Source organism: Clostridium ganghwense, from assembly GCF_026735165.1.
Lineage (GTDB): Bacteria > Bacillota > Clostridia > Clostridiales > Clostridiaceae > Clostridium_H > Clostridium_H ganghwense.
Genome location: NZ_JAPQES010000001.1, coordinates 1,326,438 through 1,434,029, shown reverse-complemented (window position 1 = coordinate 1,434,029; position 107,592 = coordinate 1,326,438). Strand labels below are relative to the sequence as shown.

109 protein-coding genes, 2 rRNA genes and 1 other annotated feature (1 of these 112 cut by a window edge) are annotated in these 107,592 nt (G+C 29.1%); of the genes, 77 read left to right on the top strand and 34 right to left on the bottom strand.

Annotation, left to right across the window (positions count from 1 at the left end):
* The 5 genes from OXH55_RS06550 to OXH55_RS06530 all read left to right on the top strand — a co-directional run.
* A 23S ribosomal RNA gene (locus OXH55_RS06550) occupies positions 1–127 on the top strand; the annotation flags it as partial.
* A 114-nt stretch (positions 128–241) separates the two neighbouring features.
* Positions 242–358 (top strand): 5S ribosomal RNA (gene rrf / locus OXH55_RS06545).
* 128 nt (positions 359–486) lie between these two features.
* Positions 487–1,389 (top strand): hypothetical protein, encoded by a 903-nt coding sequence (locus OXH55_RS06540; protein WP_268048991.1) that lies wholly within the window; start codon positions 487–489, stop codon positions 1,387–1,389.
* 111 nt (positions 1,390–1,500) lie between these two features.
* The gene (locus tag OXH55_RS06535) at positions 1,501–2,244 is read left to right on the top strand and encodes an NAD-dependent protein deacylase (protein WP_268048990.1); all 744 of its coding nucleotides are present in this window, start codon (positions 1,501–1,503) and stop codon (positions 2,242–2,244) included.
* 234 nt (positions 2,245–2,478) lie between these two features.
* The gene (locus OXH55_RS06530) at positions 2,479–3,870 is read left to right on the top strand and encodes a sodium-dependent transporter (protein WP_268048989.1); all 1,392 of its coding nucleotides are present in this window, start codon (positions 2,479–2,481) and stop codon (positions 3,868–3,870) included.
* Between the two features lie 33 nt (positions 3,871–3,903).
* On the opposite strand, the gene OXH55_RS06525 is transcribed toward OXH55_RS06530, so the two are convergent.
* Entirely contained in the window at positions 3,904–4,821 is a 918-nt protein-coding gene (locus OXH55_RS06525) for a S66 peptidase family protein (protein ID WP_268048988.1), read from the bottom strand.
* Between the two features lie 109 nt (positions 4,822–4,930).
* On the bottom strand, positions 4,931–5,881 hold the full coding sequence (locus OXH55_RS06520) for a magnesium transporter CorA family protein (RefSeq protein ID WP_268048987.1): 951 nt from the start codon (positions 5,879–5,881) through the stop codon (positions 4,931–4,933).
* A gap of 324 nt (positions 5,882–6,205) precedes the next feature.
* Here OXH55_RS06520 and OXH55_RS06515 point away from each other — a divergent pair, with 324 nt between their 5' ends.
* Complete coding sequence (locus OXH55_RS06515) at positions 6,206–6,697, top strand: hypothetical protein (RefSeq protein WP_268048986.1); 492 nt, start codon at positions 6,206–6,208, stop codon at positions 6,695–6,697.
* Between the two features lie 20 nt (positions 6,698–6,717).
* Here OXH55_RS06515 and OXH55_RS06510 read toward each other — a convergent pair whose 3' ends face one another.
* Positions 6,718–7,887 carry a zinc-binding metallopeptidase family protein gene (locus tag OXH55_RS06510; protein WP_268048985.1) on the bottom strand — a complete coding sequence of 390 codons (1,170 nt, stop codon included), beginning with the start codon at positions 7,885–7,887 and terminating at the stop codon, positions 6,718–6,720.
* A 173-nt stretch (positions 7,888–8,060) separates the two neighbouring features.
* Here OXH55_RS06510 and OXH55_RS06505 point away from each other — a divergent pair, with 173 nt between their 5' ends.
* Together OXH55_RS06505 and OXH55_RS06500 are read left to right on the top strand one after the other, a co-directional pair.
* The gene (locus OXH55_RS06505; RefSeq protein ID WP_268048984.1) at positions 8,061–9,419 is read left to right on the top strand and encodes a L,D-transpeptidase; all 1,359 of its coding nucleotides are present in this window, start codon (positions 8,061–8,063) and stop codon (positions 9,417–9,419) included.
* 53 nt (positions 9,420–9,472) lie between these two features.
* Positions 9,473–11,143: a polysaccharide deacetylase family protein gene (locus OXH55_RS06500; RefSeq protein ID WP_268048983.1), complete on the top strand. Its 1,671-nt coding sequence runs from the start codon at positions 9,473–9,475 to the stop codon at positions 11,141–11,143.
* 40 nt (positions 11,144–11,183) lie between these two features.
* On the opposite strand, the gene OXH55_RS06495 is transcribed toward OXH55_RS06500, so the two are convergent.
* From OXH55_RS06495 to OXH55_RS06480, 4 genes are all read right to left on the bottom strand, one after another.
* Complete coding sequence (locus OXH55_RS06495) at positions 11,184–12,896, bottom strand: bifunctional diguanylate cyclase/phosphohydrolase (RefSeq protein ID WP_268048982.1); 1,713 nt, start codon at positions 12,894–12,896, stop codon at positions 11,184–11,186.
* A gap of 66 nt (positions 12,897–12,962) precedes the next feature.
* The gene (locus OXH55_RS06490) at positions 12,963–13,085 is read right to left on the bottom strand and encodes a cyclic lactone autoinducer peptide (RefSeq protein ID WP_268048980.1); all 123 of its coding nucleotides are present in this window, start codon (positions 13,083–13,085) and stop codon (positions 12,963–12,965) included.
* The gene (locus tag OXH55_RS06485) at positions 13,057–13,752 is read right to left on the bottom strand and encodes an accessory gene regulator ArgB-like protein (protein WP_268048979.1); all 696 of its coding nucleotides are present in this window, start codon (positions 13,750–13,752) and stop codon (positions 13,057–13,059) included. The genes OXH55_RS06490 and OXH55_RS06485 overlap by 29 nt, the downstream gene beginning before the upstream one ends.
* On the bottom strand, positions 13,739–14,215 hold the full coding sequence (locus OXH55_RS06480; RefSeq protein ID WP_268048978.1) for a hypothetical protein: 477 nt from the start codon (positions 14,213–14,215) through the stop codon (positions 13,739–13,741). The genes OXH55_RS06485 and OXH55_RS06480 overlap by 14 nt, the downstream gene beginning before the upstream one ends.
* 254 nt (positions 14,216–14,469) lie before the next feature.
* Between OXH55_RS06480 and OXH55_RS06475 the strand changes: the two genes are divergently transcribed.
* The 8 genes from OXH55_RS06475 (at position 14,470) to OXH55_RS06440 (ending at position 19,575) form a co-directional block, all read left to right on the top strand.
* A complete protein-coding gene (locus OXH55_RS06475) occupies positions 14,470–14,682 on the top strand; it encodes a sigma factor G inhibitor Gin (protein ID WP_268048977.1) in 213 nt (70 codons plus the stop codon).
* Positions 14,661–16,088, top strand: a complete 1,428-nt coding sequence (locus OXH55_RS06470; protein WP_268048975.1) for an aminotransferase class I/II-fold pyridoxal phosphate-dependent enzyme — start codon at positions 14,661–14,663, stop codon at positions 16,086–16,088. Before OXH55_RS06475 ends, OXH55_RS06470 begins: the two co-directional genes overlap by 22 nt.
* 14 nt (positions 16,089–16,102) lie before the next feature.
* On the top strand, positions 16,103–16,735 hold the full coding sequence (gene tmk, locus OXH55_RS06465) for a dTMP kinase (protein ID WP_268048973.1): 633 nt from the start codon (positions 16,103–16,105) through the stop codon (positions 16,733–16,735).
* Positions 16,736–16,876: 141 nt separating this feature from the next.
* Positions 16,877–17,206: a cyclic-di-AMP receptor gene (locus OXH55_RS06460; protein WP_268048972.1), complete on the top strand. Its 330-nt coding sequence runs from the start codon at positions 16,877–16,879 to the stop codon at positions 17,204–17,206.
* Between the two features lie 27 nt (positions 17,207–17,233).
* Positions 17,234–18,178: a DNA polymerase III subunit delta' gene (locus OXH55_RS06455; protein WP_268048970.1), complete on the top strand. Its 945-nt coding sequence runs from the start codon at positions 17,234–17,236 to the stop codon at positions 18,176–18,178.
* A 1-nt stretch (position 18,179) separates the two neighbouring features.
* Positions 18,180–19,091 carry a PSP1 domain-containing protein gene (locus OXH55_RS06450; RefSeq protein WP_268048968.1) on the top strand — a complete coding sequence of 304 codons (912 nt, stop codon included), beginning with the start codon at positions 18,180–18,182 and terminating at the stop codon, positions 19,089–19,091.
* A gap of 12 nt (positions 19,092–19,103) precedes the next feature.
* A complete protein-coding gene (locus tag OXH55_RS06445) occupies positions 19,104–19,307 on the top strand; it encodes a heavy-metal-associated domain-containing protein (protein WP_268048966.1) in 204 nt (67 codons plus the stop codon).
* A 94-nt stretch (positions 19,308–19,401) separates the two neighbouring features.
* Positions 19,402–19,575 carry a DUF362 domain-containing protein gene (locus OXH55_RS06440; protein ID WP_268048964.1) on the top strand — a complete coding sequence of 58 codons (174 nt, stop codon included), beginning with the start codon at positions 19,402–19,404 and terminating at the stop codon, positions 19,573–19,575.
* 41 nt (positions 19,576–19,616) lie between these two features.
* Here OXH55_RS06440 and OXH55_RS06435 read toward each other — a convergent pair whose 3' ends face one another.
* Positions 19,617–20,321: an LrgB family protein gene (locus OXH55_RS06435; RefSeq protein ID WP_268048962.1), complete on the bottom strand. Its 705-nt coding sequence runs from the start codon at positions 20,319–20,321 to the stop codon at positions 19,617–19,619.
* Positions 20,318–20,668 carry a CidA/LrgA family protein gene (locus tag OXH55_RS06430; protein ID WP_268048960.1) on the bottom strand — a complete coding sequence of 117 codons (351 nt, stop codon included), beginning with the start codon at positions 20,666–20,668 and terminating at the stop codon, positions 20,318–20,320. The genes OXH55_RS06435 and OXH55_RS06430 overlap by 4 nt, the downstream gene beginning before the upstream one ends.
* A 235-nt stretch (positions 20,669–20,903) precedes the next feature.
* On the opposite strand from OXH55_RS06430, the gene OXH55_RS06425 reads away from it, so the two are divergent.
* Positions 20,904–21,113, top strand: coding sequence for a hypothetical protein (locus OXH55_RS06425; protein WP_268048959.1), 210 nt, complete (start codon positions 20,904–20,906; stop codon positions 21,111–21,113).
* Positions 21,114–21,179: 66 nt separating this feature from the next.
* On the opposite strand, the gene OXH55_RS06420 is transcribed toward OXH55_RS06425, so the two are convergent.
* From OXH55_RS06420 to OXH55_RS06400, 5 genes are all read right to left on the bottom strand, one after another.
* A complete protein-coding gene (locus OXH55_RS06420; protein ID WP_268048958.1) occupies positions 21,180–23,351 on the bottom strand; it encodes an HAD-IC family P-type ATPase in 2,172 nt (723 codons plus the stop codon).
* A 5-nt stretch (positions 23,352–23,356) separates the two neighbouring features.
* Positions 23,357–23,581: a hypothetical protein gene (locus OXH55_RS06415; protein WP_268048956.1), complete on the bottom strand. Its 225-nt coding sequence runs from the start codon at positions 23,579–23,581 to the stop codon at positions 23,357–23,359.
* A 91-nt stretch (positions 23,582–23,672) separates the two neighbouring features.
* The gene (locus tag OXH55_RS06410) at positions 23,673–23,969 is read right to left on the bottom strand and encodes a hypothetical protein (protein WP_268048954.1); all 297 of its coding nucleotides are present in this window, start codon (positions 23,967–23,969) and stop codon (positions 23,673–23,675) included.
* Between the two features lie 177 nt (positions 23,970–24,146).
* Positions 24,147–25,292, bottom strand: coding sequence for an RNA-guided endonuclease InsQ/TnpB family protein (locus tag OXH55_RS06405; protein WP_268048952.1), 1,146 nt, complete (start codon positions 25,290–25,292; stop codon positions 24,147–24,149).
* A gap of 61 nt (positions 25,293–25,353) precedes the next feature.
* The gene (locus tag OXH55_RS06400) at positions 25,354–25,809 is read right to left on the bottom strand and encodes a hypothetical protein (RefSeq protein WP_268048950.1); all 456 of its coding nucleotides are present in this window, start codon (positions 25,807–25,809) and stop codon (positions 25,354–25,356) included.
* A 240-nt stretch (positions 25,810–26,049) separates the two neighbouring features.
* On the opposite strand from OXH55_RS06400, the gene OXH55_RS06395 reads away from it, so the two are divergent.
* The 15 genes from OXH55_RS06395 to OXH55_RS06325 all read left to right on the top strand — a co-directional run bounded on the left by OXH55_RS06395 (position 26,050) and on the right by OXH55_RS06325 (position 41,346).
* Positions 26,050–29,100: a cation-translocating P-type ATPase gene (locus tag OXH55_RS06395; protein WP_268048948.1), complete on the top strand. Its 3,051-nt coding sequence runs from the start codon at positions 26,050–26,052 to the stop codon at positions 29,098–29,100.
* A gap of 268 nt (positions 29,101–29,368) precedes the next feature.
* Positions 29,369–29,878, top strand: coding sequence for an RNA polymerase sigma factor (locus tag OXH55_RS06390; RefSeq protein WP_268048946.1), 510 nt, complete (start codon positions 29,369–29,371; stop codon positions 29,876–29,878).
* Positions 29,868–30,917 carry an anti sigma factor C-terminal domain-containing protein gene (locus OXH55_RS06385; RefSeq protein ID WP_268048944.1) on the top strand — a complete coding sequence of 350 codons (1,050 nt, stop codon included), beginning with the start codon at positions 29,868–29,870 and terminating at the stop codon, positions 30,915–30,917. Before OXH55_RS06390 ends, OXH55_RS06385 begins: the two co-directional genes overlap by 11 nt.
* Positions 30,918–31,045: 128 nt before the next feature.
* Entirely contained in the window at positions 31,046–31,168 is a 123-nt protein-coding gene (locus tag OXH55_RS06380; RefSeq protein ID WP_268048943.1) for a hypothetical protein, read from the top strand.
* Between the two features lie 192 nt (positions 31,169–31,360).
* Positions 31,361–31,516, top strand: a complete 156-nt coding sequence (locus OXH55_RS06375; protein ID WP_268048941.1) for a hypothetical protein — start codon at positions 31,361–31,363, stop codon at positions 31,514–31,516.
* 208 nt (positions 31,517–31,724) lie between these two features.
* Positions 31,725–32,498 carry a hypothetical protein gene (locus OXH55_RS06370; RefSeq protein ID WP_268048940.1) on the top strand — a complete coding sequence of 258 codons (774 nt, stop codon included), beginning with the start codon at positions 31,725–31,727 and terminating at the stop codon, positions 32,496–32,498.
* A gap of 279 nt (positions 32,499–32,777) precedes the next feature.
* Entirely contained in the window at positions 32,778–34,034 is a 1,257-nt protein-coding gene (locus OXH55_RS06365; protein WP_268048938.1) for a hypothetical protein, read from the top strand.
* Between the two features lie 737 nt (positions 34,035–34,771).
* Positions 34,772–34,996 carry a tyrosine-type recombinase/integrase gene (locus tag OXH55_RS06360; RefSeq protein WP_268048936.1) on the top strand — a complete coding sequence of 75 codons (225 nt, stop codon included), beginning with the start codon at positions 34,772–34,774 and terminating at the stop codon, positions 34,994–34,996.
* A gap of 249 nt (positions 34,997–35,245) precedes the next feature.
* Positions 35,246–35,950 carry a hypothetical protein gene (locus tag OXH55_RS06355; protein WP_268048934.1) on the top strand — a complete coding sequence of 235 codons (705 nt, stop codon included), beginning with the start codon at positions 35,246–35,248 and terminating at the stop codon, positions 35,948–35,950.
* A 133-nt stretch (positions 35,951–36,083) separates the two neighbouring features.
* Complete coding sequence (locus OXH55_RS06350) at positions 36,084–36,491, top strand: cytidine deaminase (RefSeq protein WP_268048932.1); 408 nt, start codon at positions 36,084–36,086, stop codon at positions 36,489–36,491.
* Positions 36,492–36,730: 239 nt separating this feature from the next.
* A complete protein-coding gene (locus tag OXH55_RS06345) occupies positions 36,731–37,474 on the top strand; it encodes a tRNA1(Val) (adenine(37)-N6)-methyltransferase (protein WP_268048930.1) in 744 nt (247 codons plus the stop codon).
* An 85-nt stretch (positions 37,475–37,559) separates the two neighbouring features.
* Positions 37,560–38,402 (top strand): 16S rRNA (cytidine(1402)-2'-O)-methyltransferase, encoded by an 843-nt coding sequence (rsmI, locus tag OXH55_RS06340; RefSeq protein ID WP_268048929.1) that lies wholly within the window; start codon positions 37,560–37,562, stop codon positions 38,400–38,402.
* Between the two features lie 194 nt (positions 38,403–38,596).
* Positions 38,597–39,733: a C40 family peptidase gene (locus OXH55_RS06335; protein WP_268048928.1), complete on the top strand. Its 1,137-nt coding sequence runs from the start codon at positions 38,597–38,599 to the stop codon at positions 39,731–39,733.
* Between the two features lie 324 nt (positions 39,734–40,057).
* Positions 40,058–41,176 (top strand): C40 family peptidase, encoded by a 1,119-nt coding sequence (locus OXH55_RS06330; protein ID WP_268048926.1) that lies wholly within the window; start codon positions 40,058–40,060, stop codon positions 41,174–41,176.
* Positions 41,177–41,190: 14 nt separating this feature from the next.
* Positions 41,191–41,346 (top strand): hypothetical protein, encoded by a 156-nt coding sequence (locus OXH55_RS06325; RefSeq protein WP_268048925.1) that lies wholly within the window; start codon positions 41,191–41,193, stop codon positions 41,344–41,346.
* A 23-nt stretch (positions 41,347–41,369) separates the two neighbouring features.
* On the opposite strand, the gene OXH55_RS06320 is transcribed toward OXH55_RS06325, so the two are convergent.
* A complete protein-coding gene (locus OXH55_RS06320; RefSeq protein ID WP_268048923.1) occupies positions 41,370–41,618 on the bottom strand; it encodes an AbrB/MazE/SpoVT family DNA-binding domain-containing protein in 249 nt (82 codons plus the stop codon).
* A gap of 579 nt (positions 41,619–42,197) precedes the next feature.
* On the opposite strand from OXH55_RS06320, the gene OXH55_RS06315 reads away from it, so the two are divergent.
* The 13 genes from OXH55_RS06315 to OXH55_RS06255 all read left to right on the top strand — a co-directional run bounded on the left by OXH55_RS06315 (position 42,198) and on the right by OXH55_RS06255 (position 62,023).
* Positions 42,198–43,604: a tRNA nucleotidyltransferase/poly(A) polymerase-related protein gene (locus OXH55_RS06315; RefSeq protein WP_268048921.1), complete on the top strand. Its 1,407-nt coding sequence runs from the start codon at positions 42,198–42,200 to the stop codon at positions 43,602–43,604.
* Between the two features lie 36 nt (positions 43,605–43,640).
* The gene (gene fsa, locus OXH55_RS06310; protein WP_268048919.1) at positions 43,641–44,282 is read left to right on the top strand and encodes a fructose-6-phosphate aldolase; all 642 of its coding nucleotides are present in this window, start codon (positions 43,641–43,643) and stop codon (positions 44,280–44,282) included.
* Positions 44,283–44,977: 695 nt separating this feature from the next.
* Positions 44,978–45,574 carry a DUF1836 domain-containing protein gene (locus OXH55_RS06305; protein WP_268048917.1) on the top strand — a complete coding sequence of 199 codons (597 nt, stop codon included), beginning with the start codon at positions 44,978–44,980 and terminating at the stop codon, positions 45,572–45,574.
* A gap of 81 nt (positions 45,575–45,655) precedes the next feature.
* Positions 45,656–45,808 (top strand): YvrJ family protein, encoded by a 153-nt coding sequence (locus OXH55_RS06300; RefSeq protein ID WP_268048915.1) that lies wholly within the window; start codon positions 45,656–45,658, stop codon positions 45,806–45,808.
* A 183-nt stretch (positions 45,809–45,991) separates the two neighbouring features.
* Complete coding sequence (gene arcA / locus OXH55_RS06295) at positions 45,992–47,197, top strand: arginine deiminase (protein WP_268048913.1); 1,206 nt, start codon at positions 45,992–45,994, stop codon at positions 47,195–47,197.
* A 162-nt stretch (positions 47,198–47,359) separates the two neighbouring features.
* Positions 47,360–48,358, top strand: coding sequence for an ornithine carbamoyltransferase (argF, locus tag OXH55_RS06290; RefSeq protein WP_268048912.1), 999 nt, complete (start codon positions 47,360–47,362; stop codon positions 48,356–48,358).
* Between the two features lie 189 nt (positions 48,359–48,547).
* Positions 48,548–50,584, top strand: coding sequence for a methyl-accepting chemotaxis protein (locus OXH55_RS06285; protein ID WP_268048910.1), 2,037 nt, complete (start codon positions 48,548–48,550; stop codon positions 50,582–50,584).
* 361 nt (positions 50,585–50,945) lie between these two features.
* Entirely contained in the window at positions 50,946–52,901 is a 1,956-nt protein-coding gene (locus OXH55_RS06280) for an OPT family oligopeptide transporter (RefSeq protein WP_268048908.1), read from the top strand.
* Entirely contained in the window at positions 52,888–53,295 is a 408-nt protein-coding gene (locus tag OXH55_RS06275) for a PqqD family protein (protein ID WP_268048906.1), read from the top strand. Before OXH55_RS06280 ends, OXH55_RS06275 begins: the two co-directional genes overlap by 14 nt.
* A gap of 147 nt (positions 53,296–53,442) precedes the next feature.
* Positions 53,443–55,455 carry a methyl-accepting chemotaxis protein gene (locus OXH55_RS06270; protein ID WP_268048904.1) on the top strand — a complete coding sequence of 671 codons (2,013 nt, stop codon included), beginning with the start codon at positions 53,443–53,445 and terminating at the stop codon, positions 55,453–55,455.
* Positions 55,456–55,606: 151 nt separating this feature from the next.
* Positions 55,607–57,625, top strand: a complete 2,019-nt coding sequence (locus OXH55_RS06265; protein ID WP_268048902.1) for a methyl-accepting chemotaxis protein — start codon at positions 55,607–55,609, stop codon at positions 57,623–57,625.
* Between the two features lie 188 nt (positions 57,626–57,813).
* The gene (locus OXH55_RS06260) at positions 57,814–59,835 is read left to right on the top strand and encodes a methyl-accepting chemotaxis protein (RefSeq protein WP_268048900.1); all 2,022 of its coding nucleotides are present in this window, start codon (positions 57,814–57,816) and stop codon (positions 59,833–59,835) included.
* A gap of 181 nt (positions 59,836–60,016) precedes the next feature.
* Complete coding sequence (locus tag OXH55_RS06255; protein ID WP_268048898.1) at positions 60,017–62,023, top strand: methyl-accepting chemotaxis protein; 2,007 nt, start codon at positions 60,017–60,019, stop codon at positions 62,021–62,023.
* 27 nt (positions 62,024–62,050) lie between these two features.
* Here OXH55_RS06255 and OXH55_RS06250 read toward each other — a convergent pair whose 3' ends face one another.
* The 4 genes from OXH55_RS06250 to OXH55_RS06235 all read right to left on the bottom strand — a co-directional run bounded on the left by OXH55_RS06250 (position 62,051) and on the right by OXH55_RS06235 (position 64,014).
* Positions 62,051–63,262, bottom strand: a complete 1,212-nt coding sequence (locus tag OXH55_RS06250; RefSeq protein WP_268048896.1) for a cation:proton antiporter — start codon at positions 63,260–63,262, stop codon at positions 62,051–62,053.
* A 27-nt stretch (positions 63,263–63,289) separates the two neighbouring features.
* The gene (locus tag OXH55_RS06245; protein ID WP_268048895.1) at positions 63,290–63,628 is read right to left on the bottom strand and encodes a hypothetical protein; all 339 of its coding nucleotides are present in this window, start codon (positions 63,626–63,628) and stop codon (positions 63,290–63,292) included.
* 103 nt (positions 63,629–63,731) lie between these two features.
* Positions 63,732–63,887: a CPC_1213 family protein gene (locus OXH55_RS06240; RefSeq protein WP_268048894.1), complete on the bottom strand. Its 156-nt coding sequence runs from the start codon at positions 63,885–63,887 to the stop codon at positions 63,732–63,734.
* 1 nt (position 63,888) lies between these two features.
* Complete coding sequence (locus OXH55_RS06235; protein WP_268048892.1) at positions 63,889–64,014, bottom strand: hypothetical protein; 126 nt, start codon at positions 64,012–64,014, stop codon at positions 63,889–63,891.
* A 160-nt stretch (positions 64,015–64,174) separates the two neighbouring features.
* On the opposite strand from OXH55_RS06235, the gene OXH55_RS06230 reads away from it, so the two are divergent.
* Positions 64,175–65,323, top strand: a complete 1,149-nt coding sequence (locus OXH55_RS06230; RefSeq protein WP_268048890.1) for a Card1-like endonuclease domain-containing protein — start codon at positions 64,175–64,177, stop codon at positions 65,321–65,323.
* Between the two features lie 55 nt (positions 65,324–65,378).
* Here OXH55_RS06230 and OXH55_RS06225 read toward each other — a convergent pair whose 3' ends face one another.
* From OXH55_RS06225 to OXH55_RS06215, 3 genes are all read right to left on the bottom strand, one after another.
* Positions 65,379–66,413, bottom strand: a complete 1,035-nt coding sequence (locus tag OXH55_RS06225) for a response regulator (protein ID WP_268048888.1) — start codon at positions 66,411–66,413, stop codon at positions 65,379–65,381.
* Positions 66,414–66,432: 19 nt separating this feature from the next.
* Positions 66,433–68,088: a PAS domain-containing sensor histidine kinase gene (locus tag OXH55_RS06220; protein ID WP_268048886.1), complete on the bottom strand. Its 1,656-nt coding sequence runs from the start codon at positions 68,086–68,088 to the stop codon at positions 66,433–66,435.
* 438 nt (positions 68,089–68,526) lie between these two features.
* Complete coding sequence (locus OXH55_RS06215) at positions 68,527–68,988, bottom strand: helix-turn-helix domain-containing protein (protein ID WP_268048885.1); 462 nt, start codon at positions 68,986–68,988, stop codon at positions 68,527–68,529.
* A 194-nt stretch (positions 68,989–69,182) separates the two neighbouring features.
* Here OXH55_RS06215 and OXH55_RS06210 point away from each other — a divergent pair, with 194 nt between their 5' ends.
* The 5 genes from OXH55_RS06210 (at position 69,183) to OXH55_RS06190 (ending at position 71,396) form a co-directional block, all read left to right on the top strand.
* Positions 69,183–70,226 (top strand): ParM/StbA family protein, encoded by a 1,044-nt coding sequence (locus OXH55_RS06210; RefSeq protein ID WP_268048883.1) that lies wholly within the window; start codon positions 69,183–69,185, stop codon positions 70,224–70,226.
* 15 nt (positions 70,227–70,241) lie between these two features.
* Positions 70,242–70,448 (top strand): hypothetical protein, encoded by a 207-nt coding sequence (locus OXH55_RS06205; RefSeq protein ID WP_268048881.1) that lies wholly within the window; start codon positions 70,242–70,244, stop codon positions 70,446–70,448.
* Between the two features lie 15 nt (positions 70,449–70,463).
* Entirely contained in the window at positions 70,464–70,847 is a 384-nt protein-coding gene (locus tag OXH55_RS06200; protein ID WP_268048879.1) for a hypothetical protein, read from the top strand.
* Between the two features lie 80 nt (positions 70,848–70,927).
* Positions 70,928–71,149: a DUF1659 domain-containing protein gene (locus OXH55_RS06195; protein ID WP_268048878.1), complete on the top strand. Its 222-nt coding sequence runs from the start codon at positions 70,928–70,930 to the stop codon at positions 71,147–71,149.
* A gap of 31 nt (positions 71,150–71,180) precedes the next feature.
* A complete protein-coding gene (locus OXH55_RS06190; protein ID WP_268048876.1) occupies positions 71,181–71,396 on the top strand; it encodes a DUF2922 domain-containing protein in 216 nt (71 codons plus the stop codon).
* A gap of 46 nt (positions 71,397–71,442) precedes the next feature.
* On the opposite strand, the gene ispF is transcribed toward OXH55_RS06190, so the two are convergent.
* From ispF to OXH55_RS06170, 4 genes are all read right to left on the bottom strand, one after another.
* Positions 71,443–71,916 carry a 2-C-methyl-D-erythritol 2,4-cyclodiphosphate synthase gene (ispF, locus tag OXH55_RS06185; protein ID WP_268048874.1) on the bottom strand — a complete coding sequence of 158 codons (474 nt, stop codon included), beginning with the start codon at positions 71,914–71,916 and terminating at the stop codon, positions 71,443–71,445.
* A gap of 186 nt (positions 71,917–72,102) precedes the next feature.
* Positions 72,103–72,306, bottom strand: a complete 204-nt coding sequence (locus tag OXH55_RS06180) for a hypothetical protein (RefSeq protein ID WP_268048872.1) — start codon at positions 72,304–72,306, stop codon at positions 72,103–72,105.
* A gap of 706 nt (positions 72,307–73,012) precedes the next feature.
* Positions 73,013–74,326, bottom strand: a complete 1,314-nt coding sequence (locus tag OXH55_RS06175; protein ID WP_268048870.1) for a sensor histidine kinase — start codon at positions 74,324–74,326, stop codon at positions 73,013–73,015.
* Entirely contained in the window at positions 74,323–74,994 is a 672-nt protein-coding gene (locus OXH55_RS06170; protein WP_268048869.1) for a response regulator transcription factor, read from the bottom strand. The genes OXH55_RS06175 and OXH55_RS06170 overlap by 4 nt, the downstream gene beginning before the upstream one ends.
* Before the next feature lie 330 nt (positions 74,995–75,324).
* Here OXH55_RS06170 and OXH55_RS06165 point away from each other — a divergent pair, with 330 nt between their 5' ends.
* From OXH55_RS06165 to OXH55_RS06145, 5 genes are all read left to right on the top strand, one after another.
* Positions 75,325–77,046, top strand: a complete 1,722-nt coding sequence (locus OXH55_RS06165) for a methyl-accepting chemotaxis protein (protein WP_268048868.1) — start codon at positions 75,325–75,327, stop codon at positions 77,044–77,046.
* 94 nt (positions 77,047–77,140) lie between these two features.
* Positions 77,141–77,323: a hypothetical protein gene (locus OXH55_RS06160; RefSeq protein ID WP_268048867.1), complete on the top strand. Its 183-nt coding sequence runs from the start codon at positions 77,141–77,143 to the stop codon at positions 77,321–77,323.
* 360 nt (positions 77,324–77,683) lie between these two features.
* Positions 77,684–77,889, top strand: a binding site (T-box leader).
* 144 nt (positions 77,890–78,033) lie between these two features.
* On the top strand, positions 78,034–79,107 hold the full coding sequence (locus tag OXH55_RS06155) for a pyridoxal-phosphate-dependent aminotransferase family protein (protein WP_268048865.1): 1,074 nt from the start codon (positions 78,034–78,036) through the stop codon (positions 79,105–79,107).
* Between the two features lie 102 nt (positions 79,108–79,209).
* Positions 79,210–80,802, top strand: a complete 1,593-nt coding sequence (serA, locus tag OXH55_RS06150) for a phosphoglycerate dehydrogenase (RefSeq protein WP_268048863.1) — start codon at positions 79,210–79,212, stop codon at positions 80,800–80,802.
* 99 nt (positions 80,803–80,901) lie between these two features.
* Positions 80,902–81,696 carry a sugar phosphate isomerase/epimerase family protein gene (locus OXH55_RS06145; RefSeq protein WP_268048861.1) on the top strand — a complete coding sequence of 265 codons (795 nt, stop codon included), beginning with the start codon at positions 80,902–80,904 and terminating at the stop codon, positions 81,694–81,696.
* Positions 81,697–81,814: 118 nt separating this feature from the next.
* Here OXH55_RS06145 and OXH55_RS06140 read toward each other — a convergent pair whose 3' ends face one another.
* Positions 81,815–82,999: a glycosyltransferase family 4 protein gene (locus OXH55_RS06140; protein WP_268048859.1), complete on the bottom strand. Its 1,185-nt coding sequence runs from the start codon at positions 82,997–82,999 to the stop codon at positions 81,815–81,817.
* A 266-nt stretch (positions 83,000–83,265) separates the two neighbouring features.
* Between OXH55_RS06140 and OXH55_RS06135 the strand changes: the two genes are divergently transcribed.
* Positions 83,266–83,970: a ferritin-like domain-containing protein gene (locus OXH55_RS06135; protein WP_268048857.1), complete on the top strand. Its 705-nt coding sequence runs from the start codon at positions 83,266–83,268 to the stop codon at positions 83,968–83,970.
* A gap of 256 nt (positions 83,971–84,226) precedes the next feature.
* A complete protein-coding gene (locus OXH55_RS06130; protein ID WP_268048856.1) occupies positions 84,227–85,756 on the top strand; it encodes an N-acetylglucosaminidase in 1,530 nt (509 codons plus the stop codon).
* Between the two features lie 135 nt (positions 85,757–85,891).
* Here the strand turns inward: OXH55_RS06130 and OXH55_RS06125 are convergent, their stop codons facing one another.
* Genes OXH55_RS06125 through OXH55_RS06115 form a run of 3 tightly spaced genes read right to left on the bottom strand, consistent with a single transcriptional unit; the run spans position 85,892 to position 88,030 of the window.
* A complete protein-coding gene (locus tag OXH55_RS06125; RefSeq protein WP_268048854.1) occupies positions 85,892–86,470 on the bottom strand; it encodes an anti-sigma-I factor RsgI family protein in 579 nt (192 codons plus the stop codon).
* Between the two features lie 5 nt (positions 86,471–86,475).
* Complete coding sequence (locus OXH55_RS06120) at positions 86,476–87,351, bottom strand: anti-sigma-I factor RsgI family protein (protein WP_268048852.1); 876 nt, start codon at positions 87,349–87,351, stop codon at positions 86,476–86,478.
* Positions 87,344–88,030 carry a sigma-70 family RNA polymerase sigma factor gene (locus tag OXH55_RS06115; protein ID WP_268048850.1) on the bottom strand — a complete coding sequence of 229 codons (687 nt, stop codon included), beginning with the start codon at positions 88,028–88,030 and terminating at the stop codon, positions 87,344–87,346. Before OXH55_RS06115 ends, OXH55_RS06120 begins: the two co-directional genes overlap by 8 nt.
* A 166-nt stretch (positions 88,031–88,196) precedes the next feature.
* Here OXH55_RS06115 and OXH55_RS06110 point away from each other — a divergent pair, with 166 nt between their 5' ends.
* The 17 genes from OXH55_RS06110 (at position 88,197) to OXH55_RS06030 (ending at position 101,749) form a co-directional block, all read left to right on the top strand.
* Positions 88,197–89,306 carry a DUF5667 domain-containing protein gene (locus OXH55_RS06110; protein WP_268048848.1) on the top strand — a complete coding sequence of 370 codons (1,110 nt, stop codon included), beginning with the start codon at positions 88,197–88,199 and terminating at the stop codon, positions 89,304–89,306.
* Between the two features lie 244 nt (positions 89,307–89,550).
* Complete coding sequence (locus OXH55_RS06105; RefSeq protein WP_268048846.1) at positions 89,551–90,534, top strand: HD-GYP domain-containing protein; 984 nt, start codon at positions 89,551–89,553, stop codon at positions 90,532–90,534.
* Between the two features lie 140 nt (positions 90,535–90,674).
* Positions 90,675–91,037, top strand: coding sequence for an ArsR/SmtB family transcription factor (locus OXH55_RS06100; protein ID WP_268048844.1), 363 nt, complete (start codon positions 90,675–90,677; stop codon positions 91,035–91,037).
* A gap of 20 nt (positions 91,038–91,057) precedes the next feature.
* Complete coding sequence (arsB, locus tag OXH55_RS06095) at positions 91,058–92,119, top strand: ACR3 family arsenite efflux transporter (protein WP_268048842.1); 1,062 nt, start codon at positions 91,058–91,060, stop codon at positions 92,117–92,119.
* 26 nt (positions 92,120–92,145) lie between these two features.
* On the top strand, positions 92,146–92,859 hold the full coding sequence (locus OXH55_RS06090) for a metallophosphoesterase family protein (protein ID WP_268048840.1): 714 nt from the start codon (positions 92,146–92,148) through the stop codon (positions 92,857–92,859).
* Positions 92,860–92,941: 82 nt separating this feature from the next.
* On the top strand, positions 92,942–93,718 hold the full coding sequence (locus OXH55_RS06085) for a 4Fe-4S binding protein (protein WP_268048838.1): 777 nt from the start codon (positions 92,942–92,944) through the stop codon (positions 93,716–93,718).
* Between the two features lie 131 nt (positions 93,719–93,849).
* A complete protein-coding gene (locus tag OXH55_RS06080) occupies positions 93,850–94,026 on the top strand; it encodes an SHOCT domain-containing protein (protein ID WP_268048836.1) in 177 nt (58 codons plus the stop codon).
* Between the two features lie 65 nt (positions 94,027–94,091).
* Positions 94,092–94,346: an SHOCT domain-containing protein gene (locus OXH55_RS06075; protein ID WP_268048834.1), complete on the top strand. Its 255-nt coding sequence runs from the start codon at positions 94,092–94,094 to the stop codon at positions 94,344–94,346.
* 243 nt (positions 94,347–94,589) lie between these two features.
* On the top strand, positions 94,590–94,829 hold the full coding sequence (locus OXH55_RS06070; RefSeq protein ID WP_268048832.1) for a thioredoxin family protein: 240 nt from the start codon (positions 94,590–94,592) through the stop codon (positions 94,827–94,829).
* A gap of 209 nt (positions 94,830–95,038) precedes the next feature.
* Positions 95,039–95,278 carry an ATP-binding protein gene (locus OXH55_RS06065; protein ID WP_268048830.1) on the top strand — a complete coding sequence of 80 codons (240 nt, stop codon included), beginning with the start codon at positions 95,039–95,041 and terminating at the stop codon, positions 95,276–95,278.
* A gap of 21 nt (positions 95,279–95,299) precedes the next feature.
* Positions 95,300–96,268: a permease gene (locus tag OXH55_RS06060; protein WP_268048828.1), complete on the top strand. Its 969-nt coding sequence runs from the start codon at positions 95,300–95,302 to the stop codon at positions 96,266–96,268.
* A 144-nt stretch (positions 96,269–96,412) separates the two neighbouring features.
* Entirely contained in the window at positions 96,413–96,718 is a 306-nt protein-coding gene (locus tag OXH55_RS06055; RefSeq protein WP_268048826.1) for an ArsR/SmtB family transcription factor, read from the top strand.
* 221 nt (positions 96,719–96,939) lie between these two features.
* Positions 96,940–97,389, top strand: coding sequence for a thioredoxin family protein (locus OXH55_RS06050; protein WP_268048825.1), 450 nt, complete (start codon positions 96,940–96,942; stop codon positions 97,387–97,389).
* The gene (locus OXH55_RS06045; protein WP_268048824.1) at positions 97,389–98,075 is read left to right on the top strand and encodes a cytochrome c biogenesis CcdA family protein; all 687 of its coding nucleotides are present in this window, start codon (positions 97,389–97,391) and stop codon (positions 98,073–98,075) included. The genes OXH55_RS06050 and OXH55_RS06045 overlap by 1 nt, the downstream gene beginning before the upstream one ends.
* 156 nt (positions 98,076–98,231) lie before the next feature.
* The gene (locus OXH55_RS06040) at positions 98,232–99,140 is read left to right on the top strand and encodes an ATP-grasp domain-containing protein (RefSeq protein WP_268048822.1); all 909 of its coding nucleotides are present in this window, start codon (positions 98,232–98,234) and stop codon (positions 99,138–99,140) included.
* A 39-nt stretch (positions 99,141–99,179) separates the two neighbouring features.
* On the top strand, positions 99,180–99,683 hold the full coding sequence (locus OXH55_RS06035) for a GNAT family N-acetyltransferase (protein ID WP_268048820.1): 504 nt from the start codon (positions 99,180–99,182) through the stop codon (positions 99,681–99,683).
* Positions 99,684–100,018: 335 nt separating this feature from the next.
* On the top strand, positions 100,019–101,749 hold the full coding sequence (locus tag OXH55_RS06030; RefSeq protein WP_268048819.1) for a sensor domain-containing diguanylate cyclase: 1,731 nt from the start codon (positions 100,019–100,021) through the stop codon (positions 101,747–101,749).
* Between the two features lie 97 nt (positions 101,750–101,846).
* Here the strand turns inward: OXH55_RS06030 and OXH55_RS06025 are convergent, their stop codons facing one another.
* Positions 101,847–102,791 (bottom strand): helix-turn-helix transcriptional regulator, encoded by a 945-nt coding sequence (locus OXH55_RS06025; RefSeq protein WP_268048817.1) that lies wholly within the window; start codon positions 102,789–102,791, stop codon positions 101,847–101,849.
* Positions 102,792–102,889: 98 nt separating this feature from the next.
* On the opposite strand from OXH55_RS06025, the gene OXH55_RS06020 reads away from it, so the two are divergent.
* Entirely contained in the window at positions 102,890–103,429 is a 540-nt protein-coding gene (locus OXH55_RS06020) for a dihydrofolate reductase family protein (RefSeq protein ID WP_268048815.1), read from the top strand.
* Between the two features lie 148 nt (positions 103,430–103,577).
* Here the strand turns inward: OXH55_RS06020 and OXH55_RS06015 are convergent, their stop codons facing one another.
* Positions 103,578–104,975, bottom strand: a complete 1,398-nt coding sequence (locus OXH55_RS06015) for an MATE family efflux transporter (protein WP_268048813.1) — start codon at positions 104,973–104,975, stop codon at positions 103,578–103,580.
* Between the two features lie 422 nt (positions 104,976–105,397).
* On the opposite strand from OXH55_RS06015, the gene OXH55_RS06010 reads away from it, so the two are divergent.
* Entirely contained in the window at positions 105,398–105,739 is a 342-nt protein-coding gene (locus tag OXH55_RS06010; protein ID WP_268048811.1) for a zinc ribbon domain-containing protein YjdM, read from the top strand.
* Between the two features lie 35 nt (positions 105,740–105,774).
* On the opposite strand, the gene OXH55_RS06005 is transcribed toward OXH55_RS06010, so the two are convergent.
* Both OXH55_RS06005 and OXH55_RS06000 read right to left on the bottom strand, forming a co-directional pair.
* On the bottom strand, positions 105,775–106,911 hold the full coding sequence (locus tag OXH55_RS06005) for a 4Fe-4S binding protein (RefSeq protein ID WP_268048810.1): 1,137 nt from the start codon (positions 106,909–106,911) through the stop codon (positions 105,775–105,777).
* A gap of 418 nt (positions 106,912–107,329) precedes the next feature.
* Positions 107,330–107,592 carry the 3' portion of a sensor histidine kinase gene (locus OXH55_RS06000; RefSeq protein WP_268048808.1) on the bottom strand. 1,363 nt of this gene lie beyond the right edge of the window, so only the last 263 of its 1,626 coding nucleotides appear in the window; the start codon falls outside the window, past its right edge — the gene reads right to left on this strand; its stop codon occupies positions 107,330–107,332.

Here is a 107,592-nt window from a genome sequence, read left to right as displayed (position 1 = left end):
CAAGATTAGATTTCCCATAGCGTTAAGCTAGTAAGACCCCTGGAAGACTACCAGGTTGATAGGTTGGAGGTGTAAGTGCAGTAATGCATTCAGCTGACCAATACTAATAGGTCGAGGGCTTGATCAATAATTAAATTCACTGTGCAATTTTGAAAGAATAAATCTTTCAAAAGGAAACTCATTCAGCAGAGCTGATGAGTACTATATTTCTAAGAAATCGAAGATTTCAAGAACTATAGCATCTGGTGGTTATGGCTTGAAGGTAACACCCGTTCCCATACCGAACACGAAGGTTAAGCTTCAAAGCGCCGATGGTACTGCACTGGAGACGGTGTGGAAGAGTAGGTCGCCGCCGGGTAAGTTTAAAGCACTAAGCAAAGGCTTAGTGTTTTTTTATTTTTTGATTATTAGTGAATTTATTTTCTCTTCTTAACAAATAATACTTTGTAGGTTAAAGTTATTAGTTTAATTAAAGGAGAGATAAATATGGTTAGGAAAATGACGAGAGCTATTATTACAGCTATAATGCTTTCAACTATATTAAATGGCTGTAGTCAAGCAACTGTATCTTCACAACCTTTAGAATCCGTAAAAGAGGTTAAAAAGTCAAAAAACACAGAAGATATTGCGAAAGAATTTCTGCCAAAAGGTATGGAGTTTTCAGCACCAATGTATCCTAAAAGAGCAAAGTCTATTATAAAAAAAGATATAGACGGGGATGGAAACAAAGAAATTCTATTTACTTTTAAATCAAAAGAAGATAAGTATATAGGAGGAATAATTGTTTTAAAAGAAAAAAATCATCAATGGAAAAAAATATTGCAGAGCTACGGAGAAGGCAAATCTATTTATAGAATAGATTTAAAAGATTTAGATGGAGACAAAAATGATGAATTATTGGTAAGTACTTTTGCAGGAGTTTCAGTTGGCAATGCTTTAAATATATATAAATATGATAATAATACAGATAATTTTAAATTAGTAGTTAAAGATGGCTATCACAAAATATATATGAATGACATGCCAAATGATAAGGGAAGAGCAGATGGAAGAGTTGAACTTGCTTTGTGGAAAAAAATCACAGGAGATGTATATAAAGTAGATGTTTTAAAATTTGATGGTAAAAAATTAGTTCCCGCAAAAGAAGTGTATTCTTACTATTACAATAAAGTTATTGATTATTACAAATCAAAATTAAGAAAAGATGATTATAAAAATAGTGCACTTATGTGGTACTATTTAGCTGATGCACAAGTTAAAGCTAAGAAACCAGAGGATGCTTTAAGTTCTATAGAAAAGATTAAAATATTGAATCCACAAGGATATTCTACACTTTCAGATAAATTTGATAAACTTCAAAAAGATGCAATGTCATATTTTAAAAATTAAAATATATAAAGTATAATCATGCTATGGAATAGATATGCTGGCTAAGAAGAATAATGCATATCTATTCCATTTTTTGATGTATAATTATAAGTAGTAAATTTTGTTTAGGAGATGATAAAAATGGATAACATAAATATGTTTAAGAAAATGATTGAAGAAAGCTCCAATATTGTATTTTTTGGTGGAGCAGGTGTTTCAACGGAGAGTAATATTCCAGATTTCAGGTCTGAAGCAGGGTTATATAAAACAAAAAATAATTTCTCTTATCCACCTGAAATTATGTTAAGTCACAGTTTTTTTATGAAACATACTGAGGATTTTTTTGATTTTTACAAAACAAAAATGATATACAATGATGCAAAGCCTAATGATGCTCATAAAGCCCTAGCAGAGCTTGAAAGAAGAGGTAAGCTTAAAGCTGTTATTACTCAAAATATAGATGGACTTCATCAGATAGCAGGGTCTAAAAATGTTTTAGAACTTCATGGATCTGTTCTTAGAAATTATTGCATGAAATGTAATAAAAGTTTTGACTTAGATTATGTTATGAATAGCAAAGGATTAACTCCTATATGTGATGAATGTGGAGGAATTGTTAAACCAGATGTAGTTTTATATGAAGAAGGTTTGGACATGAATACACTTAATAGTGCAGTTCGGCACATACAGCAAGCAGATATGTTAATTGTAGGGGGAACATCTTTGGTTGTATATCCAGCAGCTGGATTAATTGAGTATTTTAATGAAAACAAGTTAGTTTTAATAAACAAAGCCTCAACACCTTATGATAGTCAAGCAGATTTAGTTATTAATGAGAGTATCGGAAAAGTACTAAGAGAAGCTACTTCAATATAATAGAATATATTATAAGATAAGTTATTTGGTTAAATATGAAAATTATGAAAGTTTAAGGGGGAGAGGTTTTAATTATTTGAATAATTATACTTTTACCCCCTTACTTTTTAGATATATCTATTGTATACTAATGTTCTAGTATGAGCTATAGAGTATCAAATAAATTAGTATTTAATGCTCTGTAATTCATGACTGAAAAAGTCTAGTAGAACAGTAGAATGGAAGGTGTAAATAATGAAAAATAACAAAAGAAGAGAAGGATTTTCTTCTGGACTTGCAGCATTTTTTGCTACATTAGGTTCTGCAGTAGGGTTGGGGAATATATGGAAGTTTCCTTATGTAGTTGGGGAAAATGGTGGAGCGGCATTTTTATTAGTTTATTTTGCATGTATTATTTTAGTTGGTCTCCCTGTAATGGTTAGTGAATTCTACATAGGAAGAAAAACAAGAAAAAATATTATGGGAGCGGTTAAAGAATTAACTACTAAAAAAAGATGGAGAAGTATTGGTATTATTGGAATTTTAGCTGCGTATTTTATAATGTTTTTTTATACTGGCGTTGCTGGATGGGTATACTCTTATGTATTTAAAATTTTAAGAGGAGATTTTAATGGAGCTACAGCACAATCAGTTCAACAACAGTTTACTAATACTACAGCTGGACCAGTTGCACCAATAGTATGGCAGATTATAGTACTAACTGTTGTATCTGTAATTTTAATAGGTGGAGTTAAAAAAGGAATTGAAAGAATAACAAAAACTCTCATGCCTGTTTTATTTATTTTAATTATAGTATGTGATATTAGAGCATTAACTCTTCCTGGTGTTAAAGAAAGTTTTAGCTTCTTATTTAAACCAGATTTTAGTCATTTAACTAGTCAAGGAATACTTATAGCTATGGGATTAGCATTTTTTAAATTATCATTAGGTATGGGAACAATGGTTACATATGGAAGTTATTTTACAGAAGAAGATAACATGTTTGGAACGGCTGCTAAGGTAGCAATATCTGATACTATCGTTTCTCTTCTTGTGGGAATAGCAGTTTTTTCAGCAGTATTTTCATTTAATATGGAGGCTTCAAGTGGACCAGGACTTTTATTTATGACAATACCTCTAGTATTTTCTAAAATACCTTTTGGTAAGTTTTTGTTAATTGCATTTTTTGTGTTAGCTTCAATAGCAGCTACAACAGCAACTATCTCTATGTTTGAAGTTTTAATAGCTTATTATACAGAACAAAAAGGAGCATCAAGAAAGAAAGCTGTTATATTAAATGCTATAGTAATAGCATTTATTGGAGCATTTTCAACTCTTTCGGTAGGAGAAACTTCGTTATTATCGGGAGTAACGATATTTGGAAAAGGAATCTTTGATATATTTGATTTTCTATCATCAAATATACTTTTACCTGTAGGAGGATTATTAATGGCTCTTTTAGTTGGATATATTGCGCCAAAAGAGGATATTAAAAGAGAACTTTCTAATAATGGAAAACTTAAAATAGCAAATATTATAGATTTTTATTATTTTGTTTTAAGATACATCAGTCCAATATTACTTGTAATAGTATTTTTATCTTCTGTTGGAGTACTTGAAAAGATAATAAAATTAATAACAGGATAGAATAAAAGAATGTTGCATTGCAACATTCTTTTATTATTTAACAACTGCCTCCAATATTTCTATTCTTGCATTATTACAATCAATTCTAGCTTTGACACCTATAGGAAGAGTAAGTTTTGGATAGTCGTGACCAGACATAAAATTGTATAGAGTAGGTTTGTTTAAAGATAAAAGCCTGTCTTCAATTACTTGAGCAAGGGTCAAGCTTTTACTATAGCTAGGTGAAGGGCAATCTGTAAACTGCCCTAAAATAAACCCACTGCATTGCTGAAGCTTTCCGCTTAAATGAAGATGAGTTAGCATGCGATCTATTGCGTAAGGTTCTTCACTTACCTCTTCTATAAAAAGAATATTACCTCTAGTATCTATTTCATAGGGGGTACCTAAAGTAGATGCTATCAAAGATAAATTACCTCCTACAATTTTACCTTCTGCATATTCTCCATTTCTACAGTTAAGAATTTTATCTTTAGGATTAGATATAACGTAAGGTTTATCACAAGTTATAAGGGTATTTAAAAAGCTTTTTAGAGTATCTTTATCCGTAAAATTAGAACTACCCATAGGACCATGGAAGGTTATTAAATTACATTTTGATGATATTATGTTTAGAAAAGTAGTAATATCACTATAGCCCATAAAGATTTTAGGATTGTTTTTTATAAGCTGGTAGTTTAATAAGGGAAGGATTCTCATAGAACCATAGCCACCCCTTATACATAAAATCATGTCTACATCTTTATCTAAAAACATATTCATAAGATCCTCTGCCCTATCGTTATCTTTGCCAGCTAAATATCCCCATTTATCATATAAGTGTTTTCCTTCTTTCACTTTAAAACCTAGTGATTTTAAAAATGAAATTGCTTTTTTTATTTTAGATGTATCCTCTGGACTTGCAGGAGAAATGAGCCCTATAGTATCACCTTGTTTTAATTTTTTAGCTATCACTAAATCACATCCTGTAAAATTCATATTTAATATATAATATGCTTAAAGTTTTTAGATGATAAATTAAAGCCAAATATTTTCAAAGATTTTATAAGAAAGTTTTAAATTTTTATAGCATATTTCGTTTATTTAAATATACTATACTAACTAAGGTAGTAACTATCATTAAAGTCATTACAATGGCAAAACCATTTCCATCAGGCGCATTTGACCAAGGAAGACCTTTTACGTTCATACCAAATATACCAGAATATATATTTGGTATAGAAATAACAATGGTTACTGATGCTAATATTTTCATAACCAGGTTTAGATTGTTAGATATAACATTGGCTGAGGCATCCATAGTTGCACTTAGTATATTTGTATACATGCTAGTCATTTCTATTGCTTGTTTATTTTCAATGATTACATCTTCAAGAAGCTCTTTATCTTCTTCATATTTTTGCATGATTTCTAGCTTCATCATTTTTTCTAAGGTTATCTCATTGGACTTTAATGAAGTTGAAAAGTATACAAGTGAATTTTGAAGAGATAACAATTGCATAAGCACTTTATTATTCATTGATTTATGTAGTTTCTTTTGTATCATCCAACTCTTTTTGTCTATTTGACGAAGGCATACTAAAAAGTAGCTGGCAACTCTATAAAGGATTTGCAAGATAAATCTAGATCGTTTAAATGTATAGAAAGAACGAATATTTCCTTCTATAAAATCCGTTAACATTTTATTATTTTTCAGGCAAACTGTTATTATTTCTTTTTCAGTATGAATTATTGCAAGAGGATAAGTATCATAGGTTAAAGAATTTTCTTCCATTTCAGTAAATGGAATGTCTAGAATTACAAGTAGATTATTATCTTCTATATCTATACGTGAAGTTTCTTCTTCATCTAAGGCAGCACTTAAGAATTCAACAGGTACTCCGGTTTTTTTAGATATTAACAAAATTTCTTGTTCAGAAGGAGCTACCATGTTAATCCAACAGCCATGTTCAATGGTATCTAGCTGTCTCAAAGTAGGGGTAGTTTCACTTGTACTTTTATATATGCAAATCATAAAATTCAATCCTTTCTAAGTAGTTATATTCATATAAATATTAATATAACTTTATTTATTTTCCATGTTTTAATAAATATTTTCTTCTATATTAAATTATAGCTCTATCAAAGTATAGTTAAAAGGAAAACTAATAAAATTTTAAAAATAATATAAAGAAATCAAGCGATTTTGCTAATAATATTAAGTATTTTTGATTGAGCTCAATTTATTTATAATAAATAAGCTATAATCGACTTATAAAGACATTGTAGCATTTGTATTCAGATTAATAAAATTAGTATAATCTCTATATGAAAAATTATATTACGGGGGATACCTGATATGTATAAGGAAATAGTAATAAGAAAAAAGATTTCCAGCATATTCATCATAGTACTAATGCTAACTGTTTCTATAGTTGTATCAGATATAATTGCAAATCTTAGTTTAGGTGAATATGAAGTAGGGAATCATTTAACTAGCTTATTATCTTTTTTTGTTTTTATACTAATAATAAGACAAATTGAAATGTGCAAAATAAAATATAAGTATTCTATAATTGCTGATGAATTTATAATATATAAGGTAAAAGGAAATAAGCAGCAAATTATGGCTAGTGTTAAGGTTAAGGACATAGAATGTATAGAGAAGATTGGAAAGAATAAAATATATTTAGATGCAGTAATACGTAATATGTATGGGTGTTTAAACTTTGATAATGATTTATATTTTTGTAAATATAATAATGGCAATGGTACTAAGAGGTTCTATTTTGAACCAAGTCATAAATTAGTAGAAAAATTAGATGTATTAAAAAATAAAGAAGTATACTAAAGAATGCTAGGTGTAAATACCTAGCATTTTTCATTTATACATTTATGAAGTTCCATCTTAGCTTCTGCTAGTAAAGAATCTTTTTCTATCAAGTCAAGTCCAGTTATAGCAAGAGCTTGAGCGGCTTTTAAAATTCTATCTTCAGCATAAGGTGAAAGAGTTGCTGATCCAAAGTTTTCAGATGCATATTGTATACTTTTATCCTCTGTAATACATACATAAGGACGTATACAAGGAATAAGGTGGCTTACATTTCCAAGACTTAATCCATAAGGAATATCTATAGTGTTCCCATCATCAATAATCCCACTTTCTTTAAGATTATGGGCAAATATTCTGCTTAAGGTGTTACTAGATACAAAATTTTCACAAGGTGCTTTACTAAAAGTTACTACTGAGTCAATATTCATTAAATCTTTTGAAGAGGCTGTAATTTTTTTTATTTTATCAGCAATTTCTTCAGCAATTTTTAAATATGGAGCTTTAACATAAAAGCTAGTTTCTACTGTGTTATATGGAATACAAGGCATTGTGCTGCCTTTAATTGATACCATATCAATTGAACATTCATCAGAAAAACCTTTAACAAGGGTATTTATTGAATTTAAAGTAAAAATGCAAGCGTCCAAAGCAGTGTAAGTACTTTTTTCAGTACATCCTGAGGCTTTATTGCATGAATATGTGATTTTAAGTGGAAGAATTGCTGGAGATGTACATACTTCAGCAGTTATAGTATGGGGTTGAACCATAAGTACAGTATCAATATCTTCAAATATTCCTTGTTTTGCCATAGTTACTTTTGAACCACTTAAAAATTCCCCTGGGCATCCTAAAAGTATTACAGTACCGCCGCCAGCTTTAGGAATTACTTTTGATAGACTTAGAGCAGCTCCAATAGATATAGAAGATACTAAATGAGTACCTAGTATATGCCCTTTTTTGCATGGAGAATCATATTCACAAATATAACAAATTTTTGGGTGACCACTTCCGTATTGAGCTAAAAAAGAAGTAGACATGTCTAAATAGTTTTCTGTTACTTCAAATTCTTTATCTTTTAGTAAATTTACTATATAATTATAGGCTTTATGTTCACAAAAGCTTTCTTCTGGATATTCATATAAATATTTTGTAAGATTTTTAATATCATCTTTTATTGTTGATAAATATGTTATAATCTCTTGTTTCATAGAGAATCTCTCCTTTGTGCAGACTGTAGTATTTATTATGCCCTTATATACAAAATATATTTTTTACATAAGTTTCAAAACGTATTTTGTTATTGTTGCAATAAATATTCATAATATCTTATAATATAATATAATGGCAAATTATGAAAAACATGAAGTAAGGGGTGGAGTATATGAAAAGAACATCTGTGAGGTTTGCTGCAATAACTATGGTTATGAGTTTTTTCTTTACTATAGCGTGTAGGACAAGCATAGCTTATGGTGCACAAAGTATACCAGAAGTAGAAAAGATAGTATACGAATATAAAAACGTATGCGAAGGTGATACTCAGACTATAGATATATTATCTAGATCATCGAGCAAGGCACAATATAGAGTATGGATTTGTAATAAAAAAACAGGTGAATGGCAGGATATAACTAAAGGATTTACAAGTCCTGTGAGTGAAAATCAAATATTGAGAGTAACGACACCTAAGTTAACTGAAGGAGAATATGATGTATCTATCTGGGTAAAAAGAGCAGGGGTAGCACCTTTAAATAAAAAAGGGTTTGATAAATATTTCCTTTCAAAAATGAAATGTTTAAAATCAAATGAACAAGAGCCTACTATAAAGCTAGACTGTATAAAAGATAATTATTCTAAGAATGAAGCAATTGAAGTAAAAAATGAAAGTAGTAAGGAATTATATAAATATAACGTATATATATATGATATTCTTCATAGTAAGACAGTGAAGTCTTATAGTACACAGTATAAGGATAGTTTTTCATGGAAATCTAGCAGTGATGGAATATACTTATTTAAGATTAAGCTAAACAGTGGAGAAAAAATAGAGGAAATATATAAGTTGGTAATTGTAGGTAAACCTAAAAGACCAACTAAAAAAGTGCAAGTAACTTCTAAAGGGCCTAAAGCACCAAAGTTAGATTCCCTTGTAGTAGGAAATACAAGTGAAACTAATATCATATATGTAAAACAGCAGCCTAAGTCTAATTCAAGAACTGTGGGATACATCTACGGAAGTCTTCAAGGAATAAAAATATTAAAAACTGTAGGTAATTATTATTATGTTGAAACAACTGACTATAGGACACTAAACAAAATAACAGGATATATTCCAACTTGGAATGTAAAGACTGTAAAACCAAACAAATCCTATTCTGTGTTAGTAGACATAAGCGATCAACATATTTATGTATTCAAAGATGGTAAGCTTATAAGAAATATAGTTTGTTCTACAGGTAATGATTGGACTCCAACTCCACAAGGTACTTATTTAATTGGATCTAGAGGACCTTCTTTCTTAACAGGAACTAATAAATCTATCATTTGTTATAATTGGGTAAGATTTAATAATAACTTCCTTTTCCATAGCGTTTTATGCACTAAAAATGGACAACCTATTTCATCAGCAGTGGCAAAATTAGGACATAAGGCATCACATGGATGTATAAGAATGCCTCTAGAAGAAAGCAAATGGTTTTATAATAATGTACCAAGAGGAAGCTTATTAGTTATTCAACAATAATATATATTAAATTAAGTTAGCTAATTATATGTAGTATAAATGGAGGATATTTTGTGAAAAAAATAATTAAAAAGTTATTAATAGTAGTTATTTTAGTTGTAAGCTTTTTGGCAAACTTGGCATTTAACAATCAAAAAGTATATGCACAAGAAAAACTGCCTAGAATTAGTGATGTGGTTTTTGCTCAAGTTCCTTTATATGAAGGAGAAACACAAACTCTAAATGTTTATTCAACAGGTAATGGTAATGTACAGTATAGAGTTTGGCTATATAGTATAGAAAATAATGAATGGAAAGATATCACTAATGGATATACAAGTCCTCTAAGTGCACAAACAGTTTATAAAGTTTCAATACCTAATTTAGATATAGGACAATATAAAGTATCTGTATGGGTAAAAAGAGCGGATAAAAATCCTGTAAATAAAAATGGATATGACAATTACTTTGCGGCTAAAATGGATTGTTTAGAATATGATGGACAGGTTTATGATAAAAGAAAAGATCAGACTAAATCCAAGGAAAAAAAAGATACTATACCAACTATTGAAAAAGTAATATGTGAGTATTCAGAATTATATGAGGAAAATAATCAAATTCTAGATATAGTATCTAGAGGTTTTGAAAATGTACAATATAGAGTATGGATTTGTAATAAAAATACAAACAAATGGTTTGAAGCTACGCAAGGCTATACAAAACCTTGTTATGCACAAAGTGCTTGTAGGATAATTATACCTAAGTTAACAGAGGGAAAATATACAGTATCTCTATGGATAAAAAGAGATGGTAAAGCACCTATCAACAAAAAGGGTTATGATGAATATGCTGTTTTTAATATAAATTGCTTAAAAAGTGAAGAAACAACTATAAACAAAGAATTAAATGGAGTAAAGGATAATTATAAAGTTGGAGAAGCAATACAATTAAAGGGCAGTAGCGATACCAAAGAAGAGTATAGATATAGTGTATATGATGTATTGAATAATGAGATTAAAGTTAACTTTAAGGAATATAATGGTGAGTTATCATGGAAAGCTGATAAAGCAGGGATATACTTATTACGAATTCATACAAAAAACTTAGAAAGTGAATATAAAATAAACAAGTTAGTAGTTGTTGGACAACCATACAAAAAAAGTACAGGAAAAGTTGCTTATTTAACTTTTGATGATGGTCCTTCGAGAAAAGTAACTACTAGAGTTTTAAAAGTATTAGATGACTATAATGTTAAAGCTACGTTTTTTGTAGTTGGCGAATTTGCAGAGAGAAATAAGGATTTGATAAGAGAAGAGTATAGAAAAGGACATACCATAGGAAATCATACTTATTCTCATCAATATAAAAAACTTTATGCAAGTCCAACAGCTTTTGTAAATGAAATCAATAAAACGGATAGAATTTTAAAAAGTATTATTCCAGAGTATAATACTAAATTAATAAGATTCCCAGGAGGATCAATGGGAAAAAGCAAAGCTTATAAGGATGCAGTAATAGACGCAGGATATCATGATATGGATTGGAATGCATCTACTGGGGATACAACTGCATATTTAGTGCCAGTAGATAAATTAATGAGAAACTTAAAAAATAGCTGTAAAAATAAAAAATCTATTATTATACTAATGCATGATGCGCCAGTTAAAACTACTACTGCTGATGCTTTACCACAGGTAATAGAATATTTAAAATCTCAAGGATATGAATTTAAAACTTTAAAATAAAAGAAAAATCCAAATAGAAATCAATTCTATTTGGATTTTTCTACTTTTGCGAGAAAAGAGTACTATTATCGAAATTACCTTTATTTTCTTCTATTACTTGTATAAAAGCTTCTACAATATTAGGATCAAACTGAGTAGAACTACATTTCCTTAATTCCCAAATTGCTTCATCAAAGGTTTTACCTATATTATAAGGTCTATTGGAAGTCATAGCATCAAAGCTATCAACTACAGTAAGTATTCTAGCTAGATATGGAATATCTTCGCCTTTTAATTCACAAGGATACCCTTTTCCATCATAACGTTCATGATGATGTAGAATTAAAGGAATAATATTTTTAAGAGAATCAACAGATTTTATTATTTCTATTCCGTTTACAGGATGTTCTTTTAGTAATTCCCATTCATCATTAGTTAAAGGCATTTTCTTATTTAAAATTTCCTTGGGAATATTTATTTTTCCTATATCATGCATATAGGCTCCATATTTTAAGAGTTTTTTATCATCTTCTGACAAATGGAGTTTATCTCCTAATAATTTAGAGAACATGACAACTCTTTCACTGTGACCATAGGTATATTTATCCTTTGCATTAATAACACTAATTAATGTTTTTATTGAGGTAATTAAATCGATATGCTCGTCTTCTATATCACTTTTTAATTCTTCTAAAATAGAATAATAGGTTTCCACTCTATTTTTATTAAAGAACTTAGCTCTATAAAGGGCATCATCTGCACTATCAACTAGTTCTATATCATTTTTTGCCTTATCTGGGAAAGTAGATACCCCTATAGATACAGTGAGTTTCCCTTTAGGTTGATTTTCTTCTCCTTCAAATTTACAATTTTCTATTGCTAATCTTATCTGTTCCGCAATGAAAATAGCTTCTTTTTCTATTGTATTAGGTAAAATTACTGTAAATTCTTCTCCACCATATCTTGCAACAATATCTTTACTACGTGCATTTGCGTTTAATATACTTCCTATTTGACTTAAAACTCTATCTCCTTTCTGATGTCCTTGAAGATCATTATAATGCTTAAAATAATCAACATCTAATATGAGCATAGAGAGAGGAAGCTTTGATTTTTTAGAGATTTCAATTTGCTTTTTTAATGATTCATGAAAAAATCTATGATTAAAAACTCCTGTTAATCCATCAGTATTAACAAGATGAGCCAAATTTTTTCTATATTCATTTTCAATATTAACATAGTGACCTAGAGGCCAAGCTGTTAACATAAAAACTCCTGCTAAAATTAAATCATTTTCGAAGTAGTGATTTATTTCAACATTAGGCAAACAAATTAAATCCATACCCAACAATAGCATTGATGAAATAAAAGCTATTGTAATTCCATGTGTCATACCTAATTGTATAGTTGAAGTAATAATTATAAATAAAAATAAAAATTTATACTGGCTAGTATGATTACCAGATAAAAATATTGAAGTAAAAAAGATTGATATAAAAATGAAATTTTCAATATATGCTATTAATTTAACATATTTTGTTTTTAAAATTTTTTTTGAAAAAAATGACCAACTTGCATAAATTAAAGTTAGTATACAAATAGTTAGTCCTAAATAAATTATATTTAAATGACCATTTTCTGTATTAATATAAGGTTGTTTATTATTAAAATAACTTTTGAAAACTATAATTCCACAAAATAATAATGAGGCTAGTTTTACGATAGATATAATTTCGTATACTTTTTTTTGTCTGTTATCTTCAATTCTATTCATATTTTCACACCTGAACAAATTAGTAAACTATAACGAATAATGTAAAGGTCGAAATCGACCTTTACATTATTCGTCTCTTAAGCATTTTGGTTCTTCAGGTTGGTAAGCACTAAAGAAACATGCTGATGCTGATGTTGAAAAAGCAAAAAATCTGAAGAAATCAGCTACTAGGTTTACTAGTTTTTTCATTATTATTCCCCCTTAAAAAAGTAGTTATATTTTTTAAAAAAGAATCTATGCTTTTTACTAATAAGTGTCCTTTAGATGTAAGTGTTAAGGACTGCCATGCAGTTCCAATGTACATACAAAGGGCAACTATCAATAAATTTTTAACTCTTAGCTTATAATATAATCCTAATAATACTAGTACGATTATCATTAAACTATGTAGTAGCAGCATAGAACTTCTTTTTAGACGTTGTTTTTTTGTTTCTTTTACAATGGGCTTAGAAGGACTATCAACAGGAGCTAATTTATAAACCGTATAATAAGAAAATGTAAAGCTTAATATTGCGCCTAAAACCACCCATTGAAAAGTGATGAAATTACTGATTTTATTTACAATTACGCCCAATCCTACAAATATGATAGTTCCAATTACAGCACAGCGATTTGGAGAACTAGCGTGAACTCCTCCAGAATATTTTCTTAGAAAACTCCCTGTAAAAGAAAGAATCACGGCCTCTATTAATACATCGAAAATAATTCCAAATAATACAATCAATAAAATAGCCCATAGTGTTTGAAGAAAAGAGAAAACTCCATAGGCAATAATTTCTTGATTGTCATTATCTAATTTTAAAGTTGAAGCTATTTTATAGGATAATTTATTTGATAAATTTTCAATTAGAAACATGTTTAAGTACCTTTCTTTTTTTAGATAATATTATATAAAATGTGGAAAGTATTAATCCAAATAATAATAAGGATGGACTACCATACAAAATTTTTGGTAGAGTACTTTTTAAAACTATTTCAAGTCTTGTGTTTAATAAATTTTCTAAAATAAATAGATTAATCCATTCGCATATATATAAAATTATAATTGAAATCAATCCAGAAGATATTGCTTTAATAGGTTCGATTTTATTTATCAATGCACATATCAGAATATATACTACAAGAAAAAGTATAGTATGAACCCCAAAGTGAATAGGTAATAATCTTATTAAATAAGTAAGTAGTGCTAATATAATACTAGATACAAAGAAAGTTTTTTTAGTTATTTTATTCTTAGAAAATACATGTGCTGCAAAAATAAATAAGAAGGACTCCGAAAGGGTTCTTAATAAGAACTCTAATAATGACAGTTTAAGCATAATAGTTCCTCCTTTATTAAATATAATTAATAATTGCGAAAATTTACAAATTTCTACTAAATTCTCTAATTATTATACCATTAAATAGAGAAAAAGGAAATATTTAAAGAAAGCATTTTTATATTTTGAAGATTTACAAAAATATTTTTAATTTATTTTTGTGGACAAAATAAGATTAGAGGAGTAGTTGAATAAAATATATTATAAGGGGCAATAATTAAAATAATTTTATTAAGTTTTTCGAGGGGGTAAATATGAGAAAACAAAAATGTATTATATGTGGAAAGCCTCTAAATGATGGTATAATGATATATGGAAGAGGAATATGTAAAAAATGCGAAGAGAGAATAATAAATGCTGAACGTGAAACTGATTTTTATGAATACTATATATACTGTATAAAAAAAAGAATTGCACATTATATGATAAGAGGAGTGGATTACAGGTGTCAAAATTACCCCTTGTAAGAGGAGTATTAAAATATATAAAAGAGAATAACATTTTATTTTGTATGCCAGGGCACAAAGGCGGAAAAGGATTTATGAGGACTGCCATGGGCAGGGAGATATATGAGAATCTCATAAACAGTGATATTACAGAAGTAGAAGGATTAGATAATCTTCACAATGCTGAGGGAATAATAAAGGAAGCACAGGAGTGCTTATCACAGTTTTATGGAAGCAAAAAATCTTATTTTTTAGTAAATGGAAGCACTAGTGGTAATTTAACTATGATATTCTCTTCCTTTAATGAAGGAGATAAAATTATTGTTGAGAGAAATTGTCATAAGTCTATTTTTAATGGAATAATATTAAGAAAATTAAAGCCTATATATATAAAAAATAAGATTAATGAAAAATATGATGCTCCTCTTTCAATAGATGAGGAGCATTTTTTGCGTGTCTTAGAACAAAATAGTGATGCTAAGGGAATAGTGGTAACTTATCCTAATTACTACGGAGTTTGTCCTGACTTGAGTTTTATAATAAAAGAAGCTAAAAAAAGGAATATGAGGGTTTTAGTTGATTCTGCTCATGGAGCACATTTTGGTGTATGTGAAGGACTTCCTAAAAATGCAGTAGAGCTGGGAGCAGATATGGTTGTTATGAGTTCACATAAAACATTACCAAGCTTTACTCAAACTGCTTATCTACATGTAGGAGAAGGAGTAGATATTGATAAAGTTGAGTTTTATTTAAGTATGTTTTTAAGTACAAGTCCATCCTATATGTTTATGTGTTCTATGGATTATGCAAGGTTTTATTTACAGGAATATGGAAAAGAGGATTATAAAAGATTTTTAGAAATTGCTGATGTTTATAGACATAAAATAAATAAAATAAAAGGCTTCCATGTTTTAGGTATAGAAGATATAAATAAAGAAGATATTGATTTATCTAGATATGTAATAAATTTAGAAAGAGGATATAGTGCTAGTATATTTTCAAATTATTTAAGAGCAAATAAAATTCAAGCAGAGATGAATGACAATCAGAATGTAGTTCTTATTTTTTCACCTTTTGATAAAGAAGAAGATTTAAAAAGATTGTATGAAGTTATAAGAGAGTGTCCTTTGGAAAGTTTAAAAAAGGAGTATTATAATATATTAAATTATAATATACCACAAAGTAAATTAGCTCCGTTTGAAGTTGTAAATAAAAATTTCAAGGAAATAAATTTAGGAAAGTCAGAAGGTAAAATATGTGGTGAAGCAATAGTTCCGTACCCTCCAGGAGTACCTCTTGTAATGATGGGTGAAATAATAGATAAAAAGAATATAGATATGATAAAATATTACTTAAAAAATGGAACTGATGTTATAGGAGTTAAAAAAATCAATGGAGAATGGAAAATTAGAGTTATAGACGAATAAAGGAGGAACATAGGATGAAAAAAGGAGTTTTTATTACTCTTGAAGGACCAGATGGATCAGGAAAGTCAACTATTATAAAGTTAGTAGAGGGATATTTAAGTGAAAAGGGTATAGATTATATATCTACTAGAGAACCAGGTGGAATTAATATAGCTGAGCAAATAAGAAATGTAATTCTAGATAAAAGCAATACAGCTATGGATGGAAGATGTGAAGCTTTATTGTATGCTGCTTCTAGAAGACAGCATTTGGCTGAAAGAGTAATACCAGCTTTGAAAGAAGGAAAAGTAGTTATTTGTGATAGGTTTGTAGATTCCTCTTTAGCTTATCAAGGATATGCAAGAGGACTTGGAATAGATGAAGTAATGCAAATAAATGAATTTGCCATAGAAGGTTATATGCCAGATTTTACTTTATATCTTGATGTAGAACCAGAAGTGGGACTTGAAAGAATTGCAAAAAACAAAGATAGAGAAGTAAATAGACTTGACTTAGAGAAAATTGATTTTCATAAAAGAGTAAGAGAAGGATATTTTATATTACTAGAGAAATATTCAAATAGAATTAGAAAAGTTGATGCCAATCAACCTATTGAAAAAGTATTTGATAGTATAAAGAAAATTTTAAATGATGAAATTGAACTATAAAAATAAAAAAAAGTTTTTAAAGTATATCTGAAGAATATAGTATATGTGGTAAAATAAATATAGAAGATAATAGTAAATATTTAGATATTAAAAAATATAAGGTTTAAAGGGGAATACAAAAATTAATTAGGGGGTGCATGTATGAAACTTGTAATTTCTATTGTTCAAGATGATTATGCTGGAGAATTAGTAGATATAATAACAGAATCAGGATACATGGTTACTAAGCTTGCAACAACAGGTGGATTTTTAAAAAAGGGAAATACCACTCTTATTATTGGAGTAAAAAAAGAAGAAGTTGATAAGGTAATATCAGTTATTAAAGATACTTGTCAAAAGAGAAAGCAAGTTGTTACAACACCATCACCAGTAGTAGGATCAACGGGAGTTTATATTCCATATTCCGTTGAGGTGGAAGTAGGCGGAGCTACAATATTTGTAGTAGACGTAGATAAATTTGTTAAAGTTTAATTTAGATAGTGTAGTTGGAGGTAAAAGATGAGCTTTGAAAGTATAATTGGACATGAGTTTATAAAAAAGCAAATAGAAAGTTCCATACAACAGGGAAATTTTTCTCACGCTCATCTAATAATAGGTGAAGATGGTATAGGAAAAAGTCTTATTGCAAAAGAGATTGCATTAAAACTTTTAGGAAAACATAAAAATAGAAATTATGTTGACATTATAGAGTGGAGTACTCAAAAAAACAAACAGTCTATTGGTGTAAATGAAGTACGTGATATTATAAAAGAGGTAAATAAAAAACCATATGAAGGTGACAAAAAGGTAATAATAATATATGAATCACACAAAATGACAGTAGAAGCACAAAATGCTCTTTTAAAGACTATAGAAGAACCTCCAAAGGGTGTGACTTTAATATTACTAAGTGAAAGTTTAGAGCTTATATTAGAAACAATAAGGTCAAGATGTCAAATTCATAAATTAAAAAGATTAAATTTAAGACAGATTGAAGAATATATAATAAGAGAATACCCTGAGTTAGATGAAGAAAAAACAAAAGCAGTTATAGCGTTTAGTGATGGAATACCAGGACGCTGCAAGCTTTTTTTAGAAGATAGTTCTTTTAATGAAATAAGAGATATATCAATACAAATACTTTTGGAGTTATCTAAAAAAGAAAAAAATATAGTCAAGAAATATGAAAGCTTTTTTTATAAATATGGAAAGCAATGGGATGAAGTATTAACTTGTTTTATTGCGTATATAAGGGATATTATGATTTATAAAGAAACAGGTAGACAGGAATTTGTAATAAATAATGATAAATTTGATAATATAAAAGAGCTTTCTAACATGTATTCATTCAATAAACTTAATGGTATTTTTAAAGAAATAAATGATATGCGAGAAAAACTAGAAAGAAGAGTTAATTCAGCATTAGCCTTTGATATAATGCTGCTTAAAATGCAGGAGGTTTAGTATGATAACAGTTGTAGGAATACGATTTAAAAAATCAGGGAAAATATATTATTTTGATCCTAATGGCTTAGATGTAAAGAGTGGAGATAGTGTAATTGTTGAAACAGTAAGAGGAATAGAGTTTGGGGATTGTGTAATAGGACCAAAAGATATACCAGAATCAGATGTTGTGACTCCACTTAAAAACGTTATAAGAAAAGCTGAAGAGGAAGATATAAAGAAGCATTTAGAAAATAAGCAGAAGCAAAAAGAAGCCTTTGATGTATGTTTGGAAAAAATAGAAAAGCATGATTTGCCAATGAAGCTTATAGATGTAGAATATACCTTTGATAATAATAAAATCATATTTTACTTTACAGCAGATGGAAGAGTGGATTTTAGAGAATTAGTAAAGGATTTAGCATCTGTATTCAGAACAAGAATAGAATTAAGACAAATTGGAGTTAGAGATGAAGCAAAAATGATAGGCGGACTTGGACCTTGTGGAAGACCTTTGTGCTGCTCTTCTTTCTTAGGGGATTTTGCACCAGTGTCTATAAAAATGGCTAAGGAGCAAAATCTATCATTAAATCCTGCTAAGATATCTGGTATTTGTGGAAGACTTATGTGCTGCTTAAATTATGAACAGAATACCTATGAGGAAATAAGAAAAGAATTACCTAAAGTGCAGTCTATTGTTGAAACGCCTTATGGAAAAGGGGAAGTTATAAACAATTCAGTAGTTAATGAAAGTGTAAGAGTTAAAATTAAAATTAAAGATGGAGAAGATATAATACAAGATGTTTCCATAAAGGATATTAAGCTTGTATCAGGAGAGTATGAATATACTGAAGAGATCAAGGAAGAAGATATTAAATTAGAAACTGAAGACATAGATGAAGAAGTAATAAGTGAACTATTGAAAGAAGACTAAGGGGGAAATAGTATGAAATCTCTTATAAAAGTTTCTAATATGCGCACTGCAAAGGATGTAGGAAAGATAAGAACTGCATTAGGTAATTTAGAAGGAATAGTTGCTTGTCAAATAAAGAAGGAAAAAGGGGAAGTAGACATCGTATATGATAATTACTTCATAAGTATCGACAAAATATATGATTTATTAGAAGATATGGGGTATACTGCAATATGAAAACTACCTTTAAAAAATAATGAAAACATGGTAAAATAGGAAAAGACATTGATATTTTTATATCAATATATGTAAAATCAAGGAGGTGTTTTTCATGGCATTTAAAATTAGTGATGCTTGTGTAAGCTGTGGAGCTTGTGCTTCTGAATGTCCAGTAGGAGCTATAAGCCAAGGAGATTCTCAATTTGACATCGATGCAAATACTTGCATAGATTGCGGAAACTGCGCAAATGTATGCCCAGTTGGAGCTATATCAGCTGACGAATAAAATCGATAAAAAAAGATCGTCCAAATAAAGACGATCTTTTTTTATTTTAAAAATATATTTAATATTTTAAGTATGAAGGGAGCAGCGAAAACTGTAATAAGTCCAGCAATACCTATAGATAATCCACTCATAGCGCCTTCAGTTTCTCCAAGTTCTAAGGCTTTTGTGGTTCCTACTGCGTGAGATGCAGTACCAATAGCAATTCCAACAGCTACGTTATCTTTTATTCTGAAACATTTGCAAATCAAAGGACCTATAACAGCTCCTATTATACCGGTTAAAATTATAGCAGCAGCAGTTACAGCAGGGATACCTCCTAATTGTTTTGATATTTCTATTCCTATAGGTACTGTAACTGATTTTGGTACCAAAGAAATATTAAGTGCCTTATCAAGATTAAGTAAATAGCTTAGTGAAACTATACTTGTTATTCCAATACAAGAACCGCTAGCTATGCCTACTAAAATAGGAAGAGAATTTTCTTTCAACAGTTGTATTTTTTTATATAATGGAACAGCTAATATAACGGTAGCAGGTCCTAAAAAGAAAGATATAAATTGTGCTCCCTCATTATAAGAATCAACACTGATATTAAACTTTAATAAAAAGGAAATTATTAAAATAATACTTATAAAAAGAGGATTGAATATTGTTAGTTTTGTTTTGTGATATATAAAACAACCAATTTCAAAGGCAATTAAAGAAATTAATATGCCGAAAATAGGGGTTGATATAAAATCTGTCATTTATTTCTCCTCCTTATCATTGATTGAACAATTATTCCTGTTGAGGACATTATTATTATTGTTGAAAAAAACGATATAGCAATTATTGCAATCCAATTATCTTTTAGAATTGGAAAGCATGAAATTAAACCTACCCCAGCAGGTATAAAGAAAAAAGCTAAATGGTCTAATAAAAAATTGCTAAATTCTTCTATCATGTCTAATTTTATAACTCTTGTACATAAACATGTTAATAAGATAAGCATACCAAGAACACTTCCAGGTATAGGAAGGTTAAGAGTGGTATGCAATAATTCTCCCGAAAACCAAATGATAAGTATTATTGAAGATTGTCTCAATAATTTCAAAGTATCACCTCTCTTCGTTATATATAATATACCTTTTTGTGAACAAAAGCTTAATTATAGGAAAAGAGAAATTAGTAAAATAATTCAGTATATTAAATTGCTAAATACAGTAATCTCCAAATTTGAATAGTTAAAAAGCAAATTGCAGTTTATATAAAAAACAATTATGAATAAGTGTAATAAATAAAGCAATTCAGTCATATGTTTGTAATAAAACAATGGGGGGAGGACAAAAATGAGTATCTGGGATAAACAACATAGAGTATGTGGTACATGCATACATTGGAAAGGAAAAAGAAGAGTTAATTTTGGACATATAGAAGTACAGTGTGAAGAAGGAAATTGCAAGAAACCTGATGGGTGTTATAATATGAAAACTATGCAGGGGTATAGTTGTTCAAAATGGAGAGGATTTTCACCAGGAGATATAAAAGCACAATCTTAAAAGTTACAGAGAAAAGAAGAGAAGTTATAAAAAATAGCTTTAAAATAGATTTTCTCTATTTTAAAGCTATTTTTTATAAAGATTATTTTTAAAATCAATAGTGGGAGGACTATAAATTTTTTTAGGATGTATATATTTTATTCTTTCATTTAGAATAAGAACACTTAAAGAACTTATAGTATGTAGGGATTTACCTGCAAAAGGACCTATGCATCCCAATATTGATAATATACCTAAAACATAATTATATAGTTTTACATAATTTATGCTTTGATTTATTTTTTTATAGGATTTTTCTGATAAGGAAATAAAATCAAATAAGGTGTTCATGTTGTCATTAAAAATCAAACAATCAGAATGAATTTTAGTTTTATCGCAGGCAGAATTTGCAAAGCTGATACTAACATCAGCAGCTTTCATAGCATCAAGATCGTTAATACCTTCACCTACCATAATAACAGTATTATATTTTTTCTTCTGACTAATTATACTGAATTTATCCTCATTAGTGCATTCACTATAAATATTTTTAATGTTTAGTTTTTTAGCTATATGAATACTTCTTTCATAAGTATCGCCAGTAAGAAGTGATATGTCATTTAATTCTTTAAGGTTTAAGTTTTTAATAAGTTCATAGGAAGTTTCTTTTAAAGTATCTTCCATGGCAATTATGCTTATTATTTTATTATCAATACTTACTAAGATAGGAGTAAGACACTGTTTTTTATAATTATTATATTTTTCTATAGCTGGTGCTAAATTAATATTATTTTCTTGCATAAGATCAATATTACCTATTAAAATATCTTGATTATTGTAAGAAGCACTTATTCCTTTAGAAGGAATTAAAACAGAACTTTGGAGTTTATGTAAATCATATTCATTACTTATTTCTTCTCTAAATGTAATAGATATAGGATGATAACTATTTGATTCACAGGCTGAACATATTTCTAGTAAGTCCTTTGTAGAATAATTATTATCAAGTATATCTATTGCTTTAATTTCCATTTTACCTTTTGTTATAGTTCCAGTTTTATCAAAAACTATGCTATCAGCCTTTATAACATTTTCTAATACATTTGGATTTTTTAAGTATATATTGTATTTACTTAATAGAGAAAAATAGTTTTTCATTCCTATACTAAGTGCAGTTGAAGCAGCCGATGGACAAAGAACAAGTATAGTTGATAAAGAATATAATATATTTCCAGTTACTAGGTAAGTAAGACCAGCTGCAGCAAGCGAGAGTGGAGATGATAAACGATGATATCTCTCAACATTTTTACTTATTTTTAAGTGTTCAATAGGAAATGTTTTTTTAGATAGTTCTTTTGGTTTTTTAGTAACCTTTATTTTTATTTCTCCACTTATTAAATTAAAACCCTCATAAACTTTATTATGGATTTTAAGGGTATTTACAACAGGTTGTCCGGTGTAATATAAGCTATTTATAGTTGCAGAGCCGTCTATAATTTCTCCTTCTACTGGAATAACTTCTCCCTTATGCACAATTACAATGTCATTTGTATTTATGCTGCTGATAGGAACAAGAATTTCTCCGTTATTTTCATTATAAAGCCACGCCATATTAACATTTTGTGCCATATTTTGATTGAGTAATCTCATACATTGTAAATCAGCAGATAGTTTTATGTAATCTGTTAAAGATTTTAGTACAAGAACACCAATACCTTTGGTACTTTCCCTTAAAAGAGTAAAGGATATTGCTGTTAGATTTAAAAGAATATCACAGTCAGCAGGTACTTTTTTAGTAAATTTGCCATAAAATTTTTTCAAAAGAGGATAACCAGCTATAATAGTAACTGCAGATGCTGCTTTAAGTGCATTTATATTTCTACTAATAGAAAACTTACCGAACATAGCTTGCTTTATTTTGAAGATTATGTATGTAGAACTCCAAAATAAGAATCTTTTCTTAGCTCTGTTTCTTAGGTCTATTGTTTTAAAGTATATATGGTAATTATGCAAATCTTGAATTTTGTTTTGACAAGAAGAAGTTAGAGCATTTTCTATATTTTCTTTTAATATATCTGATTTTAGTTTTGTCTCATCAAATATAACAAGAATACTTCCAGTGTTACTATCAATTTTTGATTTTTTAACTCCACATAAATTATCAGTATATATATTTATATATTTTGCAAGTGATTTGTTATATATAATTTCACTACTTCTAAACCTAATACGTCCTGGGAGTATACTAACTGCTTTCATAGAACTCATTCCTTTTCTTTTTTAAGTCTATTCTTGTATTTTTCAGCGTTTCTTAGTTTAGCTTCAGTAGATATATCATCAAAAAAACTTTTCGATTCTTCTGCCCAAAACAAAGTTTCTTCTACAGTTTTTACTGCAATAGATCTAAGTTCTTTTTTTGAACTATTATAGAGCTTGCTGCTTATTAAGCCTAAAGCTAGGCCCCAAAAAAATTTCTTATTATTAGCCATAACACAACCTCCATATACTGTTGTATTAAAAAATTATATCCATAGAAGGTGTTTTTAAACATATATATAGAAGTATGTGTTAGGTTAACTATTAGCGGTTGAATATAATATATTTCATTATTTTCTTATAGATATCTTTGTTTCCACTTTTTTCACTTTCAGTAAAGAGAAAATCACTTAAGGTTTTAAAATAGCGTCCCCAGAGATTAATTAAATCTTTTTCTAACATTGGATTTTCATTTGCTTCTTGCAAGCTTAAGATTAGAGCGGCTTTTACCTGAGGATCAATATTATTTAAGGTTTCTTTTATTTTTTTTATGTTATATGAATCATTGTATACGGAATTATTCTCTAAAGTACTAACTCTCATGTGTGCGCTGCTACTCAAAATATGGACAAATATACCCATATCGAGATTTTTACTGCTTCACCGTACTCTGCTTTGCCTAAGCTACTACAGTTTGTATAGCACTCCACAGTCGTTAATTCCCCAAATAGCCTTGGGTACATATATACGATTACTTGATTATACAACTTCGTATATTTTTGCATTTTCTAAATTAATTTAAGCATTATAATCCCTATCTAAAATAGAATTACATTTATTACATTTGTAAACTCTATCAGATAGTTTTAAATCTTTCTTATATGATCCACATACACTACAAGTCTTACTTGATGGATAAAATCTATCTACAATTCTTAACTCAATTTTATTAAGTTTACATTTGTATTCAAGTTTAACTCTAAACTCATAGAATTTCTGCTGTGCTACTGCTTTAGATAAATGCTTATTTTTCATCATTCCACTAACATTTAAATCTTCAATAGTTATATAGCTTGGTTTTTGCTTAACTAGTTCATTAATTGTCTTATTTATATAATCAGTTCTAATGTTAGTCAATCTTTGATGAATTCTCTGTACCTTAACTAGTTGTTTTTGAATATTTTGCCGAGTAGCTTTTCCTTTCTCTTTTTTATTTCTTAATTTCAAACTCTCATATTTCCTTGAAAGTTTTCTTTGTTCTCTTTTTAGTCTCTTTTCTAATTGCTTAATCTTAGCAGTTTTATTAATATTTTTCTTGTGAACACCATTAGAGATAATTGCAAACTCTTTAATTCCAACATCTATTCCAATTCCTTTTGTATAAGGTTTATCTTCAACCTTATATTCTTCTTCGATTATTACTGATACAAAATATCTATCAACTTTCTTGGATACTGTACCATTAACAACTTTTGAATTAGTTGGTATATATCCAAATTCTTTTAATCTAACCCACTTCAAAGTAGGTATATTAAGTCTATGCCTTTCTATTTTCCAATCTGTTTTATTATTTTTAGGAAAATATAACTTAACATTTGATTTATTTTTTTTCTTAAATCTTGGAAATTTAGATTGACCTTTGAAAAATCTATTATATGCAGTTTCTGCATTACAGATAGTTTTCTTCCTTGCTTTTGAACCACATAAGTTTATCCATTTATATTCTTCTAAAAACTTAATTTCATTGTTTATATATTTATCAAAATTATTTGCATTTAACTTAGCTTCTTTTTTAGAAATCAATCCTTCTTGAAACTGTTTATACAATTCTTGGTTTTTACCTAAATATTGATTATATAGCCATCTACAAATACCAATACTTTGATTAATCTTCTTTCTCTGTTCCTCTGTTGGATATATTTCTGTCTTGTATGCTCTTAGCAATTATTTGTTATCTCCTTTTACTTAAAATTATTAAACTATATATCAACATGGTTACGATATACTAACTTTGTTCAGCTGAGTTCATTCGTCTTTTTTTATTATTATATTGAGCCTCAGCTGCTATATCTTCTAGATTTTCTCTCATGGTTGATGTGGTTTCTATAGTTTTATCAACAACTGTGTAGATACCACTTAGTATTCCTACAGCTAATTTCCTGAAAGGATTATGCATTTCTATTGAAATACTAGTTTTTCCTTTTGAAAAATTAGCAGAGGCATTGGTGGTTTGCAATGGAGGATTTTCTAGTTTAGACATTATACTTTCCATATTACTATTGATTTTTTCAAGATTTTTATCAAAGGATTTAAGGCTTTCATTTACCTCTAATCTATTTTTTTCAAGCATTGATATCTCATTATTTAAATTGTTGTAGTTATTTTCAAGTGCTTCTATTCTTTTTATTATGTCATTGTTATTTGGGGTAGTATTATTTTGATTATTAGTATTGTTTTCCATAAACAACCCTCCTTATTATATGACGATTATAAAAAACAAAATACTATTAACAAAAAAGTATAAAATATTACAGTATAGTTTTGGCTAAAAAGATAATTTTAATACATTTAAAAAAAGGAAAATGTATTAAAACTAAAAAGAAAATTTTTAGAATAATTATAAATCTGGTGGGAATTACTATATATTATTATAAAATAAGAAAAATTATATATAATAGAGATTTGAGGGAGGAACAGTCTAATGTTTAATGCCTTAAAAAAGGCAAAAAATAATTGTATGGATAAAGAAGTGTTGTGTAAAAGAATACGACTACCAGTAAAAAATATTTATAGAAATGAAGAAGAATGTGAAAAGCTTTCAAAGTTTATTTTCACTATAAAAGGTGTAGTATCAGTTAGAGCTAATCCAATAACAGGAAGAATACTGGTTATATATGATGAAGAATTGGTACACAAAGAGATAATTAAAGAACAAATATATAAATATTCAGCAACGTCTAAACCTGTAGAGAATGCTAATGTAGTAAAGCTTAATAGAACAAATTTTTTAGAAGAAACAGCTTTACCTATTGCTGTAGAAAAAGAATTATTGGAAGAAAATAAAGTTGAAAATAATACAATTAAACAGAAGACAATTGAATATAACGTAGAAGGTAATGTAATTACAGACTTATTTAATACCAATAATCAGTGTTCTTATTGGCACTGTATGGATAGGGAGCATATTAGAAAAGTTCTTAACACCGATTACCAAAAAGGATTAAGTGAGAAAGTATACAAACAAAGAATACACGAGGTAGGGTTAAATGTACTTACCGAGAAGAAAAAAAAGTCTTTGCTTAAAAAATTTTTTGATGGTTTAAATGAAATTTCTAATAGATTACTTATTGGAGTCAGTGCCGCTTCTTTATTTTTAGGGCACGTAGCAGATGCTGTAGCTATAATGGGAATAGTACTAGTAGAAACAACTTTAAGCATAATTCAGGAACATAAAGCAGAAAAATCTATTTATTCTCTTAAGAGCATGATGGTTCAAAAGGCAAGGGTAATAAGGAGTGGAGTAGAGAAAGAAATAGATGCTGGAAAGTTAGTGCCTGGAGATGTTATTTTACTAGAAGCTGGAGATAAAATTCCGTCAGATTGTAGACTGATACAATGCAATGATTTGAGAGTTTCTGAAGCAGAACTTACGGGAGAGTCAAAGGCAATATCAAAGTCTATTAAGGAATGTAGTAAAGATACAGAACTTGCAAACAGAAAGAATATGTTATTTATGGGTACCAATGTACTTTGTGGAAGAGGAAAAGCTGTTGTTGTAGAAACAGGAATGAAAACAGAAATAGGTAAAATAGCAGCTATGCTTCAGAATATAAAAAATGAGTTAACTCCTCTTCAAAGAAGATTATTTAAGTTTAGTTCTAAGCTTACAAAGGTATGCTTAGGAGTTTGCTTAGGCTTAGGTGGAGTAGGACTTTTGATGGGTATGCCCTTAGCTCAGGTATTAACTGTTGGAACAAGTTTTGCAGTAGGAGCATTACCTGAAAGCTTACCAGCCATAGTTACAATTGCAATGGGATTAAGTGTTCAAAGATTGGCAAAGAAAAATGCTATTATTAGAAAGCTTAATGCAGTTGAAACTTTAGGGAGTGCAAATGTTATTTGCTGTGATAAAACGGGTACTCTTACAATGAATGAGATGACTGTTAAAAAAATATATGCAGATAAATGCTTATATTCAGTTTCAGGTTCAGGGTATGAACCTTCAGGAAACATAAAACTATTAGATGGTTATGAAGAAGAAAATGATGCTTTAAAGATGCTTTTAACAGATGGAGTTTTATGTAATAATGCTTCGCTGGTTCAGGATGATAGTGGAAAGTGGAATATGGAAGGAGATCCAACAGAAGGAGCGCTAATTACTGCAGCACATAAAGCTAAATTAGATGTTGAAGGAATTATAAATAGACATAAAAGATTGAAAGAAATCCCTTTTGATAGCACAAAAAAGAATATGATAGTTCTTGTAGAGAATGATGAAAACAAAACAGTTTATATAAAAGGTGCTCTAGATAAAATTATAAATAAGTGCACAAGTATATATGAGAATGGTCATGAAAGATTATTTACTATAGTAGATAAAGAACGGATAATGAAAGTTTGTGATGAAATGTCAGATGATGCTCTCAGAGTTTTGGCTTTTGCATATAAGAAAGTTAGTAGTGAAAAGGATGCTATATATAATAATTATGTATTTTTGGGGCTTGCAGGTATGGAGGACCCACCAAGAAAAGGTGTAAACAAAGCCATAAAAAAATGTCATAGAGCGGGAATAAAGGTTGTTATGATTACAGGAGATCACAAAAATACAGCGGCTGCTATAGGGAAGCAATTAGGACTTTTAGACGGTGGACTTGTAGTTTCAGGTCCAGAACTGTCACAAATGAGTGATGAAGAACTTGATGAAAAAATAGTAAATATACAGGTCTTTGCAAGAACATCACCAGAGCAAAAATTGAGAATTGTTAAAGCTTTTAAGCGATTTGGTTATGTAGTTGCAATGACTGGAGATGGAGTAAATGATGCTCCAGCTATAAAGGAAGCAAATATAGGAATAGCTATGGGCGGGAACGGAAGCGATGTTGCAAAGGATGCAGCTGATATTACCCTTGTAGACGATAATTTTTTAACTATAGTAAATGCTGTAGAAGAGGGTAGAACTGTAACTAATAACATAAGAAATACAATGAAATATCTGTTGGCAGGAAGTCTTGGAGAAATATTAGCAATAGGTGCTGCAGCTGCAGTAACGGGTACTTTACCATTGCTATCCATACAAATTCTATGGACTAATGTAATTTGTGAAACTATACTTGGAGCGGCACTTGCAGTAGAACCTGTACATGAAAAGATAATGGAAAAGAGACCAATTAGAAATGATACAAAGCTCATAGATAATAAACTAGGAATACAAATTTTAAGAAGAGGCGGCTTAATAGGAGCGACTTCTTTTGCTGTTTTTGGGGCATATAATTATCTAGGAGTTGGTCTTGCTAAAGCAAGAACTATGGCGTTTAGTAATTTGATTTTAACTCAATTGGCTAATGTATACAGATGTAGAGATAATAAAGAACTTTCAAATAACAGGTATATGAACATATCAGTAGGAATTTCAGCTGCTTTATTATTGGGAATACTTTATATTCCACCAATAAGTGGAGTGTTTAGAACAGTAGCCTTAAATCCTTTAGATTGGGCTGTGCTTTCAGGTATGACAGCAGTAAGTCAAATTTGAATAAAATTGTGAAACAACTTAAACCAAAACAAGCTTAGAGGTATATAAAATTTATCTTTAAGCTTGTTTTTGTATTGGTTAAGGTTGTAAGTGGACGTGTGTTCATTTGCGGTCTTTTTTATATTAATAGAAAATCTTCAATATAAATATTTAGTTTTTTATGAAAAAAGTGTATACATTTCTTTATAATTGTTGTTATATAAGTGAAAGGCCTGAGGTACAGTGTAAAACTGGAATGTACGTTCTAGAAAAGTTAAGGGAGTAAAACATGGAAAATGAAAGACTAGAAGAAATTCTTATGAGCGAAATAAAGATAGTTTATAGATATCTAATTAAAATTGGTGTGACAGTAGAAGATGCGGAAGATGTTATACAAGATACTCTTTTTAAAGCTATTAGTTATATTGATTCTATAGAAGAGGATAAAGTGTCATCATGGCTTTTTAAGGTATCTCTTAATAAATACTATAATCTTTATAAGAAAAAAAAGAGAAAAATAGAAATTTATCTGGATGATGATGTGATAGCTAACTTAGTTGTGGATAACTCAGCTGAAAATTATATTGTATACTCTGAATTAAAGGATGATGTGCACAAGGTTTTAAATTCTTTAAAAGAGAGTTATAAGAATCTACTTATATTCAAATATGTAATGAACTTATCCTATAAGGAAATCGGCAATATTTTAGATATGAAAGAGGAAAAAGTTAAGGTATATCTTTATAGAGCTAGGAATAAATTCAAACAATTGTGGGAGGATTGTGGATATGTCAAATAAAAATGATTTAAATGTGGATGAAAAAAACATAGATGAATTATTTGAAAACTGTAAAAAGAATAAGTTGAGCAAAGTAGTTAGAAAGGCAAAGTGGTTTTCTATTATAAGAAATATAATTATTTGTATATTTGTAATAATAGCTATTTCAATAGCTAATTTACAAGCACTTGGCAGTAAAGGTCAAAAACTATTAGATGATATTAAAGAATTCAACTATATTTCTGCTCCAAATACATTTATATCACAATACATGGTACATGTTGGAGGACTAAATGGCGATATACAATACTATACTTATAAAATAGTTGAAGATAAGCCAATGTATTTTGATCAAAAAAGGTGGAAGTACAGTATCATACCACTGTTTTCTGAGATGATAGCTGATGTCACTAATATTAGTATTGGAAAAGCTGAAACTGAGCAGCAACTTTATGATAACCCTAAATACAATAAATACGGAAGAGAACTTATGAAATTCTATTATCCATATGTAAAATATGATAAATATCAAAATGATTTGCAGCTAGTAGATAAAATTGGTGATAATAAATCCATGGAAATGGTTTTGTCTTTTGATAAATTATATTCTATTGATGAGGTTAACAAATTGATACCTAAAGATATTACATTAACTTGGTATTGGGTAGATACTTCAAATGATAAAGAAAAAGAAGAACATAAATCTAGTGAAATGGATTATGCTAATGATAATACTAAAAAATATATTTCTCCAAATGAAATTGCTTTAGAAGATAAAGTATATGGTATAAAAGTATTAGATAGGCATGGTGTAATAAAGGAAAGTCCTGAAAATACATTTATAGATGTTATTGAAAGTCAAAAGGATAAAAAGAGCAGATTTCAATCTGAATATAAGAGAATATATGATAATTTAAAAGGAAAAGATAACAAAGTAACAAAAGATGATTTGAAAATTCAAGGAGTAGTGGTTACTGGAAATGTTGAAGAGATGAAAAAGTTAAAGGAGCTTCCTTTTATAAAGGCATCTTCACTTGGAATTGTAGTAGATAAATATTAGTATTATTAAAAGTCTGTAATTTTAATTTTTAGAATTACAGACTTTTATATGTTTTTATATTGTTAGGGGTAATTTTAAGGGGGATATGATAAACTGAAACAAATAAATTAATAAAGGGGCTATATATTATGGGTAAAATTATTGAAGATGAACATTATTATGATAATAAATATATTGTTGTTGACGACATAGTAGAGTTTGAAAGGGTATATATGATTGATGAAGACAAGTTCCCCTTTAAATATCAGTAATAAAGTAAGGTTAAATTAATTTGATACATAATATTCTGAAATTATGATACAAAAGGTTAATAATCAAGGAAGTTATTAAGACATAATAGCAAAAAAATTGTGAGGATACTAGCTCCCGCAGCTGTGGGAGTTTTTATTATGCTAAAATTGGCTTTAGTGCAGTCTTTCCAATAGGAATAGGTAAATGTTTAGGTGGCAATACTTCTTAAACGTGAGGTATTGCTATGGAAAAGTAAAAATGAAGTAAGAATAGGATTATTAATTTTATTAGCAGCTGTAGCTTTATTAGGCATTGGAATTAGTTATTGTAGTATTAAAAGAGTAGCTCAAGATCAGTTACTCTTTTAATTTACTAAACATATGTTTAGCGTACATAGGATACTACTTTTATTCAGTTAAGGATTAATATGGTATAATTGGACATGTGTTGTTATGACATATTTATGGAAAGTGTAAATGATATGAGTCAGAAAACATACCAATACAGATATACTTGAGATATTTGTTGCAAATGGAAATATGACATAAAAAGATAGTTTATAAAAGGGGATAAAAAATGAATAAAAGAAATTTAGCGGTATCTGCATCAAAAGTTGGTTTATCACTTATACCTCTTGTGGGTTCATTATATAATGAGTTGATATTATATTTTGATGAAAAAAGGATAAATGGTAGATTCCAACGAATTGAAGATAAATTAAATAAATATGAATTAAGTATAGAAGATATTTCTAAGATTATAGAAAAATTTAAAGATCATGAATACTATGTACTGAGGAATAATCTGAGAAACGTTATTACTACGTCATTACCAGAAACAGTAGAAACATATAACAATGCCCTAATAGAATATATTATGGATGAATCTAATCGTAGCATGAATGAGGAAGTAAGTGAGATTATTTCGCAGCTAAACAAAAATGATATAGAACTACTAAAAAGATTAAAAAAATTTATAAACTCAGATTTTAAGCAAATTGAAAAAGAAAAATGTTATGAAAAGCACGAAAAAACTAGTGAAGACAAGTTTGTTAGCAGAAATATTATTTGGGGTAACAATACGATATTCTTGAAAGATTATAGAGCATATTATCTAGAAAATTCTGATGATTTTCCTTCAGTAGATCTACTAATGAACATAGGGTTTAAAGATTCTAAAAATAATCCATATTACTATTTTGCATATGAATCAAGATCTTTGATTAAACTTCAAAATTTAGGAGTGGTTTCTTTGGATTTTATATCAACCCTTGGTACTATATCATCAGGGAATATAGATAGGATACATATTAGTATCTTTGGAGAAAAACTTTTAAATTATATTGAATAAGTTTCAATCTCGGAAGGTAAAGGTATTTCATATTATATAAAAATTACGAAGAAATTGTTTTGTTACATATAGCTCCAGCAGCTGCTGGAGTTTTTATTATACTAAAATATACTTTAGTGCAGTTAAAATTTAGTTGAATATCTAATTTTTGATATAATAGGGCTTGTATCAGTTAAATTCCTAAGTGTAACTATTGTCTATAACTAGAAGTTCGAATTGGTAATAAAAGTAGTATAGTAAATTAAACTCACTAAATTTTTTTGATAAGAAGGCGATTTTGTGAAAAAAGGATTATTATTGGGAGCAGGTTTCTCATTTGATTTAGGTATGCCATTAGTAACTGGTTTAACTAAGGATTTCTTTCATTTTTTAAATGAAGAGCGATTAACTAGATTCATAGAATCATGGAAAATGGCAGAGCCTTATGGAGAAGATCATCCAATTGATAAATTAGCTTTAGAAGATGTGTATGATTTAGTCCAAAAGTATAGGAAGAACACAGACTTAAACTATGAAGAATTTCTAAAAGAGCTTCAAGATATGGCTAATTCAAGTGTAAGTCAATGTTGTAGAAGGTCGTATCAATTTGTTTACGGGATATTTCGAGATATGTTATGTGAATTATTTTATATGTATCATGTTCACAATTATCCAATATATGAAATTAATAAGAAGTTTTACGAAGATTTCAATAGTATAGTTGGAGACGATCCGCTATGGGTTATGACATTGAACCACGATTTGCTGATTGAGTTTTTGTGTATGGACAACAATATCCCTGTAAGTTTTGGCTCTACTGGAGAAGTACAATTTCCGATTAGCAATCTAGATTTTTCTAATTATGTAGAGTTTGGTACTGTTAGAAGAGATAATTTAAATATTTCTGAGATGAATTTTATCTTAGACGGTAGGGGGGTAAATATTGTTAAGTTGCATGGTGCACTTAATGAATATTCTTATAACAATGACAAAGAAGTCATTCATATTAATGTTACTAAAAAAGAAAAACCAATTGACTACTTAAATAAAGTATCTAAAGTAATGCATGAAATGAAGTATTTTGTGAATGGGAGAAGTATGAGAGTTGGTGGTGAAATTGCTGTAAGTGATATGGATGGAGAGTTACAGTTTTTAAGGACTTCAATTAAAACTGGTGGTTATAAATATAGTAAAACATTAAATCCTAAACCTGGTGAAGAAAAACTCGTACTTTTGGATCAGATTTTAAGTTCATTAGATGAGGTAACCATTGTTGGATATAGTTTTTGTGATAAACATATCAATACAAGACTTTATAATGCCATGTTAAAAAATGAGAATTTAAAGGTATGGGTTATCAATCCTTCAAGTGGAAAAAATGAGCTATTTGAACCTTTTGACTATAATTTAAGAGTACGTGGTATTAAATGTTGTACACCAGAGTGGTTAAACTATAGAGCTAATGAAAATTGGTCAATTAAGAATGATGAAATTTTGAAATTGATGAGAGAGAAGAGGGGCGATATTGAAATAAAGTTCAGAAATAATAAGCTTTGAGTACAAGAAATGTGAGTTGAACTTCCTATAAAGTAGCAATTTCCAATTATCCATATTATATAAGAAAATTGCTACACAATAACAGAGAATAGTGTATAAAATGAATGTAAACTTTTGAATAAAACATTACATTCTGAAGAATTAATCAAAGCATTGATATTAAAGGGCTATCACCAAACTAAGGTGTAGCTCTTTTTTCATTATTGTATTTGAATGTAATGTTTTATAACTGTATAAAGTAAAACTATACATTTAAGCTGCTGAAGCTGGGAAATTTTTATTTTTATTAGGGTGAGATAAATAAAGTTAATAAGGGGAAAGGCTTATAAGTTTTTACTTATAAGCCTTTGGGGGTATATTAAAGTGTTAAAAAAACAGTGTATACAACCTATTAACAATTATTTCCAGGAAAATAAAAAATATTCAAAGATTAAAAGTTAAAGGTTAAAAGGATTATATATAAAGAGTTATCAATAACACTTGAGTTACGCATAATGTTGATATAATATCAATATGAGTAATTAACAGATGTATAAGGAGAGAGAAAAAATGGAAAGAGTAGAACCGATAAGAGCAGAGAAAAAATAAAAGATTTAAAAAATATTTACTAGGAACTAATAATATAAGAAACTATGCGCTAATAGTTTTAGTTTTAAACTCAGCACTAAGGATCAGTGACATATTAAATTTAACATGGGATTAGCAGAGAGGGCCAAAATAAGCCTATATCACGCGGCATGACACTAAAGATTGTAAAAAGTTCTTGTTCGGCAGTAAGAATAAAAGAAAATATAGGCTGCGATAGTTTGAGAAAGACTTTTGGATATCACAGTTGGAAAAAAGGAGTATCCCTACCAGTTATTATGGGGCTGTATAATCACAGTAACCAATCCGTAACAAAAATATATCTTGGAATTTTACAGGATGACATAGATTCAGTCTATCGTCTTGTAGAATTATAATAGAGTACTGCTCTGCTTGAAAATAAAGTATTGAAAAGGTGATTTATGGTAAAATAGTACAAGTAATTGATGAACAATATAAAGATATTGTATAGTAACAAGCTAAATGTATTAAAACATGATTCTAGAATATTGTTCATCAATAAGCTTTGAAAAAACACTGTTATAGAAGAATTATAGGATATAATAAATACTATTAGACAGGCGTTATAAATTTATGAGCAAGTTAAGAATACAGGAGTTGTTAATTTGAAAAAATTAAAAGCAATTATTATTTTGATACTTTCACTAATCGGTATAATTATATTATCAGTAGGCTCTTTCGTATTGATAGGAGTTATTCAAGCGAAGTTATTTTTACCCCAAGAGTATATAATGTGGATTTTTAAATCACCTTCTTCAAGATTAGTATTTATTTATGAATGGTATATTATATTTGGATTTGCTTATATTTTTAGCAAGGATTTAAGAACTTTTATATTATGGGTTATTAATTCAAAAAAAAGCTTTATCAAAAGGCATAAAATGTCCTTTCTCTTTACTTTCGTAATACTTAATATAGTACTGATGTACACCATACTCTATAATGTTACTGTTATAACCAATAATAAGATAATAAACTATACGTTTTTATCACCACAGGGTAAGGAATATGGATACAACGATATTGTAAAAATTGATACAGGAGTTTATGGTAAAAAGCAATATACACATTCAAAGGGGGATTTTTATTATATTATACAATTAAATGATGGCACTAAAATTGATTTAACTGAAATGGGTGGGGCTAAAAATGATGATGACTCTCGATTCATTATTGAAAAACTTGACAGTCAATATGTAAACATGGGTATTTCTAAAGTATCAAGTATGGATAATTTTGAATACTGTACCAAACATTTAGATAAGATTTATACTGATAAGATACGAAATATATTAGTAAATATCAAATGATACGAGTATTTAATTGATACACATTTTTCTTAAATCATGGAGTAAAAGATTAAGAATCAAGGAAGTAGTTAAGTCACAATAGCAAAAAAAATATGAATTAAATAATACAAACAAAAGAGGGGGAATAAATAATATGAATATAGAACAGGAATTATACAAAAGGGCTGTAGATTTTATAAAACAAAGGTATCCAATTGATTGGGGCGGTGCTGCTGTAATGTATACTGAAGATGGTGATTTTTTAATAAGTGTTGCTCCAGAAGTTCATAATGAAGGGGCTTCTTTGTGTATTGAAACAGGAGCAATTTGTGAAGCACACAAATTGATGAAAAAAGTAACACATTCAATATGTGTTGTAAGAGATGATGAAAACTCACCATTTAAGATATTAACACCGTGTGGAATTTGTCAAGAACGTTTATTTTATTGGGGTGATGATGTAAAAGTAGGTGTATACTCCAAAGAGGATAAAATAATTTTTAAAACACTAAAAGAAGTTCAGCCATATTATTGGTATGAAGCATATAGGGATGATGAGTAATATTTATGATATATAAACTCCTAAGCTCCAGTAGCTGCGGGAGTTTTTGTTTACTAAAATATAGCTTTATCTGATTCTTTAACAAAAGAGTATATAAGAGTTCTTAATAAGTTTGATTTGAAATTTACCTTTGATGTATAATGAAATGATGTTTATATAATAATTAAATAGATAATGTCAAAAAGTAATAGAAAGTAATAGAAAGTAATAGAATGAAATTTAATAGAGTGGTGATAGATATGAATAGAGAATTAGTAAGAGAAGATGAAACTTTAGATGATTTACAATTAAAAGGGCTGCATGTTATACAGAAAAAAGAAGGTTTTAGATTTGGTGTAGATGCAGTTTTACTAGCTAATTTTGCACAAGTTAAAAGAGGGGCTAGGGTTATAGACCTATGCAGTGGAACAGGGATAATTCCTTTTATTATAGCTGGTAAAACAGGAGCTTCAAAGATAACTGGACTTGAAATACAAGAAGAAATGGTAGAGATGGCTAACAGATCTGTAGAGTTTAATGGATTAGAAGATAGAATGGATTTTATACATGGAGATTTAACAAATTTAGAACTTTTAAAAAGTTTACCAAAGGCTGATGTTGTTACGGTTAATCCACCGTATAAGCTATGTAATTCGGGGCTTGTAAATCCTAATGATAAATTGGCAATAGCAAGACATGAGGTGTGTTGTACTTTGGAAGATGTTATAATTGCCTGCAGAATTCTTCTAAAGGATAATAAAAGAATGTACATGATACATAGACCAGATAGGCTTGCAGATATTATAACTCTTATGAGAAAGCATAAAATTGAGCCTAAAAGAATACAGATGATTCATCCTAATACTAAGAAAGCGCCTAATATAGTTTTAGTTGAGGGACAAAGAGACGGTGGAGCTTTCCTAAAGTGGGAGCCTCCTATCTATGTGTATAATGACGAGGGTGGATACTCAAAGCAAATAGATGAGATTTATGGAAGAGAGTAAAAATTAGTTGAAAGCTTAAAGTTAATAATTGAGAATGGATGTTAAATTTAGATACGGAATTTAAATTAGAAAGGAAAGAAGAAATATGAGCGGTAAGTTATACGTGGTTCCAACTCCTATAGGAAATTTGAAAGATATTACATTAAGAGCCCTTGAGGTATTAGAAAATGCTGATATGATAGCTGCTGAAGATACAAGACAGAGTTTGAAGCTTTTAAACCATTTCAATATAAAAAAGCCTCTTATAAGCTATCACAAGTTTAATGAAAATGTAAAGAGTGATGATATTATAAATAAATTAAGAGAAGGAAAAAATATTGCATTAGTTTCAGATGCAGGAACTCCGGGTATTTCAGATCCAGGAAGTGTTATTATACAAAAATGCATAGAAGAAAATATAGAGTTTGAGGTGCTAACTGGTGCTACAGCTGTTACTACTGCCCTTGTTTATTCGGGTTTGGATACTACTAAATTTTTATTTAGAGGATTCCTGCCAAGAGAAAATAAAGATAAAAATCCAATTATAGAGGAATTAAAGGGAAGACAAGAAACTTTAATTTTTTATGAAGCACCTCATAGACTTATAAAAACTTTAGAGTTTTTATATGAAAATTTAGGAAATAGAAGAATTGCAATTTGTAGAGAGCTTACTAAACTTCATGAAGAAATTATAAGACTGCCTTTAGAAGAAGCAATTAAATATTATAATGAGAACAAACCAAGAGGAGAATATGTTCTTGTAGTACAAGGTAAAAGTGAAGAAGAAATAAAAAAAGAAGAAGAAAAAGAATGGGAAGATTTAACTATAGAACAACATATAATAAAGTATATGAATGAAGGTTTTTCTAAAAAAGATGCAATTAAAAAAACTGCTAAAGACAGAGGTCTACCTAAATCAGAAGTATATAAATACTCTTTAGAATTATAGGTAATTGACATAGATTTAAAAAAATAAACTCCTTGGTATTTTCTAATGAGAACAGAATAATTAAAAGAATATCGTTATGTAAAATAGTGATTATAAGATAATATACCATTTGTAATTTATTTACAAATAACCTATAATTATATATATAATATTTACAAAATATTACAATTATAATTATAGGTGGGGAGTAGAGAATGAATAAGAGACTGATTGTATTAGTAACAGCAGTATTATTGTTAGTTTCCATGAATACCACTGTTGTTTTATCACAACCATCATCAGATAAGGATAAGACTAATCAAAAACAACTTCAACAGCATAGAATAGAATATAATAATGTATACAAAAAGGCAGAACAATTTGAACAAGCTGTTGAGTATTTAGATAATGAAATAGAAACTAAGATGCAGGAAATAGAAATAAATAATAAGAAAATAGAAGATATTAAGAATAAGATAGAACTAGTTGAAAAAGATATACAAAAAGCTGAAGACGATATAGCAGCTGAGAAAAAGCTTTATAATAAAAGAATGAGAGTTATGTATATGCATGGTACAGGTGGTGGATATATAGATATAATATTTGGGTCTAAAGATTTAAATGATTTATTTTCAAGAATACAAACTATAAAAAAAATTACTGAACTTGATAAAAAAATAGTTAAAGAATTAAAAGATAATCAAGATGGGATTAAAGCAAAAAAAGAAGAGTTGACTAAAAAGAAAAATGAATTAGTAGCCTTGAATTCGGAGCAGCAAGAAAAAATAGAAAAGCTTAAAAATGATAAAGAAGAACAAAGTAAACTTATTGAAGAAACTAAAAAGCAAACTATTTTATACGGAAATATATTAAGTGATGATGAGAAGCAAATAAATGAAACTAAAAAGATAATTGAAGAAATAAGAGAGAAAGTTTCTATGGATAAACCTTCAAGGGGATTATTGGCTATATCATCAAATGCTATAGTTACATATGCTAGTGATTATTTAGGAACGCCATATGTATGGGCTGCTAATGGACCTGATAGTTTTGATTGTTCAGGTTTTGTTAAATATGTTTATGCACATTTTGGGATTGAATTACCAAGATGTTCTTCTGCACAAGCAGCAGTAGGAACATATGTAGAGAAAGAAAATTTACAACCTGGTGACCTAGTGTTTTTTGCGAATGACGGAGGCGAAGGAACAATACATCATGTAGGAATATATGTAGGGAACGGTTGCTATATTCATGCTCCAAGAACTGGAGATGTTGTTAAGATAAGTTCTTTAGATGTTAGGACGGATTATGCAACGGCTAGAAGGGTTGGTAAATATATAAAAAATAATTAAATAGTTATGGATTAAAAAACTGGCTTATTTTCAGCCGGTTTTTTTTATTTATAATAAATAATATAAAAATAAATTAAAGTTGTTGTTTAATATAGGTATAAAAGGTAGAGTTGTTTAAAGAATACCAGAAATTATAAGGGGTTAACATAATTTTAAGGAATAAAATTGGAAAAAATTATGGCGCATTTTTACTACAAAAGTTTAACATTTAATGTTATAATATAATAGAATATAAAATGTGTGACAAAGTTATTACAAATTGAGTTGGTAATTTATAACATAGAGAATTGACATATATAATAATGGGAATAGGGAGATGGGAGAATGAACAAAAGACTGGCTACATTAGTAACAACAGCGGCGTTAATAGTTTCAGTAAGCACAACAGCTGTATTAGCAGAACCTTTATCGGACAAGCTTAAATCTCAACAAAAACAACTACAGCAGCATAAAGCTGATTATAACAGTGCCCAAAAAAAGGTAGAAAAACTTGAACAAGCTATTGAACATTTAGATGATCAAATAGAGACTGCTATGGATGAAATAGAAAGTACTAAGAAAAAAATAGAAGATATTAAGAAAAAAATAGAATTAACTGAAAAAGATATACAAAAAGCTGAAGAAGATATGGAAGCTGAGAAGAAGCTTTATAATGAAAGAATGAGAGTTATGTACATGAGAGGTGCAGGCGGTGGATACATAGATGTATTACTTGGTGCAGAGGATTTAAGTGACTTATTCTCAAAAGTACAAGCTGTGAAAAAAGTATCTGAACTTGATAGAAAAATGGTTAAAGAATTAAAAGAAAAACAAGAGGAACTTAGAATAAAAAAAGAAGAGTTAACTAAACAGCAGAAGGAATTAGTAGCTCTAAATGCAGTACAACAAGAAAAAATGGCCAAGCTAAAGAAGGATAAAGCTGAACAGGACAAGCTTGTTAAGCAAGCGAAAGCACAACGTTCAGTATATGCAAGTAAATTAAACAAAGATAAAAAATTAATAGATCAAACTAAAAAGATGATACAACAGATGAATAATCCATCTTCAAGTTCTAATAATAGACCATCAAGAGGAGAAAATGCTGCTTCAGCATCATCAAGTGAAGTAGTTTCATATGCTATGAAATTCCAAGGAACACCATATGTTTGGGGAGCTAATGGACCAAATAGTTTCGATTGTTCAGGTTATGTAAAATATGTTTATGCTCATTTTGGTGTTAGATTGCCAAGAGTATCAAGAGATCAAGCAAGAGTTGGAACATATGTATCAAGAAGTAATTTACAACCAGGAGATTTAGTATTCTTTGGAAAAGGCAGAATACACCATGTAGGAATGTATGTAGGAAATGGCTGCTATATTCATGCGCCAAGAACTGGTGATGTTGTTAAGATAAGTTCTTTATCTTCAAGATCAGATTACGCTACAGCTAGAAGAGTTAGATAATATAAGAAAAGTGTATGACACTTTTCAGTAGCCAGGGACTAATTAAAAGAAAAATCAAAAGAAAATTAAATAAAAACAAACATGAAAAAAGTAAGAATATAGATGTTATCTATGTTCTTACTCTTTTTTATTCTATTGAAAATAAAAACCCTTCAAGAAACGGTTCTTGAAGGGTTTTGCAAACATAAATATACTATTTTACTTCGTCTTTTAAAGTTTCTAAGCAGTTTTTGCAGATGTTTTTACCTCTGTAGTTTATAACGTTTCTAGCATCTCCACAGAAGATACAAGCTGGCTCATATTTCTTTAATATGATTTGTTCTCCATCTACATATATTTCTAAAGCGTCTTTTTCAGCGATATCTAAAGTTCTTCTTAATTCTATTGGAATAACGATTCTTCCTAATTCATCTACTCTTCTTACTACTCCTGTTGATTTCATTTGATGATTCCTCCTTAAATTTATAATCATTTAATTATTTTACATCTTTCGACAATGTTCTACTTAAATAATAACAAGTTTGACAAATGAAGTCAATATATAAATTGATTTTTTTTTGGTTAAGTTACAAATTTCTTATTAACTTCCATCTAAAGTTAATATACTACCAAATTATTCAAATGTCAATATTTTTTTAAAAGTAAAATACAAATTTTTACTATTGCTATGAGGCAAGGCATATCAGGGTATTGAATAGGTACAAGCTAAAAAAGGGATATTTAACAGTAAAATATAGGTAAATACAAGGGTTGCAGTATTGTAGAATAAAATAGTAATTAAATGGATATTGGACAAGTTGGTGTCGAAAAAAATTTTTAAGATAAGATCTTTATCATTTTGGAATGTTAATAATTTCAATAATATAAAAGTATTTTCTATATTATAAAAGTATTTACCATAAGAAGTTTTTAAAATTAAAAAAAAGAAGTAAAAAGATTTTGATAAAATTTGAAAATGTAAAAAATAAGAAAATTTTATATGAATAAAAATTTAGCGGAATAAATTGTGATATAATTAAATATGATATTGGAAAAAGCAGGTGAAATAATGAATTTTGTAATAGATGATGTAAAGGATATCTTAAATAGAAATAATGATTTTGCATATATAGTAGGTGGGTATATTAGAGATAAGCTTATAAAGGCCAAAAACGTACCAAAGGATATAGATATTATTTATGATGGAGATATTCAATTATTTATTAAGGAATTAAGAAAAAAAGATTATAGTGTTTTTGAATTGAAACAGGAAATGGGCATATATAGGGCTGTAAAAGAAAATAAAACATTAGATATAGCAAAGCTTAAAGGAGATAGTCTAGAAGAAGATTTAAGCTATAGAGATTTTACTATAAATGCAATAGCTCTAAAACTTATGGATAATAAAATAATAGATCCTTATAAGGGTAGGAATCATCTTCAAAATAGGATAATTCATGAAGTAAGTGAAGAGAGCATAAAAGATGATAGGGTAAGAATACTAAGAGCTCACAGGATTGCTATAAAATATGGAATGCATTTTAGTAAAAGTTGTGAAAATCATATTATTGATGGAAGTAAATATATAAAAGATTATCCCAAGGAAAGGATTTTTAATGAGTTTATAAGAATTTTGGAAGATGATAAAGAAGGAAAGGCTTTTGAAGAACTAGAAAGATATGGGGTATTACAGCATTTAATTCCTTATATTGATGAATTAAAGGTTATAGGTAAATGTAAATATCATATAGAAGATGCTTTTACCCATATGAATTTAGTATATAAGAATTTTATTGAAGTATTGCGGGGTAGATTATATATCAAAGGGTTAGATTTAAATATTTTCGATAAGAAGATAGGGGAGTTTCCAATAAAATGTTATATGGCTTTTGCGGCTTTTTCACATGATATAGGAAAGGCAAAATGCTATACCAAAAATGGAGATAAGGTGAGCTTCATTGGGCATGATAAAGAAGGTGCTAAGATTATAAGTGAGGTATGCAGCGAGTTAGGTTTCCCCAAACGTGCACAAAAATTTATTGAAAAATTAGTAGAAGCACATATGTATCCTTTAGGACTTTGTAAGAATAAAGTAAAAAATTATAAAAAGAGTTTTTATAAATTATTTTCTAGATATGATGAATATATACCATATATCCTAGTTCTTTCATTTTGTGATATACATGCAACAAAAATGTTGTATGATCCTGATAATGAAGAAGATGAATTTATAGCTTACCTAGAAAGACTATTTAAAGAGTATAGTTTGTACAGACAGGCTAAGGAAAAACGATTTTTAAATGGAAGTGAAGTAATAGAGCTTACTGGGGCTCAGAGAGAAGAGATTAAATATATTTTAGAAGAACTAGATAGGCTTACGTATTATGGGGAAATTAAGGACAAAGAAGAAGCTATAAAAATCATTAAAGGGATAAGAGTTAGTTTATAATAAAAAAATATACAATTTTTGGAAGGGGAGAATATTATGAAGATTTTCATTGACACTGCTAATGTAGATGAAATAAGAAAGGTAAGTGAGTGGGGTGTTTTAGAAGGGGTTACTACTAATCCATCTCTAATAGCAAAAGAAGGTAGAGATATAAAAGAGGTGGTAGAGGAAATCTGCTCAATAGTTGATGGACCAATAAGTGCAGAAGTTATAAGTTTAGAATGCGATAAAATGGTACAAGAGGCTAGGGAATTAGCTAAAATACATAAAAATATAGTTGTGAAAATACCTATGTGTGAAGAAGGATTGAAGGCTGTAAACATAATTTCAAAAGAAGGAATTAAAACAAATATAACTTTGATCTTTTCAGCACAACAGGCTTTACTTGCAGCTAAAGCAGGAGCTTCTTATGTAAGCCCATTTGCAGGTAGACTTGATGATATTGGTACAAATGGATTAGATGTAATTGCAGATATAGCAGAAATCTTTAATTTCTATGATATAAAAACAGAAATAATAGGTGCAAGTATACGACATCCAATGCATGTTCTTGAAGCTTCAAAAGCTGGAGCTGATATTGCAACAATTCCTTATAAAGTTTTAGATCAGATGTTAAAACATCCTCTTACAGATAAAGGAATAGAAAAGTTTTTAGCAGATTATAATAAGAGTAGATAATGAATTAGACTTAAAAGAAGACTAGATATCATAATTACTGTACTGAATGTAAATACTTGTTTCAAATTATATAGATAAGCACAAGTATGGTGTGAGCTGTATTTGTGCTTTTATGATATGAAGAAGAATAAAAAATGTAAATTTATGCGTGCGTTTTGATATAGACTTTTAAATTATCCATACTTAGAGCTTGTTTTACATAAATGTAAGTGCAGTAGAATATAAAAAAATATAAAACTGCAGAATTATATAAAAAATGAAGGATAAATCTAAAAAAAACTCGAATTATTCCACAAAATTTTAACAAGTTATCAACAGGGGTATGTGGACAATGTGGATAAAATTTCTTGGTATAGATTTTAAATCTAGATAAAATCAATATTTAACCTGATAACAGGGGTTATCCACAGAAAATGTGCATAACTTGTATATAAATGTGCATAATTTTTTTTTTATGCACATAAAGATTGATTTTGAAAGTTAAGCTTCAAATGAACAAAACTTTAAAAAAATAAAAAATTTTGTCGAAGTAAAAAATATATATATTGTATACAACAATTAAACTTGTAATACGGTTATAAATACCGTATAATATATTGTGAAAGGTAATAGTTAAATGATATTAGTAAAATTTGGATTTGACATAATTGTATGACAGATAAAATTATTAACAAAGAAACTTGGAGGTAATATAAGTGAAGAAAAGTGAATTCATTTTGGAAGACATAGATAAGTTAGCAAAAGAAATTTCGCAGAACAGTTTAGTTTCTTATGATGATTTACCTCAATATGATTTATTCCTATCTCAGGTTATCGATTATTTAAATGATAGATTTGAAGAGGAAAAATATACAAATAATATTGTCCAAAATTATATTAAAAATGAAGTTATATCTAAACCAGAAGATGGTAAGAAAAGAGGATATACAAAACTTCATTTAGCACAATTAGTGCTTTTAAGTTATATGAGACCTATACTTACTACAGAAGAGATTAAAAAGGTATTTGCTCTTGCATTTAATGAAATAAATGATAGAAGTGATGATATTATTTCTTGGGAAAAAGCTTATAAAGTTTTTGATGAAATTCAGAATGAAAGCTTTGATAATTTTTTAAATATCGAAACTTTTAATGAGGATAAACTTGGAAAATTTATAGATGAGAGTGAACTTAAAAAAGACGATGAAGAAAGAATATCGGTTTTCTTATTAGTAATGAGTTTAATAGCTCAAGCAAGTGCTACTAAGAAATTAGCTAAAAAAATTGTAGATAAATATGGGGAAAGAAAATAATTTAATATAAATAAAGGATAAATTGAGGTATATAAAAAGAGCATCTATGCATATTTAATCTGTAAAAGGCAGGTGATATGAGTGGATGCTCTAGTAGCGTTAATAGGAAATGTAGGTTTTCCAATTGCTGTTTCTATTTATCTTTTAGTAAGAATAGAGAGTAAATTAGAGAATCTTACAGTTAGTATTAATACTTTATCCAATATATTAAATAACTTTAAAGATAATAGTTAGGCATCAGAAATTCTGATGCCTATTTTTTTTAAGTAAATTACTTAGAATATTTTTGAAGTACAAGCATAGATTTAATTTGAAATCATAATATTTTTAGTGTTAATAGGGGAACAATATTTACATATTTACTGAGGATATATATATAAAAGTTAAGAAAATAAGCTATGAATTGAGGTGCTTATTATGTCTAAAGATATAATAAATGTTTATTCTGAAATTGGTCAGCTTAAGAAAGTACTTTTACATAGACCAGGGGAAGAAGTAGAAAATTTAACTCCAGAATATTTAAAAATACTGTTATTTGATGATATACCTTTTTTAAAGGTTGCAAGAGAAGAGCATGATAATTTTGCAAAGGTACTTCAAGAGAATGGAGCTGAAGTGTTATATCTAGAAGATTTATGTGCAGAGAGTATAAAAAATGAACAAGTTAAAGAAAAATTTTTAACAGAAGTAGTAAATGAAAGTCGTGTTGAAGATGAGAAAATTAAAAAGATAATAAAAGACTATTTAAAGAATATGCCTGAAAAAGATATAATTCTAAAAATAATGGCAGGAGTTAGATTTAAGGATTTAGATATAAGTGAAGGTGATAAAGAATATCCATTTTTAATGCATCCTATGCCTAACTTATACTTTACACGAGATCCTTTTGCATCTATTGGAAGAGGAATAACTATAAATTCCATGAAAACAAGAACAAGAAGGCGTGAGACTCTTTTTGCAAAATATATATTTTCTCATCATCCTGAATTTAAAGATAAAGATATTCCAAAATGGTACAACAGAGATGAGAGATATTGTATAGAGGGTGGAGATGAGCTAGTTTTATCAAAAGACATTCTTGCTATAGGGCACAGCGCCAGAAGTGATAGTAAAGCTATTTTAAAAATTGCTAAAAGTATATTTGAAAATGGGGAAAGCTTTAAAACTATACTTGTGTTTGAAATACCTAAACGAAGAGCTTTTATGCATTTAGATACAGTTTTTACTATGGTGGACTATGATAAATTTACTCTTCATCCTAATATAGAAGAGAGTATAATAGTGAATGCAATAAGTTATGATTATAAAAATAGTGAGCTTATTATCAAGGAAGAAGAAGATAGTATTCAAAAAATATTATCACGATATTTAAATAGAGATATAAAACTTATAAGATGCGGTGGAGGTGACAAAATAGTAGCTGACAGAGAACAGTGGAATGATGGTTCAAATACACTAGCTATTGCACCAGGAAAAGTAATAACCTATGAGAGAAATTATGTGACTAATGAAATTTTATATAAAAATAATGTGTCTGTAATATCAATACGATCCTCAGAGCTATCTAGAGGAAGGGGCGGCCCTAGATGCATGTCTATGCCTATATATAGAGAGGATGTCTAAAAAATAAGTTTAGAGAGTTTGGGCAAGTTTATTTTATGATATGCAAAAGATAAATGAATAATTATAATTTAAAAAGTATAAATATAAAAACAATATAGACAATATATAGAAAGTGATGTATAATTTGTGTATATTTATGCAAACAAGGAGGGGGCTATACAAATGTTCAATTTGAAAAATAGAAGTTTTTTAACATTGATGGATTTTTCACCTAAGGAAATAAATTTCTTATTAGATTTAGCTGCAGAACTTAAAAAGGCTAAGTATGTTGGTACGGAAACTAAAAATCTTTTGGGAAAAAATATAGCATTGATTTTTGAAAAGGATTCTACTAGAACAAGATGCGCCTTTGAAGTGGCTGCACATGATCAAGGGGCACATGTAACTTACCTTGGACCTACAGGAAGTCAAATGGGGAAAAAAGAATCTGTTGAGGATACAGCAAGAGTTCTTGGAAGAATGTACGATGGAATAGAATATAGAGGTTTTGGGCAGGAAGTTGTTGAAACTTTAGCAAAGTATTCAGGCGTTCCTGTGTGGAATGGACTTACTAACGAAGATCATCCAACTCAAATATTGGCAGATTTTTTAACTATAAAAGAACATTTTGATAAACCATTAAACAAAGTATCTTTTGCTTATCTAGGAGATGGAAGAAATAATATGGCAAATGCTCTTATGATTGGTGCTGCAAAGATGGGGATGGATTTTAGAATAGTAGCGCCTAAAGAGTTGTTTCCTGAAAAAGAGTTAGTAGATAAATGTAATTTAGTAGCAACGGAAACTGGAGCAAAAATAACAATTACAGAAGATGTAGATAGTGGAGTGAAAAATGTAGATATATTATACACAGATGTATGGGTATCTATGGGAGAGCCAGATGAAGTATGGAAAAAGAGATTAGCAATATTAAAGCCTTATCAAATCAACATGGATATTATAAAGAAAACGGCAAATGATGATGTTAAGTTTATGCATTGCCTACCAGCTTTCCATGACTTAGGAACAAAGGTTGGAAAAGAAATATATGAAAAATATGGACTTGATGCTTTAGAGGTAACAGATGAAGTATTTGAGAGTAAATATTCAATTGTTTTTGATGAAGCTGAAAATAGAATGCATACAATAAAAGCAGTTATGGTAGCAACTCTTGGAAGTTAATAAATATAATGGAGTGAATTTGTTCTTCGATTTTAATATAGATCTATGTTAAAAACATAGATCTATATTATTTTTTATATAAAAATATAATATGATTTATTTTATAAAATAAAAAACGTAAAGAAATGTATTTTACACACGAAAACTAACTGTATATACATATGAAAATGTAAAAATAAGGAGGTACATATGAAATTAAAGAAGCCCAATGTGAAGTTTATGACGGTAAGTAGTAAGTCTATTCGTACCAAAATAATAGCATGGTTTGGAATATCAACCACAGCTCTTTTATGCATTTTAGCATTTATGATTTATATGAAAACTGCTAATACTGTGGTACCATTAACTCAACAGATGAGTGAAAAAATTGTTGAAGCAAGTGGTGGACAAATAGGTGAATGGATTAATGGAATTATTAAACAAGTGGAATTATTAGCTGAATCTGATATTGTAGAATCTATGAATCCATCTCTATATAAACCACATTTAATTGATATGAAAGAGCAGAGCAATGAAATTGAGATGTATTTTATAGCAGATAAAAACGGTAAAATGTGGAATACGATGGGTACTGAGACTGATATTTCAGATCGTGAGTATTTCAAAGATATAATTAGTGGAAAGAAAGAAGTAGTAGTTACTAATGCATTAAATTCTAAATCTACAGGTAAGTCTATATTTATAATTGCAACTAAAATAGAAAAAGATGGACAAATAATAGGGGTTTTAGCATCTACTGTTACTTTGGATACCTTAACAGAAATAGCAGAAAAAATTAAAGTAGGAACATCATTTGGTTCAGTGATAGATGGTAATGGACTTTTTATTGCACATCCAGATGACAATTATAGAATGAAATTAAATGTTTTAAAATCATCACAAGACGGATTTAAGGATTTTGAAAAATTAGGTAAAGACATGGTAGCTGGAAAAAATGGAGTAGGTGTTTATATCAGACCTAATGGGGTAGAAGCAATAGGATTATATGCTACTATACCAAATACTCCTAATTGGACTCTGTTAACAACAATTCCAGTTGGGGAGATGGAAAAAGAAGCTAATGGTATGTTAAGAACAATAAGTTTAATGATATTATTAATATTAATAATTATAATTGGATTATCTATGTACATATCTAAAATGGTTACAAAGCCAATCATTTCTTCAGCAGAGCAGTTGAAGGTTATTGCTACAGGTGACTTTACAAAAGAGCTTCCAGAAGAAATTCTAAAGAGAAATGATGAATTTGGGGAACTAGGAAAAGCTGTTTCTAAGATGCAGGAAGATATGAAAAATTTACTAAGCAATATAAAAGAATCGGCAGATACAGTAAATAAATCATCAAGCAACTTATTGGAAATTTCACAGAATTCAACTAGAGTGGCCAGTGAAATGGCGGAAGCTATAAACCAAATAGCAATTAGTTCATCAGATCAAGCTAGAGATACTGAAATGGTGGCTAATAAAAGCAATGATTTAGGTGAGAGAATAGATAATACAAATGATTTAATAGTACAAATACACAATATTTCTAATGAAACAAACGAATTAAGCGAAGAGGGATTAAGAATAATTAACGTATTGGATGAAAAAACAGCTGAAAGTATGAGCAGGACGTCAGAAATAAATGAAATAATATTAGAGGTAAACCAATATGCAAATAATGCAGAATCTATAACTGGTTTGATTGATAACATATCAAGTCAAACTAATCTATTAGCATTGAATGCCAGTATAGAAGCTGCTAGAGCAGGAGAAGTAGGAAAAGGATTTGCTGTTGTTGCTGAGGAAATAAGAAAATTATCAGAAGAAACAGCAGCAGCAACTAATGATATAAAAGCGTTAATTGGAAATATTCAAGAAAAAGCTAACAATGCTGTTAGTACAATGGAAGAAGTTAAACAAATAACCGGAGAACAGAATAAATCCATTGAAAATACAGGTGATATATTTAACCAAACTTCTGAATCTCTTAAAAAGTTAGTGGATAAAATAGATAAAGTTAATGAATATGCTGAAGATATGGAAGAGAGCAAAAATGAAATAATAAATGCAATGACAAATGTATCAGCTGTAACAGAGGAAACATCAGCAAGTACTGAAGAAGTAGCTGCTTCTACAGAAGAACAATTAGCAGCTATGGAAGAGGTTGCATCGCATGCACAAACTGTAAATGAGCTTGGAGATGAACTGAAAAATAAAATAGACAAGTTTATAATAGAATAAAAAATACTAAATAAACTAAAACAAAGGTTAGAGAAGATAGGGATATGCGTAAAAGTCCCTATCTTTCTTTTGTTCATACATGACGGTCAATTGTCTTTAAAAAATTGTGAATTTATACGAAAACATTCACATAAAATAATATATTTTGATAAAATGACAAAAAAACACAAAGAAAAAGAGAATAGTTATACTTAGTTCAGTTGACATAAACAAATTTAATAAATATAATGAAAATTGTGTGTTTTTATACATAAAAGTTAAAAATATTCAAAAAATAGTTTTTCTCTGGGGTATAGGAATTATTAAAGGAAAATTATATTTTAGGGGCTTAACAGTTAATGCAACAAGGAGGAAAATTATTATGTCAAAATTGACAAAAAGAAAAACTTTATCACAAGGGGCATATGAGATGATACCTGGTAGTGAATATGAACCATATGTATCAGCCAGTACATCTATGCCTGAGCTTACATTTCAATCTATTTTACTTGGAATTATATTAGCAGTAGTTTTTGGAGCAGCTAATGCTTATTTAGGATTGAAATTAGGACAAACTGTAGGAGCATCAGTTCCTTGTGCGGTTACATCAATGGCAATACTTAGAGGAATATTAAAAAGAGGAACAGTACTTGAAAATAATATGGTTCAAACTATAGGTTCTGCTGGTGAATCTGTAGCAGCAGGAGTTATTTTTACAGTTCCAGCTCTTATGGTATGGGGGATGGATATAAGTATATTTAACATCTCTGTAATGGCATTTGTAGGTGGAGTACTTGGAGTATTAATATTAATACCACTTAGAAGATATTTTGTATCAGATGAACATGGAAAGCTTCCTTTTCCAGATGGTACAGCTTGTGCAGAAGTTTTAGTTGCAGGAGAAGCTGGGGGAAGCTCTGCAAAGGTACTATTTGTAGGAGGTGGACTAGCAGGTTTATATACTCTGTGCCTTACTGGATTTGAACTTTGGAAGGAAGAAGTTGGAATTTCAGTAAAGGGACTTACTAATGGATATATAGGAATAGATGCAGCGCCAGCTTTACTTGGAGTAGGTTATGTAATGGGACCAAGAATTGCAGCTATTATGCTTGCAGGAGCAGCTCTTGGTTGGCTTGTAATTACACCTATAATATCTTATTTTGGAGCAGCACTTCCACATGCAGTTGCACCAGCGACTGAATTAATCTCAACTATGGGACCTGATGAGATTTGGAAATATTATTTAAAATATATAGGTACAGGAGCAGTTATTTTTGGAGGACTTTGGAGCTTCCTGAAAGTTATTCCTGTAATGTTTAACAGCTTCAGATTAGGTTTTCAACAATTATTTAAGGGTAAAGATGCTGATGGAAATCTTCCTAGAACGGATCAAGATATGAATATGGGATTAGTTTTCATGTTAATTGCAGCATTATTTATATTTATGGCATTCTTACCACCACTTAAATTAGGAATAGTTAGAGCGTTAATTGTACTTGTATTCTCATTCTTGTTTGTACCGGTTGCAGCTAAGATGGTTGGTCTTACATCAAATAACCCAATTTCAGGTATGACAATTGCAACACTTCTTGTAACTTCTCTTATATTAAAGGGAATGGGTGCAAAAGGTGAAGCAGGAATGGTTGCGACATTATTTGTTGGTATTATAGTTTGTATTGCAGTAGGAATTACTGGAGATACATCACAAGATTTAAAAACTGGTTTCTTAGTGGGAGCAACACCTAGAAAACAACAAATGGGTGAACTTATTGGTGTTTTAGCATCTGCAATATCTATAGGTTTTGTAGTTTATCTTTTATCATCAACATATGGAATAGGTTCAGAAAAACTTCCAGCACCACAAGCAATGCTTATGGCATCACTTGTAAAAGGGATATTTACAGGACAGCTTCCATGGATATTAATATTTATAGGTATGGCAATAGGAGCTGTTGTTGAAATGTTAGGAATCCCGGTATTACCTTTTGCTATAGGATTATATCTTCCAATTTCACTATCAACAGCACCAATTCTTGGAGGATTAATTAGAGGATTATTAGAAAAAAGAAAATCAGGTAAAGAACTTGCAATCAGACGTGAAAGTGGAATATTGTTTGCATCAGGGCTTGTTGCAGGAGACTCATTGATGGGAGTTATTCTTGCTATATATTCATATTTCCATGTTAATTATGCATCAGTACCTAATATAAATTTTGGTAAAGATATTGCATTTACGCATAATAATTGGTTTACGTTGATACCTTATGGAATATTGTTAGTTATTTTATATTACTATTCAAATATTAGAAAGCCAGAGGAACTTCATGAAGCAGCGTAATAATTTATTAGAATTCATTCCTCGTAAAAATGAAGTAAAAAAGAATATACACTTAAATAAGTACATAAATAATTCTTTTAGTAAACCTACTTTATATGAAAAGGTAGAAGATGATTCCAATTTAACAATAGTAATAAGGCGAGATAGTAAAATGGATAGGTTTTTCCTTAAAATCTTTAGAAAATCTCATAAAGAGCTTTATGTACACCTTGATGAAATTGGAAGTTTTATATGGAATAGAATTAATGGAAAAAGAACTGTTCTTGATTTATGTAAAGAGTTTATGAAGACTTATGGTGTTGAAGAGAAAGAAGCTATAAATAGAACAGTACATTTTATGAAAATACTTAAAAATAATAAGTTTATAAAGTTTGAAATCCATAAAGACGTATAGTCTTTATGGATTTTATTTTTATGTTAAGAATTAAATTTTTCTGAAAATATTGCCAATTTATCAGAAATGAGGTAAATTATAGTAATAAAGGGTTGTTTTTTACAGATGTAAAACGATTACAAATAATAAAAACAATGGGGGAATAATATGAAAAAGAAAAAAATTAAGAAAAAGAGCTTATATGGTCAAATTTTAAGCTTGTTAGGTATAGCGATATTAGTACCCTTAATTATTGTTTCTTGTATTGGTTATTACTCTATAAGTAAAAACATGGAATCTGATTTTAAAGAAATGACTGGAGATAATGTACACAGAATAATTGAAGTAATAAAGAATTTAGATAAGACAAGCAAAGAGTCAGTAGAAATGTTGTCTCAAGATCCTAATGTAATAGCAATAACGTCTAATGTTGATAGTGAAATGTGGCTTAGAAAAGCTCTCGATTCCTTCATAAAATCACACACGGGAGTATCTAGTGCATATTTAGGTACTGAAGATAAGAAGATGATTTTACTTCCTAAACAAGATGTTCCAGAAGGGTTTGATCCAAGTAAAAGAGCGTGGTATAAAGATGCTATGGATGGAAATGGAGAGATAATTTTAACCAGTCCTTATAAAAATAGAATAAATGATAAACAGTATGAAGTAACTTTTGCAAAATTCGTTAAAGATGCTGCAGGTAAGCCGGTTGGAGTAATTGGAATTGATATAAAGTTAGATGATCTGAGTAAAATAGTTTCAGAAATAACTATTGGGAAAAATGGATATTCAGTGCTTATTGATAAAGAGGGCACTATTATAGCTCATAAGGATGTTAAAAAAGTTGGAACTACTTCTAAGGATGATAAAGTCACACAAGAATTATTAAATATTACAGAGGATGTATTTGAAAAAACAATTGATGGTGTTAAATGTTTAGTTTTTAAAGAAGTAGAAAAAGATACAGGATATACTGTTTTAGGAATAGTACCTAAAACTGAACTTTCAAATAAAATTTATGCACCAATAAAATTAAATATTATAGTATCACTCATTGTTTTAGTTTTAGCAACATATGCTGGAAACAAATTTACTAAGAAAAATTTAATTAAACCAGTTAAAAATATTTTATATATTTTTGAAGAATTAAGTAAAGGAAATTTTAAAGCTAGAGCTCAAAAGACTAAAGGAATTACTGGCGAAATAGAAGATATTATTGATGCTGTTAATAATACTACAGTGGAGGTAGCTAAGATTGTTGAAAGTATATCAGGGGCTTCAGATAATCTTAAAGAAAATTCAGAAGAACTATTAACTGTAGCAGAAGAGTCGAGTACTACTGGTGATGAAGTAGCAAGGGCTGTACAGCAAATAGCTGATGGTTCGATATGTCAATCTGAAAAGCTAAATGAAAGCTCTGAAATTGCAGAAAAACTTGGACGGGATGTTGAAGAATCTATAAATGATTCTATAAATATGATGAGATATGCTGCAAAAGTCAAGGAGACAGGTCATGAAGGGGCTAAGTTGATGATAAACTTAACTCAAGTATTTGAAGAAAACTATGCAGCTAATATAGATGTTGCAGAAGAAGTGCAAGCCTTAGCAGAAAAATCAAATAGAATAGGTGTAATTACTGATGCAATTAAGAACATAACAGAACAGACAAACCTTCTAGCTTTGAATGCATCAATTGAGGCAGCAAGAGCTGGAGAGGCAGGACGTGGTTTTGCTGTAGTTGCTGAAGAGGTTAGAAAACTTGCAGAAGAATCAGCATATTCAGCTTCAGAAATAGAAAAAGTAATTGGTGAAGTAAAAAGAAGTGTAAATGATGTATTTGAAAAACTAAAACATTCAACAGAGTTAAATGATAAAACAGCAGTAAATGTAAGTGATACAAAGGAAAGTTTCAATAAAATAAGACAAGCCGTAGAAACGCTTGAATCTAATATTGAAAAAGTAAGCCTTTCTTTAAATGATATAAAATCAGGTAAAGATTCAGTACTTTCAAATATCGAGGAAGTTTCATTAGTGGCTCAGGAGGCTGCATCTACTTCACAAGAAGTAAGTGCATCTTGTGAAGAACAGGCATCAGGTCTTCAAGAAATAGTTTCATCATCAGAAAAACTAAGCGATTTATCAGAAGAACTTAAGCAATTAGTTAGTAAATTTCAAATATAGCAAATAAAAATCTCTAAGTAAAATTCTTAGAGATTTTTATTTACATTTATATACCATTAAATTACATTTAGGTTATAATATGCTATAATATATGATAAATGTATATAAACCGATAAAAACATAGTCAAATTAATAGAAAGGGTGAAGATATATGAATCAAGATATAAAGAAAAGAAAAAATAAAAGTTTATATACGCGAATTATAGGTTTGATAATTGCCTGTATTTTGGTCCCTGTATTTTTGATTTCAATTATTAGTTATTATACTTTAAGCAGCACTATAAATAAAGATTTTAAAGATGTAACGAGTAAAAATGTGGACAAGGTTTTCGAAGTTATAGGGGCTACTGACAAAATTAATAGGCAATCAGTAGAAATGCTTTCACGTGATCCTAATGCTAAGACTATTATACAAAACCCACCTAATGAAGTTTGGCTTAGAAGGAGTCTTAATGCTTTTAGAATGACACATAAGGATATTTTATCTGTATATCTTGGAACTATAGATGAAAGGATGATTATACTTTCTAATCATAAAATGGTTGATGGGTATAATCCTACAGAGCGGTTGTGGTATAAAGAAGCTATACAAAATAAAGGAAAAGTAATTAGAACAAATCCTTATAAAGATATAAATAATAAGGATTTATATATTGTAACTTTTGCAAAAACTGTTGAAGATTCTTTTGGTAAAGTAGTTGGAGTAATAGGAATGGACATGACATTGGATGATTTAAATAAAAGTATTGAGCAGACAACTCTTGGAGAAAATGGATTCTCTATAGTTTTAGACAGTGAAGGTACTGTCATAGCACATAAGCAGAGTGAAAAAGTAGGTATTACATCTAAAGAAAATAAAGCTATACAAGATATCTTGGATTCAAAAGATAAGATATTTGAAAAGAAAATTGATGGTGTAAATCATATGGTCTTTAAACAAAAAGAAGAAGTTACAGGGTACACTGTTGCTGGACTTATACCTAAAGCTGAATTAACAAGTAAGATATTTTCAGCAATTAAATTTAATATTTTAGTTACATTGATTGCTTTAATAGTAGCAATTTTTATTGGATGTAAATTTACTAAAAATACTATAGTTAACCCGATTAAAAAAGTTGTAGAAGTATTAGGAGAGCTAACTAAAGGCAACTTTACAGCAAAAGTAGAAAAAGATAAGGGTCTTTGTAATGAAATAGAAAGTATAAGTTTTGCACTTAATAATACAATTGATGAGGTTGTAGAAATTCTTAGAAGTATACTTAAAGCATCATATCAATTAAAAGAAAATTCAAATTCACTTGTATCTGTAACAGAAGAATCAAGTGCGGCTGGAGTTGAAGTTGCAAAAGCTATACAACAGATATCTGATGGTTCTATTGAGCAATCAGAAAAATTAAATGAAGGTTTTGATATAGCTGACAAATTAGGAGAAATGGTTGAAGAATCTATAGAAGATTCTAATAATATGGTTAAAGCTGCAGTAGAGGTTAAAAAAGCTAGCAACAGTGGTACTCAAATCATTTGTGACTTAACACAAGTATTTGAAGAGAATTATATGGCAAATATAGAGGTTGTGGGAACGGTAACATCTTTAGCAGAAAAGTCAAATCAGATAGGTGTAATTACCGATGCAATCAAGGGTATAACAGAACAAACTAATTTATTAGCTCTAAACGCTTCAATAGAAGCTGCAAGGGCAGGAGATGCAGGGCGAGGCTTTGCGGTAGTTGCTGAAGAAGTTAGAAAGCTTGCAGAAGAGTCAGCATATTCAGCTTCACAAATAGAAAAGGTAATAGAAGAAATAAAAAATAGTGTTAGTGAAGTAGCTGAAAAGCTAAATTTATCAACAGAGTTAAATGATAAAACTGCACAGTGTGTACAAGGAACTAAAAAAAGCTTTATGCAGATACAAGAAGCTATAGGAATATTGGAAGCTAATATAGAAAAGGTAAGCAGTTTATTAATAGAAGTTAAAGAAGATAAAGATTTAGTTGTGGCTAATATTTCAGATGCTTCATCTGTAGCTCAAGAAGCGGTTATTATTTCAGGGGAAGTAGGTGCATCTTCGGAGGAACAAGCAGCTGGATTGCAAGAAATAGTTTCATCATCGGAAAACCTAAATAAGTTATCAGAAGAGCTTAAAGAATTAGTTAGTAAATTTCAAATATAAAACATAAAATACAAAATACAAAATCTCTAAGATGTTTTTCTTAGAGATTTTGTATTTTTGAATATACCATGAAATTACATTAAAGTTACGTTAAAATTTTACGAAATTAATAAATATAATAAAAAATTTAGAAAAATCTGAAAAAGGTGGTGTAAACTGAAACGAAACAAGTAGAAAGGTGTGAAAATATGAAGAAACTCGGTATAAAAAATACCAAGAAAAATAGTTTGTATACTAAGATTCTAGCACTAATGATTACTTCTATTTTAGTGCCTGTACTTTTGATTTCCGCTATTAGTTATTACACTTTGAGCAGTACTATAAGAGAAGAGTTTAGAGAAGTAACTAGCAAAAGTGTAGATAAGATTGTTGAAGTTATAAAGAGTACAGACAAAGTTAATAAGGAATCGGCAGAAATGCTTTCACTTAATCCAAATGCTAAAACTATTATAGAGAGTCCAGCTAATGAGGCATGGCTTAGAAAGAGTCTTGATTCATTTGTAAAGACACATAAGGATGTTTTAGGGGTGTACCTTGGAACAGAAGATAAAAAAATGATTATACTTCCAGAGCAAAAAATGCCGGATGGATATGATCCAACAGCAAGACCATGGTATAAGGCAGCAATAGAGAATAAGGGTAATGTAATTAGAACCAATCCGTATACAGATGCAAATAATGAAAAGCTGTATGTAGTAACATTTGCAAAAACTGTTGAAGATGCTTCAGGTAAAGTGGTTGGAGTAATAGGAATAGATTTAACTTTAGAAAATCTAAGTAAAAGTGTTCAGCAAACAACCCTTGGAGAAGAGGGATTCGCAGTAGTTCTAGATAAGGAAGGGACTATCATAGCACATAAACAAGCTGAAAAAATAGGTACTACAACTAATGAAGATAAGGCTATGCAAGAAACATTAGATTCAAACGAAATGATATTTGAAAAACAAATAGATGGTATAAGCTACATGGTATTCAAACAAAAAGAAGAATCTACAGGATATACTGTTGCGGCACTTATACCTAAAGCTGAGCTTACAAGTAAAATAATTAGCGGAGTTAAAGTTAATATTTTAGTGGCAGCAATTGCTTTAATACTAGCAATATTAATAGGAAATAAGTTTACTAAATCAACTATAATCAAACCTATTCAAAAAATCGTAGGGTGTTTAGAAGAAATGCAAAAAGGTAATTTTGCTGTAACGGTAGAAAAAGAAAGAGGATTAACTACAGAGGTAGAAACAATTATAGATGCAGTGAATAGTACAATTAATGATATTTCTGGTATTATTAAGAATATACTTAATGCATCAGAAGAATTAAAAGAAAATTCAGATTCTCTTGTATCTGTAACAGAAGAATCAAGTGCAGTTGGAGCTGAAGTTGCAAAAGCTGTACAACAAATAGCTGATGGTTCTGTTCACCAATCAGAAAAACTAAATGAGGGATCAGATGTAGCTGACAAATTAGGAGAAAAGGTTGAAGAATCTATAGAAGATTCTAATAGTATGGTTAAAGCAGCAGTAGAGGTTAAAAAAGCTAGCAGTAATGGTACTCAATTAATTTCTGAATTGACACAAGTGTTTGAAGAAAATTATCAGGCCAATATAGAAGTTGTAGGAAAAGTACAAACTTTAGCAGAAAAGTCTAAAGAAATAGGTGTAATTACAGAGGCAATCAAGAGTATAACAGAACAAACGAACCTTTTAGCTCTAAATGCCTCAATAGAAGCTGCAAGAGCAGGAGAAGCTGGACGTGGTTTCGCGGTAGTTGCTGAAGAAGTTAGAAAACTTGCAGAAGAGTCAGCAGATTCAGCTTCACAAATAGAGAAGGTAATAGGAGAAGTAAACAACAGTGTTAGTGAAGTAGCTGAAAAGCTGAATTTATCAACAGAGTTAAATGATAAAACTGCACAAAGTGTACATGTAACTAATGAAAGCTTTAAGCAAATAAAAGATTCTATAGAAACACTAGAGGCTAATATAGAAAAGGTAAGCGGTTCATTAATGGAAATTAGACAAGATAAAGACTTAGTTGTGGTGAATATTTCAGAAGCTTCAGCAGTATCTGAAGAGGCGGCTGCTACGGCAGAAGAAGTTAGTGCATCATCAGAAGAGCAAGCAGCTGGACTTCATGAAATAGTTTCAGCAGCGGAAAAGTTAAATAATCTTTCAGATCAATTGAGAACAGTAGTTGATAAATTTAAAATATAAGAATGAAAAATTAAAAAAATCTCTAAGAAACTTTTCTTAGAGATTTTTTGTTTTGTATATCCAATAAATACTATTAAAGTCGTGTTAAAATATAACGAAATTTAAAAAGTGTTAAAAATATACGAAAGATGTCGAAAGATGTATAACTGCAAATAAATTATTAGAAAGGTGTGAAAATGTAATGAAAGGAATAAAAAAGAATAGTCTACATACCAAGATTATAGCCTTAATGATTATCGCTATTTTTGTGCCTGTGCTTTTGATTTCTTCTATTAATTATTATACTTTACGAGGTACTATAAAAACTGAGTTTGAAGAGGTAACTAGTAAAAGTGTAGATAAGATTGTTGAAGTTATAAAGAGTACAGATAAAGTTAATAAGGAATCTGTAGAAATGTTTTTACTTGATCCAAATGCTAAAACTATTATGGAAAATCCCGATGGTGCAATATGGCTTAAAAAGAGACTAGATGCTTTTATAAAGACACATAAGGATATAGCATTTGTATATTTAGGAACTGAAGATAAAAGGATGATTTCATTGCCAGAAGAGGAATTTGAAGAAGGGTATGATCCAACATCAAGAGATTGGTACAAAGAAGCAGTTGAAAACAAAGGTAAAGTAATAAGAACAAATCCATATACAGATATAAATGATGATAAGTTATATGTAGTAACTTTTGCAAAAACTGTTGAAGATGCTTCAGGTAAAGTAGTTGGAGTAATAGGAATAGACTTGATGTTAGAAAATTTAAGTGAAACTGTTCAACAGACAACTCTAGGAAAAGATGGTTTTTCAATAGTTTTAGATAAAGAAGGTACCATCATAGCTCATAAACAAGCTGAAAAAATAGGTGCTACAGCTAAAGAAGATAAAGATATGCAAGATATATTAGATTCAAAGGATAAAGTGTTTGAAAAACAAATTGATGGTGTAAACTACATGGTATTCAAACAAAAAGAAGAATCTACAGGATATACTGTTGCGGCACTTATACCTAAAGCTGAACTTACAAGTAAAATAATTAAGGAAGTTAAAGTTAATGTTTTAATAGCAGTAATTGCTTTAATATTAGCAATCTTTATGGGAAATAAGTTTATTAAATCCACTATAATCAAACCTATTCAAAAAATCGTAGGATGTTTAGAAGAAATGCAAAAAGGTAATTTTGCTGTAACGGTAGAAAAAGAAAGAGGATTAACTACAGAGGTAGAAACAATTATAGATGCAGTGAATAGTACAATTAATGACATTTCTGGTATTATTAAGAATATACTTAGCGCATCAGAAGAATTAAAAGAAAATTCAGATTCGCTTGTATCTGTAACAGAAGAATCAAGTGCAGTTGGAGCTGAAGTTGCAAAAGCTGTACAACAAATAGCTGATGGTTCTGTTCACCAATCAGAAAAACTAAATGAGGGATCAGATGTAGCTGACAAATTAGGAGAAAAGGTTGAAGAATCTATAGAAGATTCTAATAGTATGGTTAAAGCAGCAGTAGAGGTTAAAAAAGCTAGCAGTAATGGTACTCAATTAATTTCTGAATTGACACAAGTGTTTGAAGAAAATTATCAGGCCAATATAGAAGTTGTAGGAAAAGTACAAACTTTAGCAGAAAAATCTAAAGAAATAGGTGCAATTACAGAAGCAATCAAGAGTATAACAGAACAAACTAACCTTTTAGCTCTAAATGCCTCAATAGAAGCTGCAAGAGCAGGAGAAGCAGGAAAAGGCTTTGCGGTAGTTGCTGAAGAAGTTAGAAAACTTGCAGAAGAGTCAGCAGATTCAGCTTCACAAATAGAGAAGGTAATAGGAGAAGTGAACAACAGTGTTAGTGAAGTAGCTGAAAAGCTGAATTTATCAACAGAGTTAAATGACAAAACTGCACAAAGTGTACAAGTAACGAATGAAAGTTTTAAGCAAATAAAAGAAGCTATGGATACACTAGAAGCTAATATAGAAAAAGTAAGTTATTCATTAATGGGAATTAAAGAAGACAAAGATTTAGTTGTAGTAAACATTTCACAAGCTTCAGCAGTGTCTCAAGAGGCAGCTGCTACAGCAGAAGAAGTTAGTGCATCATCAGAAGAGCAAGCAGCTGGACTTCATGAAATAGTTTCAGCAGCGGAAAAGTTAAATAATCTTTCAGATCAATTAAGAACAGTAGTTGATAAATTTAAAATATAAGGATAAAAAATCTCTAAGGAATTTTTCTTAGAGATTTTTATTTATAGTTTTAGGAGTAAAATTATTTGATAAGTTTATTTCTCCTGCTTTTATAAGAGCTGTTTTGGTTAAAAGAGGACCTATAAGCTCATATATAACTGTTGCTGATAGAATTATAGTTCTAATTGAAGAACCAAATTCAGGTATCATAGTTTCAGCTACCATTGCAAGTCCAATAGCCACCCCAGCTTGAGGAACTAAGGTTAAGCCAAGATATTTCTGAACAGTTTTAGGACATTTAGATAGCTTAGAACCTATAGCAGCTCCAATAATTTTTCCAACGAGGCGAGTTAGGATATAAGCTATTCCAACAATACCTACCTTTGTTAACATAGTTAAATTAAGTTCTACGCCTGCAATAGTGAAAAAGGCTATAAATACAGGAGGAGTAAATCTATCAATAACTGATAGAGTACGGGTGTTTGCTGGAGCAATATTAGTTATAGTAGCTCCTACCATCATACAGGATAAAAGTGGGGATATATTTAAACTAGTTGAAATTCCTATAGTAAAGAATAGGGATGCAATAGTCATACTTAATAACTGATCTTCTCCTTCGGGCTTCTTAGAAATTATGGAAAGGAGAACTCCAACAGCAAGACCAAGTAAAAGGGCATATATTATCTCAAGAAATGGGAAAAAGATAGCTTTTACCATTGAAAAGTGAGCAGTGTTATTCATTAAAGCACCAGCAACAGTAGTAGAAATACCAAAAATTATAATTCCAACTGCATCATCCATGGCAACTACAGGTAACAGTGTATTTACAACAGGACCTTTGGCTTTATACTGTTTAATTACCATTAAAGTGGCTGCGGGAGCTGTGGCAGCAGCAATAGAGCCAAGGGTTATACTAAAAGGTATGGACATTTTAAAGATAAAAATCATAACAAGATCAACCATTATAACAGCACCTAGAGCTTCAAACATTGTAATTGTGAAAATTCTTTTTCCTAAAGCCTTTAAATTTTCACAATTAAATTGACTTCCAATACTGTAAGCTATAAAACCAAGAGCAGCATCCGCAATAACAGTAAGTTTTCCAGCAGCACGACTTGGTACTAGATTAAATATAGAAGGACCAATTAAAACTCCAGCTATAAGATAACCAGTTACTTTAGGCAACTTAAAAAGAGATACTACTTTACCCATAAGCATACCAGAAAATAAAATTATTCCTAAATAATAAAGTGAATGCATCAAACCATCTTCCTTCTTAAGAATTGTTTAATCTCTTATCCCTTCAACGTAGCCTACAGGCAGAGTGAAAACAATTCCTACACCGGGTTTAGATAAATCACCTACAACTTCTCTTATACATGTGAGTGCAATTTCGACTTGTTTATCGCTTAAAACAGCAAAAATAGTTTTGTTGAAAGGTCTTTTTTCATTTAGAAGCATTCTTAGTGAGCCAAAGATAGGTAAATTTTTATTATGGTCGATTAGAACTTCTGCCATTCCATGACTATCCAGAATGGTAGCGCCGTTGATTCCTGCATTGGTAAAAGAGATGAGTAGATTGTCAAGTTTATCTACTTTGTTAAGGACAAATACCAGCAGTTTCAAAAAATCACTTCCTTAAATTTACATCTAATTTAATTATAAAACTTATGGAAGTAAATGTAAACTAAAAGAGTGGAAGTTTTTAACATCCACTCTTTTAGTATGGTCAGTCTATGTCAAATAAATCATCAATATCTTTTTCACCAGGTGAACCAAAAGCGCTTCTTGCACTTTCAGGATGCCCGTGTTTTATGTTCCTTTTTTTAAATCTGCCATCTTCTTTTTTATTATTTTGAGTGTGGTTCATTTTGTTCTTAGACATACTAAATCTCCTTATCTCTTATTACGCCTTTTGATTTATGTTTTTCCATCTCATCTTCATGGATAAGTTCTGGTTTAGAACTTCTCTTATCCATTCTTTTGCTATTTCTAGCTTTTGTTTTGCCCACTTAACTCACTCCTTAATAGATTTAAATTAAGAATTTTACTGTAATAGATTAACCAGTTTTTTTGGAGAATATGCATTGGTGAGGAAAAGTTTATTTGTGAGTATATAACTGGAAAAATGTAAATAATACTATTATTAAATATTATTTAACGGGTGATTTGATGGAATGTAAAAACCTAATTAATCTTTTAGATGAATTTAACGGACAGAATGTCTTAGCAGTTTTAAATTTAAAGCCTAAAAAAATTGTTTTTGTATATGAGGATGATTCAGAGGAGTTTGAAGAATTTGAGATAATTAAAAGCTATTTAAAAGATAGACTGCCAGATGCAGAAATAATAGGGGTTCCTATTAAGGAAATAAAGACAGAAGCTATAGAAAATATACTAAGCAGTTATAACGGTGAAGATACTGTTATAAATTTATCTGGTGGTAGTAAGCTCATGAGTTTAATTACATATCAAGCAGCTGAAAAGCATAAAATGACATCTATACTTGTTGATGTAGATCATCAATCAATTTTAAACTTAAGCAATAAAGAAGTAAGAAAACTTAACATTGAATTTAATGATTTAGAAGTGGAGGATTTTATCCAAAGCACAGGAGGAGAAATTATTTCCCATTCAACGGATGTATTTAACAGTGCAGAAGCTAAAGAGTTTGTAGATTATATTGTTGATAATTATGATTTTTGGGATAAATTAAAACCGATTCTAATAGATAATAATATTATAAAACAGGATGTATCTTTAATTGATACAGTTGTAATTAAATTGGGTAATATACACGAAGCAGATAGAATAGAATTTAAAAAATTTTTAGCTAAAATCAAAGAATTAAATTCTATTCATGTTAAGTATGAAAGTGAATATAAGCTAGTTATACAATTCAACAATCCACAAATGAAACCCTTGTTCTTTAAGGTAGGGACCTGGTTAGAAGTGCTAGTATATGAAATAGTAAAAGAAATAAAAGAAGTTGATGATGTTAAAAGTGGAGTGCAATTTTTATGGGATAATGAAGTTAGATATGTTAAAAATGAAATAGATGTATTGGCATCTGTAAATTCTCAGCTAGTATATATTTCATGTAAGGATACAGCTAAATATGATGAAGATACTTTAAATGAATTAGATGTATATTCAGAACAGTTAGGTGGAAATGATGTAAAAAAAGTACTTGTGACCACCAAAGAACCTTATAAGAGAAGTACAACTTCAAGAGCAGAAGAAATGGGAATTGATATTATTATTTTTGATGGTAATGTAGAAGAACTCAAAAATAAACTGCGTAATATTATAGTATCTTAACTAAAAAAAGGCCTAATTCAATTAGCATATTAAAGAATTAAGCCTTTAAATATTTTTAATTTTTATTTGTTTCACTTCTTAAATTTGTATTTAAACATATGAGTTTATCTTTTATATTAATACTAAATTTTGCACCAAAAGTATTACTTAGTTCATTTAAAATCATTATAATCAGCTTTAATTCCAAACTTTTCGCTAATACTTCATGGAAATTTTCTTTATCAAAGTTAATACTTATATTCAAAGGATCAAATTTATCTATAATTATTTCAAAGTCATTTTCATTACAATGATTAAGTAATTCTTTTAATAGAGTTTTTGTAATAGTTATAATCAATGAGTAATTACCCTCATATTCAAAGTCTGATTTATCAAATTTTACTTGTGAATCGCTAATTATATCTATTTTTAAAGATTTAGCTAACTGTTCTAAATTGAACTTTTCATTCTTTGAAGGAATAGTATCTAAAAAGTCGAAATATATAGAATTTATTAAATCAACATAGTAATCTACTAAATTTATATCAATCTGATTATTTTTTATTTTATTTAAAAGATTTTTTTGTAAATTGAATATAAGTCTATTAATTGTTTTGATATTATTTACATCAACTTTAATGTTTTTTAGTATATCATTGCTATAGTTCAGCATATTTTGATACATTATATTTTTCTTTTCAATCTTTTCTTTTAATTGGTCACTTTCTTTTTTCAAATTATAATATTCTAGGGCTTCTCTAATAGCAGGTAGGAATTCCTCATCATCATTCCAAGGTTTGGTTATAAATTTAAAAATTCCTGCAGAATTTACTGTTGCTAAAACCTGAGGAAGTTGAGTATAACCTGATAAAACTATTCTTATAGTATCTGGAGATATTTCTTTTACTTTTTTTAAAAGCTCCAGACCATTCATATTTGGCATTTTCATATCAGTAACTAGAACGCTTATTTCTTCACTTTCCATTATTTCTAATGCTTTTTCTCCACTGACTGCAAATAAAGCTGAATAATCCTCATCAAGTACACTTCTCTTAATTGAATTTAAAACCATTGTTTCATCATCAACAAAAAGTACTTTAACTCTATCCATAAAATTACACCCCTTTTTATTACTGATTTATTGGAAGTTTAATAGTAACTTTTGTTCCAACATTAACATTACTTTCAACTATTAGGTCACCTCTGTGCTTATTTTTTATAATGTCATAAGAAATACTTAATCCAAGTCCAGTGCCTTTTCCTATAGATTTTGTAGTGAAAAATGGATTGAAAATTTTACTCATATTTTCTTCGGGAATACCTATACCGTTGTCTTCTATTGAGCAGTAAACATATTTTTCATCATTGTAGGTATTAATCTTGAGTATTCCAAACTTATTAGAACTTTCAGGTTGCTTTTCTTTTATGGCATGAGAAGCATTAACTAACATATTAAGTAGCACCTGATTTATTTCATTTGAGTTTGCCATTACTAAAGGTATATCATTTAGGCTTGTTTCAACATTTGAAGTGTATTTAATTTCATTATTTGCAATTATTAAAGTGTTTTTTAAGCCTAAATTCATATCATATTCTTCAAATTCATCTTCAATATTTTCATGGGCAAACATCCTCAAAGTAAGTACTATTTTTCTAACTCTCTCAAGACCTACATCTGTGTCATTAAGAAGTTCTTTTAAATCTTCTAAAATAAAGTCTAACTTATTTTTCTTTTCAATTTCATTAAGAATATTTATTTCATTTATAAAATTTGAATTAGAAGAATTTTCTAAGGACGATTTAAATTCTCTATAACCAGAAATAACATTCTCAAATTTGTCTGTATATTTTTTCAGAGATCTAAAGTTACTTATGATAAAGCCTAAAGGATTATTTATTTCATGTGCTATGCCTGCTGATAATTGACCTATACTTGCCATCTTATCCTCTTGTATCAGCTGCATCTGAGTATCTTTTAGTTTTTTTAATGTATGTTTTAATTCATCATTTTTAGTATTTAATATTTGAAGTATATTTTTCTTTTCTGTAATATCATCTGTAATACCCAATAAATAAATAATTTTACCTTCATCATCCTTTACTGGAGCAATTGATACATCCCACCAGAAAGCTGTACCGTCTCTTCTCTGATGAAAATATTCTCCTTTCCATTCCTTACCTGACTTTATAGTATTCCACATGTTATTAAAAGAATCTTTTGGCTGTATATCTGGATTAAAAAGGTGAGGTGTTTTTCCAATGAGTTCATCTCTAGATTTCTTTACTACATTCTCAAATTTTTTATTTGCATAATTAATTTTACCCTTAACATCTGTTATGATAATAGCGCTGGAGGCTTGTTCTAAAGCCTTTGACAATTTTTCTATTTGCTCCAGTCTAAATTTGTGTTCTGTAATGTTTCTAATAATACTAAAAAAAACTTTTTCATCTTCTAAATTTACTGAAAAGAATTTTACTTCTACATAGAAACTGCTTCCATCTTTTCTGTAATTAATTGCCTGAAACTCAATTGCACCTTCTGATGTGTTTTCGATTTGATAGCTTGTTAAGTTGTTAGTTTTACTTCTGCGAAGGTCTAAAAGGGTTAATTTTTTCATTTCGTCCAAAGTATATCCGTATTCATTTAATGCGGCTTTATTGGCATCAATTATCTTTCCTTCACTGCTAACTTCTAAAATCATATATATATCGTTGTTGAAAAGTTTCTTGTATTTTAGGGCTTCTATGGAATAAGTTCTTACTTCATTAATGTCATTTATGTTCATATGTTATCCTCCTGAATATACAGTAAAAGATTGTTTTGAAAAAGTGTACAATTCAAAATTTTCTGAAATATTTATGCGTGATTTATATACAGATTATTAAAATAGATGGCGTAGACTTTCTTAAATTATTTTTATTTAATTTTTTTATTAAGTTAGTATTCTTTCTGATACTTCTGTGTCATATCAGAAGAAAATAAGGTGACACATTAAAGAAATATATTATGTCCAATCTAATACGACATAAATATAACAAAACTATATTTAAACAAAAAGTATTAAAAATTATAATTAAAGTGTTTATCTTTATATATAATATTTCGATTATTTTTATAAAAAATTAAGTGAAAAAGTAATAATAAGTAATTTAGTACAGTACAAAAAGCCTTAAGCTTTTTTGAAAACAAAAGGCAGTGATTTTTTACTTGAGATTTGGGAATATTACTTTAAGAGCTCATAAATATTTTCGGGAATAGGAGAATTGCCTAGGAGAGCATTTTCTAGTTTTTCGAAGTCATAATTTCTTTGAGCGTAATTATTAAACAAATCTTCCTTTTTATTTGAATAAGTCAAATTTGATTTTTGAGATGTTTTTTTCTCTAAAATTTTATTTAAAGATGTATGTATAGAAGTTGCATTCTTTGAAATTCCAATTAACTCATATATATTGCTTATAGATCCTCTTCTTTTTATTTTGATTAAACCAGTCTTAACTAGTTCTTTTAAACTTCTTTGAATTGTTCTAACACTTCTATTTAATCTATCTGCTAAAGTTTTTTGAGATGGATAGCAGGTAGTTTTTCCATTAAAGCAATAGCTTTTTAAAAGACAGTATAATTTAAAAGCTTGTCCACTTATATCATAATTAAAAAGTTCATTTTCTATCATTGTAAAATTAGTCATATTAATCCCCTCCAGTTAGTAAATATGCAGTTATGGGAAAAAGTGGACAGTAAAAATAAAAAAATTATATTTTAAAATACCAAAGGAGTATTTACTAATTTCTTCCAATGTATTATAATGGAATAAAATGGAAAGAGAATATAATATAATATATTCCGTTGTAATACATCAAATATTCAGGGGGGGAACGCTTAATGGGAAAGAACAACATAGTAGATTCTTTTAATGTACAAGTAATTGATGACGGATATGCAGATACTAAATCTAAGTCAGAAGATTCTGAGATGTTTATAACGCCTTCATATGTTACTGGATGGAGACCATTTTATGATAAGGATAGTGACTTAAATGAAATCAAAAAAAGCAAGCTGAGCAGAATAGAAGTTGAGGTAAATGCTTCAAAGTATCTAGTTGGAGAATGCGCTGTGAAGCAAGATAGAAACATGCAGTGGAATGGAGCAGCGGACAAGCATAATGACACATCCTTTGATATATTATTGAAGACACACCTAAGCTTAATGGCAAAAAAACCTATGAGTGCAGTAAAGCTTGTAATGGGACTTCCAGTAAAGGCAAGCCTAGATAAGGACAGAATTGAAAAAATGAGAGCAAAGGTAATTAGACAACATAGTTTAGCTATGAAGCTTTATGGACAAAAGGATTTTCAAAATAAAATTATAAAGGTAGAGGACTTAATTATAAAAGCTCAGCCTCATGGAACTTTATGTGATTTGATACTAGATAAAAATGGAAATATTTCTAATAAAGATATGGCTAGAAAGGTAAATGCTATATCTGATATTGGAGGTAAAACTCACAACTTGTATTTGGTTGATGCCCTAGAGCCTCTTTCAGACTTCTGTGAAACAAAAAACAGTGGAATGTATACGGCTTATATGTGGGTGAAAGATTACATAGAGCAGGAATTACATTTTAATGTTGGAGATGGACAAATACAATATATAGTAGCAGCAGGTCAAATAAAAGGATATGATTTAACTCCAGTTATTCAAAAGGCATATAAAAGTTTAGCTAGAAAAATTATTTTAGAGATACAGACAGTCTGGGAAAGTGCTTTTCCTTTCATCGAGAATATTATATTCACAGGGGGAGGAGCTACTGTACTTAAGCCTTATCTTGAGGAAGAATTTAAGAATGCAATATATTTAAACAGAACACAAAATCCATCAGGCTTATTTAAGCAAGGCGTTAGAAAGTGGAAGAGAAATGTAGGTTAAGAGAGGAGGGGAATTATGAATATTTCTTTTTGGAAAGGATGTAGAAACAAAAAGGATGGCAAACTACTAATTATTGAGAACATTAAGTTCACAGGGAAGGGAACTGCTGTACTTAAGCCCTATCCAGAGAAAGAACTCCACAACATAGTATATTTAAATAGACCACAAAAGCCTTGGGACTTGTTTAAACAAAGTGTAAAAATATGGAAAAACATAGGGTGAGAGAGGAGGGGAATTATGCAGATTTCTTTATATATAGGCCGTAGAAAGAAAAAGGACAAAATAGTAGATGACGAGTTATTAAAGTATATTGAAGGTGATAGAAGCGACAGAATAAAGGATTTAATATTAAAAGGTTTAATATTCGAAGGTAGGAAAGATATAGATGATAAGTTGTTAGATATGAGATATTTGTATAATGGAAATATTACAGCTGCAGCAGCTCTGGAAGTAAATCATGTGCCAGTACAACGACAAGTGCAACCACAACCACAAGTACAACCACAAGTACAACCAACTCCAGTTAAACCTATAACTCAAGTACAAGATAAGCCTGACTTTAAGGGGATAAAAATAAAAAGAAAATCTATAGTTGATGAAGACTTAGAAAGTAGAATTTAAGAAAAGTGCGACGCACTTTTCTTTTTTTGTGAGTATTTTTTGACTTTTGCATATTTACTATGTGAAAGGAGTTGATGATAATGGCAAAATCAACAAATATTAAAAGTACATTGATAATAAGATATCATGCAGGGCAGGATGAGAAGGGAAAGGAAATCTATAAAAATCAGAGGATAAATAAAGTGAAGCCTGCAGCTGGTGATGATGATGTTTTTGCAGTAGCTACAGTTTTATCAAAATTCTTAGATGATCCTGTTGTTGAAGTTTTTAGACAAAATGATAACTTAATAGCAAATGAATAATCATTGAGAATAATTAAAAGGAGGTAGTGATATGGGAAAAACATTAGTAATGAATTTTTTAACTTCTGGAGGAAAAAAGACATCTTTAAGTTTTAAAAATGTAAAGGATGATTTAAAGCCTACAGATGTATCTAATGCTATGGATACAATAATTGAGAAAAACATTTTTATGACATCAAGCGGAGAATTAAAGATTAAAGATTCTGCTCAGGTAGTAGATAAGGTTATACAAGAATTGGATATATAATAAAAGAGCTGCATTTTCACAATGCAGCTCTTTTCCTATATACAATTTATTTTTTTGTAATCAAGCAAATACTTTGACTTGAGATTCCTTCACCGTTTCCTGTAAAACCTAGACCTTCTTCTGTAGTCGCTTTTATGTTTAGTCTATTTTCATCAATTTCTAATGTGTTTGATATCTTTTTTATCATAGAAGATATGTGTGGAGCCATCTTTGGCTTTTGAGCTATTATAGTTGCATCTATGTTAACAATTTTGTAGCCTTCTTCAGCTAATAAATTCCTTACTTCTTTTAGCAGTACAAGACTTGATATGCCTTTATATTTATGGCTAGTGTCAGGAAAGTGTTTTCCTATATCTCCAAGAGCTGCAGCTCCAAGCAAACTATCCATTATTGCATGAATAAGAACATCAGCATCAGAATGACCAAGCAGACCCAGGGGATTAGGAATTTCCACTCCACCTAAAATAAGCTTTCTATTTTCAACTAATTTATGTACATCATATCCCATTCCTACTCTCATATATATTCCTCCCAAGTATATTACTTTTAATATAAAAGTTATATCAAAAAATATTAATTTTTAGTAATAACTAAAGATAGAGTATTAATTATTACTAAATGGTTACTACATTTCATATAACTAATTATATTAGAATACACATGTCCATAGCAACAAAAAAACAAACTGCTACAAGCAGCTTGAAAGCTATAGCCAGTGTTTATATTTTGGATCAGCTTTTTTCATATACTTTTTATTTGAGGACATATTAAATATAGATTTAAATTTATCAATCAGTTCCTCAAGGTAAGACTTTTGATGTTTTACAATTTTTACTTCCCTATTCTTTGTGTCAGATTTAGCTTTTCTAGAGGCTTTCTTAAAATCAACATATATTACTTTATTATTCATATAGTCACCTCTCATTATAAATAAATTAGGCTAATCTTAATTAAATTATACCATAAAAACGATTACAAATAACTATAAATTGGAAAAATTCTGATTATTTACAGTTATTCTGTTTATACTATTAATATTACTCATTTGTTAAAAATTATGCACATTAATCCTAAAATAGTTATAGGATTAATGTACAAAAGATGAATTAAAGGATTAGTGAAATGATTTTTGTAAAGTAATGTTCTAATATAGTATATTGAAATAGATTAAATAATGTTAATATAAATTAGAATTTGGATATGAAATATTTATTAAAAATCAGAAAAAAATTAAAGTAGATATTAAACTTTTATATAAAAATATCAAGTTATGCACAAGTTGTCCACAAAATTGTGGATAATGTGTATAATATACAGGGGAAATGTGCTGAATTTTCAGTCAATTCTCGCAAAATGTAATAGAATATACTATAAAATAATAGAATTCAACATAAAATGCACAAGTTATCCACAGGTAAAATGTGGATAATGTGAATAAGTGGTAATTTTAAGCAATATCTAATATTAAATAATAGATATAGTTAAAATAAATTATAATAAATTATAAAAAATGTTAAAATAATACAAAATAACATAAATATATTAACATCCAGTTAACAACAAACTAACAAGTTATACACAGGCAATTGTGGAAAATGTGCATAACTTGTCTTAAATTAAATTATTTTTTCAGTTTGTGCAAGAAAATAAAACTCTGTTTGCTTATTTTCTTCACTAATTACTCCGTATTCAAAATTGTGAAGGTTTAAAATTTCACTGCAAATAGGGAGTCCAAGACCTATACCACCGCTTTTAGTATGTTTATAGTATTTATTCCATATATTATTTAACATATTTTTAGATATTCCCATACCTCTGTTTATAACTGAAACTTTTATTCTTTTATCCACAAAAGCTGTGCACACTGTAACTGTTTCATTTTTGGGACTAAATTTTAAAGCGTTATCTACAAAATTATATATAACTCTTAAAAGATAATGTCTATCACCATATATCTCAACATTATTAGCATCTAAAACTAAAGAAATATTTTTTTCATTAGCTATAGGTTTAAATTTATCTATACATTCATTAAGAAGGTCTTTTATATTGAAATATTCTTTATTTAAAGGAAGTTTTCCACTTTGAAGTTTTGAAAGTTCCATTATTTCTATTACTAATTTATTAAGTCTATCAACTTCATTTATAATTTCTTCAGCATAGCTTTTGGCTTCTTCGTCACTAACTATTCCGTCTTTTATGGCTTCACTATAGCTTCTCATAACACTCAAAGGGGTCTTAAAGTCATGTGAAACATTTGCAATAAAGTCTCTTTGAAGATCATATTTTTTTTGTAGACTAGTTGCCATAGATTCTAGGCTATGTGCTAAATCTTCAATTTCATCTTGAGTATTTATATCTATTTTAGTATTAAAATTTCCTCCAGCAATTTCTTGTGAGGTTTTCTGCAGTTTTAATATAGGGTGAGTAAACTTTTTCCCTACATAAGATATTAAAGGAATACATAAGACTAAAGCTAAAATAAAAATTGTAAGCAGTATTATATAAATTAGTTTTAGATATTCTGAGCTGTATTTGCTGTTTTGAAAAGTTAAAATATCACCAAATTCGGTAGAAAGCTTATAGTATAAAAAACTCTGGTTTCCCATGTTTTTAAAACTTCCTTGTTGGGGCAATGTATTAAAGTCTATATGTCTAAGAGAATTAATCATTCCCATTTTTTTTCTACCAAGAGATATTATTTTATTATCTTTAATAATAATTGCGTTAATGGATACATCTTCATAGAAATAACCTTCCTTAAGAGAGGAATAAATCTCTTCGGCAGAACTTTTTAATAGCTTAAATTGACTATTTTTATGAAATTGAGATAAAAATACACTACTACCTATAAAGCAAATAAAAATAATGACACTTAGGATAGAGACAAAGTATTTAATTAGTTTTAAAGTAATCTTATCTAGCTTCATATTGGGACCTCCAATTTGTACCCAACTCCCCAAATGGTTTTTATATTATTACTGCAAAAATTAACTTTTTCTCTCAAGTTTTTAACATGGGTATCTACAGTTCTAGTATCTCCCATAAAGTCATATCCCCATACCTTATCAAGAAGCTGTTCTCTTTTGAAAACTTGATTTGGATTTTTACATAGGAATAGTAAAAGATCAAATTCTTTTGGTGTTAGGTTTATAGGAATAGAGTTTTCTATTACTTCTCTTTTTTTATCATCAATACTCATACTTTCAAAGTCAAGACCTTCATTTTTAAATGTAGGCTTATTCTTAATTCTTAAATTTACTCTAAGAACAAGTTCTCTCATACTTAGAGGTTTAACCATATAATCATCTGCTCCAAGTTCTAGACCAAATATTCTATCTTCTTCTTCACCACGAGCTGTTGTTAATATTACAGGAGTATCCTCTTTGCTTTTAATCTTACGAAGTAGTGACCACCCATCACGTCCGGGCATCATTACATCAAGAATAATAAGGTCAAAATTTTCATTTTGAAAAATTTTTTCGCCTTCTAAGCCATCAAAAACAGTGGTAACATCATAACCTTCTTTTTTTAAGTATAAAGCCATTACTCCAGCAAGCTTCTTTTCATCTTCTACAATAAGAATTTTCTTTTCCATACTCAAACCCATCCTTATATTTTGATGATTTTAGTATATCATATATAAATTATATAACTCCATATGATAGAATTTACAACTTTGATACGACTTAAATAAAATTTTGAAATGACTAAATATTATAATTATAGACATTTCAAACATAGAAAATGTATAGAATATTTTAATTATAAACTATTTAAGGAAAAATTAAGAAAATTATAATATGGAACTAAGATTAACCATGTATTATATAAAAGAATAAAAAACATTATGATATTCCCATTATTATTGAATAGGATAAATTATTTATGCAAAAACAAAGAAAGTTTTAAAGGGGGAAGGGGTAATATGAAAGTAGAACTGAGCAAGTCTAAAAATGCACGGAGTTTAGGAAGTAAAATATTAAAAATGATTTTGGCCCTCAATGTAGTTTTAATAGCTATGCTTATAACAACTTTTAATATAGTGACTGAATCCGAATTTTCAAAATTAAGAGTTTCAGCGAAAAATGATGCTGTAGAAGCTGCAAAGAGTATATATATTGAAGATTTAAAGACTGTTATTTACGATAAATCCATGGAAAAAGAAGAATATAAAGGGATACAGTATGATTTAGTTGATTTTAAAAGTAGTAAGGAGATTAGATATGTTTATACAATGACAAAAATGGATAGTGAAACTGCTTGTATTTTAGTAGATGGAGATTTAAAAGATACTTCCCCTATAGGAAAAAAATATAAATTAGAAAGTGAAATGAAAAAAGCTTTTAATGGAGAAGCAGAAGCTACAACTAAGTCTGTTTCAGATGAATATGGTACATTTATTTCTGGCTATGCACCAATTAAAGATGCTTCAGGAAATATTATTGCAATAGTAGGTGTAGATAAGAATGTAGAGGCATTCATGTCTTTAAAAGCTAAATTTTTGATGGGATGTGTAATTTTATCAATTATTGGAATAGTTTTATCTGTATTAGTAACTAGTGTATTTTCAAGAAAGATATCCTTAAATGTAAGGCAAATCAAAGAAGGCTTAAAGAAAATGTCTGAGGGAGATTTAACGGTACACATAAATGTAAATAGTGGTGATGAAATTCAAAATATTGCAGAGTATATTAATGATTTCAGTAAAAAGACTAAACAGGCTATAGAGAATGTGAGAGGTACATCAGAAAAAGTAATGACCCAGTCTGTAAATTTGTCAACTATTTCCGAAGAAATGGCAGCATCGGCAGAAGAAGTTTCAGCTACAATACAAAATGTTGCACAAGGAGCAACTTCACAGTCAGAGCAATTAATAACTGTAAATAATGTTGCAAACAACTTTGGAGAAGAAATTAATGAGGCTGTAAAGTCTATAGAAGAAGTAAATTCAAAGGCTGAAATAATTAAAAGTAATGCCAATTCCAGCAGTGAAGATTTAGAATTACTAAAAGAATCTATTGATGATATAAATTCAGCTTTTGATGACATAAAAGGTAAAATAGAAGGTTTAGGAAACAATATATCTCAAGTCAATGAAATTTCAAACCTGATAAATAATATAGCTAAGCAGACTAATCTTTTAGCTCTTAATGCTGCTATAGAAGCTGCAAGAGCAGGTGAGGCAGGAAAAGGTTTCTCAGTAGTAGCTGAAGAGATAAGAAAGCTTGCAGAACAATCGCAAAACTCAGTTTCTGGTATAAATAGTTTACTGGAAGCAATTATGAAAGAAAGTGATTTGGTAGTAAAGACTTCAGAAAGTATGAAAGATAAACTAAACACTCAAATGGGAGTAGTAAAGAATTCTACAGATTCTTTTAAAGATATAATTGAAAAAGTAGAAGATATTATTCCTAGAATAAAGGGTGTAAATAATAATATAGAAAAAGTAAATATAAATAAGGAAGAGATTATTAAAGATATTGAAGCTGTATCTTCTGTAGCACAGGAGGTTTCAGTTTCTACAGAGGAAATATCAGCAGCAACTGAGGAGTTAAGTTCATCTACAGATGAGGTAGCAACTACATCAGAGAAGCTAAGTGATTTAACAAAAAAATTGACGGAATCTGTAAATCAGTTTAAGTTATGAAAAATGAAAAGTATTTCCAGCTATGAGTGGTCAGTAACATCGATTAATTAGACAGTTACTGACTACTCTTTTTTAAAGTATAAAGCACAAAATAATGATGATTATTATACAGGCTATAAATATGATGAGATTTCCACCGAAGCCTATTTTAGACAAACTTTTAAGATGTTTATGTTCTACTATATTATCAGGGTTAATATATGATAGATATAGTAACCAATATATAAGCATTAAAGGAAGACTAATAAGGGATGGAGTCATTACAGCAATAAGTTGAGAACAACTAAGTTCCAATCCTGATATCCATGCATATATAGAACAAGAGAATAGTAATAAAGATATTATAACTAAAATAATTCTAATAAATTTGATTAAGTATATAATAAATATCATCCTCTCAAAATAGGTTATTTATAGAAATGTACTGAACCTTAGAACTATTCACTTAAATAAGCTGTATTAAAGCAAATTTACAGATATTAAAATTCGACTTTTACCTATAATTTTAACATATTTATACAATGAACACAACTTGTCTAAGGTAAACATATAATATATAAATCTATATAAAGAAGTAAAGGTTTTCACAAAAAATACTGTTGCATTATTATTTAAAGTTTATTATAATTATACAAAAGTAAAAGCTGTGCAAGGTAGTAGTAGATGATATTTCATTTTCAGAGAGTGGATGGGTGGTGAGAATCCATATTGAAAATTATCGAATCCGACCTGAAGCTGCGTAGGGGTAACAACCTATGCCGGATTTACCCGTTAAAGTATAGAGGCTGCTCAGCAGTAAAATAAGGTGGTACCACGTGGATATAATATGTCTCCGTCCTTGACTAAAGTCAAGGGTGGGGACTTTTTTGTATAGTCGACAATTCATAATTCAGAATTTATAGAAAAGTCAATTGAAGGTTTGTGATTTTCTGCAAGAAAATCATATATAACTGTCAATTGTGAATTGATAAAAGGGGGCATATATAGATGGGAAATAAATTGTTAATGACACCAGGACCGACTAATGTACCAGATAGAGTACTTAAAAAAATGAGTGAAGGAATAATTCATCATAGAACTAGTGAATATAGCGGGATTTTTAAGGACATCAGTGAGAATCTTAAATATGTATATCAGACTAAAAATGCTGTACTAACCTTTACTTCATCAGGAACTGGAGGACTTGAAGCTGCTGTAGTAAATATGTTTTCAAAGGGAGATAAAGTTTTAGCTGTTACCATTGGGGTATTTGGGGACAGGTTTATAAATATTGCTAAACTTTATGGATTAGATGTAGATGTTATTTCAGTACCATGGGGAAAAGGAGTTACTGTTGAGGAGATAAAGGATAAGCTTTGCGATGAACATAAAGCTCTTATTCTAACTCACAATGACACTTCTACAGCTGCAGTTAATCCTATAAAAGAAATAGGGGAATTTATGAAAGACAAAAAGCAGCTTTTTATGGTAGATGGCGTAAGCTCTATAGGTGGCATAGAAGCTAAGATGGACGAATGGAATATAGATGTTCTAGTAACTGGTTCTCAGAAGGCTTTAATGATTCCACCAGGACTTTGTTTTGTAGGAGTTAGTGATAAGGGATGGAAAGCTGCTGAAAAATCAACTCTTCCTAAATATTATTTTGATTTTAAAAGTGCAAGGGACTATTTAGAAAAACCACTTCCTCAAAATCCGTATACACCAGCAGTTCCATTAGTTATAGCTGCGAATGAGGCATTAAAAATGATAAAAGAGGAAGGGCTTTATAATGTATATGAAAGACATCAGAATCTTGCAGGTATGGTTAGAAATGAAGTAGAAAAGATGGGGCTTACAATATACACAGATAAAAAATATCTTTCAAATACTGTTACAGCAATTACTTTTAATGATGATACTACAGCATCAAGAATAAAAAAGAGAATGGAAGAAGAATTTGATATTATAATTGCAGGTGGTCAAAGAAAATTAAAAGGAAAAATGATAAGAATAGGCCATATGGGGTGTGTTAATAAAGAAATGGTTGAAAGAACACTTGATGCACTTAAAAAATGTTTATAAACAATAAATATTAAAATTTCATATATATAGGAATAGATGTAATAATAAATTCAAAGTAGAAAATAGAATATATTAATAACTATAAATTAGGGGGTTTCAAATATGAAAAGGGGCAAAGTTTTAATAGCAGAGAGAATAGATGAAGCAGGGATAGAACTTTTAAAAAAAGAAATGGATGTAGATGTGTGCTTTGATATATGCAGAGAAGATCTTTTAAATAGAATACATGAGTATCAGGGATTAATTATAAGAAGTGATAATAAGATAAATAAAGAGCTTTTGGATAAGGCTGTAAATCTTAAAATTGTAGGAAGAGCAGGAAATGGGGTAGACAATATTGATATTCCTGAAGCTACAAAAAGAGGAGTAATAATTGCTAATACTCCAGATAGTAATAGTATATCAGCTTGTGAAATTGCAATTGCTCATATGTTCGCAGGATCAAGAAATTTCACCTATGCTGATGAGTATTTAAAGGGTGGAAATTGGGGCAGAGAGATATTTATGGGTAATGAGCTTTATAATAAAACCCTTGGAATAATAGGACTTGGAAGAATAGGTGCTTTAGTGGCAACAAGAATGAAGGCTTTTGGAATGAAAGTTATAGCTTATGACCCATATATTTTAGGAGAAAGATATAAGAGATATAATGTAGAAAAGAAAGAAACTTTAGAAGAATTGCTTAAAGAGGCTGATATAATAACAATTCATACTCCAAGAACAAAAGAAACTATAGGAATGATTGGACATGAAGAAATAGATATGATGAAGGATGGAGTAAGGATTGTAAATGCTGCTAGAGGAAAGCTTATGAATGAAGCTGCTTTATATGAAGGATTAAAAAGTGGCAAGATTAAGAGTGTAGGACTTGATGTACATGAGCAAGAACCAAGAACAGACAGTCCATTATATGAATTTAAAAATGTAACGGTGACTCCTCATATAGGTGCGACAACTGTTGAAGCTCAACAAAATGTAGGTATGACTATAGCACAACAAGTTATCAATGGAATAAAAGGTGAGCTTGTGCCTAATGCAGTTAACCTGCCAGGTATAACTCGCGAAGAGCTTCGTGAAATGAAACCATATATTGAGCTTATGGAGAAACTAGGAAAATTATATTATCAATTAAATACACAACCAGTTAAGTATGTAGATATAAGCTATTGGGGAGATTTAGTAAGTGTTGATATAGATATATTGCAAAGATCATTTATAAAAGGATTACTAGAGCCTGTAGGTAAAGAGAAAATAAATTATATTAACGCCATGATAATAGCAGAGCAAAATGGTATAGGTATTCGTCAAGAAAGAATGACTGAGTATAACAATAACTATTCAAATTTAATTACAGTAAAAATAACTAATAACAAGAATGAGAAATTTACTCTTGCTGGAACAGTATCAAATAAAAAAGAAGGTAAGCTTGTAGAGATACAAGGCTATGAAGTTGATGTGAAGCCAAGTAGATATATGCTTTTTGTACAAAATAGAGATGTTCCTGGAGTAATAGGACAGGTAGGTACTATTGTTGGTACAGAAAATATTAACGTTGCTACAATGCAGGTTGGTAGAAAAGCAAAAGGTGAGTTAGCTCTTATGATACTTAATGTCGATGATGAAGTTTCAAAGGAATCTCTTGAAAAGTTTAAGACAGTAGAAAATATACTTGAAGCAAACACAATAATACTATAATAGAGGATAGTTAATAATTAATAGGTAATAGTTAAGTACTCTTTCATTATTAATTATTAACTATTAACTATTAATTGTTAACTGAAAAAGGGGGATTTTATGAAATATATAGGATATGCGGCATCTGCGGGAGAGAAGGATATATATGATACTATAAATTATGCACATGATAAGGGGTTTAATGCTGTTGAATTAAATATTAATATGCCTATATTTTTCCCTGAAAATTTTACAAAAGAGGAAAGGGAAAAGATAAAAGAATATAAGGATGCTAAGGGGGTAGAGCTTACATTCCATGCACCAGAGGATATTTCTCTTCTACAGCTTCACAAAGATATTAGAGAAGCTAGCATCAGAAGAATGAAGGAAGTTATAGATTTAGGATTTGATATTGGAGCCAGTAGAATGACAATGCATATAGGAAGTGCTGTGTGCTTTACTCTAACAGATAGAAAAACATATATGGATGAGCTTTTTTATGAAGAGTATAAAAAAATATTAAAAAGTAGCTTGAAGGAGTTAGTTGATTACTCAAAGGGAAAAATAAAGATATGCATTGAAAACTCAGGAAGATTTCCTCAGAAGTTAGTTCAGGAAACTTTAGATGAAATGTTAGAGGTGGAAGATGAACTATTTTTAACTTGGGATATTGGGCATTCATATGAAAATAAATATGGAGAAGTGGAATTTTTCTTAAAACACATAGATAAAATTAGAACATGTCATCTTCATGATAATAACGGAAAGAGTGACCATCAAATTATTGGTACAGGTAATGTTGATTTTATATGGCACTTTAATAAAATGAAGGGAAAAGACATAGTTTATATTATAGAAGTAAGACCTAGAGATAATGCTTTTGAAAGCTTAAAGAATTTAGAACCTTATATATAAATAATCCCCAGTCATCAGTAAAGCTTTTTTACTGGTGACTGGGGATTAAATTATAATAATATTTATAGTTAACTAAAATTTATTGCAACCTAGTACCTCGCTATTGGTAACTAGCTGTTTATGCTGAATATTGAGACTGAGTAGAGAGAACTCTGCTTTCATCTAAAACGCTTTTATATAATTGTTCTGCTTTTTTCCCGAAGGTTTCAGCTGAGAATTTATCAGCAGCAAGTTCAGCATTTTGTGCAATCTTATATCTGTATTCGTCGTTTGAGAATAAAGATTTTACTGCTTTTCTAAATTCTTCTTCATTATTATAAACAAATCCGTTTTCATCTGTTTCTACAACACCTTCTATGCATGTATCATATCTACATATTACAGGAAGACCGCTTGAAAGGGCTTCTATATAAGTAAGACCTTGAGTTTCACTTGTAGAACCAGTTACAAAAGCATCAGATATTTTATAGTATTTATATACGTCATTAGGATCAACCATTCCTGTAAAGTGTATTTTATCCTCTAAATTTTTATTTTTAACAAGAGTCATAAGTTCATCAAGGTAAGGACCTTTACCAACTATTAAAAACTTTAGTTTATCCATTTCACTTTCAAGTCTTGAGAACATATCTATGATTTCATCTATATTTTTTTCTTGAGCCACTCTTCCTAAAAAAACTAGTACGTTATCATCAGGAGATAATCCACATTTGTCTCTTAATTTAATTTTTTCTTCTTCTGTAATGCTTTTTTGGAATTTACTAAGATCAATACCTGTTGGTATTATATCTATTGGTACTTTAACTCCATATCCACGTAATGCTTTCTCAACTTTTACAGTTGGGGCAATTACTCTATTAAATCTGTTTAATAGAAGCTTTACAAATATAGCCATGGTTTTAGGTGTTATAACCTTACCGTTTAAAATATAATCTAGATAATCTTCATACATTGTGTGATAAGTATGCACTTGAGGTATTTTAAGCTTTGAAGCTATATGTTTTGCGTTTATCATAGTAGAAAACTCTGTTTGTGAGTGAATTATATCAGGTTTCCACTTTAGAAGAGCTTTCCCAACCTCTGTATTAAAAGGTTTTTTGAATTTTACACCTGGATAAATTTTAAGATCAAAAGACTTTAAACAATATATATCACCATCAATTTTTTCTTTACCATCGTCAGATAAAGTTAAAATTCTTACATCATGACCTAAAGCTTTTAATTCTTTATATAAATTGTATGTAGATATAACAACTCCACTAATATAAGGTTGATAAGTATCTGTAGTTAGTAGAATTTTCATAATAATCCTCCAAAAATTACTTGAATTTAATAATAAATAGTATTTCCTATTAAAATAGTATTGCCTATGAATTATATTTTACACTTTTTTCTTTAATTTAAAATTAAGGTTATCTTAAAAGTTTCTTAAAATTAGTTTAGAATTTATTTATAAAGCTCTGAGAAGGAATATATACTACGTAAAATGTAATTACACTTATTTAAGCAGGAACATTTATCAAGTTGTTTTATATTATAATATTATAGTAATATTTGTGGAGGACAAAAATGTATCAACCTAGATCGATGAATTATGGGATGATGTATTCTGATATGGCATCACTGAAAAAATCACTTGATTTAATAAAAGAAGCTGTTGCTGGGGAAAGAGAAGATGAATTATTTTATGATTACTTAATAAGTGTTGCACCTACGGAGGAGGAGCAGGAGATTATAGCTTCCATTAGAGATGATGAGAAAAAGCACAATAAAATGTTTAGATCAATTTATAGAGATATAACAGGAATGGATATTATTGTTACTGAGGGGGAAGAGTTTGAGAAACCAGCATCTTATATAGATGGGATAGCAACAGCTTTATTTGGAGAATTAAAAGCAGTTGAAAAATATAGAGTTATAAGACAAGGCTTACCTAATAGATACTATAGAGATATGCTATTTGAAATTATAACAGATGAGTTGAAGCATAGTTCAAAATATAATTATATATATACTTTGAACAAAGGAGCAAGAATGACTAGAAGTTGCGACGATGATGATTCTAACAGCTTAATTAGTTGTTGTATAGTTCCGGCGGTAACTCGTATATTGGATGAAATAGATGGTGCTGATTTAGAACGTGCAGCTAAAGATTTTAGAATTTCTAATATACTAGAAAAACTAAAAGATGTATTAAGTGATATTGTTAATAGAGTAGAAGATTGGGAGAAAAGTGAAGATTTAAAAATCTTTAAGAAACCAAAAGATAGATAGGAAAGATATTAGCTAACATAAAAATGAAAAACCTGCCTATATACCTAAATAGCAGGTTTTTTTGCTGTATAAAAGTTAATCAAAGTTTATGAAATGAACCTCGAATTAATTACTAAAAAATGGTAGAAAATGAAATCGTTTTATGATAACATAAAAGTTGGATCATATTCATTAAAAAAACTTTAAATAATTTAATATATGAGACGATATTATATATTAGAGTATCGAAGTAGAAGAATCTAGTAGAGGTGAAAAAATGAAGGGAATAGCTAAGGTAATAAAAAGTGTATTTGTAACAGCAATATTTTTAACTATGCCTGTAGTTGCTTTTGCAGCAGACTATACGGAAATACCTTCTAAGTCAGAGGTAAGTATAACAAAACCATGGACTGTAAATTTTAATATGAATCTAGACAAAAACTCCATAAATGAAGATAACGTAATAGTTACGGACGATGCAGAAAATCCTGTGGATGTAAGCGTTTCAGCAGGAAATGACAGTAAATCCATAGTTATATCTCCACCAACAGGAGGGTATAGTATACACAATACGTATTATCTAACATTAAATACTGATGTTAAATCTTCATCAGGAACAAAATTGTCCAAGCCTGTAAGGATGGAATTTACAACAGCTAAAAAGTATGAAGATAATACTAATAATTCTTCACTTCCAATAGTGAATAATGTTAAGTTTATTGAAGAAACTATTTTACACCATCAAAAGACTAATTTTAATATATATGCAAGTTATTCTGATAAAGTTCAGTATAGGGCTTTTGTATTTAAATATCCTAATGAAACTTATGATAATCCAAATAAATATCCTGATACTGAATATATGGAATTGACTAATGGTTATACAAGTGCTAAAAGTACAACTAATCCACACACGATGTCTCTATATAGCGGTCTTCAAAGCGGAAAGTACAAGCTTGTAGTATATGTTAAAAGAGCAGATGAATTAGGGAAATATAAGGATAATAACACAGAATATGATAATTACTATTCATCATATTTTAAAGTTCTTGATAGCAGCATAATTGAAGACAGAGATGCTAATACTACAATCGTTTATAAAAATTATGATAAAACTTTAGACGAAGCTGTAATGAATCAAGTTAATGGTAGACCTATTTTTAGTGATAGTGGATGGGATGTACCAAGTGAGAAATTAATTAAATACTATATGAATCCAAATAACTTCTTAGATGATTATGGCAAATATATGTTTTTAAACCTTAATTACATGGAAGGAGTTACTGCTGAAGAACTTGACAATATGCTAAAAGGAAAAGGTGTATTAGAAGGTAAGGGGGCTGCATTTTTACAAGCAGCTAAGGAAAGTAATATAAATCCAATATATCTAGTATCTCATGCATTACTGGAAACAGGGAATGGTACATCTAAATTATCTAATGGTATTCTTGTATCTTCTGTTGATGGAGTAGCAGTGGAAGAGCCTAAAGTTGCTTATAATATGTTTGGTGTACATGCTTATGATCATGATCCTAATGGATGTGGTTCTGAATATGCATATACACAAGGCTGGTTCTCTGTTCAAGAAGCAATACTTGGAGGTGCTAAATTTATTAGTACTGGATATATAAATAGTGATAAATATAAACAAAATACTCTTTATAAAATGAAGTGGAATGTTGAGGTAACATGGCATCAATATGCTACTGATATTGGTTGGGCAAGAAAGCAAATTTCTAGAATTAAAGAACTAATGGAACAAACTAAAGGTGCAAAACCTGTATATGAAATTCCTCAATTTAAATAAGGGTTTTAAATTGTGATTTTTAGGATTGAGTAAAATGAAGGACTTGAATAAAATCTATAATAGATTTTATTCAAGTCCTTTTTATACTGATATTAACAACTCTAAATAAAATAATTAAGTAATTCTTGAAAAGATTTAGTTTTTAAGAGTTCCCATTCCGTTATTATTTACTTGATAGGTTAGCTCCTGATGTTTCATAAAGTTATCAAATTCTATTAAGTTCACAACTTTATTTTCCTTGCAAGAGATATATAGAGTAACAGGATTTTTATACTTAAGGTGTTTGGCATCGATAAATTTTTCAGTTTTAGCTGTAGAAATAATTTCCTCTAATCCTACATTTAGAGATTTATTTTTTATTTTTATAGAATTAGATAATTTTTTTCCTGAAGAGTTAATACCTTTTACTTCTATTATTTTATCCCATTTGTTTATTTTTAGCTGAATAGTAGGGGGTATGGATACAATAACTGTAGCAGAAGGCTTAAAATAGGAGTATATGTTTTGTCCTAATAATATTGTCGTTATAATAAAGGTAATAAAGAGTACACGTCTAAGCATTACAGAATTGCCGTTATATACAGTACTCGTGTATATATCTCCTATATTGGGAGTATAATTTTTAAGTTTAACATTTATAAATTCGCCTTTTAAAGTTCTCACACAAACATATTTGTTATCAACTTTAACTACTACTCCTGTAGCTTTTTTCATATATTTCACCTGCTTTTCTTTTCAGACTTTTGTTTTGTGAACTTTTCTTTCTTAGAATGTGATTTAGAATTAGTATTTTTTATATTTGTCTTATCATTTTTCTTAGGCTTTTCTTTATTTATACCATTATTAGGTGTTTTTTCTTTAATCTTTTCTTTATTAGTAGAGGAGTTGTCCTCTTTATATTTTATAGGTGATTTCACATCTTTTTTATTAATATTGGATTTTTTCATATCTTTAGTAGTTTTTGATTCTTTAGATTTATCTTTAACTTTACCTTTATTAATCTTACTTTTTATTATATCAGCCTTATTACCATTTGTGGTGTTATTTTTAGCATATTTAACCTCAAGTTGTAAATTGCTGTTTTTTACTTTATTTTCAAAATCATCTATATTTAAATTTAAATTTTTATCGCTAGTAACATCTAAACTTATTTTTTGATTATCTTGTGTTTTATTAATGAAGTGTTCTTTATCAGCTTCATCTAAAAGTATATTTAATCCTTCATCAACAGCTTTATTTTTTATAGTTACTGAATTAAGTATATCTTTACCATCATCATTTAAAGGTAAAGCTTCTATTATCCTGTTCCATTTGTTAATTTTAAGTTCTATTGACGGATTTATTTTTACTATAATTGATGCAACTGGAGTATAGTAGGCATAAGCTGCTCCTCCAAAGGAAATAAAGAAGATTAAACAAGCAGCTATTGCAGCATATCTATATAAAGGAAGTTTACTTGAAGTTGGACCAGAGTAGGTGCTTCCAATAGAAGGAGATTTACCTTGAATTCTAATTTCTACAAATTCACCATCATTAGTTAATATACATGCAGTTTTATTTTTTAGTTCCATTACTATTCCTGTTTTGTTATTCAAAACTTTCACCTACCTTTATATTTAAATAAGATTTTATATGAGGATAGTCACTACTTGAAAGGATAAGTATCAAGGTTAAAATATATCTTCTCCATTTTTCTATATATTTCTTTTTAGCGTTGGTTAATAAGACAATTTGACTAACGGGTAGTAAATGTTTGTTTCTAATATATTCTAAGATAGCGTCATTTTTTGAACAAATAAGAGCTAAATTTAATAGCTGGTTTCTTGTATCTATGTGAGAAGGAGACGATTTAACCAGTGAAGAAAAGTCTAGTTTGTATTTTTTCAATTCACCAGAAAACAGAGCTATTTCCTCAGCTCTTTTTCGATTCTCACAATCAATATCATATTGATTCATAGAACTTTTGTAATCTATATGATCAATACCATCATCATCTTTTGTATCAAATACCAAATAGGGAGTATTTTTAGATTTCCTAAAAAAGTCAATTAGTGAATTCCTTATTAGTATAGATGCATAACTAAAGAAATTACCCCTATTATCACTATAGCTATCACAAGCTTTATTAAAGGATATTAAAGCAATGCTAAGCTCATCATCATTTTTCCAATCCAAAGATTTTTTACAAACTTTATAGGCTGTATTATAGATGAATTTTTTATTATCTTCTATAAATTTATCTCGATTTTTTTTTGCTAGCAGATCGGGATTCATTAATATCACCTCTTCATGTCATATTTATATACGTAGTCATAGAAAATTTTTAATGGGTTTCAAAATAATTATGAAATTTTTTTTATATATTCCCCCTTTAAATTTTTATAATACGTCGTATATACAAATGAAAATAATGAGTAAAAAAAATTTGGGAGGGAAATAGATGAAAAAGGTAGCGTTATTTGTAGCAACTTTGGTTGTAATAAGTGGAATTGGAGGAAAAGCTTTTGCAGAAGGAGAAGCATCTTTAAAGGAATCTGCAGGAATAACACCAGATAGTATTGTTTATTCTATTGATAAGGTGGTAGAGGATATTAAAATAGGTTTAACCTTTGATGAAGAAAAAAAGGTTGAAGTTATTTCAGAAATTGCTGAAGAAAGACTTGGAGAAAGTGAAGTTATGGCTGAAGAAGGAGAAGATGAGCTTGCTGAGAAAGCTATAAATGAGTATGAAGAAAATATGGATAAGGCTAATGATTTACTAGAGAAAATTATAGATGAAGCTGAGGAAGCTGTGAATGAAAACTCACAGAAAGAAAATTCGGAAGTATCAGAAAATGATGAGAAAGTAACAGAAGAAAAAGTAGAAGAAACAACAGAAGAAGCTAAAAAAGATATAACTGATACAGAAATTGATGATAGTAAACATGAAAAGCTAAAAGAACTTGAAGAAAAAATATTAGCTAGACAAAAAAAGTCTATAGAAGTATTAAAATCTATACAAGAAAAGGTAGGAGATAATGCAAAAGACACTATAGCAAAAGTAATAGAAATGCAGACAGCAAAAAAAGAAGCTGTAATTGAAATGGTAGAAAAAAGACATGCTTTAAATGCAAACAAAAAAGCTTATAAAAAAGCAGTAGCTCAACTGAAAAAAGCACAAAAATCTGGTGATGAAGAAGCAGTTAAAGCAGCAAAAGAAGCTATTGAAGAGCAAAAAGAATTATATAAAAATAATAAAAAGGAATTTAAGGCAGCTTTTGAAAATCACAAGAATGTAGTAAAAGCAGTAAAGGAAGTTAAAAAGGAATTAAATGAAGGGCTTAAAGAAGAAGTGTCAGAAGGAAATATAGCAAAAGAAGAAGCAGAACAAGTGAAAAAAATAGAGAATAAGTTAGAAAAGAAACCTGATAAAATAAAAGAAAGAGAGTTAGAAAAGAAGAGCGAACAAAAGGAAAAAGAAGAAAAAATTAAGGAGAAAATTAAAGAAAAAGTTAAAGAAAAGACAAATAAACATGTAAAAGAAAAGAAAGACAAGAAAAAAGAAAAATAATAAAAAGAGCATCTTTTCAAAGGGTATACTTTGGGAAGATGTTTTTGATTTATAAATAGAAAATTAGGAAATTTATTCAATATTAAGTAAAAATAATTTGTAGATATTAGGTTGTGAAATGATAAAATATAATATAAAATTTAATTTATATGGTTTTATATTAAGATTAATAAATAAGTTGCAAATATAAATTGCAAGGATGCAATAACTAAGTTAGAAATTCAGATAAGGGAGTAGATGAATTATGAGACTTGTTTTATTAAATGATAAAGTAGTAGGCAAAGAATTAGCTATGTCTATATATCTATCAAGTGGAATGGTTTATGCTAAAAAAGGTATGACTCTAAGTGAAAAAGTCATAAAAATTTTAAAAAGTGTTGGAATAGACACTGTTTATGTTAAAGATGAAAATGATGAGGTAAATTTAAAAGAAATATTAAAAACACCTATAAGACTTGAAGTAGCAGATGATTTAAAAAATGTATATGATAATATAAAGAAAAACAAAATTGTTGATGAAAGCAAAATTAGAAGCATTGTTGAGAAAATTGTTGATAACTTAGATGTATCAGAAAACTCTTTTTTATTAAATAATGTAGGACAAAAGAATGAAGATTTAAAATTAGTTACTCATTCTATTAATGTAACGATACTTTCATTATTAGTTGGAATAAATAAAAAATATGATAAAGAAAAACTTGAAAAATTAGGAATGGGTGCTATCTTACATGATGTAGGAAAATTATTTGATGAGAGTGAAGAACATTCTAAAATAGGATATGAATTAATAAAGAACAATAGTCGTATACCGGTAACAGCGTATATGGGTATTTTGCATCATCATGAATATGAAGATGGTACAGGTTATCCTGAAAAAGTAAAAGGGGATAAAATTCATGAGTTTTCAAAAATAATATCAATATGTAATGAATATACGAATTTACTAGAGTCAAGAAAGTTTAACCTGCCTAGTGAAGTAATTGAATACCTTACTTCACAATCAGGAAAGAAATTTAATAGTGAAATATATAAAACTTTTACTGAATCTATATATTGTTATCCAAACGGATTATATGTAAAACTAAACAATGGTATGGAAGGGGTTGTTGTTTTACAAAACAAAAATTTCCCTACAAGACCTATGATTGGGGTTGTAGAAAATGGAAACCCTGTTATATATAATTTAATGGATAATTTAACATTATTTATTGAAAAAATTGTATTGTAAATATTGTGTAAACCTACAAGCAAGTGCTTGTGGGTTTTTTAATATATATTTTACATAAAAACAGTTGCATTTTATTTAGTTATAGAATAGTATATGAGTATAGAAACATATAAGAATATTCTAATATAGAGGTGAACAAAATGAAAATAGTTCAAATTATGAAAGTACTATCTGATGAAACAAGAATTAGGATATTGAACTTGTTAAGAAATGAAAAACTGTGTGTTTGTGAGATAGAACATGTGCTTAATATAACACAGTCAAATGCCTCTAGGCATTTAAATAAATTAAAGAGGGAAGAAATAATAAAATCGGAAAAAATTGCACAGTGGGTTTACCATGAAATTAATAAAGATACTTTAGCTAAATATCCTTTTATAAACTTATTTATTTATAATGAATTAAACAAAATTGAACAATGCAAAGTAGATTTAGAAAAACTAAAGGAATTTAAAGAAAGTGGATTAAGTTGTGAGGATTTAACTAAAAGGTGTAAAAGATAATTATATATGGAGGTATTATAGTGAGTAGTAAAAATTTATTAGTAAAAGAAAAAAATTTAGGATTCTTTGAAAAATATCTAACTTTGTGGGTTGCATTATGTATTGTGGCAGGAGTGATGATTGGAAAGTTTATTCCGCAGTTTCCTCAAACTTTAAGTAAATTTGAATATGCTCATGTATCAATTCCTGTGGCAATTTTAATATGGCTTATGATTTATCCTATGATGGTACAAATTGACTTTAGTAGTGTTAAACATATAGGTAAAAAACCAAAGGGATTGGTTATTACTTTAGTAGTTAACTGGATTATAAAGCCGTTTACAATGTACTTTTTTGCTTGGTTATTTTTAAAAGTATTATTTGCAGGTATAATTCCAGAAAGCTTAGCAATAGAGTATATAGCAGGAGCCGTTTTATTAGGAGCAGCACCTTGCACAGCTATGGTATTTGTTTGGAGTTATTTAACTAAAGGAGATCCAGTTTATACATTGATACAAGTAGCTGTAAATGACTTAATTCTTTTATTTGCATATGCTCCAATAGTAATGTTTTTATTAAAGGTCAGCAATGTAGTTGTACCAGTGAATACAGTTATATTATCTGTAGTGTTATTTGTACTGATTCCGCTTGTGTTTGGATATATTACTAGAGTTAAATTGATTAAATCAAAAGGTATAGAGTGGCTTGAAAATGTATTTATTAAAAAGCTGGGAACTATAACTATTATAGGACTTCTTTTAACTTTGATAATTATATTTTCTTTCCAGGGAAATGTTATTTTAAGTAATCCACTACACATATTATTGATTGCAATTCCATTAATAATACAGACATTTTTCATATTTTTCATAGGGTATGTATGGTCAAAAAAATGGAAAGTAAATAGAGCTATTGCAGCTCCTTCAGCTTTAATTGGAGCAAGTAATTTCTTTGAACTTGCAGTGGCAGTTGCAATCTCATTATTTGGATTAAAATCAGGTGCAGCAATGGCTACAGTAGTAGGAGTTTTGGTGGAAGTTCCTGTTATGATTGCTTTAGTTAAGATAGCAAATAAAACAAGGGACTGGTTTCCACAAGAATAAAGTATAAAAGTATGGAGGAGATATGTATGAAAATAGCAGTAATATCAGACATACACAGTAATGTTTATGCTCTACAGGAAGTTATAAAGGATATAAACAACAGAAATATTGACCTAACAGTATGTGTTGGAGATTTAGTAGGATACTGTCCTTTCCCAAATGAAGTAATTGATTTAATTAGAAAAGAAAACATACTTACAATTATGGGTAACTATGATGATGCTGTAGGAAATATAAGAATCGTCTGCGGATGTGACTATCCAGATCCTAGAGATGCAGAAAATGCAACAACTTCTTTAAGCTGGACTATAGAAAATACCAGTGAAAAAAACAGAAAATATTTAAGAGAGCTTCCAAAGGAAATGAAATTAACTTTTGGAGAAAAAGAGATTACTTTTGTTCATGGTAGTACAAGAAGGATTAATGAATATTTAAAAGAAAATTCAGAAGAAGCAAAAGAAGTTATGGAATACTTTACAGAAGATATTTTAGTGTGTGGTCATACGCATAAACCATATTACAAAATGTATGGAGATAAAATACTTGTTAATGCAGGTAGTGTTGGAAAATCAAAAACAGGTAATCCTCATGCTAACTATGTAATCATAGATATTAGCAAAGCGAATGTTATAGTAGATACTATAGAAGTTCCATATGATTTTGAAAAAACGGCAAAAGCTATAGAAGACGCAGGGCTTCCAAAAGAATTTGCTGAGATTATAAGAACTGGAAGAGCATAAATGATAAATGGAGCTTAGGCTCCATTTTTTTTATAAATACTTGAGATGATAATTTTAAAAGAATGATAATTATTTTAAATGTTTGATAATAATTTTTTTATCATTAGTTTTAGGAAGATTTTTTTGTGGATGGTTATGTCCTCTTGGAACGGTACAAGCTTTATTATCTAAAATTAAGTTTATAAAACTTGTTAGAAATGATAATACTTGTGGAAGTTGCAGATTATGTACGACAAACTGTCCTATGGGAATAAATACATCTCAGTTAAATGTAATAAAAAGTGGAGAGTGCATAGGATGCTTAAAATGTGTAAGGAATTGTTCTAAAAGTAATTTTAAAATTGATATTTTAAAACAAAAAATTCATCCTATAGTTTATATGTTAGTAGGACTTACAGTGTTTACGTCTATATATTCATACAAATATATAAACGATATACAAGTTGAGGCAAAACAAGAAGTGCAAGTCCAAAAGAGTATTAAAGAAGGCAGTGGAAATGTTAGAGAAGAAAGTGCTTCTAAACAAGATATTAAACAAGAAACTAATAATTTAGATAAGATAGAAAATAAAATGTATAACGATGGAATCTATACTGGAGTATCAGTAGGTCGTCGCCCAGAACTTACAGTTAAAGTGACTATAAAAAATGATAAAATAACTTCTATTGAAATAGTAAAACACAAAGAATCAAAGGAATACTCTAAAGTACCATTCCAAGTAATACCAAAGAAAATCATATCAGCACAATCCGTAGATGCAGTATCTGGAGATACAAACACAAGTACAAGTGCAAGATTAATCAAGGCTATAGAAGATGCAGTTAAAAAAGCTAAAAAAGGCAATATTAATGAAGAATAAAATAATACCTTCTATGTTAAAAGCATAGAAGGTATTATTATTTAATATTTTTTAAGAAATCTACAAAATTTCTTCACATTTATAAAATATAATAAATACAAATCAAAGAAAATAAATGAGGAGTGGTAAGAATGATGTTTGTGCCATTGATTATAATATTACTATTTTGGTATTTTACAAAAGATAGCGAATGTCATATAGCTAGTAATAATGGGGAGACGGCAATACAAATTTTAAATAAAAGATTAATTGACGGAGAAATCAGCGAAGAAGAATATGAATTCAAAAAGAAATTAATAAATAGTTAAGTTTTAATTTAACATAATTGGATTGAATAAGATAGAAAATATTATTTTAGAAAGGAGAAATAAAGATGTTAGGATTAAGTGGATGTCCTGGATATGGACCTATTACAGGCGGAGGAATGTGGTCAGGAATGGGAATAGGGATGATTTTTATGGGAGTTGCTTGGATTTTAGCAATAGCTTTGTTAATTATGTTTATTGTAAAATCATCAAAGAAAAAACAAAATAATAATCTAGCCTTGGAAATACTAAATAAAAGATTTGCTAGTGGAGAAATTAGTGAAGAGGAATATGTTAAAAGAAAAGAAGTATTAAGAAAATAAATATAAAACCATAAAATACAATAAACAGGCATGCAGGATTAATTTTAATAATTCCTGCATGCTTTTAGTACATTAACGAAAGCTTTAGTAGAGATACACGGAGGAAGTATAGAAGTAAAAATTGAAATTTATAAGGGAAGTGAATTTATTGTAAAAATACCTCTTAAATGACAAATGGGTATTGAATTAATTATATTAGAATATTATAATATAATTAATAAAAGAATTTATGGAGGTATTATTATGCAAATTAAAGTTTTAGGAATGGGATGTTCAAACTGCAAGAAGCTTGAAAATAATGTTAAACAGGCAGTAAAAGAAATGAATGTAGATGCAGAAGTTATAAAGGTAGAAAATATGAAAGACATAATGGCATACGGAGTTATGAGAACACCAGCTGTAGTTATAAATGAAAAAGTTAAATCATTTGGAAAAGTATGTACTGTAGAAGATGTGAAAAAGTTTATAGAGGATGAAAAATAAGATTTTTTAGTTTGAACGAGATTTTAAACAGCTCTCTGTGTAAAAACACAGGGAGCTGTTATTGTGTTGACGAGAAATAAAAATAATTTGTATAAATATTTAATATTAATGTGAAAAATATGAATTTTACTCTTATTTTTGTTGACACTTTTACTACATAAGCATATAATTATATTAGAAAATGCTTATATAGTTAAGGGGGAGTAATAGTGTCAAAAACATGGTATCCAGTAATAGATATTACAAAATGTGTTGAGTGTGGAATCTGTGCTGATTTTTGTAGTCATGGAGTTTATGAAAAAAGAGAAAATCATCCGGTTGTAGTAAATCCAGAGGGTTGCGTACATGGATGCAAAGGATGTTCAAAACAGTGTCCAGAAGGCGCTATCGAGTATGTTGGAGATAATGGACAAGAAAATGGTAGCTGCGGCTGTTGCTGTCAAAATTAGATTTTAAGAGGATGTGATTAGATGTTTACACCAGTACAATGGTTTGCAGATTGGTTAGTTTATAATATTATGGGTATAGATAAGGCATCAAAATTAGGTAGTGCCTTAAATTTCTTTTTCTTTGATACAATAAAGATATTTATATTATTACTACTAATAATATATGCCATTACTTTTATTAGAAGTTTCTTTCCGCCAGAAAAGACAAGAAAGATACTTGCTAAAAACAAAGGAAATACTTTTGTTGGACATATTCTAGCGGCTTTACTTGGAATTGTAACACCATTTTGTTCATGTTCAGCAGTACCGCTTTTTATCGGGTTTGTTGAAGCAGGAGTTCCACTAGGAGTTACTTTTTCATATTTAATAGCTGCACCTATGGTAAATGAAGTAGCACTAGGAATGTTATATGGATTATTTGGATGGAAAATAGCACTTTTATATGTAGCTTCAGGAGAAGTTATAGCTATAGTAAGTGGTATGATTATAGGTAAGCTTAAATTAGAAAAGTATGTTGAGGGATATGTTTATGAAATGCAGGTAGGAAATGTTGATATGGATATGCCAGATCCTACAATTCAAGAAAGATTAAAAGATTCATGGATATTTACAAGAGATTTAATAAAGAAGATTTGGATATACGTAATAATAGGTATTGGAATAGGTGGAGTAATGCATGGATGGATACCAAGTGGTGCACTTGCTCAATACGCAGGTAAAGATAATCCATTTGCTGTATTCATAGGAGTTGCCTTTGGAATTCCACTATACTCAAATGCAGCTGGAGTTATTCCTCTTGTTAGCGAACTTACAAGAGCAGGAGTTGCTATGGGAACAGCTCTTTCATTCATGATGGCAGTAACAGCCCTAAGCATACCAGAAATGATTTTATTAAAACAAGTATTAAAACCAAAGCTATTGGCTATATTTATAGCTATAGTTGGAACTGGAATAGTATTTACAGGATATTTATTTAATTTTGTAATATAGAGACATAGGATGAGCTTGATAAGAGCCCATCCTATTTTTCTATAAGTGTATAAAAATAAATTCAATTAATATATAATAAATATATATTAATTATAGAATTTATAAGAGAAATATAAACCAAAGAGTAAAAAGAGGTGTTGTAATATGGCAATTGATGATATGTATGTGAAAATATTTAAAGCTTTAGCTCATCCTATAAGAATAAAAATTGTAAGAAGTCTTATACCAGGACAATTATGTGTATGTGAGTTAAATGAGAATGTAGAGTTTACTCAATCTAATTTATCTCAGCATCTAAAAATATTAAGGGATGCAGGAATCCTAAAGTCAGAAAAAGATGGACTTAAGATAATGTATAGTATAAAAGATGAAAGAGTTATACAGCTTCTTAATATTGTTGAAAATATGATTAAGGATGAAATAAAGAATATGAGTGAGAGATTAGATTAATATAGTTAGGTAGGATATGTGTGGAGTTTTTTTTATTAAAATTCCACACAGTTTAGAGCTGATAATTAAAAGTGGAAAGTAATATTAATATCGTTATATTTGAATATATTAATATAAGTGTGTAAAATAACTAAAAATGTATTTATTTAAGAATAAATATTTTTAAAAATGTAATATAAATAAAATACTATTAGATAATAGTATTATTTGGAGGGATTAATATGAAAAGTTGGACTAAAGTTACTATAATAGTTGTTTTGTTACTAGCAGTTGTAGGTATTTATTATGGTAAGAACATTTACTTTAAAAAAGATGCTGGAGAGTCTGCAGTAAGCAGCAATTTAGAAAATATAATACAAGTGGAAAAAGGAGAACTTAAAAAGCCTGTAGTTATGGAGCTATCTACAACAACTTGTCCTGTATGCGTAAAAATGTATCCTATCATGGAAAGCATAGATAAAAAGTATAAAGATAAGGTTGTAGTTGGAGTTGTACATTTAGATGATGAGAAAATACAAGAAAAGGCTATAGAGTATGCACAAAAATATTCAGTAAGAGTTGTGCCTACTATGATTTTCATGGATGAAAATGGAGAAACTTTTTTAAGACAAGAAGGATACATGTCAGAAGAAGAAATATCTAAAGTGTTAAAGGCTATGGGAGTAGAATGATGAGTGAGCTTTTAAATAATTTTTCAAATTTAATTTCAAATAATGTATATATAGCCTTAGGAATTTCCTTTTTAGCAGGAATAGTATCATCTTTTAGCCCATGTATATTATCTACACTTCCTTTAGTTATAGGATATGTAGGTGAGTCGGGAGCAAAAGATAAAAAGACAGCTTTTAAATATTCCTTGTTTTTTTCGATAGGATTGGTTATTACCTTTACTGTACTTGGAGTTGTATTTTCATTACTTGGTCAATTTATGAATATAACAGGTACGTGGTGGTATTTAGTACTTGGAGTTATAATGCTTTTAGTTGGACTTCACTTATTAGGAGTAATAGGTAGTAGTGATAAGGCTTGCAAAATGCCAAACAGAAGAAAAGGATTTTGGGGAGCATTCTTTCTAGGAATTCTGGGAGGAGCATTATCTTCACCTTGTTCTACCCCTGTTCTTGCTGCAATATTAGCCTTTGTTGCACAAAAAGGAAATGTGATTCTTGGCGGATTAATGCTTTTACTATATTCTATAGGACATTCAATTTTAATTCTTATTGCTGGAACTTCCATAGGATTTGTTCAGCAGCTCAGCATGTCTAATAAGACTATGGCTGTAGGAAGGATTCTGAAAACTATTTTAGGAATTCTAGTGATTATAATGGGATTGTATTTGGTATATTTAGGAGTTTAATGTAATAGGAAAAAAAGTCCACAGAACTATTAGAATATGTAGATAAATTTCAGGTTATTGTATATACTAGAGAGTGAAAATTCTAGAGAGTTGTTTAAAGTATTAACGGCTATCTAGAATGAACATATTATAATAGCACATAGAGGAGAAAATGGAATGATAGGGTGGATTATTTATAGCGAAAATGAAACCGAAATAGTATCTGAAAGAAATGAAGTAAACAGATTTGTTGAAGAAGCTGAAGAGGAAGGAATACATCTAAGAGTATTGAAACCGGAACAAATAGACTTGTTTGTTACAAGCCAAAATAGAAAAAGTATACTCGTTGATGGTGAGATAACTACATTACCAGATTTTGTGCTTCCACGTATGGGAGCAGGAACAACTTATTTTGCTTTGGCTGTTATTAGACATTTAGAGCGTCTAGGAGTACCGTGTATTAATTCATCAGACCCTATAGAGATAGTAAAGGACAAATTGTATACACAACAAATATTAGCGGAAAACAATTTCCCAGTACCTAAAACTATGTTAGCCAAATTTCCAATAAATATTGATTTAATAGAAAAAAATATTGGATTTCCAGCAGTAATAAAAACTCTGTCTGGAACTCAAGGAAAAGGTGTGTTTTTATCAGATACTAAAAAATCTTTTAAGGACTTAATGCAATTAATAGAAATAACTAATTCTAAGGTTAATATTATTATACAAGAATTTATAAAAGATAGTTATGGTAGAGATTTAAGAGTATTAATAATTGGAGGGCGTGCTGTTGCTTGTATGGAACGAGTAGCTCAGGAAGATGGATTTAAAGCTAATTTTTCTGATGGTGGCATTGTAAAAGAATATGAATTAACACCTGAAATTGAATGGTTAGCAACTGAGGCATGTAAAGTAACAGGTTTAGAAATAGCTGGAGTAGATTTGTTGTTTGATGGAGACCATTATAAAATATGTGAAATCAATTCATCACCAGGATTTAGAGGAATTGAATCATGTTGTGATATAAATGTAGCAAAAGAAATTTTCAAATATTTAAAGATAAGATTTGGTATCTTTAAATAAATATTAAGAATTTAGCTTTCAAAAGAGAAGGTGACTATAATGGCAAAAATTCATACAATAAATAATTTAAATTCTACTACAAAAGAGATATCTAAAGAGAAGGAAGACCTTGCTTCACAAATAGCTAGATTAGTGAATGAAAATATGGCACATTCAAACAATAATACATACTCAGAAGATGAAATGAAGAGATTAAGCCATAATAAAACAGCTGAATCAATGTTAGATTTGATAAACAGGTCATATCTAATTTATTTGACTAATGAACAAGATGAAATAGTTGGATGTGGTATGGTAGTTAGACAAGATAATCGCTATTTTGCAAAAACTCTCCATATTAGATCAGATTATAGAGGATTAGGTTATGCTCAGCAAATATGTGATCTACGGGAGAAATTTCTTAGAACTATAGGAGAAAAGGAAATATATATAGAATCCTTAAAGTATCCTAAAACCATTGAATTTCATAAAAAACGAGGTTTCGTTGAAATTCCATTCTATAGAGAATTAAAATACACTTTATTAATGAAAAAAAATCTATAAGTCTATAATAAAAGGGGGCTGTCTCAAAATGATTTTTAAATCATTTTGAGGTTCAGCTCCTTTTTTATGTCTTTAGCTAATATTTTGATGATTTTTTAAATCTTTTTAGCAAAATATATTAGTAGTAAGTACAGTTTTTAGATTAAAGTTTTTAAATACTATTGTCGATATTTATCTAAAGGCTTTACTTAAAAAATAAGTTGTATAAATAGAGAGAGTGAGCAAGATTATGTATATTTAACAAAAACAATTAGTAGTTATAAACATCTCATTAGTTGAAGTTTTAAATATATTAGATAATGTGGAAAATTATGTAATGAAACTGAGGTGATTAAATGAGAAAGTTAGGATTTTCAAAACAGATAATGTTATTGCTTATGTCACTGGTAATTATCTGTACAGTATTAACAGAGGTTATTAGCTATAGTATGACATCAAAGCTAAATAATAATTTGGTGATGAACAATCTTCAAACATTGACAGAATCAACATATAATCTAATTGATTCGTCAGTCAATGCATCTATTAAAAATCATCTTAGAGCGATTGCAGAAAAAAATAAAAATATTGTTGAACTATATTATGAGAAGTTCATAAAGGGAGAATTATCTGAATTAGAAGCAAAGCAAGCTATTGAAAGCATTCTTGGAAGCCAAAGTATTGGTGAAACAGGATATATTTATATTGTAGATTCTACTGGAGTCTTAATAGATCATCCTGTGTTAAAGGGAGTAGATGTTTCGAGTTATGATTTTATAAAAAGACAAATTGAAAAAAAAGAAGGTTATATCGAATATTTATGGAAGAATCCTGGCGATGAAAGAAAGCCAGATAAAGTACTGTATATGACGTATTTTGAACCGTGGGACTATATTATTTCAATTTCATCCTATAAGTCAGAGTTCATAAACCTTGTTAATACTAATGACTTTAAAGATAATATTCTCTCTGTTACAATTGGAAAAACAGGATATATGCACGTCATGAATTCATCAGGAGAGTTGATTATACATCCTAAACAAGAAGGAGTAAGTATTTATAATTTTGTTGATACAGAAGGAAATTACTTCATACAAGAGATTATACAAAAGAAAAATGGTAGTATTATTTATCCATGGAAAAATCCAGGTGAAGAAGGATATAAAGATAAAATAGTAATCTATAAATATTATGAACCTATGGACTGGTATCTTTGTAGTGGGGTTTATATTGATGAAATCACTGAACCCATTGAACTAATGAAAAAGCGTCTATTTACAGTTTTTTGTTTCATATTTTCACTATCGGCTCTAATTGCGCTTATTTATAGTAGAATCATTCTGAAGCCTATAAAGCAACTTATCACAGCTACGGAAAAAGTTATCGGTGGGGAGTTTGATATTAGGATAAAAAGCAATAGAAATGATGAAATTGGTGAGCTTACAAAGATATTTAATGATATGATTTATAGAATCAAAAATTACATGGAAGAATTAAATATATCTAATTCTCGATTAGAAGAAATAAATACAACGTTAGAAAAGAAAGTTAAAGAGAGAACACGTCAATTGGAATTATTATCCAATCAAGATAGTCTTACAGGTTTATTCAATAGAAGAAAATTGGACGAATATTTAGAACAAGTATGGCCTAAATCATTAGAATATAAAGAGCCATTAGCACTTTTACTGATAGATATTGATCATTTTAAAGGCTACAATGATACGTATGGACACCCTGCCGGTGATGATTGTTTAAAAACAGTTGCTCGGACTATAAAAGAAATGCTAAGAAAAGAAATTGATTTTGTTGCGCGCTATGGTGGCGAAGAATTTCTTGCGGTATTGAAGAATACTGATCAAGATACAGCTTTGTTTTTAGCAGAACAAGTTAGAAAAGGCATTGAGAATTTAAAAATCCCTAACAGCTCTTCAAACATATCTAATTATGTTACAGTTAGTATTGGAGTTTGTATATTAAATCGATTTTCTAATAATGATTTAAAGACATTTATTGAGTTGACAGATGAGGCACTGTATAAGGCTAAGACAGAAGGTCGAAATCAAGTAAAGTTACATAATTATTAACTATATATACAGGCCGGGAAAACAATAGGTCAAACTTGGTTGTATCAATGTCCAAGTGACCTATGCTATTTTTTTATTTCACTAACTGCCAATGGTTCTATTTATACATTTCAATGATCTCATGTGCAACTTTAATGACCTCAGTTTTCACTTCTTCAGGTGATATAAGCTGTACATTATGACCGTATCCAAGAACAAATTCGACAGCTTGCCATTTTGCATTGAATTCGAGTATAAGCTGTATGTCATTCCCTGTAGACGTACATTCAATAATGTTTATAAACATTCTACTTTTAATATGATCGAGTGTTTCTACAGTTGTTTTAATTGAGATCTGGTATTTTGGAATAGACTTAATAAATTTTTGTGTTGATTCAGTCCAGTATTCTTTAAGATTAAAATCTTGAGGCCTATCAAATTCTTTATCTAGGATGGTTAAAGATTTTATCATAGAAATTTTGTAGGTCTTGATGATATTATCAATTGCAATTAAATACCAGATCCCCTTCTTATTGACTAAACCGAGAGGTTTTAGCTCAATAATTTTATCTCCTGTAGACTTTGAGTAACATATGTTAATTTCACGCGTGCCCCATATAGATTTTTGGAGTTGACCTAGAATGAAACAATCAGTTTCACTCGTTTTGTTCCAAGAATACATATCAATATAGATGTAGTTTTGCAAGTTTTCTATAAGATTGAGCTGCTGTTTCGATGTTGAGCCAATGAGTTTCAACAATGAGTGATGTGAGAGTGATTGAATATTTAGATCATTTAATATTTTTTGTGGGGGTGGTAAAAATAAGTATTGTAGTTCTTTATCATTAAGTCCTGTTAAATCACTCTTATAATCCCCAAGAAGTTTAATACCACCATCATGTCCTTGATCAGTAATTATTGGTACTCCAATAGAGGTTAATGCATCAATATCTCGATATATAGTTCGAACTGAAACTTCTAATTTTTGGGCTAAATCCCTAGCCGTGATTTTTTTGTGAAGTTGTAATAAGGATATAATAGACAATAATCTATCAGCTCTCATGAAAATCCCCTTTCATATATGACATAAGATGTCAGGTTATATGTATTATACTACATATGCAGCATAGAAAAATCAATGAATAAGTAGGAGGAAATATAATGAGTAGAAAAATAATTCTTAATTTAGCAATTAGTTTAGATGGATATATTGCTGATGAAAATGGTGGTTATGATTGGATAAAAGGAGATGGTGATACTAGTTTAAATACAGAGAAAGTCTTTAGCTTTCCAGAATTCGTTGATAGCGTAGATACGATTGTTATGGGAAAAAATGCCTATAAAGACTGCGGTATAGAAAATATAGAAGACTTTGAATCTAAGAAATTTTTTGTAGCAACTTCTAATAATATGGATAATTACGATAACGTAGAATTTATAAGTGGTGATATTTGCAGCGAAATTCAGAAATTACAAAAGGAAGAAGGTAAGGATATTTGGCTGTTTGGAGGGGCTGGTCTTACGGATTCTTTTATAAAAGCAGATATAGTTGATGAATATATTATCGGTATTATACCAATAATTTTGGGAAAAGGAAGACCATTGTTCCTTGGAAATAATCCAACTATAAAATTGCACTTAGATGAATGTACAGTGCAAGAGGGTATTACAATATTAAGATATTTAAAGAGAGTGGAATAAGTAGTAGAGAAAAATTAAAGTCAAAGTTGTGTGCTTAGATGCACTATACAGTAGTGGTGAAGTGGATACGCCTGTTAGAATAAGTCTAGCTTAGACTATCAATCTTCTATACGAATCCCCCACTTCAACGAATGAAATGGGGGAGAGTTCACGCTATTGCACGTACTTCATCAGAAGTATCATTTACCATATTTCTTATCCATTTAAATGACTTAAATCTTTTTATCATAAAGAAAACTTTTATAATCTCTTCAACTGCAGTAAATGCAACAACAAAATATACTGGTAAGTGCAGCACAAATGCAGCTATAAAAGCTAGAGGTATACCTATGCACCAAAGTGTAGCTCCTTGAAGTATAGAACCATAAGTAGCATCTCCGCCACCTCTAAGTATTCCAACTATCATAACCATATTATAAACCCTAACAACCATAATTAGTGAATATACATATAGTATATAAGTTGAAGCTAACTTAACTTCAGTTGATACATTAAAGAAAGAAATTATAGGTTTGGCTAATAGGAAAAGTATAATGCCTAAAACCAAAGATATTAATAAAGATAACCGAGCTATTTTCTTAGATGACTCTATGGCTACATCTTCTCTATTAGCACCTATTTCATTTCCTATTATAGCTAATGCAGCATAAGCAAGTCCAAAAGCAAATATCATAAATAAATTCATTATAGTTGAACATATTTGCATTGATGCAGCTGCGCGAGTACTTATTCTTGCATATATTGCAATGTATGTTACGTTACCAAGTCCCCAACAAGCCTCATTTAAAACTATTGGTATAGTTACAGTTGATAATGTCTTAGTTAGCTTTTTAGATAATCCTCTTAAATCACTTACTTTAGTGTTTAATACTTTGTCTTTAAAGTATACTGAAAATAATATCATACTACACTCGCATATTCGTGCAATAAGAGTTGCTATTGCAGCACCTTGAGTTTTAAGTTCAGGCATTCCAAAGTTGCCAAATATAAGAACATAGTTTAATATTGCATTTACAATAAGACCCAATAAACTTGCAAACATAGGTAATTTAGAATTTTCAACGCTTCTAAGTGCAGCAGCAAAAACAAAAGTAATACCTGTAAATATATAACTTATAACTGTTATTTTCATGTATTCACTACCTATAGAAATAACGGATACATCCTTATTGAATAATCCCATTATTTTTTCAGGTATCATAAGACCTATAAATACAAAGATTAGTGATATAAATAAACCTATAGCTAAAGATTTACTTAAAACCTTTTTTATATTATCTTTATCATTTTTACCCCAAAGCTGTGCAACTAATACTCCACAGCCACTACCTATACCAAATGAAAATAAAGTAAATAAGAAGTAGTATTGATTTGCAATACCAACAGAGGCAAGCTCTACTTCTCCAACTTTACCTATCATCATAGTATCCAACATATTAAGTGATGATGCTATTAAGTTTTGTAAAACTATTGGTAAAGTTATTACAAGTAAATTCTTATAAAATTTTTTATTATTTCTATAGTCTTTGATTAAACTAAATGACATGTAGAAACTCCCTTCTTAAAATATTTTATATATTAATTAGCAATCTAATTAATTAGCAAAAAAAAAGAACCTCCACTTTGAGTTTTTTTGAAGTGGAGGTTCGACACTTAGATATTTAAAAAATATCTCATATATTTAATTTTAATTAATATTCTTCTTTAAATTCTTTTATATCATAAGTAAAAAAAATTACTTTGTCAATAACAAAATTTAACTTTGAAAATATATAGGAACTCAAGGAGAGCTTGGAGGAATGCTTGTCAATATGAGAAGACTATGATAGTATATAAGCCTATAATAATTCCTATATGTTTTTGTAAAATTCAAGTTATTAATTACTATTCTTACGGAGTTGTAAAAAGGAAATTAAAAATAATTTTTATATATTAGAATTAACAATAACGAATGGAGGAAATGAATTTATGTTTGATTTACCAAATTGCCCAAAATGTAATTCAGAATACACTTACGAAGATGGAAATCTTTTTGTTTGTCCAGAATGTGCTCATGAATGGACTTTAGAAGCAGAAAGCGAAAATAGTGAAGATAAAAAGATTATCAAAGATGCAAATGGAAATGTTTTAAACGATGGTGATACTGTAACAGTAATCAAAGACCTTAAAGTAAAAGGAACTTCATTAGTCATAAAAATAGGTACAAAAGTAAAAAATATACGTTTGGTTGATGGAGATCATGATATTGATTGTAAAATTGATGGTTTTGGAGCTATGAAATTAAAATCTCAAGTTGTTAAAAAAGCATAGCTAGGCATTAAGCCTAGCTTTTTTTTATAGTTTCTTTATTCAAGAAGCTCTTTTACTATTTCACGTAAATTAGAGGTTTCGAACTCTATTCCCTTCTCAGCTAAATCATTTTTTAACTCTTTCATAGATTTATTCACATCAGTATCTTCAGGCAAATTACATTTTTCCAATAGAAATTTTACATCAATATTAAATTCTTCAGCAACATCATTTAAAGTCATATATCCTTTTATGTTGTCAGAGTTTAATATACCATTTTGAGTAAGGGTTTCTTTATTAGATAGAGAAGTTTGAAAATTACCTATTGCAGCATTACTTCCTACAACTAAGGCTAAAACTGTGATAACAACAATACCCATTTTATTTATAGATAATGAAGTGTTACCTTTTTTCATTTCAAGAGTTTTATCTACTGGACACCTTGTTATACATTCTCCACAGGATATACATTCAGTGCTTGAAACAGATTTTTCAGAGTGAACATCAAGTCCCATAGGACAGCTTCGGGTACATGCTTTGCAATTTACACAAGTAGACGTATTCTTTCTAATTTTAAATATTCTAAGAGGAGATGTTATAGCTAATGCTGCTCCAAGAGGACAGAAATATCTACACCAAGCTCTCTCAATGAATAGTGATGATATTAAAAGTGCTATTAATATAATAAGACCTATCAAGAATTCTTCAAATATTTCGGTACCAGCACTTAAATGCATAAATGCTGCCCAAGGGTCGTATGTTCTTATAACCAGTTCTCCAGCTTTATATGTTGTAAATAATACTACGAATAATACAACGTATTTAGCATATCTTAAAATCTTATCTACACTTTTATTTATTTTAATTTGCTTGATATTAAGTCTTTTACCTAGTTTTGTAATTAAGCTTTGAATAGTTCCAAGAGGACATATATATCCACAGAAGGCTCTACCTAAAACAAAGGTTAAAATAACTACTGCTATTAATAATATAAATGCTGATGGTGTTACTCTATTCATGTATGTTCCATCTTTAAAAAGAGTAGGTAAAGTTTCTAATCCGCCAAAGGGACATAGTGCATCTACAGAAGCAGAACCGTCAGGACCTCCCCCTTTAATTTGATGCATTACTGCTGCAAAAGGTGCAAAAATCAAGAAAAATATTGATATTATCCATTTTAATTTATTTTTCATTTTTAATACCTCCTAAATACCTTTTATAATTAGGCTATGTTTTAAGAAATTGTTGATTTCGTATAATATCGAAGACAATTCTAAATTTAGTATAACTAATGCAGCTAAAATTTCCTAACTCACATAGCTCAAACAAGGAAATTTCTTAACGCTTCATGAGTTAAACTAAATAAGAATTGTAACCTCTCATTATAATGAACTCAACAATTTAAAACACAGCCTTAAGCTACTAATGGAAGTTTTAAAGGAATGTTGTTTACATTCTTTTAAAACAGAGCCTATAATAAAATGATAATAAAGTATTTTGATAAGATTATGTTATAAGTGTGATGAAATTGTGAAATTTTAAAATGGCTTTAATTTATGAATAAAAAAATGAGTAACCCAATAGTTAAATAGGATTACTCATAATAGTATGTTATTTATATATATCTGAAAATTCCATTTCTATATTATCTATTTTAGTGGCAGCAGCATAATCAATTGCTTTAGTAGGCATACTAAATGATTCAGCTAAAAGTTTTACAGGTAATTTTATAGTAAATTCACTACCTATATTTAGTTCACTTTTAACAGTAATTTCTCCACCAAGAATATCTACAAGAGATTTAACAATAGATAGACCAAGACCGCTTCCTTCACTTTTTCTAGTAAGAGATTTATCTATTTGCCTAAAGCGTT

Coding starts and splice junctions, on each gene's coding strand:
- OXH55_RS06540 (WP_268048991.1), top strand. CDS start 487: ATGGTTAGGAAAATGACGAGAGCTATTATTACAGCTATAATGCTTTCA.
- OXH55_RS06535 (WP_268048990.1), top strand. CDS start 1,501: ATGATAAAAATGGATAACATAAATATGTTTAAGAAAATGATTGAAGAA.
- OXH55_RS06530 (WP_268048989.1), top strand. CDS start 2,479: ATGAAAAATAACAAAAGAAGAGAAGGATTTTCTTCTGGACTTGCAGCA.
- OXH55_RS06520 (WP_268048987.1), bottom strand. CDS start 5,881: ATGATTTGCATATATAAAAGTACAAGTGAAACTACCCCTACTTTGAGA.
- OXH55_RS06515 (WP_268048986.1), top strand. CDS start 6,206: ATGTATAAGGAAATAGTAATAAGAAAAAAGATTTCCAGCATATTCATC.
- OXH55_RS06510 (WP_268048985.1), bottom strand. CDS start 7,887: ATGAAACAAGAGATTATAACATATTTATCAACAATAAAAGATGATATT.
- OXH55_RS06505 (WP_268048984.1), top strand. CDS start 8,061: ATGAAAAGAACATCTGTGAGGTTTGCTGCAATAACTATGGTTATGAGT.
- OXH55_RS06495 (WP_268048982.1), bottom strand. CDS start 12,896: ATGAATAGAATTGAAGATAACAGACAAAAAAAAGTATACGAAATTATA.
- OXH55_RS06490 (WP_268048980.1), bottom strand. CDS start 13,085: ATGAAAAAACTAGTAAACCTAGTAGCTGATTTCTTCAGATTTTTTGCT.
- OXH55_RS06485 (WP_268048979.1), bottom strand. CDS start 13,752: ATGTTTCTAATTGAAAATTTATCAAATAAATTATCCTATAAAATAGCT.
- OXH55_RS06480 (WP_268048978.1), bottom strand. CDS start 14,215: ATGCTTAAACTGTCATTATTAGAGTTCTTATTAAGAACCCTTTCGGAG.
- OXH55_RS06475 (WP_268048977.1), top strand. CDS start 14,470: ATGAGAAAACAAAAATGTATTATATGTGGAAAGCCTCTAAATGATGGT.
- tmk (WP_268048973.1), top strand. CDS start 16,103: ATGAAAAAAGGAGTTTTTATTACTCTTGAAGGACCAGATGGATCAGGA.
- OXH55_RS06460 (WP_268048972.1), top strand. CDS start 16,877: ATGAAACTTGTAATTTCTATTGTTCAAGATGATTATGCTGGAGAATTA.
- OXH55_RS06455 (WP_268048970.1), top strand. CDS start 17,234: ATGAGCTTTGAAAGTATAATTGGACATGAGTTTATAAAAAAGCAAATA.
- OXH55_RS06450 (WP_268048968.1), top strand. CDS start 18,180: ATGATAACAGTTGTAGGAATACGATTTAAAAAATCAGGGAAAATATAT.
- OXH55_RS06445 (WP_268048966.1), top strand. CDS start 19,104: ATGAAATCTCTTATAAAAGTTTCTAATATGCGCACTGCAAAGGATGTA.
- OXH55_RS06440 (WP_268048964.1), top strand. CDS start 19,402: ATGGCATTTAAAATTAGTGATGCTTGTGTAAGCTGTGGAGCTTGTGCT.
- OXH55_RS06435 (WP_268048962.1), bottom strand. CDS start 20,321: ATGACAGATTTTATATCAACCCCTATTTTCGGCATATTAATTTCTTTA.
- OXH55_RS06425 (WP_268048959.1), top strand. CDS start 20,904: ATGAGTATCTGGGATAAACAACATAGAGTATGTGGTACATGCATACAT.
- OXH55_RS06420 (WP_268048958.1), bottom strand. CDS start 23,351: ATGAAAGCAGTTAGTATACTCCCAGGACGTATTAGGTTTAGAAGTAGT.
- OXH55_RS06415 (WP_268048956.1), bottom strand. CDS start 23,581: ATGGCTAATAATAAGAAATTTTTTTGGGGCCTAGCTTTAGGCTTAATA.
- OXH55_RS06400 (WP_268048950.1), bottom strand. CDS start 25,809: ATGGAAAACAATACTAATAATCAAAATAATACTACCCCAAATAACAAT.
- OXH55_RS06395 (WP_268048948.1), top strand. CDS start 26,050: ATGTTTAATGCCTTAAAAAAGGCAAAAAATAATTGTATGGATAAAGAA.
- OXH55_RS06390 (WP_268048946.1), top strand. CDS start 29,369: ATGGAAAATGAAAGACTAGAAGAAATTCTTATGAGCGAAATAAAGATA.
- OXH55_RS06385 (WP_268048944.1), top strand. CDS start 29,868: ATGTCAAATAAAAATGATTTAAATGTGGATGAAAAAAACATAGATGAA.
- OXH55_RS06380 (WP_268048943.1), top strand. CDS start 31,046: ATGGGTAAAATTATTGAAGATGAACATTATTATGATAATAAATATATT.
- OXH55_RS06370 (WP_268048940.1), top strand. CDS start 31,725: ATGAATAAAAGAAATTTAGCGGTATCTGCATCAAAAGTTGGTTTATCA.
- OXH55_RS06360 (WP_268048936.1), top strand. CDS start 34,772: ATGACACTAAAGATTGTAAAAAGTTCTTGTTCGGCAGTAAGAATAAAA.
- OXH55_RS06350 (WP_268048932.1), top strand. CDS start 36,084: ATGAATATAGAACAGGAATTATACAAAAGGGCTGTAGATTTTATAAAA.
- OXH55_RS06345 (WP_268048930.1), top strand. CDS start 36,731: ATGAATAGAGAATTAGTAAGAGAAGATGAAACTTTAGATGATTTACAA.
- rsmI (WP_268048929.1), top strand. CDS start 37,560: ATGAGCGGTAAGTTATACGTGGTTCCAACTCCTATAGGAAATTTGAAA.
- OXH55_RS06335 (WP_268048928.1), top strand. CDS start 38,597: ATGAATAAGAGACTGATTGTATTAGTAACAGCAGTATTATTGTTAGTT.
- OXH55_RS06330 (WP_268048926.1), top strand. CDS start 40,058: ATGAACAAAAGACTGGCTACATTAGTAACAACAGCGGCGTTAATAGTT.
- OXH55_RS06325 (WP_268048925.1), top strand. CDS start 41,191: ATGACACTTTTCAGTAGCCAGGGACTAATTAAAAGAAAAATCAAAAGA.
- OXH55_RS06320 (WP_268048923.1), bottom strand. CDS start 41,618: ATGAAATCAACAGGAGTAGTAAGAAGAGTAGATGAATTAGGAAGAATC.
- OXH55_RS06315 (WP_268048921.1), top strand. CDS start 42,198: ATGATATTGGAAAAAGCAGGTGAAATAATGAATTTTGTAATAGATGAT.
- fsa (WP_268048919.1), top strand. CDS start 43,641: ATGAAGATTTTCATTGACACTGCTAATGTAGATGAAATAAGAAAGGTA.
- arcA (WP_268048913.1), top strand. CDS start 45,992: ATGTCTAAAGATATAATAAATGTTTATTCTGAAATTGGTCAGCTTAAG.
- argF (WP_268048912.1), top strand. CDS start 47,360: ATGTTCAATTTGAAAAATAGAAGTTTTTTAACATTGATGGATTTTTCA.
- OXH55_RS06285 (WP_268048910.1), top strand. CDS start 48,548: ATGAAATTAAAGAAGCCCAATGTGAAGTTTATGACGGTAAGTAGTAAG.
- OXH55_RS06280 (WP_268048908.1), top strand. CDS start 50,946: ATGTCAAAATTGACAAAAAGAAAAACTTTATCACAAGGGGCATATGAG.
- OXH55_RS06275 (WP_268048906.1), top strand. CDS start 52,888: ATGAAGCAGCGTAATAATTTATTAGAATTCATTCCTCGTAAAAATGAA.
- OXH55_RS06270 (WP_268048904.1), top strand. CDS start 53,443: ATGAAAAAGAAAAAAATTAAGAAAAAGAGCTTATATGGTCAAATTTTA.
- OXH55_RS06265 (WP_268048902.1), top strand. CDS start 55,607: ATGAATCAAGATATAAAGAAAAGAAAAAATAAAAGTTTATATACGCGA.
- OXH55_RS06260 (WP_268048900.1), top strand. CDS start 57,814: ATGAAGAAACTCGGTATAAAAAATACCAAGAAAAATAGTTTGTATACT.
- OXH55_RS06255 (WP_268048898.1), top strand. CDS start 60,017: ATGAAAGGAATAAAAAAGAATAGTCTACATACCAAGATTATAGCCTTA.
- OXH55_RS06250 (WP_268048896.1), bottom strand. CDS start 63,262: ATGCATTCACTTTATTATTTAGGAATAATTTTATTTTCTGGTATGCTT.
- OXH55_RS06240 (WP_268048894.1), bottom strand. CDS start 63,887: ATGTCTAAGAACAAAATGAACCACACTCAAAATAATAAAAAAGAAGAT.
- OXH55_RS06230 (WP_268048890.1), top strand. CDS start 64,175: ATGGAATGTAAAAACCTAATTAATCTTTTAGATGAATTTAACGGACAG.
- OXH55_RS06225 (WP_268048888.1), bottom strand. CDS start 66,413: ATGGATAGAGTTAAAGTACTTTTTGTTGATGATGAAACAATGGTTTTA.
- OXH55_RS06220 (WP_268048886.1), bottom strand. CDS start 68,088: ATGAACATAAATGACATTAATGAAGTAAGAACTTATTCCATAGAAGCC.
- OXH55_RS06215 (WP_268048885.1), bottom strand. CDS start 68,988: ATGACTAATTTTACAATGATAGAAAATGAACTTTTTAATTATGATATA.
- OXH55_RS06210 (WP_268048883.1), top strand. CDS start 69,183: ATGGGAAAGAACAACATAGTAGATTCTTTTAATGTACAAGTAATTGAT.
- OXH55_RS06205 (WP_268048881.1), top strand. CDS start 70,242: ATGAATATTTCTTTTTGGAAAGGATGTAGAAACAAAAAGGATGGCAAA.
- OXH55_RS06200 (WP_268048879.1), top strand. CDS start 70,464: ATGCAGATTTCTTTATATATAGGCCGTAGAAAGAAAAAGGACAAAATA.
- OXH55_RS06195 (WP_268048878.1), top strand. CDS start 70,928: ATGGCAAAATCAACAAATATTAAAAGTACATTGATAATAAGATATCAT.
- OXH55_RS06190 (WP_268048876.1), top strand. CDS start 71,181: ATGGGAAAAACATTAGTAATGAATTTTTTAACTTCTGGAGGAAAAAAG.
- ispF (WP_268048874.1), bottom strand. CDS start 71,916: ATGAGAGTAGGAATGGGATATGATGTACATAAATTAGTTGAAAATAGA.
- OXH55_RS06180 (WP_268048872.1), bottom strand. CDS start 72,306: ATGAATAATAAAGTAATATATGTTGATTTTAAGAAAGCCTCTAGAAAA.
- OXH55_RS06175 (WP_268048870.1), bottom strand. CDS start 74,326: ATGAAGCTAGATAAGATTACTTTAAAACTAATTAAATACTTTGTCTCT.
- OXH55_RS06170 (WP_268048869.1), bottom strand. CDS start 74,994: ATGGAAAAGAAAATTCTTATTGTAGAAGATGAAAAGAAGCTTGCTGGA.
- OXH55_RS06165 (WP_268048868.1), top strand. CDS start 75,325: ATGAAAGTAGAACTGAGCAAGTCTAAAAATGCACGGAGTTTAGGAAGT.
- OXH55_RS06160 (WP_268048867.1), top strand. CDS start 77,141: ATGATGATTATTATACAGGCTATAAATATGATGAGATTTCCACCGAAG.
- OXH55_RS06155 (WP_268048865.1), top strand. CDS start 78,034: ATGGGAAATAAATTGTTAATGACACCAGGACCGACTAATGTACCAGAT.
- serA (WP_268048863.1), top strand. CDS start 79,210: ATGAAAAGGGGCAAAGTTTTAATAGCAGAGAGAATAGATGAAGCAGGG.
- OXH55_RS06145 (WP_268048861.1), top strand. CDS start 80,902: ATGAAATATATAGGATATGCGGCATCTGCGGGAGAGAAGGATATATAT.
- OXH55_RS06140 (WP_268048859.1), bottom strand. CDS start 82,999: ATGAAAATTCTACTAACTACAGATACTTATCAACCTTATATTAGTGGA.
- OXH55_RS06135 (WP_268048857.1), top strand. CDS start 83,266: ATGTATCAACCTAGATCGATGAATTATGGGATGATGTATTCTGATATG.
- OXH55_RS06130 (WP_268048856.1), top strand. CDS start 84,227: ATGAAGGGAATAGCTAAGGTAATAAAAAGTGTATTTGTAACAGCAATA.
- OXH55_RS06125 (WP_268048854.1), bottom strand. CDS start 86,470: ATGAAAAAAGCTACAGGAGTAGTAGTTAAAGTTGATAACAAATATGTT.
- OXH55_RS06115 (WP_268048850.1), bottom strand. CDS start 88,030: ATGAATCCCGATCTGCTAGCAAAAAAAAATCGAGATAAATTTATAGAA.
- OXH55_RS06110 (WP_268048848.1), top strand. CDS start 88,197: ATGAAAAAGGTAGCGTTATTTGTAGCAACTTTGGTTGTAATAAGTGGA.
- OXH55_RS06105 (WP_268048846.1), top strand. CDS start 89,551: ATGAGACTTGTTTTATTAAATGATAAAGTAGTAGGCAAAGAATTAGCT.
- OXH55_RS06100 (WP_268048844.1), top strand. CDS start 90,675: ATGAAAATAGTTCAAATTATGAAAGTACTATCTGATGAAACAAGAATT.
- OXH55_RS06090 (WP_268048840.1), top strand. CDS start 92,146: ATGAAAATAGCAGTAATATCAGACATACACAGTAATGTTTATGCTCTA.
- OXH55_RS06080 (WP_268048836.1), top strand. CDS start 93,850: ATGATGTTTGTGCCATTGATTATAATATTACTATTTTGGTATTTTACA.
- OXH55_RS06075 (WP_268048834.1), top strand. CDS start 94,092: ATGTTAGGATTAAGTGGATGTCCTGGATATGGACCTATTACAGGCGGA.
- OXH55_RS06070 (WP_268048832.1), top strand. CDS start 94,590: ATGCAAATTAAAGTTTTAGGAATGGGATGTTCAAACTGCAAGAAGCTT.
- OXH55_RS06060 (WP_268048828.1), top strand. CDS start 95,300: ATGTTTACACCAGTACAATGGTTTGCAGATTGGTTAGTTTATAATATT.
- OXH55_RS06055 (WP_268048826.1), top strand. CDS start 96,413: ATGGCAATTGATGATATGTATGTGAAAATATTTAAAGCTTTAGCTCAT.
- OXH55_RS06050 (WP_268048825.1), top strand. CDS start 96,940: ATGAAAAGTTGGACTAAAGTTACTATAATAGTTGTTTTGTTACTAGCA.
- OXH55_RS06045 (WP_268048824.1), top strand. CDS start 97,389: ATGAGTGAGCTTTTAAATAATTTTTCAAATTTAATTTCAAATAATGTA.
- OXH55_RS06040 (WP_268048822.1), top strand. CDS start 98,232: ATGATAGGGTGGATTATTTATAGCGAAAATGAAACCGAAATAGTATCT.
- OXH55_RS06035 (WP_268048820.1), top strand. CDS start 99,180: ATGGCAAAAATTCATACAATAAATAATTTAAATTCTACTACAAAAGAG.
- OXH55_RS06030 (WP_268048819.1), top strand. CDS start 100,019: ATGAGAAAGTTAGGATTTTCAAAACAGATAATGTTATTGCTTATGTCA.
- OXH55_RS06025 (WP_268048817.1), bottom strand. CDS start 102,791: ATGAGAGCTGATAGATTATTGTCTATTATATCCTTATTACAACTTCAC.
- OXH55_RS06020 (WP_268048815.1), top strand. CDS start 102,890: ATGAGTAGAAAAATAATTCTTAATTTAGCAATTAGTTTAGATGGATAT.
- OXH55_RS06015 (WP_268048813.1), bottom strand. CDS start 104,975: ATGTCATTTAGTTTAATCAAAGACTATAGAAATAATAAAAAATTTTAT.
- OXH55_RS06010 (WP_268048811.1), top strand. CDS start 105,398: ATGTTTGATTTACCAAATTGCCCAAAATGTAATTCAGAATACACTTAC.
- OXH55_RS06005 (WP_268048810.1), bottom strand. CDS start 106,911: ATGAAAAATAAATTAAAATGGATAATATCAATATTTTTCTTGATTTTT.